General features: G+C 67.4%; 96 protein-coding genes, 2 tRNA genes, 1 other RNA gene and 3 pseudogenes (1 of these 102 only partly in view). 56 read left to right on the plus strand and 46 right to left on the minus strand.

The window, feature by feature from the left end; genetic code table 11:
- The 7 genes and pseudogenes from V8Z74_RS11215 to V8Z74_RS11245 form a co-directional block, all read left to right on the plus strand.
- Positions 1-121, plus strand: a pseudogene (locus V8Z74_RS11215) (electron transfer flavoprotein subunit alpha/FixB family protein); the annotation flags it as partial.
- Positions 122-244: 123 nt separating this feature from the next.
- A complete protein-coding gene (locus V8Z74_RS11220; RefSeq protein ID WP_066482917.1) occupies positions 245-1,222 on the plus strand; it encodes a tripartite tricarboxylate transporter substrate binding protein in 978 nt (325 codons plus the stop codon).
- Positions 1,223-1,347: 125 nt separating this feature from the next.
- Positions 1,348-2,319, plus strand: a complete 972-nt coding sequence (locus tag V8Z74_RS11225) for a tripartite tricarboxylate transporter substrate binding protein (protein ID WP_349709319.1) — start codon at positions 1,348-1,350, stop codon at positions 2,317-2,319.
- 2 nt (positions 2,320-2,321) lie between these two features.
- Positions 2,322-3,872, plus strand: coding sequence for a class I adenylate-forming enzyme family protein (locus V8Z74_RS11230; RefSeq protein ID WP_349709320.1), 1,551 nt, complete (start codon positions 2,322-2,324; stop codon positions 3,870-3,872).
- A 37-nt stretch (positions 3,873-3,909) separates the two neighbouring features.
- On the plus strand, positions 3,910-4,680 hold the full coding sequence (locus V8Z74_RS11235; protein ID WP_349709321.1) for a class II aldolase/adducin family protein: 771 nt from the start codon (positions 3,910-3,912) through the stop codon (positions 4,678-4,680).
- Positions 4,681-4,841: 161 nt separating this feature from the next.
- Complete coding sequence (locus tag V8Z74_RS11240) at positions 4,842-5,768, plus strand: 2-hydroxyacid dehydrogenase (protein WP_349709323.1); 927 nt, start codon at positions 4,842-4,844, stop codon at positions 5,766-5,768.
- Between the two features lie 89 nt (positions 5,769-5,857).
- Positions 5,858-6,847 (plus strand): tripartite tricarboxylate transporter substrate binding protein, encoded by a 990-nt coding sequence (locus V8Z74_RS11245; protein WP_349709324.1) that lies wholly within the window; start codon positions 5,858-5,860, stop codon positions 6,845-6,847.
- Positions 6,848-6,866: 19 nt separating this feature from the next.
- Here the strand turns inward: V8Z74_RS11245 and V8Z74_RS11250 are convergent, their stop codons facing one another.
- Together V8Z74_RS11250 and V8Z74_RS11255 are read right to left on the minus strand one after the other, a co-directional pair.
- Complete coding sequence (locus V8Z74_RS11250) at positions 6,867-7,463, minus strand: hypothetical protein (RefSeq protein ID WP_349709326.1); 597 nt, start codon at positions 7,461-7,463, stop codon at positions 6,867-6,869.
- A 156-nt stretch (positions 7,464-7,619) separates the two neighbouring features.
- On the minus strand, positions 7,620-8,663 hold the full coding sequence (locus V8Z74_RS11255; RefSeq protein ID WP_349709327.1) for a GlxA family transcriptional regulator: 1,044 nt from the start codon (positions 8,661-8,663) through the stop codon (positions 7,620-7,622).
- Between the two features lie 119 nt (positions 8,664-8,782).
- On the opposite strand from V8Z74_RS11255, the gene V8Z74_RS11260 reads away from it, so the two are divergent.
- Positions 8,783-10,138: an amidohydrolase gene (locus tag V8Z74_RS11260; RefSeq protein WP_349709328.1), complete on the plus strand. Its 1,356-nt coding sequence runs from the start codon at positions 8,783-8,785 to the stop codon at positions 10,136-10,138.
- 120 nt (positions 10,139-10,258) lie between these two features.
- Here the strand turns inward: V8Z74_RS11260 and V8Z74_RS11265 are convergent.
- The 5 genes and pseudogenes from V8Z74_RS11265 to V8Z74_RS11285 all read right to left on the minus strand — a co-directional run bounded on the left by V8Z74_RS11265 (position 10,259) and on the right by V8Z74_RS11285 (position 19,185).
- A pseudogene (locus V8Z74_RS11265) lies at positions 10,259-12,062 on the minus strand (NAD(P)/FAD-dependent oxidoreductase).
- A 165-nt stretch (positions 12,063-12,227) separates the two neighbouring features.
- Positions 12,228-15,659 (minus strand): AAA family ATPase, encoded by a 3,432-nt coding sequence (locus V8Z74_RS11270; RefSeq protein WP_349709329.1) that lies wholly within the window; start codon positions 15,657-15,659, stop codon positions 12,228-12,230.
- Positions 15,656-16,900: an exonuclease subunit SbcD gene (gene sbcD / locus V8Z74_RS11275; protein WP_349709330.1), complete on the minus strand. Its 1,245-nt coding sequence runs from the start codon at positions 16,898-16,900 to the stop codon at positions 15,656-15,658. Before sbcD ends, V8Z74_RS11270 begins: the two co-directional genes overlap by 4 nt.
- 74 nt (positions 16,901-16,974) lie before the next feature.
- Positions 16,975-17,235, minus strand: a complete 261-nt coding sequence (locus V8Z74_RS11280; protein WP_066482869.1) for a DUF2164 domain-containing protein — start codon at positions 17,233-17,235, stop codon at positions 16,975-16,977.
- A 102-nt stretch (positions 17,236-17,337) separates the two neighbouring features.
- Positions 17,338-19,185, minus strand: coding sequence for an ABC transporter ATP-binding protein (locus tag V8Z74_RS11285; RefSeq protein WP_349709331.1), 1,848 nt, complete (start codon positions 19,183-19,185; stop codon positions 17,338-17,340).
- 232 nt (positions 19,186-19,417) lie between these two features.
- On the opposite strand from V8Z74_RS11285, the gene V8Z74_RS11290 reads away from it, so the two are divergent.
- Positions 19,418-19,987 carry a hypothetical protein gene (locus V8Z74_RS11290; protein WP_349709332.1) on the plus strand — a complete coding sequence of 190 codons (570 nt, stop codon included), beginning with the start codon at positions 19,418-19,420 and terminating at the stop codon, positions 19,985-19,987.
- A gap of 123 nt (positions 19,988-20,110) precedes the next feature.
- Here V8Z74_RS11290 and cysK read toward each other — a convergent pair whose 3' ends face one another.
- Complete coding sequence (cysK, locus tag V8Z74_RS11295; RefSeq protein WP_066482859.1) at positions 20,111-21,031, minus strand: cysteine synthase A; 921 nt, start codon at positions 21,029-21,031, stop codon at positions 20,111-20,113.
- Between the two features lie 150 nt (positions 21,032-21,181).
- Positions 21,182-22,102: a DMT family transporter gene (locus tag V8Z74_RS11300; protein ID WP_349709333.1), complete on the minus strand. Its 921-nt coding sequence runs from the start codon at positions 22,100-22,102 to the stop codon at positions 21,182-21,184.
- A gap of 100 nt (positions 22,103-22,202) precedes the next feature.
- Here V8Z74_RS11300 and V8Z74_RS11305 point away from each other — a divergent pair, with 100 nt between their 5' ends.
- Positions 22,203-23,027, plus strand: coding sequence for an AraC family transcriptional regulator (locus V8Z74_RS11305; protein ID WP_066482854.1), 825 nt, complete (start codon positions 22,203-22,205; stop codon positions 23,025-23,027).
- A 21-nt stretch (positions 23,028-23,048) separates the two neighbouring features.
- An RNA gene (rnpB, locus tag V8Z74_RS11310) (RNase P RNA component class A) lies at positions 23,049-23,386 on the plus strand.
- A 49-nt stretch (positions 23,387-23,435) separates the two neighbouring features.
- Here the strand turns inward: rnpB and V8Z74_RS11315 are convergent.
- Positions 23,436-24,233 carry a helix-turn-helix domain-containing protein gene (locus V8Z74_RS11315; RefSeq protein WP_502879518.1) on the minus strand — a complete coding sequence of 266 codons (798 nt, stop codon included), beginning with the start codon at positions 24,231-24,233 and terminating at the stop codon, positions 23,436-23,438.
- Between the two features lie 153 nt (positions 24,234-24,386).
- Here V8Z74_RS11315 and V8Z74_RS11320 point away from each other — a divergent pair, with 153 nt between their 5' ends.
- The 3 genes from V8Z74_RS11320 (at position 24,387) to V8Z74_RS11330 (ending at position 27,665) form a co-directional block, all read left to right on the plus strand.
- Positions 24,387-24,872, plus strand: a complete 486-nt coding sequence (locus V8Z74_RS11320) for a DUF3237 domain-containing protein (RefSeq protein WP_349709334.1) — start codon at positions 24,387-24,389, stop codon at positions 24,870-24,872.
- A 23-nt stretch (positions 24,873-24,895) separates the two neighbouring features.
- Positions 24,896-25,894 (plus strand): Bug family tripartite tricarboxylate transporter substrate binding protein, encoded by a 999-nt coding sequence (locus V8Z74_RS11325; RefSeq protein ID WP_349709335.1) that lies wholly within the window; start codon positions 24,896-24,898, stop codon positions 25,892-25,894.
- Between the two features lie 64 nt (positions 25,895-25,958).
- Entirely contained in the window at positions 25,959-27,665 is a 1,707-nt protein-coding gene (locus V8Z74_RS11330; protein ID WP_349709336.1) for a tannase/feruloyl esterase family alpha/beta hydrolase, read from the plus strand.
- Positions 27,666-27,803: 138 nt separating this feature from the next.
- On the opposite strand, the pseudogene V8Z74_RS11335 reads toward V8Z74_RS11330, so the two are convergent.
- A pseudogene (locus V8Z74_RS11335) lies at positions 27,804-28,575 on the minus strand (pseudouridine synthase).
- 40 nt (positions 28,576-28,615) lie between these two features.
- A complete protein-coding gene (locus tag V8Z74_RS11340; protein ID WP_349709337.1) occupies positions 28,616-30,298 on the minus strand; it encodes an MBL fold metallo-hydrolase in 1,683 nt (560 codons plus the stop codon).
- Between the two features lie 163 nt (positions 30,299-30,461).
- Here V8Z74_RS11340 and dapF point away from each other — a divergent pair, with 163 nt between their 5' ends.
- From dapF to V8Z74_RS11470, 26 genes are all read left to right on the plus strand, one after another.
- Positions 30,462-31,340, plus strand: a complete 879-nt coding sequence (gene dapF, locus V8Z74_RS11345) for a diaminopimelate epimerase (RefSeq protein WP_349709339.1) — start codon at positions 30,462-30,464, stop codon at positions 31,338-31,340.
- Positions 31,337-32,047: a DUF484 family protein gene (locus V8Z74_RS11350; protein WP_349709340.1), complete on the plus strand. Its 711-nt coding sequence runs from the start codon at positions 31,337-31,339 to the stop codon at positions 32,045-32,047. The genes dapF and V8Z74_RS11350 overlap by 4 nt, the downstream gene beginning before the upstream one ends.
- A gap of 9 nt (positions 32,048-32,056) precedes the next feature.
- Complete coding sequence (locus tag V8Z74_RS11355) at positions 32,057-33,112, plus strand: tyrosine recombinase XerC (protein ID WP_349709341.1); 1,056 nt, start codon at positions 32,057-32,059, stop codon at positions 33,110-33,112.
- Between the two features lie 198 nt (positions 33,113-33,310).
- Positions 33,311-34,417, plus strand: coding sequence for a CobW family GTP-binding protein (locus V8Z74_RS11360; RefSeq protein ID WP_349709343.1), 1,107 nt, complete (start codon positions 33,311-33,313; stop codon positions 34,415-34,417).
- A gap of 248 nt (positions 34,418-34,665) precedes the next feature.
- Entirely contained in the window at positions 34,666-35,418 is a 753-nt protein-coding gene (gene dksA, locus V8Z74_RS11365) for an RNA polymerase-binding protein DksA (protein WP_349709445.1), read from the plus strand.
- Positions 35,419-35,465: 47 nt separating this feature from the next.
- On the plus strand, positions 35,466-37,208 hold the full coding sequence (locus V8Z74_RS11370) for an STAS domain-containing protein (RefSeq protein WP_349709344.1): 1,743 nt from the start codon (positions 35,466-35,468) through the stop codon (positions 37,206-37,208).
- Positions 37,209-37,347: 139 nt separating this feature from the next.
- Positions 37,348-37,893, plus strand: coding sequence for an ATP-dependent protease subunit HslV (hslV, locus tag V8Z74_RS11375; protein ID WP_066482812.1), 546 nt, complete (start codon positions 37,348-37,350; stop codon positions 37,891-37,893).
- A gap of 78 nt (positions 37,894-37,971) precedes the next feature.
- On the plus strand, positions 37,972-39,291 hold the full coding sequence (gene hslU / locus V8Z74_RS11380; RefSeq protein ID WP_349709345.1) for an ATP-dependent protease ATPase subunit HslU: 1,320 nt from the start codon (positions 37,972-37,974) through the stop codon (positions 39,289-39,291).
- Between the two features lie 357 nt (positions 39,292-39,648).
- Positions 39,649-40,077, plus strand: coding sequence for a division/cell wall cluster transcriptional repressor MraZ (mraZ, locus tag V8Z74_RS11385; RefSeq protein ID WP_066482805.1), 429 nt, complete (start codon positions 39,649-39,651; stop codon positions 40,075-40,077).
- A 14-nt stretch (positions 40,078-40,091) separates the two neighbouring features.
- The gene (rsmH, locus tag V8Z74_RS11390; protein WP_066482800.1) at positions 40,092-41,021 is read left to right on the plus strand and encodes a 16S rRNA (cytosine(1402)-N(4))-methyltransferase RsmH; all 930 of its coding nucleotides are present in this window, start codon (positions 40,092-40,094) and stop codon (positions 41,019-41,021) included.
- Between the two features lie 43 nt (positions 41,022-41,064).
- On the plus strand, positions 41,065-41,352 hold the full coding sequence (gene ftsL, locus V8Z74_RS11395) for a cell division protein FtsL (protein ID WP_066482787.1): 288 nt from the start codon (positions 41,065-41,067) through the stop codon (positions 41,350-41,352).
- Positions 41,349-43,094 carry a peptidoglycan D,D-transpeptidase FtsI family protein gene (locus tag V8Z74_RS11400; RefSeq protein ID WP_066482784.1) on the plus strand — a complete coding sequence of 582 codons (1,746 nt, stop codon included), beginning with the start codon at positions 41,349-41,351 and terminating at the stop codon, positions 43,092-43,094. Before ftsL ends, V8Z74_RS11400 begins: the two co-directional genes overlap by 4 nt.
- Positions 43,091-44,629: a UDP-N-acetylmuramoyl-L-alanyl-D-glutamate--2,6-diaminopimelate ligase gene (locus V8Z74_RS11405; protein WP_349709346.1), complete on the plus strand. Its 1,539-nt coding sequence runs from the start codon at positions 43,091-43,093 to the stop codon at positions 44,627-44,629. The genes V8Z74_RS11400 and V8Z74_RS11405 overlap by 4 nt, the downstream gene beginning before the upstream one ends.
- Complete coding sequence (locus V8Z74_RS11410; protein ID WP_349709347.1) at positions 44,626-46,065, plus strand: UDP-N-acetylmuramoyl-tripeptide--D-alanyl-D-alanine ligase; 1,440 nt, start codon at positions 44,626-44,628, stop codon at positions 46,063-46,065. Before V8Z74_RS11405 ends, V8Z74_RS11410 begins: the two co-directional genes overlap by 4 nt.
- On the plus strand, positions 46,056-47,234 hold the full coding sequence (gene mraY, locus V8Z74_RS11415; RefSeq protein ID WP_066482757.1) for a phospho-N-acetylmuramoyl-pentapeptide-transferase: 1,179 nt from the start codon (positions 46,056-46,058) through the stop codon (positions 47,232-47,234). Before V8Z74_RS11410 ends, mraY begins: the two co-directional genes overlap by 10 nt.
- A 32-nt stretch (positions 47,235-47,266) precedes the next feature.
- A complete protein-coding gene (gene murD, locus V8Z74_RS11420) occupies positions 47,267-49,183 on the plus strand; it encodes a UDP-N-acetylmuramoyl-L-alanine--D-glutamate ligase (RefSeq protein ID WP_502879519.1) in 1,917 nt (638 codons plus the stop codon).
- A complete protein-coding gene (ftsW, locus tag V8Z74_RS11425; protein ID WP_349709350.1) occupies positions 49,180-50,451 on the plus strand; it encodes a putative lipid II flippase FtsW in 1,272 nt (423 codons plus the stop codon). Before murD ends, ftsW begins: the two co-directional genes overlap by 4 nt.
- Positions 50,448-51,533 (plus strand): undecaprenyldiphospho-muramoylpentapeptide beta-N-acetylglucosaminyltransferase, encoded by a 1,086-nt coding sequence (gene murG, locus V8Z74_RS11430; protein ID WP_349709352.1) that lies wholly within the window; start codon positions 50,448-50,450, stop codon positions 51,531-51,533. Before ftsW ends, murG begins: the two co-directional genes overlap by 4 nt.
- A complete protein-coding gene (gene murC, locus V8Z74_RS11435) occupies positions 51,530-52,963 on the plus strand; it encodes a UDP-N-acetylmuramate--L-alanine ligase (protein WP_066482733.1) in 1,434 nt (477 codons plus the stop codon). Before murG ends, murC begins: the two co-directional genes overlap by 4 nt.
- 2 nt (positions 52,964-52,965) lie before the next feature.
- Complete coding sequence (locus tag V8Z74_RS11440; RefSeq protein WP_502879513.1) at positions 52,966-53,952, plus strand: D-alanine--D-alanine ligase; 987 nt, start codon at positions 52,966-52,968, stop codon at positions 53,950-53,952.
- Positions 53,949-54,746 carry a cell division protein FtsQ/DivIB gene (locus tag V8Z74_RS11445; protein WP_066482724.1) on the plus strand — a complete coding sequence of 266 codons (798 nt, stop codon included), beginning with the start codon at positions 53,949-53,951 and terminating at the stop codon, positions 54,744-54,746. Before V8Z74_RS11440 ends, V8Z74_RS11445 begins: the two co-directional genes overlap by 4 nt.
- A gap of 73 nt (positions 54,747-54,819) precedes the next feature.
- Positions 54,820-56,049 carry a cell division protein FtsA gene (ftsA, locus tag V8Z74_RS11450; protein ID WP_066482717.1) on the plus strand — a complete coding sequence of 410 codons (1,230 nt, stop codon included), beginning with the start codon at positions 54,820-54,822 and terminating at the stop codon, positions 56,047-56,049.
- A 146-nt stretch (positions 56,050-56,195) separates the two neighbouring features.
- Positions 56,196-57,389, plus strand: a complete 1,194-nt coding sequence (gene ftsZ / locus V8Z74_RS11455) for a cell division protein FtsZ (protein WP_066482714.1) — start codon at positions 56,196-56,198, stop codon at positions 57,387-57,389.
- A gap of 253 nt (positions 57,390-57,642) precedes the next feature.
- Complete coding sequence (gene lpxC / locus V8Z74_RS11460) at positions 57,643-58,566, plus strand: UDP-3-O-acyl-N-acetylglucosamine deacetylase (RefSeq protein ID WP_066482712.1); 924 nt, start codon at positions 57,643-57,645, stop codon at positions 58,564-58,566.
- A gap of 21 nt (positions 58,567-58,587) precedes the next feature.
- Positions 58,588-58,764, plus strand: coding sequence for a hypothetical protein (locus V8Z74_RS11465; RefSeq protein ID WP_169798068.1), 177 nt, complete (start codon positions 58,588-58,590; stop codon positions 58,762-58,764).
- Between the two features lie 280 nt (positions 58,765-59,044).
- Positions 59,045-59,452 (plus strand): RcnB family protein, encoded by a 408-nt coding sequence (locus tag V8Z74_RS11470; protein WP_349709355.1) that lies wholly within the window; start codon positions 59,045-59,047, stop codon positions 59,450-59,452.
- 67 nt (positions 59,453-59,519) lie between these two features.
- Here the strand turns inward: V8Z74_RS11470 and ruvC are convergent, their stop codons facing one another.
- The 6 genes from ruvC to V8Z74_RS11500 all read right to left on the minus strand — a co-directional run bounded on the left by ruvC (position 59,520) and on the right by V8Z74_RS11500 (position 65,467).
- Positions 59,520-60,068, minus strand: coding sequence for a crossover junction endodeoxyribonuclease RuvC (gene ruvC, locus V8Z74_RS11475; protein ID WP_066482708.1), 549 nt, complete (start codon positions 60,066-60,068; stop codon positions 59,520-59,522).
- A gap of 95 nt (positions 60,069-60,163) precedes the next feature.
- Positions 60,164-60,874, minus strand: a complete 711-nt coding sequence (gene mtgA / locus V8Z74_RS11480; RefSeq protein WP_349709357.1) for a monofunctional biosynthetic peptidoglycan transglycosylase — start codon at positions 60,872-60,874, stop codon at positions 60,164-60,166.
- A gap of 9 nt (positions 60,875-60,883) precedes the next feature.
- On the minus strand, positions 60,884-61,759 hold the full coding sequence (aroE, locus tag V8Z74_RS11485; protein WP_349709358.1) for a shikimate dehydrogenase: 876 nt from the start codon (positions 61,757-61,759) through the stop codon (positions 60,884-60,886).
- A 115-nt stretch (positions 61,760-61,874) separates the two neighbouring features.
- Positions 61,875-62,735, minus strand: a complete 861-nt coding sequence (locus V8Z74_RS11490; protein WP_066482699.1) for an energy transducer TonB — start codon at positions 62,733-62,735, stop codon at positions 61,875-61,877.
- A gap of 25 nt (positions 62,736-62,760) precedes the next feature.
- A complete protein-coding gene (locus V8Z74_RS11495; RefSeq protein ID WP_349709359.1) occupies positions 62,761-64,836 on the minus strand; it encodes a ribonuclease catalytic domain-containing protein in 2,076 nt (691 codons plus the stop codon).
- Positions 64,837-64,882: 46 nt separating this feature from the next.
- On the minus strand, positions 64,883-65,467 hold the full coding sequence (locus V8Z74_RS11500) for a YqiA/YcfP family alpha/beta fold hydrolase (RefSeq protein ID WP_066482692.1): 585 nt from the start codon (positions 65,465-65,467) through the stop codon (positions 64,883-64,885).
- A gap of 138 nt (positions 65,468-65,605) precedes the next feature.
- On the opposite strand from V8Z74_RS11500, the gene rodA reads away from it, so the two are divergent.
- The 3 genes from rodA to V8Z74_RS11515 all read left to right on the plus strand — a co-directional run bounded on the left by rodA (position 65,606) and on the right by V8Z74_RS11515 (position 70,335).
- Entirely contained in the window at positions 65,606-66,784 is a 1,179-nt protein-coding gene (rodA, locus tag V8Z74_RS11505) for a rod shape-determining protein RodA (RefSeq protein WP_066482688.1), read from the plus strand.
- A gap of 387 nt (positions 66,785-67,171) precedes the next feature.
- The gene (gene tldD, locus V8Z74_RS11510) at positions 67,172-68,632 is read left to right on the plus strand and encodes a metalloprotease TldD (RefSeq protein WP_349709360.1); all 1,461 of its coding nucleotides are present in this window, start codon (positions 67,172-67,174) and stop codon (positions 68,630-68,632) included.
- 542 nt (positions 68,633-69,174) lie between these two features.
- Complete coding sequence (locus tag V8Z74_RS11515; RefSeq protein ID WP_066482687.1) at positions 69,175-70,335, plus strand: 3-deoxy-7-phosphoheptulonate synthase; 1,161 nt, start codon at positions 69,175-69,177, stop codon at positions 70,333-70,335.
- A gap of 94 nt (positions 70,336-70,429) precedes the next feature.
- On the opposite strand, the gene V8Z74_RS11520 is transcribed toward V8Z74_RS11515, so the two are convergent.
- The gene (locus tag V8Z74_RS11520) at positions 70,430-70,798 is read right to left on the minus strand and encodes a YqcC family protein (RefSeq protein WP_066482683.1); all 369 of its coding nucleotides are present in this window, start codon (positions 70,796-70,798) and stop codon (positions 70,430-70,432) included.
- Between the two features lie 392 nt (positions 70,799-71,190).
- Between V8Z74_RS11520 and V8Z74_RS11525 the strand changes: the two genes are divergently transcribed.
- Complete coding sequence (locus tag V8Z74_RS11525) at positions 71,191-71,508, plus strand: hypothetical protein (protein ID WP_349709361.1); 318 nt, start codon at positions 71,191-71,193, stop codon at positions 71,506-71,508.
- A 171-nt stretch (positions 71,509-71,679) separates the two neighbouring features.
- On the opposite strand, the gene mpl is transcribed toward V8Z74_RS11525, so the two are convergent.
- A complete protein-coding gene (gene mpl / locus V8Z74_RS11530; RefSeq protein WP_349709362.1) occupies positions 71,680-73,077 on the minus strand; it encodes a UDP-N-acetylmuramate:L-alanyl-gamma-D-glutamyl-meso-diaminopimelate ligase in 1,398 nt (465 codons plus the stop codon).
- Between the two features lie 260 nt (positions 73,078-73,337).
- On the opposite strand from mpl, the gene V8Z74_RS11535 reads away from it, so the two are divergent.
- From V8Z74_RS11535 to V8Z74_RS11565, 7 genes are all read left to right on the plus strand, one after another.
- On the plus strand, positions 73,338-73,967 hold the full coding sequence (locus V8Z74_RS11535) for a hypothetical protein (RefSeq protein WP_349709363.1): 630 nt from the start codon (positions 73,338-73,340) through the stop codon (positions 73,965-73,967).
- Positions 73,960-74,535 (plus strand): TlpA family protein disulfide reductase, encoded by a 576-nt coding sequence (locus V8Z74_RS11540; RefSeq protein WP_349709364.1) that lies wholly within the window; start codon positions 73,960-73,962, stop codon positions 74,533-74,535. The genes V8Z74_RS11535 and V8Z74_RS11540 overlap by 8 nt, the downstream gene beginning before the upstream one ends.
- A gap of 145 nt (positions 74,536-74,680) precedes the next feature.
- Positions 74,681-75,142 carry an acetyl-CoA carboxylase biotin carboxyl carrier protein gene (gene accB / locus V8Z74_RS11545; protein ID WP_349709365.1) on the plus strand — a complete coding sequence of 154 codons (462 nt, stop codon included), beginning with the start codon at positions 74,681-74,683 and terminating at the stop codon, positions 75,140-75,142.
- Between the two features lie 207 nt (positions 75,143-75,349).
- Complete coding sequence (gene accC / locus V8Z74_RS11550) at positions 75,350-76,708, plus strand: acetyl-CoA carboxylase biotin carboxylase subunit (RefSeq protein ID WP_066482658.1); 1,359 nt, start codon at positions 75,350-75,352, stop codon at positions 76,706-76,708.
- Between the two features lie 91 nt (positions 76,709-76,799).
- Positions 76,800-77,690: a 50S ribosomal protein L11 methyltransferase gene (prmA, locus tag V8Z74_RS11555; protein WP_066482653.1), complete on the plus strand. Its 891-nt coding sequence runs from the start codon at positions 76,800-76,802 to the stop codon at positions 77,688-77,690.
- Between the two features lie 68 nt (positions 77,691-77,758).
- Positions 77,759-79,009, plus strand: coding sequence for a DUF3426 domain-containing protein (locus V8Z74_RS11560; protein ID WP_349709366.1), 1,251 nt, complete (start codon positions 77,759-77,761; stop codon positions 79,007-79,009).
- Positions 79,010-79,035: 26 nt separating this feature from the next.
- Positions 79,036-79,938 (plus strand): carbohydrate kinase family protein, encoded by a 903-nt coding sequence (locus V8Z74_RS11565; protein ID WP_349709367.1) that lies wholly within the window; start codon positions 79,036-79,038, stop codon positions 79,936-79,938.
- 94 nt (positions 79,939-80,032) lie between these two features.
- On the opposite strand, the gene V8Z74_RS11570 is transcribed toward V8Z74_RS11565, so the two are convergent.
- From V8Z74_RS11570 to V8Z74_RS11605, 8 genes are all read right to left on the minus strand, one after another.
- Positions 80,033-80,506: a histone gene (locus tag V8Z74_RS11570; RefSeq protein WP_349709368.1), complete on the minus strand. Its 474-nt coding sequence runs from the start codon at positions 80,504-80,506 to the stop codon at positions 80,033-80,035.
- Between the two features lie 178 nt (positions 80,507-80,684).
- Positions 80,685-81,776, minus strand: coding sequence for a ribonucleotide-diphosphate reductase subunit beta (locus V8Z74_RS11575; protein WP_066477192.1), 1,092 nt, complete (start codon positions 81,774-81,776; stop codon positions 80,685-80,687).
- A gap of 167 nt (positions 81,777-81,943) precedes the next feature.
- Positions 81,944-84,877, minus strand: coding sequence for a ribonucleoside-diphosphate reductase subunit alpha (locus V8Z74_RS11580; RefSeq protein ID WP_349709369.1), 2,934 nt, complete (start codon positions 84,875-84,877; stop codon positions 81,944-81,946).
- Positions 84,878-85,487: 610 nt separating this feature from the next.
- Positions 85,488-86,087 carry a 1,6-anhydro-N-acetylmuramyl-L-alanine amidase AmpD gene (gene ampD / locus V8Z74_RS11585; protein WP_349709370.1) on the minus strand — a complete coding sequence of 200 codons (600 nt, stop codon included), beginning with the start codon at positions 86,085-86,087 and terminating at the stop codon, positions 85,488-85,490.
- 1 nt (position 86,088) lies between these two features.
- Complete coding sequence (locus V8Z74_RS11590; protein ID WP_349709446.1) at positions 86,089-87,585, minus strand: sigma-54-dependent transcriptional regulator; 1,497 nt, start codon at positions 87,583-87,585, stop codon at positions 86,089-86,091.
- Positions 87,586-87,619: 34 nt separating this feature from the next.
- Complete coding sequence (locus V8Z74_RS11595; RefSeq protein ID WP_066477202.1) at positions 87,620-89,401, minus strand: sensor histidine kinase; 1,782 nt, start codon at positions 89,399-89,401, stop codon at positions 87,620-87,622.
- A 4-nt stretch (positions 89,402-89,405) separates the two neighbouring features.
- On the minus strand, positions 89,406-89,657 hold the full coding sequence (locus tag V8Z74_RS11600) for a PP0621 family protein (RefSeq protein ID WP_066477205.1): 252 nt from the start codon (positions 89,655-89,657) through the stop codon (positions 89,406-89,408).
- Between the two features lie 82 nt (positions 89,658-89,739).
- A complete protein-coding gene (locus V8Z74_RS11605; protein WP_066477213.1) occupies positions 89,740-90,552 on the minus strand; it encodes a cytochrome C assembly family protein in 813 nt (270 codons plus the stop codon).
- 293 nt (positions 90,553-90,845) lie between these two features.
- Here V8Z74_RS11605 and ffh point away from each other — a divergent pair, with 293 nt between their 5' ends.
- Both ffh and V8Z74_RS11615 read left to right on the plus strand, forming a co-directional pair.
- Positions 90,846-92,234 carry a signal recognition particle protein gene (ffh, locus tag V8Z74_RS11610; protein ID WP_349709371.1) on the plus strand — a complete coding sequence of 463 codons (1,389 nt, stop codon included), beginning with the start codon at positions 90,846-90,848 and terminating at the stop codon, positions 92,232-92,234.
- A gap of 222 nt (positions 92,235-92,456) precedes the next feature.
- Positions 92,457-93,029 carry a C40 family peptidase gene (locus V8Z74_RS11615; protein WP_349709372.1) on the plus strand — a complete coding sequence of 191 codons (573 nt, stop codon included), beginning with the start codon at positions 92,457-92,459 and terminating at the stop codon, positions 93,027-93,029.
- A gap of 245 nt (positions 93,030-93,274) precedes the next feature.
- Here the strand turns inward: V8Z74_RS11615 and V8Z74_RS11620 are convergent, their stop codons facing one another.
- The 5 genes from V8Z74_RS11620 to V8Z74_RS11640 form a co-directional block, all read right to left on the minus strand.
- On the minus strand, positions 93,275-94,054 hold the full coding sequence (locus tag V8Z74_RS11620; RefSeq protein ID WP_349709373.1) for a DUF1266 domain-containing protein: 780 nt from the start codon (positions 94,052-94,054) through the stop codon (positions 93,275-93,277).
- Positions 94,051-95,274 carry a hypothetical protein gene (locus tag V8Z74_RS11625; protein ID WP_349709374.1) on the minus strand — a complete coding sequence of 408 codons (1,224 nt, stop codon included), beginning with the start codon at positions 95,272-95,274 and terminating at the stop codon, positions 94,051-94,053. The genes V8Z74_RS11620 and V8Z74_RS11625 overlap by 4 nt, the downstream gene beginning before the upstream one ends.
- Positions 95,271-97,643 carry a hypothetical protein gene (locus V8Z74_RS11630; protein WP_349709375.1) on the minus strand — a complete coding sequence of 791 codons (2,373 nt, stop codon included), beginning with the start codon at positions 97,641-97,643 and terminating at the stop codon, positions 95,271-95,273. Before V8Z74_RS11630 ends, V8Z74_RS11625 begins: the two co-directional genes overlap by 4 nt.
- Positions 97,644-97,773: 130 nt before the next feature.
- Positions 97,774-98,301: a rhodanese family protein gene (locus V8Z74_RS11635; protein ID WP_349709376.1), complete on the minus strand. Its 528-nt coding sequence runs from the start codon at positions 98,299-98,301 to the stop codon at positions 97,774-97,776.
- 14 nt (positions 98,302-98,315) lie between these two features.
- A complete protein-coding gene (locus tag V8Z74_RS11640) occupies positions 98,316-98,597 on the minus strand; it encodes an ArsR/SmtB family transcription factor (protein WP_349709377.1) in 282 nt (93 codons plus the stop codon).
- A 126-nt stretch (positions 98,598-98,723) separates the two neighbouring features.
- Between V8Z74_RS11640 and V8Z74_RS11645 the strand changes: the two genes are divergently transcribed.
- Positions 98,724-99,626, plus strand: coding sequence for an MBL fold metallo-hydrolase (locus V8Z74_RS11645; protein WP_349709378.1), 903 nt, complete (start codon positions 98,724-98,726; stop codon positions 99,624-99,626).
- Between the two features lie 21 nt (positions 99,627-99,647).
- Here the strand turns inward: V8Z74_RS11645 and miaB are convergent, their stop codons facing one another.
- The 6 genes from miaB to modA all read right to left on the minus strand — a co-directional run bounded on the left by miaB (position 99,648) and on the right by modA (position 105,491).
- The gene (gene miaB, locus V8Z74_RS11650; protein WP_349709379.1) at positions 99,648-100,976 is read right to left on the minus strand and encodes a tRNA (N6-isopentenyl adenosine(37)-C2)-methylthiotransferase MiaB; all 1,329 of its coding nucleotides are present in this window, start codon (positions 100,974-100,976) and stop codon (positions 99,648-99,650) included.
- A gap of 167 nt (positions 100,977-101,143) precedes the next feature.
- Positions 101,144-101,554: a hypothetical protein gene (locus tag V8Z74_RS11655; RefSeq protein ID WP_349709380.1), complete on the minus strand. Its 411-nt coding sequence runs from the start codon at positions 101,552-101,554 to the stop codon at positions 101,144-101,146.
- A 70-nt stretch (positions 101,555-101,624) separates the two neighbouring features.
- On the minus strand, positions 101,625-102,491 hold the full coding sequence (gene fdhD, locus V8Z74_RS11660) for a formate dehydrogenase accessory sulfurtransferase FdhD (RefSeq protein ID WP_349709381.1): 867 nt from the start codon (positions 102,489-102,491) through the stop codon (positions 101,625-101,627).
- A 148-nt stretch (positions 102,492-102,639) separates the two neighbouring features.
- On the minus strand, positions 102,640-103,737 hold the full coding sequence (gene modC / locus V8Z74_RS11665; protein WP_349709382.1) for a molybdenum ABC transporter ATP-binding protein: 1,098 nt from the start codon (positions 103,735-103,737) through the stop codon (positions 102,640-102,642).
- 93 nt (positions 103,738-103,830) lie between these two features.
- A complete protein-coding gene (gene modB / locus V8Z74_RS11670) occupies positions 103,831-104,499 on the minus strand; it encodes a molybdate ABC transporter permease subunit (RefSeq protein ID WP_349709384.1) in 669 nt (222 codons plus the stop codon).
- A 188-nt stretch (positions 104,500-104,687) separates the two neighbouring features.
- A complete protein-coding gene (modA, locus tag V8Z74_RS11675; RefSeq protein ID WP_349709385.1) occupies positions 104,688-105,491 on the minus strand; it encodes a molybdate ABC transporter substrate-binding protein in 804 nt (267 codons plus the stop codon).
- Positions 105,492-105,596: 105 nt separating this feature from the next.
- Between modA and V8Z74_RS11680 the strand changes: the two genes are divergently transcribed.
- The gene (locus V8Z74_RS11680; protein ID WP_349709386.1) at positions 105,597-106,508 is read left to right on the plus strand and encodes a TOBE domain-containing protein; all 912 of its coding nucleotides are present in this window, start codon (positions 105,597-105,599) and stop codon (positions 106,506-106,508) included.
- A gap of 95 nt (positions 106,509-106,603) precedes the next feature.
- Here the strand turns inward: V8Z74_RS11680 and V8Z74_RS11685 are convergent, their stop codons facing one another.
- Both V8Z74_RS11685 and mdlC read right to left on the minus strand, forming a co-directional pair.
- Positions 106,604-107,596 carry a Bug family tripartite tricarboxylate transporter substrate binding protein gene (locus V8Z74_RS11685; protein ID WP_349709387.1) on the minus strand — a complete coding sequence of 331 codons (993 nt, stop codon included), beginning with the start codon at positions 107,594-107,596 and terminating at the stop codon, positions 106,604-106,606.
- 56 nt (positions 107,597-107,652) lie between these two features.
- Positions 107,653-109,200: a benzoylformate decarboxylase gene (gene mdlC / locus V8Z74_RS11690; protein ID WP_502879520.1), complete on the minus strand. Its 1,548-nt coding sequence runs from the start codon at positions 109,198-109,200 to the stop codon at positions 107,653-107,655.
- Positions 109,201-109,414: 214 nt separating this feature from the next.
- Here mdlC and V8Z74_RS11695 point away from each other — a divergent pair, with 214 nt between their 5' ends.
- Positions 109,415-110,317, plus strand: a complete 903-nt coding sequence (locus V8Z74_RS11695; RefSeq protein ID WP_349709389.1) for a LysR family transcriptional regulator — start codon at positions 109,415-109,417, stop codon at positions 110,315-110,317.
- Between the two features lie 129 nt (positions 110,318-110,446).
- Here V8Z74_RS11695 and V8Z74_RS11700 read toward each other — a convergent pair whose 3' ends face one another.
- The 5 genes from V8Z74_RS11700 to V8Z74_RS11720 all read right to left on the minus strand — a co-directional run.
- A complete protein-coding gene (locus V8Z74_RS11700; RefSeq protein WP_349709447.1) occupies positions 110,447-111,682 on the minus strand; it encodes an MFS transporter in 1,236 nt (411 codons plus the stop codon).
- A 317-nt stretch (positions 111,683-111,999) separates the two neighbouring features.
- Positions 112,000-112,076, minus strand: a tRNA-Met gene (locus V8Z74_RS11705).
- Between the two features lie 132 nt (positions 112,077-112,208).
- Positions 112,209-112,285 (minus strand) — tRNA-Met (locus tag V8Z74_RS11710).
- A gap of 25 nt (positions 112,286-112,310) precedes the next feature.
- Positions 112,311-113,090, minus strand: a complete 780-nt coding sequence (locus V8Z74_RS11715) for an enoyl-CoA hydratase (protein WP_066477291.1) — start codon at positions 113,088-113,090, stop codon at positions 112,311-112,313.
- 91 nt (positions 113,091-113,181) lie between these two features.
- Positions 113,182-113,493: the final stretch of a M61 family metallopeptidase gene (locus tag V8Z74_RS11720; protein WP_349709390.1), read on the minus strand. The gene runs 1,560 nt beyond the window's last position; 312 of the gene's 1,872 nt are visible here — the last part of the coding sequence; the start codon falls outside the window, past its right edge — the gene reads right to left on this strand; it ends in the stop codon at positions 113,182-113,184.

A 113,493-nucleotide genomic window follows, 5' to 3' on the forward strand; every position in this document is an offset into this window, starting at 1 on the left:
GGACTCGAAGGTGATCGTGGCGATCAACAAGGACCCGGAGGCGCCGATCTTCTCGGTGGCGGACTACGGGCTGGAGGCGGATCTGTTCCAGGCCGTGCCCGAAATGGTCCGGACGATCTGACCGGCAAAGGCCGGCTTCCCCGGGGAGCCGGCCTTTTCCTATACAGCCGGCCGAGGCGTGCGCAGAACATGCCCGGCACAGCGGTGGCGCACCCGCCATTGCCTTGATGACAAGGAGACAGACATGACAACGAATACCGTCCGCCGCCATCTGCTGGCCCTGGCCGCCGCGAGCCTGGCCGCCGCCGCGGGCGCCCCGGCCCGGGCCCAGGATTTTCCGAACAAGCCGATCACGCTGATCGTGCCCTTCCCGGCGGGCGGCTCCACCGACCGCCACATGCGCACGCTGGCCGATCTGGCCGGCAAGCAGCTGGGCCAGAGCATCATCGTCGAGAACAAGCCCGGCGCGGGCGGCACCCTGGGCCCGGGCACCATGGCGCGCACGGCCAGGCCCGACGGCTACACCATCACGCAGTTCCCCATGTCCATGCTGCGCATGGCGCACATGCAGAAGACGGCCTGGCACCCGATCAACGACTTCACCTACATCATCGGAGTCTCGGGCTATACCTTCGGCTTCACGGTGCGCTCGGACTCGCCCTACAAGACCTTCAACGACTACATCGCGGCCGCGCGCAAGAGCCCCGGTACGGTGGACTACGGCTCCACCGGCGCGGGCTCGTCGCCGCACCTGCTGATGGAGGAACTGGCCGAGAACGCCAAGGTCAGGCTCAACCACGTGCCGTTCAAGGGCAACGCCGACCTGCAGCAGGCCCTGCTGGGCGGCCATGTCTCGGCGCAAAGCGATGCCTCGGGCTGGGACAAATACGTGGACGGCGGCCAGATGCGGCTGCTGATGACCTTTGGCGAAAAGCGCACCCAGCGCTGGCCCCAGGTGCCCACGGCCAAGGAGCTGGGCTATGGCGTGGTCTCGACCTCGCCCTACGGCCTGGTCGGCCCCAAGGGCATGGACCCGGCCGTCGTGAAGAAGCTGCACGACGCGTTCAAGAAAGCCATGGAAGACCCGCGCCATGCGGAAGTGCTGGCCCAGCTCAACCAGGACGCCTGGTACCGCTCGGGCGCCGACTATGCGCAGTGGGCCCGGGAGGCCTATGCCAAGGACAGGGCGCTGATCGAGCGCCTGGGCCTGGCCGCCAAGTAATCGGTTTTCAATGAAAAAGCGCTGAAACCATTGACTGAACGGAGCGGGCAGCTATCGATATTGAATCGGTGGCGCCGCGCTTCATGCCCGTGATGCGGTACGCCGCATCCACACAGGAGACTCTCATGCAACGCCGTCTGTTCAACACCGCAGCCACGCTGGCGCTGGCCTGCACCGCCACCCTGGGCGCCACCGCCGCCCGGGCCCAGGCCGACTATCCGAACCAGCCCGTCACCATCATCGTGCCGTTTGCGCCCGGCGGCACCACCGACGTGGTCGGCCGCGCGCTGGCCACCAGCCTGACCAAGCAGCTCAAGCAATCCGTGATCGTGGAAAACAAGCCCGGCGCGGGCGGCACGCTGGGCGTGGTGGACATGCAGCGCGCCAAGCCCGACGGCTACCGGCTCACCATGGTGCCGGTCGGTGTGTTCCGCCAGCCCTATGTGCAAAAGACCCAGTACGACCCGATCCGCGACCTGACCTATATCGCCTCGTTCACCGCCTACGACTTCATCCTCGCGGTGGCGGCCGATTCGCCGTTCAAGACAGTGAAGGACGTGGTCGAGTACGCCAAGACCCACAAGGAAGGCGTGGACTACGGCACACCGGGCAAGTTCACGGGCAACCAGGTGGCCATGGCGCTGCTGGGCAAGGCTGCGGGCGTGCCGTTCACGCACGTGCCCTACAAGGGCGACTCCGAAGCGATCACCGCCTTGCTGGGCGGCCATGTGAAGACCATGGTCAGCACCAATGGCATTCTGAACTTCATGGAAACCGGCAAGGTGCGCGCGCTGGCGATCGCGGCGGACAAGCGACCGCCGGCCTTTGCCAACGTGCCCACCTTCAAGGAAGCCGGCTACGACGTGGTCGTGCCTTCGCCGCTGGGCCTGGCCGGACCCAGGGGCCTGCCGCTGCCCATCGTGCAAAAGCTCGATGCCGCCGTGAAGGCGGCGCTGGACGACCCCGAGATGCAACGCGTGATCAAGACCTACGGCATCCGCACCGACTACCGCGATCACCAGGCCTATTCGGAATTCGCGCGCAGGAATTTCGAGGCGGAAAAGTCCATCGTGCAATCCCTGAACCTGAATGATTGAGCATGCAGACCTTCTCTATTACGCCTGATACGCCTTTCACTCCCGTGAGCGAGCTGGTGCGCGAACATGCGCGCCAGCGGCCCGGGCATGCGGCGCTCCGCGACGATGGCCTGGCGCTGAACTACGCGCAGCTCGATGCCCTGATGGACCGCGTGGCCGCCGCGCTGCAGCGTGACGGCGTGCAGCCCGGCCAGGCCGTGGCCATCTGCGCGCTGAACTCGGCGCGCTATGCGGCGCTGTTCCTGGGCGTGCTGCGCGCAGGTGCCGTGGTGGCGCCGCTGGCGCCGTCCTCCACGGCGGAAAGCCTGGCTTCGATGCTGCGCGATGCCGATGCGCATCTGCTGTTCATCGACAAGGCCGCGCAGGAGCTGGTGCCGCAGGGCGCCGGCGCGCCGCGCTGCATCTCGCTGGACGGTATCGCCCAGGGCCAGTCCTTCGAGGACTGGCTGGCGCCCGAGGGCGCCAGGCCCGCACCCGTGCAGGTGCAGCCCGAGGCGCCTTTCAACATCATCTATTCCTCGGGCACCACGGGCACGCCCAAGGGCATCGTGCAGTCGCACGGCATGCGCTGGACGCATGTGATGCGCGGCAACCGCTACGAATACGGCCCGGGCGGCACGACGCTGCTGGCCACGCCGCTGTATTCCAACACCACGCTGGTGGTGTTCTTCCCGACGATCGCCTTCGGCGGCAGCGTGGTGCTGATGGGCAAGTTCGATGCCGCGCGCTATCTGCAGCTGGCCCAGCAACACCGCGCCACGCACACCATGCTGGTGCCCGTGCAGTACCAGCGCATCATGGCGCTGCCGCAGTTCGGCGACTTCGATCTCTCGTCCTACCGCTTCAAGTTCTGCACCAGCGCGCCGTTCAGCGCCGCACTCAAGGCCGACGTGCTGGCGCGCTGGCCCGGCAGCCTGACCGAGTTCTACGGCATGACCGAAGGCGGCGGCACCTGCATTCTCGATGCCCATCTGTTCCCGGGGAAGCTGCACACCGTGGGCAAGCCGGCCGAAGGCCACGACATCCGCCTGATCGACGAGGACGGCAGGGAAGTGCCGCCCGGCGAGGCCGGCGAGGTGGTGGGCCACTCGGCCGGCATGATGACCAGCTACCACAACCAGCCCGAGAAGACGCGCGAGGCCGAATGGTTCGATCCCGCGGGCAAGCGCTTCATCCGCACGGGCGACGTGGGGCGCTTTGATGCTGACGGCTTCCTCACGCTGTTCGACCGCCGCAAGGACATGATCATCAGCGGCGGCTTCAACATCTACCCGAGCGACCTGGAGGCGCAGCTGCGCCTGCATCCGGCCGTGGAGGACGTGGCCGTGGTCGGCGTGCCGTCCGAGCAATGGGGCGAGACGCCCGTGGCCTTCGTGGTGTCGCGCGCGGGTCAGGCTGCCCGGGCCGAAGAGGTGATGGACTGGTACAACCAGCGCGCCGGCAAGACGCAGCGCCTGGCGGACCTGCGCTTTGTCGACGAGCTGCCGCGCAGCGCCATCGGCAAGGTGCTCAAGCGCGAGCTCAGGGATCGCTATGCGGGGCCCGCCCGCTGAGGGCCGGGCAATACCGCGTTTCAAGGAGACTTTCGACATGCACAACGACATCGCCGCATCCCCTGTGCGCAGTCAGGTGACGGCCGAGGAATGGCAGGTCCGCACCGAGCTGGCCGCCGCCTACCGGCTGGTGGCCCATTTCGGCTGGGACGATCTGATCTTCACCCACATCTCGGCACGCGTGCCGGGGCACGACGACCAGTTCCTCATCAATCCCTACGGCATGCTGTTCGAGGAGATCACGGCATCGAGCCTGGTCAAGGTGGACCACGAAGGCGTGCCGCTGATGGAGACCGAGTACGACGTCAATCCCGCGGGCTTCGTCATCCACAGCGCCATCCACGAGGCCCGGCCCGAAGTGCAGTGCGTGCTGCACACGCACACGCCGCACGGCGTGGCCGTATCGGCCCAGGAGGAGGGGCTGCTGCCGATCTCGCAGCAGTCCATCTTCCCGCTGGCGCGCCTGGCCTACCATGCCTACGAAGGCGTGGCCCTGCACGACGAGGAAAAGCCGCGCCTGGTGGCAGACCTGGGCCGCAGCAACCAGCTCATATTGCGCAACCACGGCCTGCTGACCTGCGGGCGCAGCGTGGCCGATGCCTTCATGGCCATGTACACCCTGGAGCGCGCCTGCCAGATCCAGATCCTGGCGCAAGCCGGCGGTGCGCGGCTGAGCATGATTCCCGCTTCCATCATTGCCGATGCGGCCAACCAGTCGCGCCAGGTCACCAAGGGCAAGGGCTCGGGCCTGGCCTGGCCCAGCCTGCTGCGCAAGCTCGATCGCATCGCCCCCGATTACAAGAACTGACACCCTCTGAGCCGCTGCGCGCCTTCCCCCTCTCCACTCGCTGCGCGAGGGAAGAGGGACGAAACCCTTGCAGCGGGGGCCGGGCCCTGGCTCGGTGTCCCGCGCCCGGGCTGCTGCCGTTTCGCAGGCCGCAAGCCGTGCTCAGATTCATGGAGAAATCAATGGGAATTCTGGTCAACATCCATCCGAGCATGGGCGCGCCCATCGCGGCCGCGCTGCGTTCCATGGCGCCCGGCGAGACCGTCTGGGAACACCGCGACCAGGCCGTGGCCGGCGAGGTCGAGGCCATGCTGGCCTGGAGCCTCAAGCCCGGCGTGCTGGGCAGCTATCCGAATCTGAAGCTGCTGTTTGCGCCCAGCGCCGGCGTGGACAAGCTGCTGGTGCCCGATCTGCCCGGGGGCCTGCCCGTGGTGCGCACCGTCGATCCCCAGCAGCATGTGGAAATCGCCCAGTACGTGCTGGGCACGGCGCTGCGCCATACGCGCGAGCTCGAGCTGTTTGCCGAGCAGCAAAGGGCCGGCCAATGGCTGCGCCGCCCGGTGCGCGCGGCCGCTCAGTGCCGCGTGGGCATCCTGGGCCTGGGCGAGGTCGGGCGTTTCGTGGCACGCGCCATGCAGGCCGTGGGCTACCCGGTGGCCGGCTGGAGCCGCAGTGCCCGGGAACTGCCCGGCATCGCCGTCCACAGCGGGCCGCAGGGGCTGCGGGACATGCTGGCCCGGACCGACATCCTGGTCTGCGCACTGCCGCTGACGCCCGAGACGCGCGACCTGCTGGACCGCCGCACGCTGTCGCTGCTGCCACGGGGCGCCTACTTCATCAATGTGGGGCGCGGCGAGCAGGTCGTGGAGGACGATCTGCTGACCCTGCTGGACGAAGGCCATCTGGCCGGCGCGGCGCTGGACGTGCTGCGCGAGGAGCCCCCAAGCCCCGACAATCGGGCCTGGCGCCATCCCAAGGTATTCGGCACGCCGCATATCGCGGCCCAGGCATCGGCACAGACCATTGCCGGCCAGTGCCTGGCAAGCCTGAACCGCCTGCGCGCGGGCCAGGAGGCGCTCAACGCCGTGGATCTTTCCAGGGGCTACTGACGCCCGCGGTTGCGCGGGCTTTTTGCGGGATTTCCCGGCCCCGCCGCAGCCACATGCGGCGCGGGCCACGACAACAAAGAGAGACAAGCATGCCAACCACTCTTTCCCGACGCGGCTTCATCGGTGCGGCCGCTGCAACCGCTGCGGCCGCGCTGGCGCCGCTCGCGCAGGCGCAAGGCGCCTGGCCGAGCAAGCCCATCCGCGTCATCGTGCCCTACACGGCCGGCGGCTTTACCGACCAGATGGCGCGGCTGCTGCAGGCCGGGCTGCAAAAGGCCCTGGGCCAGCCCATCATCGTGGAGAACAAGCCGGGAGCCAACAGCATCATCGGCGTGGACCAGATCGCAAAGTCGGCGCCCGACGGCTACACCTTCGGCGTGGTGATCGCGGCCTATGCGGCCAACACCACGCTTTATCCCAAGCTGCCCTACAACCCGAAGAAGGACCTGGTCGGCGTGTCGCTGATGGGCGTCTCGCCGCTGGTGGCGGCCGTGGCCATGAACGCGCCCTTCAAGACCACGGCGGAGCTAATTGCCTATGCCAAGGCGAATCCCGGCAAGGTGGGCTTCGGCTCCTCGGGCAACGGCTCCAGCGCCCACCTGACCACGGAGCTGATGAAGCTGCTGACCAGGACCGACATGACCCATGTGCCCTACAAGGGCGCGGCGCCCGCGCTCAGCGATCTGATGGGCGGGCAGATCCCGCTGTTCCTCGACCCGCCGCCCAACCTGATCCAGCCGGCCAGGGCCGGGCGCATCCGCCTGATCGGGGTGGCCAGCGACAAGCGCCTGGCCGCCTTGCCCGATGTGCCCACGTTTGCCGAACAGGGCATTCCCGAGCTCATGGGCAGCACCTGGGCCGCGATGATCGCGCCGGCGGGCGTGCCGCGCGAGATCGTGCAGCGCATGTCCGCCGAGGTGGCCCGCATCATCCGCAGCCCCGAAGTCACGCAGCGCCTGGAGCAGACCATGGGCACCTTTGCCGAAGGCTCGACGCCCGAGGAGTGCGACCGCTTCATCGCGGCCGAGACGGCCAAGTGGGGCAAGGTGATCCGCGAGGCCAGGGTGACGGTGGACTGAGGGCGCGGGCCCTGCGCGCCTAGCGCACGGTGTAGTTGATCTGGAACATCAGCCCCGCGTTGCCCAGCACGTTGATCTGGCCGCCCCAGTTGGGCGTGAAGTCGTAGCCCAGCGCCGGGATGGCCGTGATGCCCCAGCCGTGGCGGTTGTTGAACGGGATCTTCTTGTTGTACGGATACTTGTAGCCATGGATGACGCCGCCCGTGAGCTTGACGAACAGCCCGGGCATGCTGTCGAACGGCCTGAAGCGCCAGCCGTAGTAGGCGTACTGGCTGGGCTGGCCGAACGAGTTCCTGAAGTACGCGAACCCCGCCACATGGCGATCGTCCAGCTGCTTTTCGGCCTGCAGCAGCCAGACATAGGCGTGCTTCTGCTCGTCGGGCTCGAAGTCGTGTTCCTTTTTGGCATCGGAGAAATGCCAATCAAAGGGCGCGTAGCCGAACATCCAGCCCGACAGCGCCGAAGGCGGCTCGCCGGGAGCCAGGCCTTGCACCGGACCCTGTGCAGGCGCGGGCTCGGGCGCCGCTGCAAGGGATGTGGACTGGGCGTGGGCGCCAAGGCTGAAAAGCAGGCTTCCCAGGCCGGTGAGAAAAGCGGTGGTCAATGGCAGTCGCATGCTTGCTTCCTGTCGGCAGATGCCCGGCAGGCCGCACGGAGCCGGCTTCCCGGGCTGTATCTGCCGCAAGCCTAGCAAAGACCGCACCGTTTGTTGCGTAGGCCGCGGGCTTTTTGCAAGCAATCGTTTTGCCATGGCCGGGCATCCGGTGCCTGGCTAGCGCAGCCTCTCGCCAGGGGCGCGCGCGTCCACGCGCCAGCGCCGCCGGGGTGCCCGCAAGGTGTGCCGCTGGCGGTAGTCGGCCGGCGCCATGCCCGTGTGGCGAGCGAAGATGCGCCTGAAGGCCGCGGGATCGGCATAGCCGCAGGCCTGGGCGATGGAGGGAATGCTCTCCAGCGTGATCTCCAGCAGCACGCGCGCCCGCGCGCAGCGCAGGCCGTGCAGGTGGTCCAGCGGGCTGTGGCCCAGCTCCTGCCGGAAATGGCGCAGCAGCGTGCGCGGGCTGACCGAGACCGCCGCGGCCAGCGCCCGCAGGTCATAGGGCTGATCCACGCGGGCTTCGAGCCAGGCAATCGCATGGGCCAGGGTGCTGGCGCGGGTGTGCGGCAGCTGCCGGTCCAATGAGGCTGCCTGCGCGGCCCGCTCGCGCGGCGGGTCGGGCTGCAGCACGGAGCCCAGGGCGGCGGTCAGATCGTCGCCGAAGGCCATGCGCGCGAGCGCCAGCGCCATGGGCACCAGGGCCTCGGGATGGGAGGCGCTGAGCCAGTGGCCGTCCTGCACCAGCGGCCGCCCCTGGGCCAGAGCGATATCGGGGAAATCCAGGCTGAAGCCGCCCATGTAGAACCAGGGCAGGGCCACGCTCAGGCCCTTGCAGCCGCCGCTGCCGGCGGCAAACCAGGCGGCGCTGCCCAGCGTGCAGACCTGCAGCCCCTGGTCGAAGGCAGCGGCGGTGCGCCGCACCAGCGGCCCGTGGGCGGCGACGATCTCGCGGATGGCGGGGATGTCGGGACATTGCAGCGAGCTCAGGAACAGCGCGCGCACCGGTCCCGCAACGGCGGCGCCCTCGGCTCCGTGGGGCATGCGTTCGCCCATGTCGCGGCCCAGGCCGTCCACCCAGCGCCAGCCGAAGCGCGGCGCATGGCGCCCATGCCGCAGGCCGGCCATCAGATTGGCGCTGCGCAGCATTTCGACCAGATGCAGCGCATGGCCGACGGCGCTTTCGGGCAGGCAGGGCAGCTCGATGACGAAGTTGGAGGACATGGCGGGCGGGTCGTTCAGGCGTGGCGGTATGGGCTCGGAGATTGGCCATTTTGCCTTGCCCGGGCAGGAGTATTGGCTCTTAGCATGGCGCTTCCATGACTAGAAAACGGAGACCCACCATGCAACTTGTCCTGCGCCTTCGCCCGCTGGCCCTTGCCGCTTCGCTGCTGGGCGGCGGCCTCTCATTTGCCACCGGCGCCGCCGCTGCCCCGGGACTCGATGCCCAGGGCCTGGCGGCCCTGGATGCGGCCATTGCGCCGCTGGCGCCCAAGATGGTCGAGTGGCGCCGCGACATCCATGCGCATCCCGAACTTTCGGGCCAGGAAAAGCGCACGGCCCGGCTCGTGGCCGAGCATCTGCGCCGCCTGGGCATGGAGGTGCAGACGGGTGTGGGCGGCATGGGTGTGGTGGGCACGCTGCGCGGCGCGCTGCCGGGGCCCGTGGTGGCCCTGCGCGCCGACATGGACGCGCTCCCCGTGGCCGAGAAGACCGGCCTGCCGTTTGCCTCCAGGGCCAAGGCCCAGTACATGGGCAAGGAGGTGCCGGTCATGCATGCCTGCGGGCATGACGCGCACGTGGCCATGCTCATGGGGGCGGCCGAGGCGCTGGCCGGCATGAAGGCGCAACTGCCGGGCACCGTGAAATTCATCTTCCAGCCCGAGGAGGAGGGCGCGCCCATCGAGGCCGATGCCAGCGGCCATGTGCCCAGCTTCGGCGCCAAGGCCATGGTGGAGGCCGGCGCGCTCAAGGATGTGAAGGCCATCTACGGCCTGCACATCACGGCCAATCTGCCGCCCGGCGTGGTGGGCTACCGCGTGGGCCCGCTGATGGCCGGCGCGGACAACGTCACCATCCAGGTCGAGGGCCGCGGCGGCCATGGCTCATCGCCCTGGAACGCGGTGGACCCGGTGGTGGCGGCAACCCAGGTCGTGGCCGGGCTGCAGACCATCGTGAGCCGCCAGCTCGACATCAGCAAGGAGCCCGCGGTGCTGACCATCGGCGCCATCAACGGCGGCACGCGCTACAACATCATCCCGGACAGCGTGGAGATGCTGGGCACGCTGCGCACCTTCGACGAAGGCATGCGCGCGGACGCGCACCAGCGCATCGCCACCACGGCCGAGCACATTGCCGCGGCCAGCGGCGCCAAGGCCAAGGTGCGCTTCGGCCCCGTGAGCTATCCGGTCACCACCAACCCCGCGGAGCTGACCGAGGCCTCGCTGCCTGCGCTCAAGCTGGCCATGGGCGGCAAGGTGATGGTGATTCCCAAGGTCAGCGGCTCCGAGGACTTCTCCGAGTTCCAGAAGCAGGTGCCGGGCTTCTTCTACTTCCTGGGCGCCACGCCCGAGGGCAAGGACTACCAGACGGCACCCTCCAACCACTCGGCGCTGTTCGACATCGACGAAAAGCAGCTGCCCGTGGGCGCGCGCTCGCTGGCGGCGCTGGCGGTGGACTACCTCAAGCGCGCGCAGTGAAGGCTGCGCGGGCAGCAGCCATTCCGATAGCTGCCAGCGCATGCAAAACAAGGGCTTGGGCATCATTCAATGCCGAAGCCCTTGTGTAGTCTGCGATGGAAGCTATCGATGGGAGAGCAATCAGGCTGCGCCGCCCGAGCCGCGCACGCCCGAGGAAGGAATCTCCACGCCCAGGATGTCGCAGGCCACGGCCTCGCCGACCTTGATGCCGTCCACGCCCGCCGACAGAATGCCGCCCGCGTAGCTCGCGCCTTCGCCGGCAGGGTACAGGCCGCGCGTGTTCAGGCTCTGGAAGTCGGCGCCGCGGGCTATCTTCACGGGCGATGAGGTGCGCGTCTCCACGCCCGTGAGCACGGCGTCGTGCATGTCGTAGCCGCGGATCTTCCTGCCGAAGGCCGGCAGCGCCTCGCGCATGGCCTCGATGGCATAGGGCGGCAGTGCATGGTGCAGGTTGACCAGCGTGATGCCGGGCTTGTACGAGGGCTGCACCTCGCCGAGCGCCGGGGATTCCCTGCCAGCGATGAAGTCGCCCACGAGCTGGCCCGGCGCGTTGTAGTTGCGCCCGCCCAGCAGATAGGCCTTGGTCTCGAGCTGGCGCTGCAGCACGATGCCTGACAGCGGATGCAGCGCACCCTCGGGCAGGTTCTCGACCCCGTAGGTCTTGCCGTCGAAGGCCCAGGCAAAGCTCTTGGCGTCGCGCGGATAGTCGACGGGGTCGATGGCGCAGACCATGCCCGCGTTGGCATTGCGCTCGGCGCGCGAATACTGGCTCATGCCGTTGGTCACCACGCGCTCGGGCTCGCTGGTCGCGGCCACCACGGTGCCGCCCGGGCACATGCAGAAGCTGTAGACGGCGCGGCCGTTCTTGGCGTGGTGCACGAGCTTGTAGTCGGCCGCGCCCAGCAGCGGATGGCCCGCATGCCGGCCCCAGCGCGCGCGGTCGATCACGCTTTGCGGATGCTCGATGCGAAAGCCCACCGAGAAGGGCTTGGCCTCCATGTACACGCCGCGCTCGTAGAACATGGCAAAGGTGTCGCGCGAGCTGTGGCCCAGCGCCATCACGGCATGGCGCGCGGGGAGGCGGTAGCTCTCGCCCGTGGCCTGGTTCAGCACCTGCAGCGCGACCAGCTGGCGCTGCCCGCCATCGCCATGGGGGCAGGCTTCGACCTGCACGTCGGTCACGCGCTGCTCGAAGCGGATCTCGCCGCCCAGGCGGATGATTTCCTCGCGTATGCCTTCGACCACCTTCACCAGCTTGAAGGTGCCGATGTGCGGGTGGGCCGCGTAGAGGATCTCGGGGGGGCGCGCCATGCTCCACGAACTCGGTCATCACCTTGCGGCCCAGATGGCGCGGGTCCTTGATCTGGCTGTAGAGCTTGCCGTCCGAGAAGGTGCCTGCGCCGCCTTCGCCGAACTGCACGTTCGATTCGGGCGTCAGCGCGCGCTTGCGCCACAGGCCCCAGGTGTCCTTGGTGCGCTCGCGCACCTTCTTGCCGCGCTCCAGCACGATGGGGCGAAAGCCCATCTGCGCCAGCACCAGCGCCGCAAAGATGCCGCAGGGGCCGAAGCCCACCACCACGGGGCGCTCGTCCTCGGCCAGTGCGGCGGGCGCCCGGCCGACAGGCTTCCAGGCCATGTCGGGCGTGCGGATCACATGCGGGTTGTGCTCGAACCGGGCCAGCAGGTCGTTTTCGCGTTCGGGCTGCTGCAGCGTGACGTCGACGATGTAGACGGCCAGCAGCTCGGCCTTGCGCGCATCGAAGCTGCGCTTGTGCACGTGCAGGCCGGCGATCTCTTCGGGCGCGATGCCCAGCAGCTGGGCGGCCATGGCCGTGAGGCGCGCGGCGGGATGGTATTCGGTGTGGTTCTCGGGGTGGTATTCAACCGCCGAGAGCGGGAGTTTGAGTTCTGCAATGCGGATCATGGCTCGGGGTTATCAAGCAAGGGGTGCGATGGTAAGGCAAAGCCCGGCCGAGCAGGGGCGGCCCCGGCCGTGGCCTTGGTTGCGACTCGGAAAAAACGCAGGCTGCCGACTCCGCGTTGGATAGCTGCCCGCGCTTGCTGCATCGGTGCAGCAGACGTTTTCGCTTCAGATCACCAGCCGCGAATGCCCGATGCCGCCGCCTTTTTCCACGCGGATCTGCGCCGGGATGCGTTCCTTGAGCGCCTCGACGTGGCTGATGATGCCGATCATCTTGCCGCTGGCGTTGAGCGCATCGAGGGCCGAGAGCGCCACCTCCAGCGTGTCGCCGTCCAGCGTGCCGAAGCCTTCGTCGAGGAACAGCGAGTCGATGGAAGTCTTGTTGCTCACCAGGTCGGACAGCGCCAGCGCCAGCGCCAGGCTGACCAGAAAGGCCTCGCCGCCCGACAGCGTGCGCGTGTCGCGCGCCACGTCGCCCTGCCAGCTGTCCACGATGTCCAGCTCCAGCTCCCCCGCGGGCTTGCGGCGCAGCAGATAGCGGCCGTGCAGCCGGCCCAGGTGCCGGTTGGCCAGGTGCAGCAGATGGTCCAGCGTCAGGCCCTGGGCGAAGCGGCGGTACTTGTCGCCCCTGGCCGAGCCGATCAGCGCGTCCAGCCGCTGCCACAGGTCGCAGTCGCGGGCCTGTGCCTCGATCTGCAGCAGCAGCGCCTGCTGGCCCTGGCGGCGCTGCTCGTCGTCGAGCAGCCGCGCGCGGCAGGCGCCGATGTGTTCGCTGAGATGGGCGCGCTCGGCCTCCAGCGTTCGCACCCGCTCGGCGATGGCGTCGGGCGCCTCATCGGTCAGGGCCTGGGCCTGCAGCTGCTCCAGGCGCGCCAGGGCCTGGGCATGCAGCGCGGTGCTGCGCTGCAGTGCGTTGTCCAGCTGCTCGCGCAGCGCCGCCAGCCGCTGCTCTTCGGCGGGGGGCAGCAGGGCCAGGGCATAGGCCTCGGTGTCGGCAAAAGGGCTTTGCCGCAGCGCGCCGTCCCAGTCGGCCTGGGCGGCCGCGGCCTGCTGCCGCTGTTCGGCCAGCAGGGCCTGGGTCTGGTCCATGCGGCCTTGCAGCTCGGCCAGGGCTTGCGCCTGGCGCTCCATGGCCTGGGCGCAAGCGGGCAGATCGTCCGGCAATGCAGTGGCGCCCTCTGCTGCAGGCCGGTCCGCAAAGGCCTGCCAGCGCTGCTGCCAATGCGTAGCCTCCTGCTGCGCGCTTTCGCACTGGCGCTGTTGCAGCGCGATCTGCGGCGCCAGGGCCTGCAGGCGGTCCTGGCGGTCCTGCCATTGCTGCCAGTCGTGCTGGCGGGCGGCCAGCCAGGCTTCGCTGTCCGGGGCCAGCGGCAGCGCGTGGCCCGCCTGCTCCACGGCGGCCTGCAAGGCCCGGGATTGGGCCAGGGCCTGCTGCTGCAGGGCCTGCCAGTCCTGCTCCAGCCGCTGGCGCCTGGCCGTCGCCTCCTGCAAGGCCTGCTGCACGCGCTCCTGCTGGTGCTGCGCAGCCTGCTCGGCCTGCCGGGCCTGCTGTGCGGCCTCCCGCGCGGCCTGTGCGGCTTGCTCGCCGGCTTCCGCATCGGCCAGCGCCCGGGCCAGCTCGGCCAGTGTTTTTTCGCCGGCCTGGCGGGCTTGCTCCAGCAGCCCGGCATCCTGCCAGCCGGGGTCCTGCACGGAGGGCGAGGCCTGGCCGCGCAGCGCCTGCCATTGCCGGTGCCATCGGGCGATGGCTTCTTCGATTTCGCCGTGCCGAGCCTGGTGCTGTGCCAGCTGCGTCTGGCTGGCCGCGTGGGCCTGGGCCAGCTGCTCGCCCCGGGCGCGCAGCTCTTCGAGCGCCTGCTCTGCCGCCTGCAGCGCAGCGTGGGTTTCGGATATGTCGAGTGCCGCATAGGCGGCGATGGCCGGATGCTCGCGCGCGCCGCACAGGGGGCAGGCTTCGCCTGCGCGCAGGGCCTGGCGATGGGCTTCCAGGCTCTGGATGCGCTGCTCCTGCTCCAGCAGCTTGCGCTTGTCGTCCACGCGCTCCTTCTGTGCCCGGTACTGCGTGCGCAGCTGCGCCAGCGCCCGGGCCTGCTGTTCTGCCTGGGCTGCGCTGGCTTGCCGGGCCTGCTCCGTCTGCGTCTGCTGGGCGGCCAGCTGGCGGCGCACAGCGGCGCTTTCCTCGATCTGGCGCCATAGATGGGCTTGCTGCTGTGCGGCCTGCCAGTGCGTGCGCAACCGGGCAAGGCTGCCGCCATGGGCGGACAGGCGCTGCTCCTGCCCGCGTTCGGCCTGCCGCGCGGCCGCTTGTGCCTGCTGGTGCGCCTGCACGGCCGCTGCCAGATGCCGGGCCTGGGCGTCGGACTCCTTGCCCAGGCTGGCGATGTCGTGCTCCAGCGCTTGCCGCTCGGCCTGCAGGGTGCTCAGCTGCTGCTGGTAGAGGCTGCGCTGCGCCAGCTGCTGGCGCCAGCCGCTGAGCTGCTCGCCGAGGCGGGCATGCCCGGCATGGACCTGGCACCAGTCCTGCAGCACGCCTTGCTCGGCCTGCAGGGTTTGCAGCTGCTGCCGCGCGGCGGCCAGCGCCCGGTCGGCCAGGCGATGGGCCTGCCGATGCAGCTGCGCCTGCATGGCGTGGGCCTGTTCCTGCCGCTCCTGCAGCTGCTGCAGCTGGTCCCGGCTTTGCGCGCAGGCCGCCTGCGTGCGCAGCCAGGCACCGTGCAGCGGCTGCAGCGCCGCAGCGGGGGCATGCGCCTGCAGGCGCTGCAGCCCGGGGGCCGCATCTTGCAGGGCCTGTTGCGCCTGCAGCCGGTCGGCCTCTGCCTGCGCCGCGGCTTGCGCGGCCTGGGCCGTGTGCTCCTGCCAGCGCTGCAGGGTCTGGGCGGCGCCATGGTCGGCCTGGACCTGGGCCAGCGTTGCCTGCAGCTCCTGGGCCTGCTGCTCCAGCCGGCCACGCTCTTCGGGCTCCAGCAGCTGCATGCCGGCCGCCTGGGCCTTGCGCTGCTCCAGGGCCGTGCGCGCATCGCGGGCGCGCTCGAACACGGCCTGCGAGATCCGGCCGTAGATCTCGGTACCCGTCAGCTCTTCCAGCAGCTCGGCGCGGTCGTTGGCGCCGGCTTCGAGAAAGGCCGCAAAGCCGCCCTGGGCCAGCAGCATGGATTTGGTGAAGCGCTTGAAGTCCAGCCCGGTGATGGAGGCCACCAGGTCGGGCTTTTCGCTGACGCGCGTGGTGAGGATGCTGCCGTCGGCGACCCGGGCCAGCTCCGCCGTGGGTTCCTGCAGCTTGCCGTCCAGCCTGTCGCGCGCGCGGCGCTGGCTCCAGAAGGCGCGATAGGCCACGCCCTTGACCTCGAACTCCACCTCCGCCAGGCAGTCGGCCGTGTGGCGGGTGATGAGGTCGTTGCTGCTCTTGGTGATCTTGTCGAGCCGCGGCGTCTGGTGGTACAGCGCCAGGCAGATGGCGTCGAGCAGCGTGGACTTGCCGGCGCCCGTGGGGCCGGTGATGGCGAACAGGCCGTTGTCGGCAAACGGCGCGGCCGTGAAGTCGATGCTCCACTCGCCCTTGAGCGAGTTGAGGTTCTTCAGGCGCAGCTTGAGGATTCTCATGCCTGCTCTCCCGCATTGCCGTTCAGTTGCGCCAGCACCTCGCGGTGGCGCTGCGCCAGTGCCTGCTGCAGCCCGGCCTCCAGCGTTTCCTGGGCCAGGCGCCGCGCAAACACCTCCTCGGGGCTGAGCTCGTCAAGCGATTCCCGGGCCTCGGCCGCGAGCCGGGGCGCCGCGCTGCCGCGCTGGCGGCGTATGCGCAGCACCTGCAGCGGCAGGCCTTCGGCCAGGGCCTGCACGCGCGCGGCCAGGTCGGCCAGGTAGTCGTCGTCCTGCACGGTGACTTCGATCCATGTCGGCCGTTGGGCGTCGGCGCTGCAGGCCAGGGCCTTCAGTGCGGCCGGCAGCTCGTCCAGCGTGCCCTGCACGGACGCCATGGGCTGGAAGACGGGCACGGGCAGGGGGGTGATGCCCCGCAGGCCGGAGTCATCCAGATCCACCAGCAGCACCTGCTTGGCCTGGCGCGCTTCGTCGAAGCCCAGCGCGATCGGCGAGCCGCTGTAGCGTATGTGCTCCAGCCCGCCCACGGTCTGGGGCTGGTGGATATGGCCCAGCGCGATGTAGTCGGCCGGCGGAAAGGCCGAGGTGGGGAAGGCCTGCAGCGAGCCCACATAGATCTCGCGCACCGATTCGTTGCTGCGGGCGCCCACGGTGGTGAGGTGGCCGGTGGCGACGATGGGCAGCCTGCGGCCCCGCGTGGCCTGCAGTTCGGCCTGGCGCTGCAGCGCGGCCGCATGAATCTGCTGGTAGATGGCCTGTATGGCATTCTGCAGCGCCAGCTGCTTGTCCTGCGCGCTCTGGCTGGCCTGGCTCTGCACCACGTCGCGGGCCCGGATGAAGGGCAGCGCGCAGACGATGCAGCCGGGCTCGTTCCTGCCTCCGCGCAGCGGCAGGGTCAGCACATGGCGGGCCGTTTCGCCCACGGCCGCGATGACGCTGGTGTTCAGGTAGGCCAGCAGGTCGCGGCTTTCGTCGAGCACGCTGACCGAATCATGGTTGCCGCCCAGCAGCAGCAGGGCGCAGCCCGCACTGTGCAGCCGCGCGACGAGCTGGCTGTACAGCTCGCGCGCATAGCTGGGCGGCGCGCCGGTGTCGAAGATGTCGCCCGCGACCACCACGGCATCGACGGCGTGCGCATCGACCTGCTCCAGCAGCCAGGCGATCAGCGCGCGGTGCTCGGCCTGGCGGCTCTGGCCCATGAAATGCTGGCCCAGGTGCCAGTCGGAGGTGTGGAGAAGGCGCATGCGTACGAAAGGGGAAAAGAGGGCCTGAACGGGGCTACATGGTAGTTCGCCCTGCCGGCCGGAAGGAGGAAGGGTCAGCGCCGCGGCTGCCTGTGCCAGAACGTGAATTCGTCCTCGTGCACTTCGTAGTCCAGCTCCTGCAGCCGCGCCTGCATGCGCTCCTGGGCGTCGGCCACGCCCTGGTTGTAGATGCTGGGGGCGATTTCCTGCAGGAAAAAGCCCAGCAGGGCCGCGGCCGTGACATTGCCTATGGGCTCGTCCATGTGTTCGCGGAAATAGCGTTCGATGGAGGCCACGGCCTGCTGGCGGGCTTCCCTGTTCAGTTCTATGGGCATGTGGCGGAGTCTGGCATGAAAGCCTGCGAAGGCGCCACGCGCCACAGGGGAACATGAAAAAGCCCCGCGGGCCGGCGCGGGGCTCAAGGGCAGGGGCCGGCTTCAGAGCGGCCGCTGCAGCGCCTCGTCGGCCAGGAAGCCGCCGCTCTGGTGCGCCCAGAGTTTGGCGTAGATGCCGCCCAGTTGCAGCAGCTGCTGGTGCGTGCCCTGTTCGACGATATGGCCCTGGTCCATGACGATGAGCCGGTCCATGGCCGCGATGGTCGAGAGCCGGTGCGCGATCGCGATCACGGTCTTGCCGTGCATCAGGCTGTCCAGGCTCTGCTGGATGGCGGCCTCGACCTCGCTGTCGAGCGCGCTGGTGGCTTCGTCGAGCAGCAGGATGGGCGCGTCCTTGAGCATGACGCGCGCGATGGCCACGCGCTGGCGCTGGCCGCCCGAGAGCTTGACGCCGCGCTCGCCGACCTGGGCGTCGTAGCCGCTGCGGCCCTTGAGGTCGGTCAGCGTCTCGATGAAGTCGGAGGCCTCGGCCTTGAGCGCCGCGGCGCGCATTTCTTCCTCGCTCGCATCGGGACGGCCGTAGAGGATGTTGTCGCGCATGGAGCGGTGCAGCAGCGAGGTGTCCTGCGTGACCATGCCGATGGCGCCGCGCAGGCTGTCCTGGGTCACGGTGCGGATGTCCTGGCCGTCGATCAGGATGCGCCCGCCCTGCGCCTCATGGAAGCGCAGCAGCAGGTTGACCAGCGTGGACTTGCCCGCGCCCGAGCGGCCGATCAGGCCGATGCGCTCGCCGGGGCGGATGGTGAGATCCAGGTGGTCGATCACCTTCTTGCCGCCGTCCTTGTAGGCAAAGCTCACGTCCTCGAAGACGATGCCGCCCCGGGTGATCTGCAGCGGCCTGGCATCGGGGGCGTCGACGATGGTGCGCGGGCGGGTCAGCGTGGTGATGCCGTCCTGGATGGTGCCCACGTTCTCGAACAGGCCCGTCATCTGCCACATCACCCAGTGCGAATAGCCCATCAGGCGCAGCGCCATGGCGATCACGGCGGCCACCACGCCGGCCGTGGCCTGGCCCTGCGTCCACAGGTACAGCGCCGTGCCGCCCGAACCCAGCAGCAGCAGGGCGATCATCAGGTGGTTGGTGATCTCGAACAGGCTCACCAGCCGCATCTGCGCATAGCCCGTGGCCTTGAAGGCCTCCATGGCGTTGCGCGCGTATTCGGCTTCGCGGCGCGTGTGGGCGAAAAGCTTGACGGTGGCGATGTTGGTGTAGGCGTCGGTCACGCGGCCCGTCATCATCGAGCGTGCGTCGGCCTGCTCCTTGCCGATGCGGCCCAGGCGCGGCACGAAGTAGAAGCAGGCGGCGGTGTAGGCCAGGAACCAGAGCGCGAACGGAATCATCAGCCGCCATTCGAAGCTGGCGGCCAGGACCAGGATGCCCACCATGTACACGCCCACTCCGACCAGCACGTCCACCACCATGAAGATCACTTCGCGCACGGACAGCGCGGTCTGCATGATCTTGGTCGTGATGCGGCCCGCGAATTCGTCCGCGTAGAAGGACATGCTCTGGCCCAGCATCAGCCGGTGGAACACCCAGCGCAGCCGCATCGGAAAGTTGATGGCCAGCACCTGGTGCATGACCTGCGTATGCAGCGCCAGCAGCAGCACGCTGCCCAGCAGGACGGCGGCAATGCCGGCGATGGTGCCGCGCTGCTCAGTCCAGAAGCCGGCCGGCGAGAGGGTGCCCAGCCAGTCCACCACGTGGCCCATGATGGCGAACAGCAGCGCCTCGTAAATCGAGAGCAGGGCGGAGGTGCAGGTCATCAGCAGTATCCAGCCGCGCATGCCCTGGGTGCAGGCCCACAGAAAGGCGAAAAAGCCGGTGGGCGGCACCTTGGGTTCGGTGGGCGGATACGGCGGTACCTGTCTTTCAAAAAAGCCGAACAAGATGGAAATACTCCCTATGCATGGGTCCCGATGGTAGGGGAGCGGGCAGGCGCGGTGGCGATCACCCGCGATGACCGTTGGGAAACTGGGGCATTGGGCGTGCCCTGGGACGGCAGGGCGGGCAGGCCGCAGCCGCCTCCGGCACGCGCTGTGAACACGCGCTTACAGCCATGGGCAAACCGCATGGCCATACTGGACCGATGCTGATGCCACTCAAAGAAAGCGAGCGAGTGTGAGGAATTTGCGGCAGCAGGCCCTGGCGCATGCGGGAACGCTTCTGAAGCCCGTCCTGGTGCTGGGCATGTGCAGCCTGGCCGGCCCCGCGCTGCAGGCGCAGGAGCCGGAGCGGATCTGGGCCGGGGTGGAGCCGCTCAAGGTGCTGCAGTCCATCGAGCCGGGGCTGTGGTCCCTGCGTACGCGCTACGAGCCCGAGCCGGCGAGGCCGCAGCCTCGCTCCGCTGCGCAGCCACCGGTGCAGACCGATTCAGGCTGCTTGTCGCCGCAGAGCATTGCCGAGGATCTGCAAGATCTGCTGAGCCAGGAAAGCGACGGCCTGTCCTGCACCGGCAAGCTTCTGGCCAACGACGAGGACCTGGGCCTGCTGCAGATCAGCTGCCCCGTGCGCAGCAAGAAGGACCTGCAGCGCAGCGGCCGCATCTTCCAGGCCCCGCCCGCCGTGGTCGAGATCCGCCGCCTCACGGCCGCCAGCTTCCGGGTGACCAGCAAGGCCAGGGACGGTGCGCGCGGTGCCGGCATGGTCCAGGTGCAGGACTATGAAAGGGAAGGCGATTGCCCGCAGTAGCCTTCGGCCTGCCGCAAGGCTTTTATTTTGATAGCTTGTTGCGCTTGATGGGAAAGCGTTTGAGCCGTTTTTCATGAAAAAAGCGCTGCCTTGGGCAGCGCTTTGGGGTCCGATGGCGGAGGCTCAGGCCGTGGGCAGGAAGCCTTCGACCGACAGGTAGCGTTCGCCCGTGTCGTAGGCAAAGCCCAGCACGCGGGCGCCGGCCGGCAGCTCGGGCAGCTTCTGGGCGATCGCAGCCAGTGTCGCTCCCGAGGAAATGCCGACCAGCAGGCCTTCCTCGCGGGCAGCGCGGCGCGCGTATTCGCGCGCGGGCTCCGCCTCGACCTGGATCACGCCGTCCAGCAGGCTGGTGTCCAGGTTCTTCGGGATGAAGCCGGCGCCAATGCCCTGGATCGGGTGGGGGGCGGGCTGACCGCCCGAAATCACGGGCGAGGCGGAAGGCTCGACGGCAAAGACCTTGAGCTGGGGAAACTTGGCCTTGAGCACCCGGGCCACGCCGGTCAGGTGGCCACCCGTGCCCACGCCGGTGATGAAGACATCGAGCCCGTCGGGAAAGTCCCGGAGCACTTCCTGGGCCGTGGTGGCTTCATGCACGGCCACGTTGGCCGGGTTCTCGAACTGCTGCGGAATCCACGCCCCGGGCGTCTGCGCGGCCAGCTCCTGGGCGCGGGCGATGGCGCCCTTCATGCCCTTTTCCTTGGGCGTGAGGTCGAAGCTCGCGCCGTAGGCCAGCATCAGGCGGCGGCGTTCGACGGACATGCTGTCGGGCATGACCAGGATCAGCTTGTAGCCCTTGACCGCGGCCACCAGGGCCAGGCCCACGCCGGTGTTGCCGCTGGTCGGCTCGATGATGGTGCCGCCGGGCTTCAGCGCTCCGGACCGTTCGGCGTCCTCCACCATGGACAGGGCAATGCGGTCCTTGATGGAACCGCCGGGATTGCTGCGCTCGGACTTGATCCACACATTGGCGTTCGCGCCGAACAGCCGGTTGATGTGGATGGCTGGCGTGTTGCCGATGGTTTGCAGAACGTTGTCGAATTTCATGAAGCCTCCAGCAGGATGGGGGGAAGTCGGAAAGAAATCGCAGACGCCCATTGTGGCGTAGTTGTTCATCCTGGCAGGAATATGGATATGCCCTGCAAGGCCATGGAAACGGGGGCCTTCCACGCCCTGGACGGGCCGTTGCGCTGCCGCCTAGCCGGCACTGGCCGGGCAGCCGGGGCGTGCCTGCGCCGCAGGCTTGCGCAGCGGCGTCTTCCACAGCTCGGCCAGCAGCAGGCCGCCCACCGTCATCACGCCGCCTATGGCGTGGTAGATGGCCAGCGGCTCGTGCAGCGCCGCCCAGGCGATGACGGCCGTGAAGATCGGCGTCAGGTTGAAGAACATGCTGGAGCGGCCCGGGCCCAGCGTCTGCACGGCCTTCATCCACAGCAGCGGCGCGGCGATCGAAGCCATGACGCCGGCATAACCCACCAGCGGCAGGTTGGCGGCGTTCAGCCCCGTCTTGGGCGAGAGCAGGTACAGCGGAAACTGCACGACCACGGCCACCAGCACCTGCAGGTAGAGCAGCTGCAACGTGGCCAGGCGCGGCATGGGCCAGCGCTTGAGTAGGATGTTGTAGAGCGCGTAGGACAGCATGGCGATGAACATCATCGCGTCGCCCAGGTTCAGCCCCTCGGACAGCAGCCGCGCGGGCCGGCCCGACGAGACCACTAGCGCCACGCCGGCAATGGCCGCCAGAGAGCCCCAGACCGCGCCGCGCGTCAGCCGCTGGCCCAGCACGAAGGCGGCCAGCACCAGGACCAGCATGGGCGTGAGCGAGCCGATGATGCCCATGTGCGTGGCCGTGGTGTAGTGGGCTGCGTAGTAGGCCAGGCTCTGGTAGATCACCATGCCCAGAACGCCCAGCGCCATGATCCTGGGCAGCAGGGGCTTGATGTCGGCGCGCTGGCGCCAGATGGAGGGCAGCAGAAAGGGCGTGAACAGCACGGCGGCCACCGCCCAGCGGAAAAAGCCGATCTCGGCTGCACTGATGCTGTCCGCAGCCAGCTTGCTGACCACGGTGTTGATGGACCAGATCAGCACGGCGCCCAGCGGTAGAAGATAAGAACCCATGATGTGGTGAAGACTCCTTGACGGGTCCTATCATGCGCTTGACGCATTTAAAGTGCATTCCTGATTTCGGACATTCCATAACGCAAGCCGGACGAACGCCATGCCTGCTTCTGCATCAAGACCCGCACAGGCCGTCAAGCGGCATGCCGTCCAGATTCTGGACACGGACAAGGTGCAGGGCAGCTATTACTTCCGCTACGACGAGTTTGGCGAGCACAGCGAGGCGCCGCCGCACAGCCACCGCTGGGGCCACCTGAACTACGCGGCCCACGGCAGTCTGAGCATGGACGTGCCCACGGGCCATATCCTGTGCCCGCCCCAGCACGGGGTCTGGATTCCGCCGGGCGTGGTGCACAGCTGCTATCTGCAGCATGCGGTGCAGTACCGATCGGTCTACCTGGCGCCGCAGCTGTGCCGGGAGTTGCCCCAGACACCGGGCTGCATGCGCATAGGGCCCATCGTCAAGGCCATCCTGGCGGACTTCGGCGCACGCAATGTGCAGGTGCCGGTCAGCGAAGAGGATCTGCGGCTGGCCCGGGTGGTGCACGACCAGCTGTGCGCCACGCCGCTGGAGCTGAGCTTCCTGCCCGTGGCCCGGCATCCGGCCCTGGTGCAGGTGCTGGAGGCCATGCAGTCGCGCCCCGACGACCACCGCAGCCTGGCCGAATGGGCGGCCACCGTGCACATGACCGAGCGCACGCTGGCGCGCCACTGCCAGCGCGAGCTGGGCATGAGCCTGGGCGAATGGCGCCAGCGCATGCGCTACCTGCGCGCCATCGACGCGCTGGAGGCCGGCCATACGGTGCAGCACATCGCCTACGAGCTGGGCTACAGCACGCCCTCGGCTTTCATCGCCATGTTTCAGCGCGAATCCGGCCTGCCGCCCGAGCAATTCCGGCGCGAGTTCTGTGCAGGTTCTTTGTGAACGCGGGATAATGCGCGCCGTGAAGTGCGCCAGACCGCCGCTGGTACAAGTGCCGAAAGGCCGTACTGGAGGAACGTCCGGACTGCACAGGGCAGCGTAGCAGCTAACGGCTGTCCACCGTGAGGTGAGGATCAGAGCAACAGAGACGAGTCCCGGGGGAGTGTCGCGAGACAAACCACCGGGGGTGAAACGGGCAATCTCTACGCGCAGCAATACCAAGTAGGCACACGTTGACGGGGCCCCCGGAGTGTGCGGGTAGGTAGCACCGAGCCATCAGGCGACTGATGGCCCAGATTAATGGCGGTCACGCAGCGGGCAACCGCTGTGCACAGAATCCGGCTTATCGGCGCACTTCACATCTTCTTCCTGCGCCGGGCTCCGCCCGGCGCTGCCAACCGCTTTTCCTCTTTATTCCACCATCAGCGCGAACAGCTGATGGCGGTGGTGTATGTCCAGCCGCGCGAAGGCACGGTTGCGGTAGGTCTTGGCCGTGGCGGCGCTCAGCTGCAGGTCGGCCGCGATGCCGTCCAGCGTCATGCCGCGCAGCAGGCGCAGGCAGACATCGAGTTCCCGCGCCGTCAGGCCCGGCGCCCGCTCGCGCAGGCGCTGCGGCCAGCGGCTCTCGCCAGCGTCGGCGGTGAGGGCAATGTGCTTGCGCGTCAGGGCCATGAGCGCCGCGGACAGGTCGGCGAAGTCGCTCAGGTGGCGGTCGGAAAAAGGCTTCTGGTGCGCATGGCGGTAGAAATTGACGGCGAACACCGAGCCGTCGCTGCCGCGCTCGGCGATGGAGATGCGCTCGGCCACGCCATGCGCCTCGTACACGCATTGGCGGTGCAGGGGCGTGACCTCGCTGGCCTGTACATGCACCAGGCTGCATGAGCCCTGTTCCTCCCCGCTGCCTCCCTTGTCGTCCACGGCTGCCATGCCCGTGCCTGGCGCGGCTGGCGCATGGCAGGGCCACTGCCGGCCCCAGCTCCGGTCCTCGTGCTGCGGACCCGAAAGATAGGCGCTCCAGCACTGGCGCGTGGTATCCGGCACGCCCTGCGAGGCCGACATGAACAGCCGCGGCTGCAGGCTGCCGATGCGGTACACGGACAGCGAGGCCAGGGGCGCGATGGTGCTCAGCCGGGCCAGGGCCGAATGGGCGAAGTCCGCCTGGCCCAGCGACTCCACCAGGCCGGCCAGCAGCGCGCTGGCATGCGCCATGCCGCGGGCCGGCATGGCATCGGTGGGCGGGGTCGGTTTCCAGGGGTTCATCGGCAGCGGCGGTGTGCGGGCTGTCATCTTCTTGGGGGACAGCGCTTTCTCCAACAGTGCTTACGCTGAGAAATCGCATGGACTGCAGGAACAGGGAGACCGATGACATTGCCAGGCAGTGATTTCCAGATGGCCGCGCCGCAGCTGCGCCGCTTCGCCGATTTCGCGGTGCAGGTCGGCGCGGCGCAGGAGGTGGGCGCCACGGCCCGCGGCTTCCGGCGCGTGATTCCCATCGTGGGCGGGCAGGTGTGCGGCGACGGCTGGTCGGCGCGGGTGCTGCCCGGCGGTGCCGACTTCCAGCTGCTCGTCAGCGACGAGCTGGCCGAGCTCGACGCGCGCTACGTGATCGAGACCGACGCAGGCGACCTGATCTACGTGACCAACCATGCGCTGCGCACCGGACCGGCGGCGCTGATGGAGCGCCTGCGCCGCGGCGAGCCCGTGGACCCGGCCGACATCTATTTCCGCTGCACGCCGCGCTTCGAGGCTTCGGCGCCCAGCCTGGCCTGGCTGTCGCAGCGTCTGTTCCTGGGCTCGGGCGCACGCTACCCCGATCTTGTGGCCATGCGGATTTTCGAAGTGCTTTGAACCCATACCAAGAGGAGACAACCATGAAGAACACCAAGCGGCTGCAGCGCCGCGCCGCCCTGGCTGCCGCGGCGGGCCTGGGCTGGCTGGCGGCGACGGGGGCTGTCGCGCAGACGGCCGGCTATCCGGCCAAGACCGTGCGCATGCTCGTGGGCTTTCCCGCGGGCACGGGCCCGGACGTGGTGGCACGGCTGCTCGCGCAAAAGCTCTCGGAGACCTGGGGCGGCGTGGGCGTGGTCGTGGACAACAAGCCCGGCGCGGCAGGCCTGATCGCCGCCAGCGAGGCTGCGCGCGCCCCGGCCGACGGCTACACCATCATGCTGGCCGAGACCGGCCAGCTCAGCATTGCGCCCAGCACCTACCGCAAGCTGTCCTATGACCCCGGAAAGGACTTCGTTCCCGTGAGCCAGGTGGTCAGCTCGGACTTCGTGCTGCTGGTCAATCCCGACAAGGTCAAGGCGCGCAACGTCCAGGATTTCGTGGCCTGGACGCAGCAGCAAAAGGGCTTGTTCATGGCGACCTTCGGCGCGGGCACGCCCGGCCATTTCGGGGCCTTCATGTTCGGCGATGCCGTTGGCATGCGCCCCGAGGTCGTGCACTACAAGAACACCTCGGATGCGCTGGGCGGCATCTTCAGCGGCGATGTGCAAGGCGTCTTCGCCTCGGCCGGCATGGCCGTGCCCCAGGTCAGGGCCGGCAAGCTCGCGGCCCTGGGCAGCACGGGGGCGGTGCGCGTGGAGCAGCTGCCCCAGGTGCCCACCATGAAGGAGCAGGGGTTCGGCAACCTGGAGTTCGGCTCGTGGTTCGGCATCGTCGCGCCGGCCAGAACGCCGCCGGAGGTGGTCGCCAGGCTCAATGCCGACATTCTCAAGGTGCTGCAGTCGCCCGATGGCCGCGCAAAGCTGCAGGAGGCGGGCTTTCGCGTCACCGGCACCAGCCCCGCGCAGTTCGCCGACATCATCGCGGCCGACACCGCCAAATGGGGCAAGGCCGTGGCCGCCACGGGCTTCAAGGCCGATTGAAGCCCGGGACAGGGCCCGGGACCAGACCGTAAACCACAGCAAGAACCTGAAGGAGACAAGCACCATGTCCACCACCCGACCCTTGCGCCAGCATGCACGCCATGTACTGACCTGCGGCGCCTGGCCTGCCGCGGCCCTGCTGGCGCTGGCCGCCTGCGGTGGCAGCGATGGCGCCGGCGATGCCGCGGCCGGCCCCGCATGGCCGCCGGCCCATGGTGCCTATGCGGCCGCCTGCACCCAGCTGGCCGACACAGCCAGGCTGGAGAAGACCACGCTGAGCGCCCGCTATGTGGCCGCCGGCACCCGGCGCCCTGGTGGTGCCGCCACGGGCGACTTCCTGCCGGGCCATTGCGTGGTGACAGGCAGCATCAATCCGCGTGTGGGCGTGGATGGAAAGCCCTACGCCATCGGCTTCGAGCTCAGCCTGCCGGATGACTGGAACGGACGCTTCCTGTTCCTGGGCGGTGGCGGCAACGACGGCATCCTGCGCGATACCTCGCTGAGCTCCAGCATCTCGGGCGGCACGCCTTCTCCGCTGGGGCAGGGCTTTGCCGTGGTCTCCACCGATGCCGGCCACAGCGGAACCACGGCGAGTTTCGGCGCCGATCCGCAGGCGCGCATCGACCACGCCTACAACTCCTACGACAGGACGGCGGTCACGGCCAAGTCGCTGATCGCGGCGCACTACGGCCGCAAGCCCGAGCACTCATATTTCTCGGGCTGCTCGGGCGGCGGGCGCCAGGGCATGATGTTCTCGCAGCGCTTTCCCGACTACTTCGACGCCATCACGGCCGGTGCTCCGGCCATGCGCGTGTCCAGCGGCGCCACGGTGGCCGCCATGTGGAATGTGAGTCGGTTCAACGCCATCGCGCCCCGGGATGAATCAGGTGCGCGCATTCTTTCGAAGGCCTTCAGCAACGCCGACCTGAACCTGGTGGCCGAGGCCGTGAAGTCGTCCTGCGACGCGGCCGACGGCGTGGCCGACGGCATGGTGAACAACACGCGGGCCTGCCGCTTCGATCCCGCCGTGCTGCAGTGCAGCGGCGCCAAGGCTGCGGACTGCCTTTCGGCCGAGCAGGTGGACGCGCTGGGCCAGGTGTTCGCCGGCCCGCGCAACTCGGAGGGGCAGGCGCTGTATGCGGGCCAGCCCTGGGACCCGGGCCTGGCCGCGCCAGGCTGGCGTGCCTGGACCCTGGGCAGCTCCCCCACGGCCACGCCCGATGCACGCTACATCACCCTCATGGCGGATGCGCTGGCCAACGAGTTCTTCACGCCGCCGCAGCCCGGCTTCGATCCCCTGGGCTTCAACTTCGACACCGACCCCGCGCGCATGGCCGCCTACTCGGCCATGTACGACACCTATGCCGACGACAGGCTCACGGCCTTTCGCCAGCACGGCGGCAAGCTGCTGCTCATCCACGGCATGTCGGACCCCATCTTCTCGGCCAACGACACGGTGGACTATTACGAGCGGCTGGCGGCCAACCATGGCGGCATCGCCAGCACGCAGGAGTTCGCGCGGGCCTTTCTGGTGCCGGGCATGAACCATTGCTCGGGCGGTCCGGCCACGGACAATTTCGACTCGATACAGGCCATGGTGGACTGGGTGGAAAAGGGCATCGCCCCCGACACGATCGCGGCCCGAGCCTTGCCGACCCAGGCCGACCATCCCAACCGTACGCGTCCCCTGTGTGCTTATCCCAGGTTCGCCAGGTACAAAGGATCGGGCAGCGTGGAAGATGCCGGCAGCTTTGTCTGCTCTGCCGAATGACGACGCGGACTTGTCGCGTGCCCATGGTGGATACGCGGCGGCCGGTCGCCATGGGGCCGGCTTGATCCTCCGCCATTCCGGTTCGGCAACGATGCCGGCTTCCCGGGCGCTGGCAGGAAAGCCGCAAGCTACCCCGGCCTAGAACCTCTCCCAGGGCATCAGGTAGCGCCACTGTCCCTCGGGCACCTGCGCCAGGCTCACGCGCCCTATGCGCAGGCGGCGCAGGCTGACCACGGTCAGGCCCACGGCGGCGCACATGGACTCGATTTCCTCCGGGGCTATGCCCTTGAGCGCAAAGCGCAGGTGGCGCTCGTTCTGCCAGCTCACCTTGCACGGCGGCATGCGGCGGCTGCCGCGGACGGGCAGGCCCGATTGGAGCAGCTCCAGGCCGCCGTCGGCGATCCTGCCCTCCACTCCCGCGATGCATTCCTGCTCCAGCCACTGGCCTTCCTCGGCCAGCTTGCGGGCCACGCGCTTGTCCTGCGTGAAAACGACCAGGCCGCTGGCCGGCACCGGAATCGGCAGGAAGGCCTGCAACTGGCGAAAGTGCTGCTGCAGCACCTTGATGGGGTGGGGCGTGTCCACCTCGGCCAGGTTTTCAGGCTTGAGCAGATCGTAGGCGCTGGGCGGCGCGTTGCGGGGCGCATTGCGCCCGGGCTGCGCCTGGGGCCACTGGGTGTAGCCGGCCGGCTTGTGCAGCAGCAGGGTGACGGGGGGGGACGGCATCGGGCCTGGCACCCTGGTCCACGGTGATGACCTGCGCGGGCAGGACGCGGGTTTCGGGCAGTTGCACGAGTTCGCCGTCCACGCGCACATGGCCGGCGACGATCAGCAGCTCGGCTTCGCGGCGCGAGCATTGTTGTTGTTCGGCCAGGCGCTTGGCCAGCCGGATGCTTTCGATTTCAGACATGCCGCGAGCTTAGCCGGAGTTGGCGCCCGCCGTCCGTACATCAGCCTCCCAGGCACAGGGTCTGGATACGCTCCACATGGGCCAGCAGAGAGCGTTCGGCAATCGGCCACAGCGCCTCGGGCGTATCGGCATAGGCCAGGGCCACCCAGTCCTGGATGCTGCCGTCGGGCCTGGCGCGCATGGCCGCGAGCACCTTGGCCTCGCGCGCGAGCCGGTGGGCCTTGAGTCGGGCGATGGCCTGGCGCGCATTGCCCAGCACATGGCCGTGGGCGGGCAGGATGTACTCAATGTCCTGGGCGGCGCACAGTGCGTCGAGCCGGTCCAGCGAATCCAGGTAGTCCAGCATGTTGCCGTCCGGCGGGTTGATGATGGTGGTGCTACCGTTGAGGATGTGGTCGCCGCTGAACAGCAGCCCGTCCTCCTCCAGCACGAAGCACAGGTGGTTGGCCGCGTGGCCGGGCGTGAACACGGCCTGCAGCGTATGCGTTGTTTTGCCCTCCGGCCCTTGTCCGGCAAGCGCGATGCGCTCTCCATCGCGTAGCGTGATGTCGGGCTTGAAGCGGCTGTTGGCGCGCGCCGTGGGCGCCGAGGGCAGGCCCATGACAGGCGGCCGGGCGCGGCCTGCCTGTTCCACCATGGCCTGCAGCGGCGCGGCGCCCGGCGAATGGTCGGGATGGGAATGGGTGCAGACGATATAGCGGATGTCGCCGCCGGCAGCCTCGAACAGCCGCTGCAGGTGCGCGGGCTCGTCGGGGCCGGGATCGATGGCGATGAAGCCCGTGGCCGCATCGCCGACCAGATAGCTGTTGGTGCCCGGTCCCGTCATCGTGCCGGGGTTGGGCGCGGTGAGGCGCAGCAGGTTCCTGCGCAGCGGCACGGCGCGTTCGGACTGCCAGTCCAGGTGGTGCGACACCTGGCCGTCGGGGCAGACCAGCTCCAGCTCGCCATAGGCCATGTCGCTTTCCATATGGCGCTTTTCCCGGCCGTCGACAAAGCCGGTGCGCGGGCAGCTTTGCCACAGCGGCTGCTCGCCCTGCAGCGCGGCGAGCACGGCGTCGGTGTTGGCGTAGCGGCCCAGGTGCTGCAGCGTGCGCAGCGTGGGAAACAGCAGGCTCAGGGTCCTGGCCTCGAAGCGCTGCACGGCGTCCTGGGGGCGGATCCAGGTCGGCTCGAACTGCTCGGTGCCGTCGGCTTCGGGAATCTGCCCCTCGGGCATGCGCGCCACGAAGAACGGCACGCTGAAGCGCTTGGGCAGGGTGCGGTCGGCCGTCCAGTGCGCCAGATACCAGAGCTGGTCCACGGCCAGCTGCCAGCCGCGTGCGCGGCATTGCTCGTACAGCGGGGCGTGGCGGTCGAGCTGCGCGACCTCGGCGGGAGCCACGGGGCGGCCGGCAGCGTCATTGGCCAGCAAAATACCCAGTTCCTCGAAGGTTTCGCGCAGGCCGGCCAGGGCCTGGGTCACGCGCAGCGCGCCTGGCGTCTGCCGCTGCGCAGCGCGTGCGCGGGCCAGCGCATGGGCGGCCGCCGTGGCGTCCTGTTCCTCGATGCCGCCGCCCGGGAACACATAGGCGCTGGAGGCAAAGCTGGCCTGTTCCGAGCGCCGGGTCATCAGCACCTCGAAGCCGTTGCCGTCGGCGCAGTCGCGCAGCAGCAGGACGGTGGAGGCGTGGCGGGGTTCTACGGGCTGGACTTGCGGATGCAGAAGCTGGCTGGTGCGGGTCATGCGCCCATTATGGGCAGGCGCCACGGCCTTCCTGTAGCGGGCTGGACAGCGCGGGCCGCATACCAGAGGGCAACTGCGGGAAATCACTAGGCCGCGGCGGCGCCCGGCCGCCGGCGCGACCCGGCTGCGGCCAGGCCGGCTCGGTAGGATAATGGGCGCCATCATGCAGATCCGCTTTACCAAGATGCAGGGCGCGGGCAACGACTTTGTCGTGCTCGATGAAACCCGGGCACGCCTAGGCCTGACCGCCGCGCAGTACCGCTATCTGGCCAATCGCCATTTCGGCGTCGGGGCCGACCAGATACTGACCGTACGCCCCGCACCCTCGGAGGGCGTGGACTTCGAGTACGTGATCCACAATGCCGACGGTGGCGAGGTGGAGCAATGCGGCAATGGCGCGCGCTGCTTTGCGCGCTACGTGCATGACAAGGGATTGACCGGCAAGCGCGTGATCCGCGTGCAGACGCTGTCCGGCGTGATCGCGCCCGAGCTGCATGCCGACGGCCGCGTGACCGTGGACATGGGCCGCCCCGAGCTGGAGCCGGCCAAGGTGCCCTTCGATATCCGGGGGCTGGCTCCCGAAGCTCTGGGTACAACACAAAAATGGCCGCTGGCACTGGATGGCTCTGCGTCGGCAGCTACGGTATGGATAGCGCCCGTTTCCATGGGCAATCCGCACGCCGTGCAGCTGGTGGATGATGTGGAGCAGGCGCCCGTGGCCGCCTGGGGCCCGCTGATAGAAAAGCACACACGCTTTCCCCAGCGCGTGAATGCCGGCTTCATGCAGATCGTGAACCGCGGCGAGATCAGGCTGCGCGTGTACGAGCGCGGCGCCGGCGAGACATTGGCCTGCGGCACCGGCGCCTGTGCCGCCGTGGTGGCCGGCATCGGCTGGGGCCTGCTGGATGCGCGCGTTCATGTCCACACTCACGGAGGCCTGCTGACCATCGAATGGGCGGGCGGCGCCGGCGACAGCGTTCGCATGACAGGCCCGGCAGAATTCGTTTTTGAAGGACAGATCGAAATTCCCGAGACGCTATGAGCACTACCGACACAGCCCTGACCGAAGACGCGATTGCCGACTATCTGTATCAGAACCCCGAGTTTTTCGAGCGCCATGCCGAACTGCTGGCCGGCGTGCAGCTGGTCAGCAGCCACGGCCCGCGCGCGGTGAGCCTGCAGGAGCGCCAGGCCGAGATGCTGCGCGAGAAGATCAAGGTGCTGGAGCACCGCATCATCGACATGATGCGCCACGGCAGCGAAAACACCAGCATCGCCAACAAGATCCAGCAATGGGGCTGCGCGCTGGCCAAGGTGCAGGACCTGCGCGAGCTGCCGCATGCGGCGACGGCCAGCCTGCAGCGCGTCTTCGACATCCCGCAGGTGGCGCTGCGCCTGTGGAACGTGGCCGGCATGCATTCGGGCTCGGTCTACACCATGGGCGTGAGCGAGGACGCCAAGGCGTTTGCAGCCTCGCTGACCATGCCGTTCTGCGGCCCCAACATGGGCTTCGAGCCCGTGGGCTGGCTTTCCCAGCCTGATTCCGTGCAGTCGGTGGCGCTGCTGACCCTGCACGACGGCGCCATGGACAGCACGACCAATGCCTTCGGCATGCTGGTGCTGGGCTCGCCCGATCCCACGCGCTTCGAGGCCACCATGGGCACGGAGTTCCTCTCTCGCATCGCCCAGCTGGCCAGCGCCTCGCTGTCGCGCATGCGCCTGTCGCCCTTGAGCCTGGCTCACGGCTGAAGCACGTCCATGGTGGCGCCTGGCAAGGCTGAACAGCTCTCCTTCGAGGAGCAGGCGGCAAGCCTGCCAGAGGCTGCCAGGGACTATCTGGAGCATGTGCGCGTGCAAAAGCGGCTCGCGCAGCGCACGCACACGCTGTACACGCTGGACCTGATCCGGCTTCAGGCCATGGCGGCAGAGGCGGGGGCCGAGCTGCTGGCGCTGCAGCCTGCCCATATCCGCCGCTTTGCGGCCCAGATGCACAGCCAGGGCCGCAGCGCACGCGGCATTGCGCTGATCCTGTCGGGCTGGCGCAGCTTTTTCCGCTGGGCGGCGCAGCAGGATCTGGTGCCGTTCAATCCCGTCGAAGGCGTGCGCGGCCCCAAGGTGCCCAAGCCGCTGCCCAAGGCCCTGGGCGTGGACGACGCCGTGCAGCTGGCCAGCTACCGGAACGCCGATGCCGATCCGTGGAGCGAGGCGCGCGACGCCGCGATGACCGAGCTGCTCTACAGCTGCGGCCTGCGCGTAGGCGAACTGGTGGGCCTGGACGTGCGGCCCGACCAGCGCACCCAGGCCGAGGGCAGAGGCTGGATCGACCTGGAAGCCGGCGACGCCCATGTGCAGGGCAAGGGCGGCAAGCGCCGTATCGTGCCTGTGGGCGCGGCGGCGCTGCAGGCTCTGCGGCGCTGGCTGGCCATGCGCAGCAGCGGATTGGCCGGGGCGGCGCAGCTGGCCGCCCGGCAGGAGCCGGCACTGTTCATCGGCCGCCGCGGCGTCCGGCTGTCGGGCCAGTCGGTCTGGGCGCGGTTGCGCCAGCGCGGCCATCAGGCGGGCCTGGCGTCCGGCGTGCACCCGCATGTGCTGCGCCACTCCTTCGCCAGTCATATGCTGCAGTCCAGCGGCGACCTGCGCGCCGTGCAGGAGCTGCTGGGTCATTCCAGCATCTCCACCACCCAGGTCTACACGCGGCTGGATTTCCAGCATCTGGCCCAGGCCTACGAAAACGCGCATCCGCGAGCACACCGGCAGGAGGCACCGGCCCAAGGACCTGCCAGCGACCCGCCCGATCAGGCCGGTGACGACTGAATACCCACGGCCCGGAAAGCTGGCGCAGCCCAGGTCGGAGAGAGCCGCCCCGCCGCAGGGGCGGCCCCGGCAAAGGCCATCGTCCCCCCGGGGATGCCGCGCAGCGGCTCAGGGAGGGCTTGATTTCATCGCTACACTCCCCAGCTTGACGTTTCGGGTCGGGCGTTTGCTCCCGGCCGCTGCAAGAGGTTTCAACGCATGGCTCTCATTCCTGTCACCATCCTCACGGGCTTTCTGGGCTCGGGCAAGACCACGCTGCTCAAGCGCGTGCTGCACGAATCCCACGGCATGAAGATTGCCGTGATCGAGAACGAGTTCGGCGAGGAGAACATCGACACCGACATTCTCAAGACCGAGTCCAAGGAGCAGATCCTGCAGATGAGCAACGGCTGCATCTGCTGCACCATCCGCGAGGACCTGCGCGAAGCCCTGCAGCTGCTGGCTGCCAAGCGGCGCAAGGGCATGGTGGACTTCGACCGCATCGTGATCGAGACCACGGGCCTGGCCGATCCCGGCCCCGTCGCCCAGACTTTCTTCATGGACGACGAGATCGCCGAAACCTATCTGATCGACTCCATCATCACGCTGGTGGACGCCAAGCACGCCAACCAGCAGCTCGACGACCGCCAGGAGGCACGCCGCCAGGTGGGCTTTGCCGACCAGATCTTCCTGTCCAAGACCGACCTGGTGACCGAGGCCGAAAAGAACGCGCTGATCCACCGCCTCAAGCACATGAACCCGCGCGCGCCCATCACGGCCGTGCATTTCGGCGACGTGCCGCTCAAGGATGTGTTCGACCTGCGTGGCTTCAACCTCAATGCCAAGCTGGACATCGACCCCGACTTCCTCAATGAAGACGAGCATGACCACAGCCACTGCGACCATGAGCACGGCCACTGCGATCACGATCATGACCATGGCCACCAGCATGACGAGCACTGCGGCCACGACCACCATGACCACGAGCATGGCGAGCATTGCAGCCATCCCCACCACCATCACCACGACGACGATGTGAAGAGCTTCGTCTTCCGCGCCCCCCGGCCCTTCGATCCGGCCAAGCTCGAGGACTTCCTGGGCGCCATCGTGAACATCTACGGCCCCAAGATGCTGCGCTACAAGGGCGTGCTCAACATGAAGGGTACGGAGCGCAAGGTGATCTTCCAGGGCGTGCACCAGCTCATGGGCAGCGATCTGGGTCCCGAATGGGCCGCGGACGAAAAGCGTGAAAGCAAGATGGTCTTCATTGGCATCGACCTGCCGCAGGATATCTTCCAGCAGGGTCTGGAGCAGTGCCTGGCCTGAGTCCAGGAAAAAAGAAGCATGCGAGCGTTGCTCGGGGCGCTTTCTGACACTGACTGACGGCCTGCATGCAGGCCGTTTTGTTTGACGCACACTAAATTGCCGGATGGGGCACACCCGTGGTTTTGTGGGGTATGCACAACGCGGGCGGGAGGGGAGAGCAAGCGTCGATACAATGCCGCCCCTAAAGAGGGCCGGAGCAGACCGGTCCTGGTTTGATCACAGTGCTGTGAGGAGACAGGACGTGAGCGCTGGATGCCACTACAAGCCCAGGAGCGCCAAGGCCGCCATACCGGCCCTGGGCGCCCGCGTGGGCCGTCCATCTTCGCAGTCTCCGGACCTCTTTGGCGGACGCAGGCCCGGCAGCGCCGGACCTGGCGCCTGCAGCGCAGCGGAATTGTTCCGCCTTGTCCATACCCAAGCGCCCTGCAACGCATTTCGCACAGCAGTCCCGATTGACAGTACCATCCATGGCCTCGTCCACAGGCGTTGGACCGGACACTATTAGCGATACGAAAACTATGCCCATCACAAAGCAAGCTGCGACGAAGAAAGATCCCAAGCTGGCCAATGCTTGGAAGACCAAATCGGTGGAAGAGCTGACGGATGCCGACGTGCTGGCCATGTCCGACGACGACTACATGAACGACGTGCAGCTGGCTTTCTTCCGCCGCAAGCTGGTTGCCCTGAAGAACGACATGCACGAGAACGCGGGCGAAACCGCGGAAAACCTGCGTGAAGACACCGTGGTGGTGCCCGATCCCGCCGACCGCGCCACCATCGAGGAAGAGCATGCGCTGGAGCTGCGCACGCGCGACCGCGAGCGCAAGCTGCTCAAGAAGATCGACCAGTCCATCGCCCGCATCGACGCCGGCGACTACGGTTACTGCGACGAGACCGGCGAGCCCATCGGCGTCGGCCGCCTGCTGGCCCGCCCCACGGCCACGCTGTCGCTGGAAGCCCAGCAGCGCCGCGAACTCAAGCAGAAGATGTACGGGGATTGAGATGCATCAGGCGCAGCCCCTGGGGGCTGCGCCATAGTGGACTGACCATGGCCAAAGAAGAGACTCGATCGAACCGGTTGCTTTCCAAGGTGGTGCGCTTTGTGCGCCATCCGACGGTCAACTGGTCTGATCTGGATACTCTCGACGACGAGCCAGAGAGCCAGTACAGCAAGCAGGCGCTCAAGGAAATGCTGGAGCGCAAGCGCCAGAACGACTTTGCGCGCAAGCGCGAGTTCGACCAGCTGCGCAAGTTGCGCCAGTCCCAGCTGGCCCAGAGCGCGCGCCCGGCTTCCGTATCCGGCACCCCTGCGGTGCCGGTTTCGTCTTTTCTGCAGAGTCTGCACAGCAGCTCCCACCCCGGCGAGCGCGCCGTGACGTTGCGCAAGATCGACGAGATCGAGGCCCAGATGTCCCAGCAGTGGTGGCGTGGCAAGCAAAGCGCCGATGCCACCACCATGCCGATGCGGCTGCCCGACGGCGGCAATCCGGCGCCATCCTCCTTCCACGCACCTCCACCGGGCAGCACGCTGCCCCTGCTCAGCGATGTGGTGCCCGAAGAGGTGGCGACCCGGGGCATGGGCACCGCCTTCGGCATGACCCGCCCCCTGCCTCCCAAGCTGTCGCCCGCGCTGATGGGCATGCAGGGCCTGGCCGGGGAAACCGATTTTGCACCGGCGTTCGCGCCGACCGAAGTGTCCGCGCCGGCCGAGGCGGGCATGGTCCCTCCGTCCTTTGTCCGCTTCGAGCACGATGTGGACTTGGAGGAGCCGGCCATTGTCTTCGCCAACGGAGACACAGAATCTGCCCGGGCCAGCCTGCAGGAGCTGATCCGGCGCCGCGCGCACGACGTGCCCGCGCAGCTGCCGGTCTGGCTGGCTTTGCTGGACCTGTACCGTGCCGCAGGCTGGCAGGCCGAATTCGAGCAGGCAGCCATCGATTTTGCAAGCCGCTTCGGGCGCTCGGCCCCGCAGTGGTTTGCCATGCCGCTGGAAGATGGCGGGCTGCGCACCACGGACACGGCACCGGCCGAGGACCGGTGTGCGCGCTGGAGCGCGCCGGCCCAGCTGACCGCGCAGGGCGTGGCCGGCCTGCAGGCGATGCAGGCGCGCACGGCCGGGCCCTGGAGCCTGGACTGGGGCGCGCTGGAGGCGATTGCGCCCGAAGCCGTGCCGGCCCTCGAAGCCCTGGCGCACCGGTGGGCCGATGCGCCCGGCCAGTTTGTTTTCGGCAGGGCACAGGTGCTGCTGGACCTGCTGGCGCGCAGCACGCCCTCGCTGGCTGGCGAGGTGGACAGCGGCTGGTGGCATCTGCGCCTGGCCGTGCTGCGCCTGATGAACCTGCCGGATGATTTCGAGCTGGTAGCCCTCGAATACTGCGTGACCTACGAACTGTCGCCGCCTTCCTGGAGCGATCCGGTCTGCCAGTCCCTGCTGGAGGGGCAGGCGCTGGCGCTGGCAGCGCCGCAGGCGTTCGAGGACACCCTGCCGCCCGATGTGCTGTGGCGCGAGCGGGCACCGCAGTTTGCGCTGCAGGGCGTCATCGAAGGCGATGCCCTGCCCTGGCTGGCATCGATCCAGGAAAAGGCCGTACTCGGCGAGACCGTGGTGATCGACTGCAGGCATCTGGTGCGCATGGACTTCGCGGCAGCCGGCTCGGTGCTGAACTGGGCTTCGGCCATGCAGTCGCTGGGCCATGTGCTGCAGCTGAGCCAGCTGCACCAGCTGGTGGCGGTGTTCTTCAATGTGATCGGCATCCAGGAACACGCCCAGGTGCTTCCACGGCGAGATTGATCCCCCGGGGCGCCGTGCGCCTTCCCCCAGGGCGGTGCTTGCCCGTCCTTCTCGGCTTTGGAGCGCGCCCGTGCTTTCGGCAAATTAAATTTGCCGGGCCTCTTGAGGCAGGATGGGGCGGCCCCCATCTGGCTGTTCTATGGAACAGTTTCACGGCACCACCATTTTGAGCGTGCGCCGCCAGACTCCCGAAGGCGTACAGGTCGCCATCGGCGGTGATGGTCAGGTCACATTGGGCAACATCGTCGTCAAGGGCACGGCGCGCAAGGTGCGCAAGCTCTACCACGGCAAGGTGCTGGCCGGCTTTGCCGGCGCCACGGCCGATGCGTTCACCCTGTTCGAGCGCTTCGAGGCCAAGCTGGAAAAGCACCAGGGCCACCTGACGCGTGCGGCCATCGAACTCACCAAGGACTGGCGCACCGACCGCGTGCTGCGCCGCCTGGAAGCCATGCTGGCCGTGGCCGATGCCACGGCCTCGCTGATCATCACGGGCAACGGCGATGTGCTGGAGCCCGAGCAGGGCATCGTGGCCATCGGCTCGGGCGGTGCCTATGCGCACTCGGCGGCCAAGGCGCTGCTCAACAACACCGAGCTGTCGGCCGAGGAGGTGGTGCGCAAGTCGCTGGCGATTGCCGGCGAGCTGTGCATCTATACCAACATGAACCACACCATCGAGACGCTGTAAGCTTCTTTTAGTCCTGAATTCATAGCTGCTTTCGCTTGTCTGCAAAGCGTCAGAGGCTTATTTGATCGAGTATTTTCCATGTCGTCTGCCATGACTCCCCAGGAGATCGTCTCCGAGCTGGACAACCACATCGTCGGCCAGGGCGGCGCCAAGCGCGCCGTGGCCATCGCGCTGCGCAACCGCTGGCGCCGCCAGCAGGTGGCCGATAGCCTGCGCCAGGAAATCACGCCCAAGAACATTCTGATGATCGGCCCCACGGGCGTGGGCAAGACCGAGATCGCGCGCCGCCTGGCAAAGCTTGCCGATGCGCCCTTCATCAAGGTGGAAGCCACCAAGTTCACCGAAGTCGGCTATGTGGGCAAGGACGTGGATGCGATCATCCGCGACCTGGCCGAGGTGGCCGTCAAGCAGACGCGCGAATCCGACATGAAGAAAATGCGTGCCCGCGCCGAGGACGCGGCCGAGGAACGCATCCTCGACGTGCTGATTCCCCAGGCGCGTACCGGCGAGGTTGCGGCCGACAGCACGGCGCGCCAGGTCTTTCGCAAGAAACTGCGCGAGGGCCAGCTCGACGACAAGGAAATCGAGATCGACATCGCCGAGCAGCCGCCCCAGGTGCAGATCATGGGCCCGCAGGGCATGGAGGAGATGGCCGAGCAGCTGCGCGGCATGTTCAGCCAGCTGGGCCAGGAAAAGCGCAAGACGCGCAAGCTCAGGATTGCCGAGGCGCTGAAGCTGCTGACCGACGAGGAAGCGGCCAAGATGGTCAACGAGGAAGATGTCAGAAACCGCGCCATCGTCAATGCCGAGCAGAACGGCATCGTCTTCATCGACGAGATCGACAAGGTGGCCACGCGCCAGGAGACCAGCGGCTCCGACGTCTCGCGCCAGGGCGTGCAGCGCGACCTGCTGCCGCTGGTGGAGGGCACCAGCGTTTCCACGAAGTACGGCGTGGTCAAGACCGACCACATCCTGTTCATCGCTTCGGGTGCCTTCCATCTGTCCAAGCCCAGCGACCTGATTCCCGAGCTGCAGGGGCGCTTTCCCATTCGCGTGGAACTGGATTCCCTGTCGGTCCAGGACTTCGAGGCGATTCTGATGCAGACTCACGCCTCCCTGGTCAAGCAGTACCAGGCGCTGCTGGCTACCGAAGGCGTGACGCTGGAGTTCACGCCCGAGGGCATCACGCGGCTGGCGACGATTGCCTTCGAGGTGAACGAGCGCACCGAAAACATCGGCGCGCGCCGCCTGTCCACCGTCATGGAGCGCCTGCTCGACGAAGTCAGCTTCGACGCGGCCAAACTTGCCGGCCAGGCCGTGACGATAGACGCAGCCTATGTCGACCAGCGCCTGCAGATGCTGAGCCAGGACGAGGACCTGTCACGCTTCATCCTCTGATTCCGGCCTCTGGCCCGGACCGGACTGCCCGCCTTGGCGGGCAGTTTGCGTTTGTAGGAAAAGCGCTGCATGTCTAACCCGCCGAAGGTGAAGTGAATCGTTGCAATTGAGTCTTTCTATTGAGAGACCACATGCACAGGTTCTGCTAAGTGCTTGTGGGGGAAGGGTTTTTTTTGACGGCTGCCTGACTGCGTGGCGTCTAAGTCGTTGATTTCATTGCAAATAATTGTCCCGGCGGGTTTGGAGTCGCCTAGAATTGCTGCTACAGTGCAAAAAAGTGCAATTAAGTGGTGAAAACTGCCTTCACGATCTCGGTGGTCGAGCGTGTATGGCTCCAATCGACCGGGGTGGCTGACCGTGTTTCAAGGGGCGTCTTCGCTGAATCTCGATGGGAAGGGGCGGCTTTCTGTGCCGACCCGGCATCGTGACGCCCTCATGGCCATGGCCGAAGGCCAGGTCACCTTCACCAAACACCCCCACGGTTGCCTGATGCTGTTTCCCCGCCCCGAGTGGCTGCAGTTCCGTGAGCGCATCGCGCAGATGCCCATGAACGCCCAGTGGTGGAAGCGGATTTTTCTGGGCAATGCCATGGATGCGGAGATGGACGCGACCGGGCGTCTGCTGGTGTCCCCTGAATTGCGCGAGGCTGCAGGTCTGACCAAGGAAGTGGTGCTGCTCGGCATGGGCAACCATTTCGAGCTGTGGGACAAGGCCACTTATGAAGCACGCGAAGCGGAAGCCATGCAGCAGGAGATGCCTGCGGCTTTCCAGGATTTTGTTTTTTAGGAAGAGACGTGCCTGTGAACCAGCCGTTGCAACATATCACCGTATTGCTCGACGAAGCCGTGGACGCGCTGCTGGGCGGCGCCGGCGCGCAGCCGTCGGGGCAGTGGGTGGATGCAACCTTCGGCCGCGGAGGGCATTCCCGGCTCATATTGCAGAGGCTGGGGCCGCAAGGGCGGTTGCAGGCGTTCGACAAGGATCCGGACGCCATCGCAGAAGCGGCGCGCATCACCGATGCGCGTTTTTCGATTAGGCATGAAGGCTTTTGCCATCTGGACGAACTGCCCGAAGGCAGCGTCCAGGGCGTGCTGATGGATCTGGGCGTGAGCTCGCCTCAGATCGACAACCCGGACCGGGGCTTCAGCTTCCGTTTTGACGGTCCGCTCGATATGCGCATGGACACCACGCGCGGCCAAAGCGTGGCCGAGTGGCTGGCCGAGGCGGAGATGCAGCAGATTGCGGAGGTGATACGTGACTACGGTGAAGAACGGTTTGCTGGCCCCATTGCAAAGGCGATTGTTGCTCGGCGCGAGGCCCAGGGGCCACTTCGCACAACGGCCGAGCTGGCCGAACTCGTGGCTGGCGCGGTCAAGACCCGTGAGGCTGGGCAGAATCCGGCAACACGCACCTTCCAGGCTCTTCGGATTTTCATCAATGCCGAGCTTCAAGAGCTCGAGCAGGCGCTAGAGGCCAGCCTGCGCGTGCTGGCGCCGGGCGGGCGCCTGGTCGTGATCAGCTTCCATTCGCTGGAAGACCGCATCGTCAAGCAGTTCATCGCCAAGCACTCCAAGGAGGTCTACGACCGCCGCATGCCTTTCGCACCGCCCCAGCCCATGCGGCTGAAGGCGCTGGGCCGCATCAAGCCCGGCGAGGCCGAGGTGGCGAGCAATCCCCGCTCGCGCTCTGCCGTGATGCGTGTGGCCGAACGCACGGAGACGCCCGCATGAGGCGCCGCACGCTGATTCCCGGCAGCGAAGAGGAGGGCATGCCATGCTGCGCCTGAATCTGCTGCTGCTGCTGGCGGTCATGGCCAGCGCCATTTTCCTGGTGCACACCCAGTACGAGTCGCGCAAGCTCTTCACCGAGCTGGACCGCGCCGAGGCCCAGGCACGCCAATTGGCCACGGACCAGCAGCGCCTGCAGGTGGAAAAGCGCGCCCAGGCCACGCCGCAGCGCATCGAGACACTGGCGCGCGAGCGCCTGCAGATGAAATCGGCCACGCCTGCCATCACGCAGTATGTGCAGGACGGATCCGGCACGGCAGGAGCGGCCCGATGACGCGCAGCGTGCTCTATACCTCCAGTCCCCTGCTGGCGTCCAAGACGCCGCTGTGGCGCAGCAAGATGATCGTGGCCATGCTGGGCCTGGGCTTTCTGGGCCTGGGCGCGCGCGCGGCCTATGTGCAGGTGTTCGGCAACGACTTCTTCAAGCGCCAGGGCCTGGTGCGCTTTGCGCGCACGCTGGAGCTGCCGGCCAACCGCGGCCGCCTGCTGGACCGCAACGGTTTGATCCTGGCATCGAGCGTTCCGGCCGCCAGCATCTGGGCGATCCCGGAGGACGTGGACCACAACGACCCCGAGGTGCAGGCCAAGCTCAAGACCATGGCCCAGCTCATGGACATGCCGCTGGCCACGCTGCAGAAGAAACTGGCCGACGAGGACAAGACCTTCGTCTGGATCAAGCGCCAGCTCGACTGGGATGTGGGCCAGAAGATCCTGGCGCTCAATGTCAAGGGCATCTACAACCGCAAGGAATACAAGCGCCAGTACCCCGAAGGCGAGGCTGCGGCCCATGTCGTGGGCTTCACCAATGTGGAAGACCATGGCCAGGAGGGCATGGAGCTGGCCTTCGACAAGGAGCTGGCGGGCAAGCCCGGCTCGCGCCGCGTGATCAAGGACCGCCTGGGCCGCGTGGTCGAGGGCGTCGGCGAGGAGGTGCCGCCGCAGGACGGCCAGGACATCCAGCTGTCGATCGACAGCAAGGTCCAGTACTACGCTTTCCAGAAGCTCAAGGAGCAGGTGCTGGCCCAGAAGGCCAAGGCGGGCAGCGTGGTGGTCATGGACGCCCATACGGGCGAGCTGCTGGCGCTGGCCAACTATCCGACCTACGACCCCGGGCACCGCAAGAACCTGACCGGCGAGCAGCTGCGCAACCGCGCCATCACCGACACCTTCGAGCCCGGCTCGACCATGAAGCCCATCACCATCGCCCTGGCGCTGGAGACGGGCAAGTTCAAGCCAACGACCATCGTCGACACGACGCCGGGCCGCATCAACGTGACCGGCTCGACGATCTCGGACACCCACAACTACGGCGTGCTGACCGTGGCCGGCGTGATCCAGAAGTCAAGCAACGTGGGCACGACCAAGATCTCCCAGCAGCTGAGCGCGCAAAGCATGTGGGAGACCTACTCGGCCGTGGGCTTCGGCCAGAAGCCGCAGATTGCCTTCCCCGGCGCGGCCAGCGGCCGCCTGCGGCCCTACAAGACCTGGCGTCCCGTGGAGCAGGCCACCATGAGCTACGGCTACGGCCTGTCGGCCAGCCTGCTGCAGATGGCGCGCAGCTACACCACGTTCGCCAACGGCGGCCGCGTGATTCCGGCCACCATGCTGCGCATCAACGAGGCGCCCATCGGCGTGCCCGTGTTCTCGCCGCGCACGGCCGACGAGGTGCGCAAGATGCTGGCCATGGCCGCCGGCCCGGGCGGCACCGGCCAGAAGGCCCAGACCGTGGGCTACTCGGTGGGCGGCAAGTCCGGCACGGCGCGCAAGCAGCAGGGCAAGGGATATGCGGCCGGCAAGTACCGTGCCTGGTTCACGGGCATGGCGCCGATCGAGAACCCGCGCATCATCGTCGCCGTGATGGTGGACGAGCCCCAGCTCAGCATCTACGGCGGCACGGTGGCCGCGCCCGTGTTCAGCGATGTGGTGCAGCAGACGCTGCGCCTGATGGGCGTGCAGCCCGATATGGAAGTCAAGCCGCTGATCGTGGCTAACCCGGTGGAGGAGCCGGCCCTATGAATGCCACATCCCCGAATTCCGGCGCTGGCGTGCACCTGCTGGCCTCGGTGGACGAAGCCGTGCAATGGCTGCGCAGCCAGGTGGCGGGCAGCCTGCAGACCGACAGCCGCAAGGTGGGCGCAGGCGATGCCTTCATCGCCTGGCCGGGCGCGGCCGCCGACGGCCGCGCCTACGTGGGCCAGGCCCTGGAACAGGGCGCGGCCGCCGTGCTCGTGGAGGCCGACGGCCTGGAGGCGTTCGCGCTGCAGGGCGAGCGCATTGCCGCGCTGGAGGGCCTCAAGGCCGCCACCGGCCTGATCGCCGACCAGTGGTTTGCCCATCCCAGCGGCGAGATCGAGGTGCTGGCCGTGACCGGCACCAACGGCAAGACCACCACGGCCTGGTGGCTTGCGCATGCGCTATCGAAAGTGAAGCTGCAGGCGCGCGCAGGCGCTGCGCTGGTGGGTACTTTGGGTGTTGGCGTACCGCCCCATCTGGAATACACGGGCCTGACCACGCCCGACCCCGTACGGCTGCAGCGCGCCTTCCGCGAATATGCGGATGCGGGTCTGGCCGCCTGCGCCATCGAAGCCTCGTCCATCGGCATCGTCGAGCACCGCCTGGACGGCACGCGCATCCGCGTGGCGCTGTTTACCAATTTCACCCAGGACCACCTGGACTACCACGGCAGCATGGACGCCTACTGGCGGGCCAAGGCCGCGCTGTTCGACTGGCCCGGCCTGCAGGCCGCCGTGGTCAATGTGGACGATGCCCACGGCGCCCGGCTCTGGGCCGGTCTGCAGGGCCGGCCACTCGATCTGTGGAGCGTTTCCCTCCAGGGCCCGGCGCGCCTGCAGGCCCGGGACATCCGCCTGGAAGAACAAGGCCTGGCCTTCACCGTGGTGGAAGCCGGCGCGACTGCAGAGCACAGCCTGCGCATGAACACGCGCCTCGTGGGCCAGTACAACGTATCCAATCTGCTGGGCGTGCTCGCGGCCCTGCGCAGCCTGGGGCTGAGCCTGCAGGAGGCCGCAGCCGCCTGCGCGCACCTGGAACCCGTGCCCGGCCGCATGCAGCAGATTGCCCGGAGCGGGCAGCCGCTGGTGGCGGTGGACTATGCCCATACTCCCGATGCGCTGGAGAAGGCGCTGCAGGCGCTGCAGCCTGCGGCCCGCCAGCGCGGCGGCAAGCTGTGGTGCGTGTTCGGCTGCGGTGGCGACCGCGACAACACCAAGCGCCCGCTCATGGGGCAGGCCGCCCAGACCTATGCCGACTGCGTGCTCGTCACCAGTGACAACCCGCGCAGCGAAGTGCCCGAACGCATCATCGACCAGATCCTGGCCGGCATGCGTGCAGGTGAAAACCTCCATGTCCAGGCCGACCGCGCGGCGGCCATTGCCGAGGCCCTGGCCCGCGCCGATGCGCGCGACGTGGTGCTGATCGCCGGCAAGGGACATGAGGACTACCAGGAGACGAAGGGCGTGCGCCATCCGTTCTCCGACATGGCCGAGGCGCACAAGGCGCTGGCGGCCCGCGAAGGAAAGAAACGGTCATGATGACCTTGGAAAAAGCGCTGGAGCTGCTCCAGGCGCATATCCCCCAGGCCCGCCTGATTGGCGATGGCCGGACCCTGCTGGCGCGCGTGCATACCGACACGCGCACGCTGCAGGCCGGGGACTTGTTCGTAGCCCTCAAGGGCGAGCGTTTCGACGCCCATGATTTCCTGCCCCAGGCCAAGGCCGCGGGGGCCGTGGCCGCACTGGCATCGCACGGCCTGGCCGAGGCCGGCCTGTCCGGCATCGAGGTGCCCGACACCCTGGCGGCCCTCGGGGCACTGGCGCGTGCCTGGCGCGGCCAGTTCGATGTGCCGCTGATCGCGGTGACCGGCAGCAACGGCAAGACCACGGTCACGCAGATGATTGCCTCCATCCTGCGGGCGCATGTCGGCGGAGCGGGCAACGCGGCGCTGGCCACGCGCGGCAACTTCAACAATTCCATCGGCATGCCGCTCAATCTGCTGCGCATGACGGCCGGGCATCGCATCGCCGTGCTGGAGATGGGCATGAACCATCCTGGCGAGATTGCCGAACTGGCCGCCATCGGCCAGCCCACGGTGGCTCTGGTCAACAACGCCCAGCGCGAGCACCAGGAATTCATGCACACGGTGGAAGCCGTGGCGCGCGAGAACGGCTCGGTCCTCTCCTTCCTGCCGGCCGATGGCGTGGCCGTCTTCCCTGCGGGTGACACCTATACCGCGCTGTGGGCCGGGCTGGCCGCCGGCCGCTCCTGCCTGATGTTCGGAGACGCCGAGGACGGCGCCCAGGTGTTCGCTTTGGACGTGGCCTGGCGCGAGGGCGCCTGGGCCATGCAGCTCCATACGCCGCAAGGCCAGGCTCCGGTGCAGCTGCACATCGCCGGCCGCCACAACGTGCGCAACGCGCTGGCCGCTGCGGCCTGCGCCCATGCGGCCGGCGTGCCGCTGGCCGCCATTGCGCAGGGGCTGTCGGGTTTCGAGCCGGTCACCGGCCGCTCGCGCGCGCTGGCGGTGTCCGTCCAGGGGCGCCCGGTCACCGTGGTGGACGACACCTACAACGCCAACCCCGATTCGGTGGCCGCGGCCATCGAGGTGCTGCGCGAGCTGCCCGCGCCCCAGCTGCTGGTGCTGGGCGATATGGGCGAGGTGGGCGACAACGGCCCGCAATTCCATGCCGAGGCCGGTGCGCTGGCACGGCAGCAAGGCATTCCCCGCTTCTTTGCGCTGGGCGCGCAAAGCGCATATGCCACCGCGGCCTTCAACAGCGGGCAGGGTGGCGAAGCTCGGCATTTCGATAGCATGCAGGCCCTTGTGCAGGCCGTATGCGCAGTGCTGCCCGAAGTGGGCAGCGTGTTGGTCAAAGGTTCTCGGTTCATGAAGATGGAGCAAGTGGTGCAGGCCATTGAAGCCTGCGCGGACAAGGGGCAGCGCGCCTGCGGGGAGGCCGCATGCTGCTGATGCTCTCCCAGTGGCTGCAAGGCCTGTCGCCCGATTTCGGTTTTCTGCGCGTCTTCCAGTACCTGACGCTGCGCGCGGTGCTGGCGGCCGTCACGGCCCTGCTGATCGGCCTGTTCATCGGCCCCAGGGCCATCCGCATGCTCACCGCGCTCAAGATCGGCCAGCCCGTGCGCGGCTATGCCATGGAAACGCACCTGGTCAAGAGCGGCACGCCCACCATGGGCGGCGTGCTGATCCTGTTCTCCATCGCCGTGTCCACGCTGCTGTGGTTTGACCTGTCCAACCGCTTCGTCTGGATCGTGCTGCTGGTCACGCTGGGCTTTGGCGCCATCGGCTGGGTGGACGACTGGCGCAAGGTGGTCAACAAGGACCCCGAAGGCATGCGCTCGGGCGAGAAGTATTTCTGGCAGTCCGCGATCGGCCTGCTGGCCGCGCTGTACCTGGTGTTCTGCGTGTCGGAGAACACCAACGCACAGGTGTTCGAGCTGTTCGTGTCCTGGGTTCAGTCGGGCTTCTCCATGGACCTGCCGCCCAAGGCCGGCCTGCTCGTGCCCTTCTTCAAGGAAGTCAGCTATCCGCTGGGAGTGTTCGGCTTCGTGATCATGACCTACCTGGTCATCGTGGGCGCCAGCAACGCTGTGAACCTGACCGACGGCCTGGACGGCCTGGCCATCATGCCGGTGATCCTGGTCGGCTCCACGCTGGGCATCTTCGCCTATGTGACCGGCAATGCCGGCTACGCCAAGTACCTGCTGTTTCCGCATATCCCGGGCTCGGGCGAGCTGATGGTCTTCTGCGGCGCCATGGGCGGCGCGGGCCTGGCCTTTCTCTGGTTCAACGCCCATCCGGCCCAGGTCTTCATGGGCGACGTGGGCGCGCTGGCCCTGGGCGCGGCCCTGGGCACGATTGCCGTGATCGTGCGCCAGGAAATCGTGCTGGCCATCATGGGCGGCATCTTCGTGGTCGAGGCCCTGTCCGTCATGCTGCAGGTGAGCTGGTTCAAGTACACCAAGAAGCGCTACGGCGAAGGCCGGCGCCTGCTGAAGATGGCGCCGCTGCACCATCACTTCGAAAAGAGTGGCTGGAAGGAAACCCAGGTCGTGGTCCGCTTCTGGATCATCACCATGCTGCTGTGCCTGCTGGGTCTGTCGACCCTGAAGCTGAGGTGAACGCCATGCAGGAAGACGACCTCCAGCTCGACATGCAAGCACCGCAAGCAATGCCCGAACAGGCTGTTGCAGCCGATACGCCTGCTATCGGTGCCGAAGCTGCTGGCGCTGATATAACCGGCGTTTCGGCATTGAATGGGGTGCAAGTGCTCGATATGACTGCGCAAGACGCTTCTGAAACAGGAGCTGACGCGGTGGCTGCCCCTGCCGAGGTCCAGACCCTGGCCCGTACCCTGGGCGAAGAGCCGGTTCCCGACATCTCCACGCTGACGGCGGCCCGCGATGCGGCCGCCTTCGTGGCGCAGATCTTTGCCGATCCCGGCGTGTCCGATGCCGCGGACAGCGAGGTCACGGCCGTGGCGGCCGAGCAGGCGCCGGTGCAAGAGGCGCCGCAGCTGCCGCCCGTGCCCGTGCAGTGGCCGCAAGGTGCCGAGCAGCATCTGCAGGGGCAGCGCGTGCTGATCCTGGGGCTGGGCATTTCCGGCATCGCCATGGCCCGCTGGTGCGTGCGTGCCGGCGCCGAGGTCACGGTGGCCGACACGCGCCAGGCGCCTCCGCACCTGACCACGCTGCAGGCCGAGCTGCCCGGCGTGCGCTTTGTGGCAGGCGCGTTCACCGCCGCGCTGGTCGACGGCCAGAGCCTGAGTTCCGTCTACCGCTCGCCGGGCCTGAGCCCCGACACCGTGGCACCGGTGTTCCAGGCGGCGCGCGCCATCGGCCTGCCCGTGGGCGGCGAGCTCGACCTGTTCGCCCAGGCGCTCAAGGGAATGAAGGAGGCCCATGGCTACCAGCCCGCCGTGCTGGGCATCACCGGCACCAACGGCAAGACCACGGTGACCTCGCTGACCGGCCAGCTGCTCGAGCATGCGGGCCTGGCGGTGGGCGTGGCCGGCAACATCGGCCCCACGCTGCTCGACACGCTGAGCCAGCGCATCGACGCCGAAACCCTGCCCCAGGCCTGGGTGCTGGAGCTGTCCAGCTTCCAGCTCGACGGCGTGCAGGGCTTCGAGCCCACGGCCGCGGCCGTGCTCAACATCACCCAGGACCACCTGGACTGGCACGGCAGCCTGCAGGCCTATGCCGATGCCAAGGCGCGCATCTTCGGCCAGAGCGGCCTGATGGTGCTCAACCGCGAAGACCCCATGGTCATGGCCATGCTGCCCGCGCCCGAGCCTCTGCCCGGCAAGCGCGGCAAGACCTTCCAGCGGCCCTATGTAACTTTCGGCGGCGACATGCCGCGCCGGCCCGGCGATTTCGGCATCGAGGTCGTCAACGGCATGACCTGGCTGGTGCGCGCCCATGAGGCCGACGAGACCACCAGGGGCAAGAGCGCTGACGATCTGCACATCCAGCGCCTGATGCCGGCCGATGCGCTACGCATCCGCGGCCGCCACAATGCCATCAACGCGCTGTCGGCGCTGGCCCTGGCCACGGCGGCCGGCTGCACGCTGGCGCCGCTGCTCTACGGCCTGCGCGAATACCGGGGCGAGCCGCACCGCGTGCAGCCCATCGGCCGCGTGAACGAGGTCGAATACTTCGACGACAGCAAGGGCACCAACGTGGGCGCCACCGTGGCCGCGCTGACCGGCCTGGGCGCCGACCATCGCATCGTGGTGATCCTGGGCGGCCTGGGCAAGGGCCAGGACTTCACGCCGCTGGCCGCGCCCGTGGCCCGCTATGTGCGTGCCGCCGTGCTGATCGGCCAGGATGGCCCGCGGATCCGGGAGGCGCTGTCCGGTTGCGGCGTGCAGCTGCAGGACGCCTCGACCATGCAGGATGCCGTGGCCCAGGCCGCCGGCCTGGCCCATGCGGGCGATGCCGTGCTGCTGTCGCCCGCCTGCGCCAGCATGGATATGTTCAAGGACTATGCGGACCGCGCCGAACAGTTCATGCAGGCGGTGCGCGCGCTGGCGCTGGACGCCGGCCAGGAACTGGAGGAGGGCGCATGACTGCCGCATTCCTGACCGGTGTTTCCTCCCGCGTGCGCTCGTGGTTCCAAAGCGGTGGCGACCGTCCCATCGACGTGCTGCCCGTGCGCGTGGGCGGGCCGCAGTACCACCGACCCACACAGACCCCGGCCAGCGTGCTGGGGCTGGACCAGGCCTTGATCTGGGTGGTGATCGGCCTGCTGTCCTGGAGCCTGGTCATGGTGTATTCGGCATCGATCGCGATGCCGGACAACCCGCGTTTCGGCAAGATCGAGCCCTATCACTTCCTGCTGCGCCACGCCATGTCCATCGGCATGGCCTTCGTGGCCGCGCTGCTGGCCTTCCAGGTGCCCATGGCCGCCTGGGAGAAAGTGGCGCGCAAGCTGTTCATCGTCTCCATCGTGCTGCTGGTGGCGGTGCTGATCCCCCACGTGGGCACGGTGGTCAACGGCGCGCGGCGCTGGCTGTCGCTGGGCATCATGAACTTCCAGCCTTCGGAGCTGGCCAAGTTCTCGGTGCTGATCTACGCGGCCGACTACATGGTGCGCAAGATGGAGGTCAAGGAGCGGTTCTTCCGCGCCGTGCTGCCCATGGCCGTGGCCGTGGTGCTGGTCGGCGTGCTGCTGCTGGCCGAGCCCGACATGGGCGCCTTCATGGTGATCGTGGTGATCTCCATGGGCATTCTGTTCCTGGGCGGCGTGAACGCGCGCATGTTCTTCCTGATCGCCTTCGTGGTGGTGCTGGCCTTCGTGGGCATCATCGCCACCTCCGAATGGCGCCGCGAGCGCATCTTCGCCTACCTCGACCCCTGGGACGAGAAGCACGCGCTGGGCAAGGGCTACCAGCTCTCGCACGCGCTAATCGCCATCGGCCGCGGCGAGATCTTCGGCGTGGGCCTGGGCCGCAGCGTGGAAAAGCTGCACTGGCTGCCCGAAGCCCATACCGACTTTCTGATGGCCGTGATCGGCGAGGAGTTCGGCCTCGTGGGCGTGCTGCTGATCGCCGTGGTCTTCCTGTGGCTGACCCGCCGCATCATGCTGATCGGCCGCCGCGCCATTGCACTGGACCGGGTGTTCTCCGGGCTGGTGGCCGAAGGCGTGGCGATCTGGATGGGTTTCCAGGCCTTCATCAACATGGGTGTGAACCTGGGCGCGCTGCCCACCAAGGGCCTGACCCTGCCGCTGATGAGTTTCGGCGGCTCGGCGATTTTGATGAACCTGATAGCGGTGGCCGTGGTGCTCAGAGTGGATTACGAGAACAAGCTGCTGATGAAGGGAGGCCACGCATGAGCCTGCCCATCCGGCCAACAAGGCAACGCACGGCCCTCATCATGGCCGGCGGCACCGGCGGCCATATCTTCCCCGGTCTGGCCGTGGCGCAGGAGCTGCGCGCGCGCGGCTGGACCGTGCACTGGCTGGGCACGCCGGGCTCCATGGAGTCGCGCATCGTGCCGCCCCAGGGCTTTGCGTTCGAGACCATCGACTTCGGCGGCGTGCGCGGCAAGGGGATCAAGACCCTGCTGATGCTGCCGGGCCGCCTGCTCAAGGCCTTCTTGCAGGCGCGCGCCGTGATGCGCCGCGTGCAGCCCGATGTGGTGGTGGGCCTGGGCGGCTACATCACCGTTCCGGGCGGGCTGATGGCGGCGCTGGCCGGCAGGCCCGTGGTGCTGCACGAGCAGAACTCCGTGGCCGGCATGGCCAACAAGGTGGTGGCCGCCGTGGCCCGGCGCGTGTACACGGCCTTCCCCGATGTGCTTGCCAAGGGCCAGTGGGTGGGCAACCCGCTGCGCCGCGCCTTCACCGAGCAGCCCGCGCCGGCCGAGCGCTTTGCCGGCCGCAGCGGGCCGCTCAAGCTGCTGGTCGTGGGCGGCAGCCTGGGCGCCCGGGCGCTCAACGAGATCGTGCCCCGGGCCCTGGCCCTGATTCCCGAGGCGCAGCGTCCGCAGGTCCTGCACCAGAGCGGCGCGGCCCAGATCGACGCCCTGCGCGCCAACTACGCCGCTGCCGGCGTGCAGGCCGAGCTCACGCCTTTCATCGAGGACACGGCGCGCGCCTTCGCCGATGCCGATGTCATCGTCTGCCGCGCAGGCGCGAGCACGGTGACCGAGATCGCCGCCGTGGGCGCCGCCGCCATCTATGTACCGTTTCCGTCCGCCGTGGACGACCACCAGACCTCCAATGCGCGCTTCCTGGTGGACGCCGGCGGTGGATGGTTAATGCCACAAAGCACTCTGAGCGCCCAAGGGTTGGCCGAAATGCTACAAAATATGCAGCGTGCGACGCTGCTGGAGCGCGCTGAACTAGCGAAGAAAATGCAAAAGATCGATGCCACCGAGAAGGTGGTCGCCGCCTGTGAGGAGTTGGCCGCATGAAACATGCCATCCATCACATCCACTTTGTCGGTATTGGCGGCGCCGGCATGAGCGGCATTGCCGAAGTGCTGCACAACCTGGGCTACCAGATCTCGGGCTCGGACCTGGCCGACAGCGCCACGCTACGCCGCCTCGCGAGCCTGGGCATCGCCACCCATGTGGGCCATGCAGCAGCCAATATTGCGGGCGCCGAAGCCGTGGTGACCTCCACGGCCGTGCAGGGCGACAACCCCGAGGTGATCGCCGCCCGCGAAAAGAAGATTCCCGTCGTGCCGCGCGCGCTGATGCTGGCCGAACTGATGCGCTTCAAGCAGGGCATCGCGATCGCCGGCGCGCACGGCAAGACCACGACCACCAGCCTGGTGACCAGCGTGCTGGCCGAGGCCGGGCTCGACCCGACCTTCGTGATCGGCGGCAAGCTCAACAGCGCCGGCGCCAACGCCAAGCTCGGCCAGGGCGATTACATCGTGGTCGAGGCCGACGAGTCGGATGCCTCGTTCCTGAACCTGCTGCCCATCATGGCCGTGGTCACGAACATCGACGCCGACCACATGGAAACCTACGGCCACGATTTCGGCCGGCTCAAGGGCGCGTTCGTCGATTTCCTGCACCGCATGCCGTTCTACGGCCGCGCCATCCTGTGCATCGACAGCCCGGCCGTGCGCGAGATCCTGCCCCAGCTGGCCCGGCCCGTGACCACCTACGGCTTTGCCGAGGATGCCCAGGTGCGCGCCCTCAACGTGCGCGCCGAAGCCGGCCGCATGTGCTTTACCGTGCGCCGCAGCAACGGCCAGAGCTACCCCGACCTGGAGGTGGTGCTGAGCCTGCCCGGCGAGCACAACGTGCTCAATGCGCTGTCGGCCGTGGCCGTGGCCATGGAGCTGGAAATCCCCGACGAAGCCTTGCTGCGCGCCCTCGAAGGCTTCAAGGGCGTGGGCCGGCGCTTCCAGCGCTATGGCGAGCTGCCCGCGGCCGACGGCGGCCAGTTCACCGTCATCGACGACTACGGCCACCACCCGGTGGAGATGGCTGCCACGCTGGCCGCCGCGCGCGGCGCCTTCCCGGGGCAGCGCCTGGTGCTGGCCTTCCAGCCCCACCGCTACAGCCGCACGCGCGACTGCTTCGAGGATTTCGTGAAGGTCATCGGCAGCGCCGATTCGGTGCTGCTCACCGAGGTCTACGCGGCCGGCGAGGCGCCCATCGTGGCGGCCGACGGCCGCTCGCTGGCGCGCGCACTGCGCGTGGCCGGCAAGGTGGAGCCGGTCTTCGTGGAAAACATTGCCGATCTGCCCGCGGCGATCGCGACGAATGCGCAAGGCGGCGACGTGCTGCTGTGCATGGGCGCGGGCTCCATCGGCGCGGTACCGGCAAAGCTGGTCGAGATGCTTCAGAAACAAGAGCTGGATGCGCACAAGGAGAGCGCGCAATGAGCATGAATGACACAGATTTCGGCCGCAACGTGGATGTGCAGGCCATGGGCAAGGTGGCCGTGCTCATGGGCGGCCGCTCGTCCGAGCGCGAGGTTTCGCTGATGTCGGGCCGCGGCGTGCTGGCCGCGCTGCAATCCAGGGGCGTCAACGCCCACGCCTTCGATCCCGCGGAGCAGGGGCTGGACCAGCTCAAGGTGCAGGGTTTCGATCGCTGCTTCATTGCGCTGCACGGGCGCTACGGCGAGGACGGCACGGTGCAGGGCGCGCTGGAGCTGCTGGGCATTCCCTACACGGGCTCCGGCGTGATGGCATCGAGCATTGCCATGGACAAGATCATGACCAAGCGCATCTGGCGCTTCGAGGGCCTGCCCACGCCCGACTGGCGCCTGGTCGCCAGCGCCGAGGAAACGCGCGCCGCCCTGGCAGTACTGGGCGCGCCCATGATCGTCAAGCCCGCGCGCGACGGCTCCAGCATCGGCCTGACCAAGGTGACGACCGCCGAGGAGTGCGCCAGGGCCTACGAACTGGCCGCCAGGTATGACGACGAAGTGCTGTGCGAGGAGTTCATCGCCGGCGACGAGACCACCTGCCCTGTGCTGGGCGCCGAAGCCGGCGCCCATGCGCTGCCGGTGATCCGCATCGTGGCGCCCGAAGGCAACTACGACTACCAGAACAAATACTTCACCGACACCACGCAGTATCACTGCCCGAGCGGACTGCCCGAGGCAGAGGAGGCGGAAATCCGGCGCATCGTGGTCAAGGCTTACCGCACGCTGGGCTGCCGCGGCTGGGCGCGCGCCGACATCATGATCCGCGCCAGCGACCGCAAGCCATTCCTGCTGGAGATCAACACTTCGCCCGGCATGACGGGCCATTCGCTGGTGCCCATGGCGGCGCGGGCCTCCGGCGTGAGCTACGAGGACCTGTGCCTGGGGCTGCTGGGCAGCGCCATGCTGGACGGGGTGGCCGGAGACCAGGAGCACGCATGAACCGCATGTCCGCAGTCCCCTTCGACGTCAGGCTCATGAACATCACCGCCACGGTGCTGTTCATGGGGTGCCTGGCTGCGGGCGTGGCGGCTGTGGGCTGGTGGCTGATGCGGTATCCGGCCTTCAACATCGGCCGCATCGTGGTCGAGGGCGAGCTGGTGCACAACAACGCCGTGACGCTGCGCGCCAATGTGGCGCCGGTGCTCAAGGGCAACTTCTTCACGGTCAACCTCAAGGCCGCGCAGGAGGCCTTCGAGCAGGTGCCCTGGGTGCGCGAGGCCCAGGTGCGCCGCGAGTATCCCAACAGCCTGCGCGTGCTGCTCAAGGAGCATGTGGCCGAGGCCTTCTGGGGCCCGGACACCGGCACCGGCCTGGTGGACAACACGGGCAAGGTCTTCGAGGCCAACCTGGGCGAGCTCGACCGCGACGGCCTGCCTCGCCTGCAGGGGCCCGAGGGTTCGGCGCCGCGCATGCTGCAGATGTACCGCCTGCTCGCTCCGGCGCTGCAGCCGCTGGACGTGACGCTGGACGGGCTGGTGCTGGATGCGCGGGGCAGCTGGCAGCTGCGGCTGGACAACGATGCCGTGATCGAGGCCGGCGGCGGCGGCACCGAGGATGTTTTGCAGCGTGTGCAGCGCTTCGTGCGCACGCTGCCGCAAATCACTTCGCAATACAAGCGCACGGCCGAAGCCTTGGAGTCGGCCGACCTGCGCTACGACGATGGCTATGCCCTGCGTCTGAAGGGCGTGACCACGGGTTCTGCAACGGCCGCGGGTGCGCGGCCCAGGCGCTAGCGGCGCGCACAGGGGACCCGAATGCAAGGCATACACAAGGACAAGAGAAAACCTACCGGGGGCGGATGCTGATATGGCAAGAGAATACAAGGATGTGATCGTCGGACTGGACATCGGCACGGCCAAGGTCATGGCGGTGGTGGCCGAGGTCATGTACAACGGCGAACTCAAGCTGGCGGGGCTGGGCGTGGCTCCGAGCAGCGGGCTCAAGCGCGGCGTGGTCGTCAATATCGACGCCACCGTGCAGAGCATCCAGCAGGCCTTGAAGGAGGCCGAGCTGATGGCCGACTGCAAGATCCAGCGCGTATGCACGGGCATCACGGGCAGCCATATCCGCGGCCTCAACTCCAGCGGCATGGTGGCCATCAAGGACAAGGAAGTCTCGGCCACCGACGTGGCGCGCGTGATGGAGACGGCCAAGGCCATCAACATCTCCTCGGACCAGCGCCTGCTGCTGGTCGAGCCCCAGGAGTTCGTGATCGACGGCCAGGAAGTGCGCGAGCCCATCGGCATGAGCGGCATCCGCCTCGAGGCCAAGATCCACATCGTGACCGGCGCGCAGAGCGCGGCCGAGAACATCATCAAGTGCGTGCGCCGCTGCGGCCTGGAAGTCGAGCAGCTGCTGCTCAACCCGCTGGCGGCGGCCCAGGCCGTGCTCACCGACGACGAGCGCGAGCTCGGCGTGGCCGTGGTGGACATCGGCGCGGGTGCCACGGACGTGGCCATCTTCACGGGCGGCGCGATCCGCCACACGGCCGTGATCCCGATCGCCGGCGACCTGATCACCAGCGACATCGCCATGGCCCTGCGCACTCCCACCAAGGATGCCGAGGACATCAAGGTCGAGAGCGGCTATGCCAAGCAGCTGCTGGCCGATCCCGATGCCCAGGTCGAAGTGCCGGGACTGGGCGACCGCAGCCCGCGCATGATCAGCAAGCAGGCGCTGGCCGGCGTGATCGAGCCCCGCGTGGAGGAGATCTTCTCGCTGGTGCAGCAGGTGATCCGCGAGTCCGGCTACGAAGAGGTGCTCTCTTCGGGCGTGGTGCTCACGGGCGGCAGCGCCGTCATGCCCGGAATGATCGAACTGGGCGAGGACATCTTCCTCAAGCCCGTTCGCCGCGGCATTCCCAAGTATTCGAGCGCGCTGGCCGACATGGTCGCCCAGCCGCGTGCCGCCACCGTGATGGGCCTGCTCGAGGAAGCGCGCCTGGCACGGCTGCGCGGCTTCAAGGTGGCCCAGAAGAGCGGTTCCATGAAGACCGCCTTCGGCCGTTTCAAGGACTTCATCGTGGGGAACTTCTGACATGGACAGCCATCGCTTGTACATCACGGGCCCGCCCCCGACGCGTTTCTTCGGTTACCGGCGGCGAAGGCCCAGACCGCCGACAGTTTCGATGATTTCTTTTCCACAGCAGCGACCTACCACCACTACAGAACAGGAGCACCACCATGCCTATCGACATGATTGAAGTTGAAGAGTTCAACCAGGGAACGCAGATCAAGGTGATCGGCGTCGGCGGCGGCGGCGGCAATGCCGTCGACCACATGATTGAACGCGGAGTGCAGGGCGTGGAGTTCGTCTGCGCCAACACCGATGCACAGGCGCTGCTGCGCAGCCGTGCACACCGCACCATTCAGCTGGGTCAAAGCGGCCTGGGTGCCGGCAGCAAGCCCGACAAGGGCCGGGACGCTGCGGAAGTCGCTGTGGAAGACATCCGTGCCGCCATCGAAGGCGCGCATATGCTGTTCATCACGGCCGGCATGGGTGGCGGCACGGGTACGGGCGCCGCTCCGGTGATCGCGCGCGTGGCCAAGGAAATGGGCATTCTGACGGTGGGTGTGGTGACCAAGCCCTTCGAATGGGAAGGCGGCCGCCGCATGCAGAACGCAGACGCCGGCCTAGCCGAGCTGGAAGCCAACGTGGACTCGCTGATCGTCGTGCTCAACGAGAAGCTGCTCGACGTGCTGGGCGACGACATCTCCCAGGACGAAGCCTTTGCCCATGCCAACGACGTGCTCAAGAACGCCGTGGGCGGCATTGCCGAGATCATCAACGAGTACGGCCATGTGAACGTCGACTTCGAAGACGTGCGCACCGTCATGGGCGAGCCCGGCAAGGCCATGATGGGCACGGCCAAGGCCTCCGGCCCGGACCGCGCCCGTATCGCCGCCGAGCAGGCCGTGGCCTGCCCGCTGCTGGAAGGCATCGACCTGTCGGGCGCCAAGGGCGTGCTGGTGCTGGTCACGGCCGCCAAGGGCAGCCTCAAGCTGTCCGAGTCGCGCCTGGCCATGAGCACCATCAATGCCTACGCATCGCCCGATGCGCACGTGATCTACGGCGCGGCCTACGACGACTCGCTGGGTGACGACATCCGCGTGACCGTGGTGGCCACCGGCCTGTCGCGCCCCAGCGCACGCCGCCAGAACATCCAGGTGGTGCAGGGCGGCCTGCGCACCGGTACCGACGACGTGGGCTTTGCCGTTCCCGCCGGTGCAGCCGTTCCGTTCGGCACGGCCAACACCAACGTGCCCAGCGTGTGGCGCACCAACCGCACCCAGGCTTCGGAGCGCGTGAGCGCCCTGGCCTCGGGCGGCATGGACGACGTGGAAATCCCGGCATTTCTGCGCAAGCAGGCGGACTGAGCAAGGCCCCCCCGAGGCGCTTTGCGCCTTCCCCCTCTCTCGCTTCGCGGGAGGGGGACGATGCCTTTGCGGGGCGGCCCTTGCCCGGCATCCCCGGCATGGTGCATGCCTGTTTGTGCACTGCGCTGTCAGCCTTGCAAAGGTCTGAACCGTTAAATGGGGAAGGCCCTCATCGATTCGCTGTATTGCAGTGATTAAGACAACCCTGGGCAGGCGAAGGCCGCTCAGGGTTGTCCCCATTTAAAATGCCACCATGCTCCAACAACGCACCATCAAGACCATTTCCCGTGCCGTCGGCGTGGGTCTGCACAGCGGCCAGCGCGTCGAGCTGACGCTGCGCCCGGCCCAGCCCGATACGGGCATCGTCTTCAGGCGCGTGGATCTGCCGGAGCCGGTGGACATTCCGATTTCGGCCGAAGCCGTGACCGATACGCGCATGGCATCGACCATAGGCACCGGCGGCGCCAAGGTGCATACGGTGGAGCATCTGATGTCGGCCATCGCGGGCCTGGGGCTGGACAATCTCTATGTGGACATCACGGCCGAAGAGGTGCCCATCCTGGACGGTTCTTCCTCTTCCTTCGTCTTCCTGCTGCAAAGCGCGGGCGTGGAAGTGCAGAAGGCGCCCAAGCGCTTCATCCGCGTCACCCGCCCCGTGGAAGTGCGCGAAGGCGAGGGCGCCAACCTCAAGTGGGCGCGCTTCGACCCCTACCACGGCTTCAAGCTGCGTTTCGAGATCGACTTCGCCCATCCGGCCGTCGACTCCACGGGGCAATGCGTGGAGTTCGACATGGGGCGGGACAACTACACGCGCGACATCGCGCGCGCGCGCACCTTCGGCTTCACCAAGGATGTGGAGATGCTGCGCAACAACGGCCTGGCGCTGGGCGGCGGGCTGGACAACGCCATCGTCATGGACGACTACAAGGTGCTCAACAGCGACGGCCTGCGCTACGACGACGAGTTCGCCAAGCACAAGATCCTCGACGCCATCGGCGACCTGTACCTGATCGGCAAGCCGCTGCTGGCCGCCTACAGCGCCTTCCGCTCGGGCCACGGCATGAACAACCAGCTGCTGCGCGCGCTGCTGGCCCAGCCCGACGCCTGGGAGATTGTGACCTTCGACAGCGAACGCCAGGCCCCTCAGGGCTTTGCGCTGCCGGCACGCGCCTGGTAATCCGGACAGAGGCTGCCCCCCATGCTGATCTTTCGCTGGCTGGCCACGCTGCTGCTCCTGGCTTCGGCCCTGTCCTTTGCGTTCTACCTCGGCACCGGCCGGCCGCAGTACAAGCGGCTGGGCATTCTCATCCTCAAGTGGACGCTGATTGCCGCGCTGGCGTTCTTTGCCGTGCTGTTTGCCGGGCGCATTGCCTGAGGCGCGGCATGGATCCCGTGCCGTCCGTGGCGGCAGGCCGGGGCGGTCTTTCACGCTGAAGCCTTGCGTTTGCGAACACTTTGCAAACGCTGTATCGCCTCGGTAAAGCGCAGGAAAAACAAGGGTAAAGCGCCATCGTCCTGCGTGAAACGGGCGCCGGAGCACGGATCATGTGGCCATGGGCACCGAATGTGCAGCGCCTGCGATCCGTCTGCAGGCGCTGGAGAAACGGGGAATGTTCCTGTTCCCCGCCGCCGTGCCTTCAGAAAGGAGCCATACCATGTCCCGTCTGACGACCCGTATTCTTTCCGCCACCATGGCTGCCTGCATGGGCCTGGGGCCCCTGGCGGTGCAGGCCCAGCCGCGCCCCGGCCCGCCTCCGGGCCATGGCTACAACGACATGCGCCATGGTGGCCGCCATGACGACCACCGCGGGCCGGACCGTCGCGATCCGCGCTTCGACCGCCATGACGACAGGCGCGGCGCCGGCCCCGACCACCGATGGATGCGCGGCAGCCGCGTGCCTCCGCAATACCGTACCCATCACTATGTGGTGAATGACTGGCGTGGCCACCACTTGTCCGCACCGCCACGCGGCTATCAATGGATACAGAACGGCGGCGACTATCTGCTGGTTGCCATTGCCACCGGCGTGATTGCCTCCATGGTGCTCAACAGCAGCTATTGAGGCTGGCCTTTCCAGGAAAAAACCGGGGATTGCGCCCCGGTTTTTTCATGCGCATCCTTTCCGGGGATCAATAGACCCTGCCGCCGCGGTACATGGCATGCTGCTTGCGGCGCAGGTCGGTGACCTGGGCCATCTTGCCCATGGCCGACGCCGCATGGGCGTGGGTGATGGCCAGGCCCAGCGCATCCGAGGCGTCGGTGCCGGGCAGGCCCGGCAGCTGCAGCAGGCGCTTGACCATCTCCTGGATCTGGCTCTTGGCCGCGCGGCCGTGGCCCACCACGGCCTTCTTCATCTGCAGTGCCGTGTATTCGGCCACGGGCAGGTTGGCGTTGACCAGCGCGGTCAGCGCCGCGCCGCGCGCCTGGCCCAGCAGCAGCGTGGACTGGGGGTTGACGTTGACGAACACGATCTCCACGGCCGACATGTCGGGCTCGTAGCGCGAAGCCACCTCGGAGATGCCGTCGAACAGCATCTTGAGGCGCCCGGGCAGATCGCCCAGTTCCATCCGGGTGGTGCGGATGGTGCCGCTGGCCACGTAGGACAGGCGATGGCCTTCAACGTCGATCACGCCGAAGCCCGTGGTCTGCAGACCGGGGTCGATTCCAAGAATACGCATGTTGGCTCGATTATCCGTTGTGCAGATGACCTATGGCACCGGCATGGCCTGGGGCGTCGTCCCCTCGGGGAAGGCGCGTAGCGCCTCAGGGGGGATCAAGGAATCTCCACCATGGGCATGTAGCGCATGACGATGCGTGCGCGCTGCACCAGATAGGCCGACTGCGGCATTTTCTCGAACCGCTTGGGCTGGGGCAGCATGGCCGCCAGGCGCGCGGCCTCGGCGTTGGTAAGCTGGGCCGCGCCCTTGCCGAAATAGTGGCGGGCGGCCGCTTCGGCACCGAACACGCCCTGGCCCCATTCCACGTTGTTGAGGTAGATCTCCAGAATGCGCTGCTTGCCCAGCAGCAGCTCCAGCAGCATGGTCAGCAGCAGCTCCTGGCCCTTGCGCAGAAAGCTGCGCTCTCCCGACAGCAGCAGGTTCTTGGCCAGCTGCTGGGTGATGGTGGAGCCGCCATAGATCTTGGCAGGCCGGTCGGTTCTCCCGGCCCGGGCCTCGGCCTTGACGTTGCGCTGCCAGGCCTTCTGTATGGACTCCCATTCCACGCCGTTGTGCTCCATGAAGCCTGCGTCTTCCGAGGCCACGACCGCGCGCTTGAGGCTGCCGGCAATCTGCGGATAGGCCACCCAGTGCTGGCTCCACGGCAGCGAGCCGCGGCTTTGCAGGATCTGCCAGGCTTCGGAGCGCTGAAAGCTCGTGGACTGCGGATCGACGACGACCATGAGCGCGATCCGCAGCACGAAGAACAGCTGCAGCAGCACGGCCGCCCCCACGATGAGCAGCACCAGGCGCGTCAGGGTCTTCATGGGAAAGTTTCAGGCCCCGGCCTGGATCAGTGCGCGCAGCTCGGCCAGCACCTGCTGCGAGGGCGGGCGCACGCCACGCCACAGCGCAAAGGATTCCGCGGCCTGTTCCACCAGCATGCCCAGCCCGTCCCGGGCCTGGGCGCCATGGAGGCGGGCCCAGTCCAGAAAGGGCTGGGCCGCGGGGCCGTACATCATGTCGTAGGCCAGGCTGCCGGGGCGCAGCACGCCCGCCGGCGCCGGCACCTGGGCACCGGCCAGGCTGCTGGCCGTGGCGTTGATGATGATGTCGAAGGTTGGGGTATTTTCGGCCTCTAGCGCTTGCTGCTCCAGCGCAAGCAGCTCTGTTTTATGTAGCGATGCGAGGTCGGCATGCTGGGCCACCAGCGCCTGGGCCTTGGCATGGGTGCGGTTGGCCACGGCAATGCGGCGCGGCTGCTGTTCGATCAGCGAGCCCAGGGCGCCTGCGGCCGCGCCGCCCGCGCCCAGCAGCAGCACGTCCCTGCCGGCGATGGCCACGCCCGCATTGCGCACGATGTCGGCCACCAGCCCCAGGCCGTCGGTGTTGTCGGCATGGATGCCGTCGTCGCAAAACACCAGCGTGTTGGCCGCGCCGGCGCGCCGCACGCGGTCGCTGGCGTGCGTGGCCAGCCCGGCCGCCTGCAGCTTGAAGGGCACGGTCACGTTGCAGCCCTTGCCGCCGCGCGCGGCGAAGTCGGTCACATGGGCGGCAAAGCCGTCCAGCGCCACCAGGGCGCGCTCATAGTGCAGCGTCTGGCCGGTCAGCTCGGCAAAGCGCGCATGGATCCAGGGGGAGCGGCTGTGCGCCACCGGGTTGCCCATGACGCAGTAGGTGTCGATGGCGAAGTCCGAATTTTCCGAAGTCATGGCAGGATCGATAGCGATGAAGGAGGCATTATTTTCAGTGCCTCCGGGCCGCCCCAGGGCAAAAAGCGCCCCCTCGGGGGCAGCGGCTACGCGCAGTGAGCAGCGTGCCCCTTCCCTACTGCACGCTGGTTTCCAGCGTCTGCTCGCGCGTGAACTTGAAGCGCGAGACCACGGCGATCTGGTCGGCCTTGGCGCGCATGGCCGGGCCGAAGTGGCCGTAGGGGCCGGCGGCACGCGCAATGGCTTCGGCGCGCGTGTCCAGCATGCGGTTGCCCGAGCCCTGCACGACCTCGGTGCCGAGCACGCGGCCGTCGTGGTTCACGGTCAGGATCATGACCAGTTCGCCGTAGAGCTTCTTGCCCTTGTGCTCGGGAAAGTTTTCCGTGCCCTTGTCTTCCACCTTGCGGCGCAGCGCGTCGTAGTAGACGGCATAGACGGCTTCCTTGGTGGCCGGGCTGATGTAGCGCTTCTTGGGGCGGGCGTTTTCCTCGTTGATGCGCTTTTCGATCTCGGCCAGCAGCTTGACGAGCTGGCGGCGCTTTTCCTGCTGTGCTTCCTTTTCCTTGGATTCGGCCGCCAGCCGCGGGTCGAGGGGCGGCAGCGCGGCGATCTGCTGGCGCAGCTGGGTCAGCAGCACGTTCTGCTGCTCCTGCATGGCATCGATCTGGCGCTGCTTTTCCTCGAAGTCGTCGCCCACGGCCGTCAGGGCCGAGTAGGGCATGGGGCTGCTTGCGCGTCCCTTCTCGGCCTCGCCGCCGCCGGCCAGCGAGGTCTGGGCGATGGCCTGGGCCTTTTCGGGCGCCTCGTTGGCGCGCGCATTGACCAGGATCACTTCCAGCGGCGTGTCCTGGAACACGCGGTCGAAGCGCTCGGGGTCCACGAAGCGCACGCTCAGCAGCACGGCATGCAGGGCGATGGACACGCCCAGCGCAATCTGCAGCGTGCTCAGGCGTTGGAGGGGGGAGGGCAGTTTCACGGCGGCAGATCGTGCAATGGAGGGATCAGGACTGCGCAGCGTCCTTGGCGGGCGTGCTGTCGGAGGCTTCGGCGTCGTTCATGTCCACGGCGATGGCAATGGGGCCGGCCACGGTGTCCTCGTCATCCTCGCCGCCGTCCTCGTCGGCAGCGATGTCGCCGTCCAGGCGCTCGATCAGCGTGCCCGAGATGTCGAGCGCGATCTCGTCGATCTCGCCGAGCTTGACGCGCACGTGGGCACCGCGCGGCAGGTTCTGCGCGCCCAGCACGGGCAGCACCAGCGGCAGGTCGTCGGCGCGCACCAGGTAGCCGCCGTTGGCGCCTTCCTTGATCACGCTGGCCGTCAGTTCGGTGATGCCGTTCTGCTCCAGGTACTTGAGCGTCCAGAAGCGCTCCATGCCGGCCTGGTAGCTGTTGTAGGCGCTGTAGGCGCCGTCGAAGCTGCTGATGATGCCGAACAGCTCGGCATCCTTGGGCTTGAACGGCGCGGCCAGCGCGGCCGTGGCGCCATGGCGCGCGCAGGCGATGATCTGCCACTGGTTGACCAGGTCCACATAGCGGCGCAGCGGCGAGGTGGCCCAGGCATAGCTCTTGACCCCGATGCCCGCGTGGGGCAGGGCCTTGGTGCTCATGCGCACCTTGACGCCGGGCGCCAGGCTGGCCTGGCTGCGGTAGATGCCGGGCACGCCCAGTTCGGCCAGCCAGCTGCCCCAGGTGCTGTTGGCCACGATGGCGGCCTCGGCCACGATCAGGTCCAGCGGCGCGCCGCGCTTGCGCACGGTGATCTGCACCTGCTCGCTGCCGGTGGGCTCGGCCCCGTCGTTGCCCACGAGGCGGAAGTTGTAGTCCGGGCGGCTGAAGTTCTCGGGCTTGCCGCGCACCACTTCGCGCCTGGCCTTCAGATGCTTGGACCAGCGGTGCAGAAAAGTGAGCTCCTTGCGCTTTCCCAGCAAGGCCTGAGGTGTGTTTTCGATCTCGATGGAGGAATCGGCCAGCCAGTCCTCGGTCACGATGTGGTCGAGCTTGTCGTAGCGGAAATTCACCTCCACCGGCACGCGCTCCAGGCGGGTTTCGGTGGCCGTGGTCTCCAGCGTTTCCTCGTCGATGGTCACGTACAGCGAGACGGCCGGGTTGGCGCGGCCTTCGTCCAGCGTGTAGATGTGCACCACCTCGTCGGGCAGCATGGTGATCTTGTAGCCCGGCATGTAGACCGTGGACAGGCGCGCGCGGCCCAGCTTGTCCAGTTCGCCGCCGGGCGTGATGGCCAGGCCCGGCGCGGCGATGTGGATGCCCACGGTGACGGTGCCGCTGCCCAGGCCCTGCACGGACAGCGCATCGTCGATTTCCGTGGTGGCCGAGTCGTCGATGGAGAACGCCTGCACGGCCGCCAGCGGCAGGTCGGCCGGAGGCTGGGGCGCGGCCAGCTGCGGAAACTGCGTGCCCTTGGGGAAGTTGTCGAACAGGAAGCGCTTCCAGTGGAACTGGTAGGACGAATCGATGGCGCCCGCGCGGTGCAGCAGCTCCAGCGGGGCCAGCCTGGTGGCGCGGCTGGCCTCGACCACGGCCTTGTATTCGGGCGCATTCTTGTCGGGCTTGAACAGGATCTTGTAGAGCTGCTCGCGGATCGGCTGCGGGCATGCGCCGCGGCCCAGTTCCTCGGCCCAGGCGTCGATCTGGGCCTGGACCAGCTTTTTCTTCTCGATGGCGGCCAGGGCCTGCTGCAGGATCTCGGCCGGCGCCTTCTTGAAGCGGCCCTTGCCCGCGCGGCGGAAATAGTGCGGCGCCTCGTAGAGCCTGAACAGCGCGCCGGCCTGCTGGGCCAGGCTGGCCGACTCGGAGAAATAGTCGCGCGCCAGGTCGGCGAAGCCGAATTCCTCCTCGGGGGCAAACTCCCAGGCCAGGTCCAGGTCGATCTCGGCCGCCTGCGCCTGTCCCTGGGCCATCAGCTCGGCGGGAGCGGGCTTGTCGAACTTGAGCAGGATGTTGGCGGCCTTGACCTTGATCCGTTTGCCGGAATCGAGCTCGACCTGGGCCGAAGTCTCGGCTTCGGAGAGGATGCGTCCGGCGAGGAACTTGCCGGCTTCTTCAAACAATGCGTGCATAACCGCGCATTTTCCCACGAGCGGGCAACCGTGCCCGGGGCGAGGGTCAGGCCAGCAGCAGAAAATCGTCCAGCCGGGGCAGGTATTCCGCGAAATTCGACAGCGCATGGTCGCCGCCTTCCTGCACCAGCTGCAGCGCATGCGGGTAGCGCTCGCTCATCTCCTGCCAGTCCAGCACCTCGTCGCCCTGGGCGATCAGCACCATCTCGGGCGCGGCCGGCGTCATGTGCCGCGTGTCCAGCTGGCGCAGCTCCTCGATGTATTCGGGCCGGAAGAAGAAATGTGCCTCGGGGTCGTGCCAGGCGGTCTGCTCGCCGATGTATTTCTCGAGGTCGCGGGCCGGGTTGACGGCCGGATTGATCATCACGCTCTTGCAGCGCGCCAGCTGCGCCACCCAGCTCGCGTAGTAGCCGCCCAGGGAGGAGCCGACCACGGCCATGGTCTCGCGCGGCCAGGTGGCGATGCCTTCGGCGATCAGGGCCATGGCCTCGCGCGGCGACGGCGGCAGCTGCGGGCACCACCAGCGCACATGGGAATGCCGGCTGCCGATGTGCTCGGCCAGGATGCGGGCCTTGTTGGACTGGGGCGAAGAGCGGAAGCCGTGCAGGTAAAGCAGATGGGTGGTGGTCATGGCGGCAATCTCCTCTTGTAGGTTTGCAGACGGTCTCGTCTGCATTGTGGACCGAGGCCGCGGTAGCGGGCAAAGCCGTCAGCCTGGCTCAACCCTGCGCCGCGACGGGACAGGCCGCTGCCTCGATAATGCCGGCCCATGTCCGCGACCGAATTCGACAAGCCCTCGCTGCTGCAGCGCATCGTGCCGCTGTTTCGCGGCTTTGATTTTCTGCTGCTGCTGTTTGTCGCCATGCTGGCCGGCGCCGGGCTGCTGGCCATGTATTCCTCGGGCTTCGACCACGGCTCGCGCTTCGTGGACCATGGCCGCAACATGCTGATCGCCGCCGGCATCCTGTTCGTCGTGGCGCAGGTGCCGCCGCAGCAGCTCATGAAGGTGGCCGTGCCGCTGTATACGCTGGGCGTGGCCCTGCTGGTGGCGGTGGCGCTGTTCGGCATCACCAAGAAGGGTGCGCAGCGCTGGGTGAACGTGGGCGTGGTGATCCAGCCCTCGGAGCTGCTCAAGATCGCCACGCCGCTGATGCTGGCCTGGTGGTTCCAGCGGCGCGAGGGCAATCTGCGCGGCACGGATTTCGCCATCGCCTTCGGTCTGCTGATGGTACCCGTGGGGCTGATCATGAAGCAGCCCGACCTGGGCACCTCGCTGCTGGTGATGGCCGCGGGCCTGTCGGTCATCTTCTTCGCGGGCCTGCCCTGGAAGCTGATCGTGCCGCCCGTGGTGCTGGGCGTGGTCGGCATCTTCCTGATCATCTGGTACGAGCCCCAGCTGTGCGCCGACGGCGTGAGCTGGTATTTCCTGCACGACTACCAGCGCACCCGCGTGTGCACGCTGCTGGACCCGACGCGCGACCCGCTGGGCAAGGGCTTCCACATCATCCAGGGCATGATCGCCATCGGCTCGGGCGGTGTCTGGGGCAAGGGCTTCATGGCCGGCACACAGACCCACCTGGAATTCATTCCCGAGCGCACCACCGACTTCATCTTCGCCGCCTATTCCGAGGAATTCGGCCTGATCGGCAATCTGTTCATCATCGTGGCTTTTCTGTTCCTGGTCTGGCGCGGCTTGGCCATCGCCATGCAGGCCAGCTCGCTGTTCGGCCGGCTGATGGCTGCGGCCGTGGCCATGATCTTCTTCACCTATGCCTTCGTGAACATGGGCATGGTCAGCGGCATCCTGCCCGTGGTCGGCGTGCCGCTGCCCTTCATCAGCTACGGCGGCACGGCCATGGTCACGCTGGGGCTGGCGCTGGGCGTGCTCATGTCCGTCGCGCGGGCCCAGCGCCAGTTGCCGGGCGAAGGACACTTGCCGCGCGCCTGAGCTTGTAGGAAAAGCTTGCAAAACGGCGCAGATTCATCAAAATGTGAGCGCATCTCGCCTTTGCATGCTGTGTTTTGACATGCTTTGTTGCCAAAAGCATGCTGATGCTGGCGCCAGCCGCTATCGCTTTGATTGCAAAATGGGGCTGCTGCTCTTGCCTGCCTGCACGGCAGGGGTTAGAAAGGTTTCAGGAACAGGGGCTTGAGCGACCCCTGCGAGGGAGATGGACCGGTGCCCGTCGCGGCTGCGGCAAGGGGCACAAAAGCGCTGCAGAACGGAATGTCGTCCAGCCTGGTGGGGGGGCATTCCGTTCTTTTTCTTTGGGGCCCGCGCAAACCGGGATGCACACGGCGTTGGGGGCATGCGTGTCTCTCTACAATGTGTCGCATGATCTCCCGCGAACCCACCATCGAACGCCTGGCTACGGCCCGTCAGTTGCTGCTTGAGCCGTTTGGCCTGGACGAAACCCATCTTGCGCGCGCTCTGGCCGAGATCCGCGCACACCAGGTCGACGATGCCGACCTGTATTTCCAGTACACGCGCGCCGAAGGCTGGAGCCTGGAAGAGGGCATCGTCAAGACCGGCTCGTTCTCCATCGACCAGGGCGTGGGTGTGCGTGCCGTGAGCGGGGAAAAGACCGCATTCGCCTATTCGGACGACATCTCCGAAGCCTCGCTGCTCGACGCCGCGCGCACCGTGCGCTCCATCGGCAGCAGCGCCCAGTCGCGCCGCGTGCGCGCCGGCGCGCCCAGGATAGCCTCCAGCCGCTCGCTGTATCCGGGGCTGGACCCCATCAGCACGCTGGACAGCACGGCCAAGGTCGAACTGCTGGGCAAGGTGGAGAAACTGGCCCGCGCCAAGGACCCGCGCATCGTCCAGGTCATGGCCGGCCTGGCCAGCGAATACGACGTGGTGCTGGTGGCCCGCGCCGACGGCACGCTGGCCGCCGACGTGCGCCCGCTGGTGCGCCTGTCGGTCACCGTCATTGCCGAGCACAAGGGCCGGCGCGAAGTCGGCTCGGCCGGCGGCGGCGGCCGCTTCGGCCTGGCCTATTTCAGCGACGAGCAGATCGGCCAGTATGTGGACGAGGCCGTGCATGCGGCACTCGTCAACCTCGACTCGCGTCCTGCACCCGCAGGCCAGATGACCGTGGTGCTCGGCCCTGGCTGGCCCGGCGTGCTGCTGCACGAGGCCGTGGGCCACGGGCTGGAAGGCGACTTCAACCGCAAGGGCTCGAGCGCCTTCAGCGGCCGCATCGGCCAGCGCGTGGCTGCCAAGGGCGTGACCGTGCTGGACGACGGCACCCTGGCCGACCGCCGCGGCTCGCTCAACGTGGACGATGAAGGCCATGCCAGCCAGAGCAATGTGCTGATCGAGGACGGCATCCTCAAGGGCTACATCCAGGATGCGATGAATGCCCGCCTGATGGGCGTCCAGCCCACGGGCAACGGCCGCCGCGAGAGCTATGCGCACTTTCCCATGCCGCGCATGACCAATACCTACATGCTTGGCGGCGACAAGGACCCGCAGGAAATCATCGCCTCGATCAAGAAGGGCCTGTACGCCACCAACTTCGGCGGCGGCCAGGTGGACATCACCAGCGGCAAGTTCGTGTTCTCGGCCAGCGAAGCCTACTGGGTCGAGAACGGGAAGATCCAATACCCCGTCAAGGGGGCCACCATCGTGGGCAGCGGCCCCGAGTCGCTCAAGCACATCACCATGATCGGCAACGACATGCGCCTGGACAGCGGCGTCGGCACCTGCGGCAAGGAAGGCCAGAGCGTGCCTGTGGGCGTGGGCCAGCCCACGCTGCGCATCGACGGCCTGACCGTGGGCGGCACGGCTTAAGGCCCGCCTGCAAGGATCTCCGGATCTGCCCAGCCTCCCGGAAACGGGGCGCTGGGCATTTTTGTGTCCTGGCGGCCTGCAGTTGCAGGCCCAGGCGCTTGCCGCGGGGCCTTTGGCCCGTGGCGCCATGGTGGCCAGGACGAGATTTCAGCAAAAACCGGTGATATGCAGGAAAATTCGCGTTGCCACGGTGTTTTTGAGGTTTGTTATCAATTCAATTTCGTAAAAAATAAAAGAACGCAATATAAATGCGTTTTTGAAATTTCAATTCTCTCTCTGAAGAGAGGGTGGCCGTAGCCCTGGCGCAGCGGGGCGTATGTTGCATTGCGCAATGACTGTGCTACATTGAAAAGCATGCAAACACGCAGCGCTTATTTCTTTTACTTTTGGTTCTCGCCCTCGGCGGCTGAGAGGTAAGCGCGCACCTGCACCCAAACCTCCCAAAGAACCGCCGAGCTGCAAAGCCCGGCGGTTTTTTTTCATCCCTACGTTTCCCGACAGCCTTCCATCCCCACGATCAACCGAATTCACGAAAGCTCGCAATGACTGCTCTGAACGCTTCCACCACCGATTCCTGGTATCGCAACGGCTCTCCCAAGACTGGCCAGACCGACGACGCACGTATCAAGGACATCACCGTGTTGCCCCCTCCCGAGCACCTCATTCGCTTCTTCCCCATCCGCGGCACGGCCGTGGAAACGCTGATCAGCAATACCCGACGCACCATCCACAACATCATGCAGGGCGAGGACGACCGCCTGCTGGTCATCATCGGCCCCTGCTCCATCCATGATCCCGCTGCGGCCCTGGAGTACGCCCGCCGCTTGGCCGTGGTGCGCGAGCAGTACAAGGACACGCTGGAGGTGGTGATGCGCGTGTACTTCGAGAAGCCCCGCACCACCGTGGGCTGGAAGGGCCTGATCAACGATCCCTATCTGGATCAGAGCTACCGCATCGACGAGGGCCTGCGCATTGCGCGCCAGCTGCTGATCGACATCAACCGCCTGGGCGTGCCGGCGGCCAGCGAGTTCCTGGACGTGATCTCGCCCCAGTACATCGGCGACCTGATCAGCTGGGGTGCGATCGGCGCCCGCACCACCGAAAGCCAGGTGCACCGCGAGCTGGCCTCGGGCATCTCGGCGCCCATAGGATTCAAGAACGGCACCGACGGCAACATCCGCATCGCCACCGATGCCATCCAGTCGGCCAGCCGCGGCCACCATTTCCTGTCGGTGCACAAGAACGGCCAGGTCGCCATCGTCAACACGGCGGGCAACCAGGATTGCCATGTGATCCTGCGCGGCGGCAAGACGCCCAACTACGACGCAGCCAGTGTGGCAGCCGCCTGCAAGGACCTGGCGGCTGCCGGCCTGCCGCCCACGCTGATGGTGGACTGCAGCCATGCCAACAGCGCCAAGCAGCACGAGCGCCAGAAGGATGTGGCGCGCGATATCGCCGGCCAGATCGCCGGCGGCTCGAACAGCGTGTTCGGTGTGATGATCGAAGGCCATCTGGTGGGCGGCGCGCAGAAGTTCACGCCCGGCAAGGACGACGTTGCGGGCCTGACCTACGGCCAGAGCATCACCGATGCCTGCCTGAGCTGGGAGGACTCGCTGCCCACGCTGCAGGAACTGTCCCAGGCGGTGCAGCAGCGCCGCGCGGCGGCCGCCCCGGCCAAGGTCCGGGCCGAAGCCGTCGCCTGAGCCGCAGCACTGCCGCAAAAAAAGGCCGCCAGCATCTGCTGCGCGGCCTTTTTTCCATTCCGGTCGGGCGCTCGGGCGGGAGCGGATCCCGGGTTCAGTGGGCGGGGTCCTGGTCGGTCGGAGTGAGCGAGCCCCTGTTCAGGGTGATGTCGATGCGCTCCAGCAGCACCAGCAACCGGCCTTTGTCGAAGTCCTCGCGCTTTTCCCATTCATGCTCGGCCAGCGGATGGATGTGGCTTTGGTGCGGCAGCTGGCCTTGCGCATCGATCAGGGCGCGCAGGCGCGGCAGGAAGACCCATTGCAGCCATTCGTGCAGCTGCAGCGTGTCGTACATGAACGGCATGACGGACTCCAGCGCTTGGGGGCTGGGCGGTGTGCTGGACCAGAGTTTCTGGGCCTGCAGTTCGGTTTCCAGCTGCTGCAGATGCGTCAGCAATTCCTGATGGGGGTGTGCGGTGGTCATGGCGGTCTGTGGAAAAGGGAACGGGACGCAACGGCGGCGGACAGGCCAGGGCATGTACCGCTTTCCGTATGCCGGCATGAAAAGATTGATCTGCCTCCACGGCGCGGTAACCAGGTGGTTACACAAGAGCCCTGGCTATTGAGTTATGGGCACACAGCCCTATATTCAAGACCGTTGCGGTATGAATTGCTATGAAAAATGGGCTTTCTGCCGCTAGGGGAAGTCCGGAATTTGGGTAACCGCTACGATGCTTTTCAGTGCCAGGCCCTGGCTTGCCTGTATCAGCGCAGTCTGCCGTCGCCGGGCTTGCCCCCATGGCCCCTGGGCTGTAACCGTCGGATCCGGCATGTCCTTGTGGATGCGGGGCCGCAATAACGAACGAGAGGAAATCCATGCGCAATGAAGTGATAGTGGTGTTAGATGCTGATCGTGAATACCGGGTGGACACCCAGTCGCTGACACCGCTGAGTTCGGAAGATGGCCGCCTCTGGCTGGACAAGCAGTTCGTGGAACTGGACTGCGAGCCGCTGCGCGCCACCGGCAAGGTGCTGCTGGCCGACAAGCTGGTGGTCGTGGCACGCGAGGCGCGCGGCCGGGCCGGCCTGTTCGACGACGAGAGCTGGCGCAACCACTATGCGCTGGCAGCCCAGGCCGTGCTGTCCAAGGCGCTGATCCGCGTCGATGTGCCGGCGATGTCCATCAGTTATTGAGACCTTCTGAGCGGCTGCGCCGCTTCCCCCTCTTTCTTCGGGAGGGGGACGACATCTTCGCTGCGGGGCGGCGCGGCCGGCTCAGGCCTTGCTCGATGTCCCTGGCGTGGTTTACGCCAGTTTTTCGGGGCGGTGATCTCAAACACCCGCTGAGTGGTTCAGCGGGTGTTCTTACTTCAGGGCCGCCAGCAGCTTGGCATGGATGCCGCCAAAGCCCCCGTTGCTCATGCAGACGACATGGTCGCCCGGTTGGGCTGCGGCCTTGACCTGGGCGAGCAGGGTATCGAGGTCGCCGGCCACCTGGGCACGCAGGCCCGGGCCCACGCCCAGCGGCGCCAGGGCTTCGGCGGCATCCCAGTCGAGGCCGGCCGTGTGGCAGAAGACCAGATCGGCGCTTTCCAGCGACCAGGGCAGCTGGGACTTCATGGTGCCCAGCTTCATGGTGTTGCTGCGCGGCTCGAAGACGGCCAGGATGCGGGCTTCTTCGCCCAGCTTGCGGCGCAGGCCGTCCAGCGTGGTGCGGATGGCCGTGGGGTGATGGGCGAAGTCGTCATAGACGGCCACGCCGTTCGCGGTGCCGCGCAGCTCCATGCGGCGCTTGACGTTCTGGAAGCGCGACAGGGCTTCGCAGGCCTGCTCGGCGGAGACACCCACATGGTCGGCCGCCGCGATGGCCGCCAGGGCGTTGAGCTGGTTGTGCACGCCGGTCAGCGACCAGGACAGGTGTGCCACCTTGCGGCCGCGGTGCAGCACGTCGAAGTCGCCGGGGTCGCCCTCGGCGCAGAAATCGCTGACCGTGGCGCCAAAGCTGGCCACCTCGCTCCAGCAGCCCTGGCCGAGCACGCGGGCCAGGCTTTCCTCCAGCCCGTTGACGACCACGCGGCCCGTGCCGGGCACGGTGCGCACCAGATGGTGGAACTGGCGCTCGATGGCGGCCAGGTCGTCAAAGATGTCGGCGTGGTCGAACTCCAGGTTGTTGAGCACGGCCGTGCGCGGACGGTAATGGACGAACTTGCTGCGCTTGTCGAAGAAAGCGGTGTCGTACTCGTCGGCCTCGATCACGAATAGCGGCCGGGCCTGGCCGTCCACCCGGGCACCCAGGCGGGCCGAGACGCCGAAGTCCAGCGGCACGCCTCCGACCAGAAAACCGGGCTGCAGGCCCGCGCATTCCAGCACCCAGGCCAGCATGGAGGTGGTCGTGGTCTTGCCGTGCGTACCGGCCACGGCCAGTACATGGCGGCCGTGCAGCACATGCTCGGCCAGCCACTGCGGGCCGCTGGTATAGGGCGCGCCCGTATCCAGAATGGCTTCCATCAGCGGGAACTTGGGCGAGCCGTCGGGCAGCCGCTTGCGGCTGACCACATTGCCTACGACATACATATCGGGCTGCAGCGCGATCTGGTCGGCGCCATAGCCTTCGATCAGCTCGATGCCGAGCTGGCGCAGCTGGTCGCTCATGGGGGGATAGACGCCGGCATCGCAACCGGTGACCCGGTGACCGGCTTCACGTGCCAAGGCGGCAAGGCCTCCCATGAAGGTGCCGCAAATGCCCAGAATATGTATGTGCATGGGCGGGCATTCTACGGTTGCGTGGCTGCCGCATGGCCGAGCATGGCCTTGGGCGTCCGGCGCAGTGGTAACGACTCTTGTCAAAAAGAGAGCTGCCAGCGCAGGCTACGCATGAAATCGGATGTGAAAAGTCCTTGAAATCCAGATTTCCAAGGCGCAATACGCTATAAAACCGTGAGTCCATCGGCACGGCGGTGCAAACGCAAAGGCCTTGCAGCGGGCATGGGCCACAATGCAATGGATTGGAGAGTGCAAGCCTTATGAGCCTGGATCAAGTGACTGCTGAAATCGCCCAGACCGCCGCCCGCATGGTCGTGGAGGAGGGGCTGGAATGGGGCGCGGCCAAGCACCGCGCCGTGCGCCAGCTCGGCCTGCCGACCCGCTCGGCCCTGCCCGACAACGAGCAGCTCGAGGACGCCGTGCGCGAATACATTGCGCTGTTCTGCGCCGACACGCAGCCGCAGGAACTGCTGGCGCTGCGCGAGCTGGCGCTGGTCTGGATGGAGCGGATGGCGCAGTTCCGTCCCTATATCGCCGGCGCGGTCTGGCGCGGCACGGCCACGCGCCAGTCCGACATCTATCTGCAGCTGTTCTGCGACGATCCCAAGTCCGCCGAAATCGCGCTGATCAACAACCATGTGAACTACGAGCCCAGCACCGTCACCGGCTTCCACGGCCAGAACGTGGAGGCGCTGAGCATCCATGCCTTTTGCAAGCCGCTGCATGAGGAGGTGGGCGTGCACCTGATGATTTACGACCATGACGATATGCGCGGAGCAATGAGGCCCGACAGCCGCGGGCGGAGCCAGCGCGGCGATGCGCAGGCGCTGAGGAAACGCATGCAGGACGACCTGAAGGCTTCCCAGGCCGCGGAGGCCGATCATGAATGAGCAGCGCGATCTCCACCCCGGGCAGACCGAAAGCCAGGCCTTTTCCGCTTCCCGCCGCCTCTGGCTTACAGGCGCCGTGGCAGTGGCCGCCGCAGCGGCCGGCGCTGCCGTGGCCTGGAAGCGCGGCGGCCCGCAGGCCGTGGGCTCCGGTGCCGAACAGCAGTTGTGGGAGCAACATCTGGAAACGCCGGACGGCAAGCCGTTTGCCATGTCCGACTGGCGCGGCAAATGGGTGCTGGTCAACTTCTGGGCCACCTGGTGCCCGCCCTGCGTCAAGGAAATGCCCATGCTCAGCGAGTTCGCGGGGCGCTCCGCGCAGCATGGTATCCAGGTCATCGGCCTGGCCGTGGACAAGGCGGAGGCCGTGGGCCGCTTCCTGGCGCGCCAGCCCGTGCAATACCCGGTGGCCCTGGCCATGCAGGGCGGCCTGGGGTTGACGCGGGCCCTGGGCAACCTGCAGGGAGGGCTGCCTTTCACGGTGCTGATCGATCCGAAGGGAAACCTGCGGCAACGTAAAATAGGCGAATTGTCCAGCGAAGATCTTGCGGATTGGAGTATGAAACGCTGATGTTGGTGCCAGGAGCCCGCCGAAAAGGTGTATGGAATGCACAATTCCATAGTGGTGTTGGTGAAAAATGTGTGCGAATGCACGCAGTAGGGCGAAATTGAGGTAAATTCGCGCCCTATTTAGTTTCTAAGCCGCTGGAGCTCCCATGGATTTGCGAAAACTCAAGACCCTCATTGACCTGGTATCCGAATCGAATGTTTCGGAACTGGAGATCACCGAAGCAGAGGGCAAGGTCCGTATCGTCAAGAGCGAAGGCGCAGTGGTGCAGCATTTTGTGGCTGCACCCGCCCAGGCGGCTCCCGTCGTGGCGGCTCCGGTGGCGGCAGCTGCGCCTGTTGCGGCAGCAGCTCCCGCTGCGGCCGCCGCAGTGGAAGGCCATGTGGTCAAGTCCCCCATGGTCGGCACCTTCTACCGCGCTTCCAGCCCCGGCGCCAAGCCCTTTGTGGACGTGGGCAGCCAGGTCAAGGAAGGCGACACCATCTGCATCGTGGAAGCGATGAAGATTCTCAACGAAATCGAAGCCGACAAGAGCGGCACCATCGTGCGCATCCTGGGCGAGAACGGCCAGGCTGTCGAATACGGCCAACCCCTGTTCGTGATCGAGTGATGGGCTTGAGGCGTTGCAGGCTGCCGGCAGCCCGACGCCAAGGCGCGCATGCCATGGGCAGCGCGACTGAGTTGTATTTGCGCGAACAAGCGGGCGCAAAGGGCGCATCCCCAGGATGGACGCCCTGCCTGAACCGGATTTGCGCAAGTCGTGAGTCATTGGCAGTGGCCTGTGCCCCGGCGCAGGCGCCAAGCTGCGAGGAACTTCATGTTTAAGAAAATTTTGGTTGCCAACCGGGGCGAGATCGCCCTGCGCATCCAGCGCGCTTGCCGCGAACTGGGTATCAAGGCGGTGATGGTGTATTCCGAAGCCGACCGCGATGCCAAGTATGTCAAGCTGGCCGATGAGGCCGTGTGCATCGGCCCGGCACCGTCTCCGCTGTCCTACCTCAACATGCCGGCCATCATTTCGGCCGCCGAGGTGACCGATGCGGAAGCCATCCATCCCGGCTACGGCTTTCTCTCAGAGAACGCCGACTTTGCCGAGCGCGTGGAAAAGAGCGGCTTCACCTTCATCGGCCCGACGCCCGAGAACATCCGCACCATGGGCGACAAGGTCTCGGCCAAGCAGGCCATGATCAAGGCGGGCGTGCCCTGCGTGCCCGGCTCCGACGGCGAGCTGCCCGACGATCCGGCACTGATCAAGCGCATCGCCAAGGCCATCGGCTATCCCGTGATCATCAAGGCCTCCGGCGGCGGCGGCGGCCGCGGCATGCGCGTGGTGCATACCGAAGCCGCGCTGATCAATGCCGTGCAGATGACCAAGGCCGAGGCTGCCGCAGCCTTCGGCAACCCGGCCGTCTACATGGAAAAGTACCTGCAGAATCCCCGCCACGTGGAAATTCAGGTGCTGGCCGATACCTACAAGAATGCCATCTACCTGGGCGAGCGTGACTGCTCCATGCAGCGCCGCCACCAGAAGGTGATCGAGGAAGCGCCGGCCCCCGGCATTCCCCGCCGCCTGATCGAGAAGATCGGCGAGCGCTGCGTGGCCGCCTGCAAGAAGATCGGCTACCGCGGTGCGGGTACCTTCGAGTTCCTCTACGAAAACGGCGAGTTCTACTTCATCGAGATGAACACCCGCGTTCAGGTGGAGCATCCGATCTCCGAGCTGATCACGGGCGTGGACATCGTGCGCACCCAGATCATGATCGCCGCCGGCGAGAAGCTGCCGTACACCCAGCGCCAGATCGAGTTCAAGGGCCACGCCATCGAATGCCGCGTGAACGCCGAGGATCCGTACAAGTTCATTCCCTCGCCCGGCCGCATCACCATGTGGCACGCCCCGGGCGGCCCCGGCGTGCGCGTGGACTCGCACGTGTACAACAACTACTTCGTGCCGCCCAACTACGACTCCATGATCGGCAAGATCATCGCCTACGGCGACACGCGCGAGCAGGCCATCGCCCGCATGCGCACGGCGCTGCTGGAGACGGTGGTGGAAGGCATCAACACCAATATTCCGCTGCACCAGGACCTGATGGTGGATGCCAAGTTCATCGAAGGCGGCACCAATATCCACTATCTGGAAGAGTGGCTGACGCACCGCAACACCAACAAGCGATGAGCAGACAGCTGCCGCGGGCGCTGTTTTGACATCTCATGCTGGCCTCTGGCAACGGAGGCCAGCATTTTCGTTTTTCAGGAAAGGATGGCCCATGTTCGAGCTGAGCCTGTTGTGCCCGGAGGACCGGGTTGAAACCGTCAGCGATGCGCTGGATGCGCTGGATGCGCTGAGCGTCTCGGTGGAGGATGCCGATGCGCAAACCGAGGCCGAACAGGCGCTGTTCGGCGAGCCCGGCATGCCGCCGCCTAAGGAAGGCTGGCAGCGCAGCCGCGTGATTGCACTGTTCCCCAACGAGGAGGCGGCCCGCGAGGCCTGTGCGCTGCTGGAGCCGCAGGATTTCTTCGAAGGCTGCTCGGTGCTGGCCGTCAAGCCGGTGCCCGAGCAGGACTGGGTGCGCCTGACGCAATCGCAATTTGCGCCCGTGGACATCACGCCCGATTTCTGGATCGTGCCGAGCTGGCATGAGCTGCCCGAGCAGGCCAGGGTCAGCATCCGCCTCGATCCGGGCCTGGCCTTCGGCACCGGCACGCATCCCACCACGCGCATGTGCCTGCGCTGGATTGCACGCCAGCCCCAGGGCTCGCTGGGGCGCACGCTGGACTATGGCTGCGGCTCCGGCATCCTGGCCATCGGCGCGGCCAAGTTCGGTGCCACGCAAATCGATGCCGTGGACATCGACCCCGCGGCCGTGGAATCCACCAACTACAACGCCAGCGCCAACCACGTGCAGCTCAGGTCGGGCCTGCCCGATGCAGCCGAGGGCGAGTACCAGACCGTGCTGGCCAACATCCTGGCCACGCCGCTGAAAGTCCTAGCTCCGCTGCTGTGCGGCCGCGTCGCGGCCGGCGGCAGTCTGGTGCTGGCCGGTATCCTGGAGCGCCAGGCCGACGAACTCAAGCAGGCCTATGCGCCTTATCTGAAGCTGGAGGTGGCCGACAGCGAGGACGGCTGGATCCTGATGACGGCGCAGCGCCCGGCCTGATCGCGCGACGTGCGGGTTCGCTGCATCTGCCCTGGCGAACCCATGCTCCTGCCTACAATTGCCAATCGATGACCCAGATCACCCGTTGCCCCTCCTGTGGAACCCGCTTCAAAGTGGTGGCCGATCAGCTGCGCATCTCGCAGGGCTGGGTGCGCTGTGGCATCTGCCAGAACGTCTTCGATGCCTCGCTGGACCTGCTGGAGCTGCCGGACGAGGTGCTGCAAAATGCCGCGGCACGGGGAGGCATCCCGCCGGACCGGCCGCACCGGTCGGCCCCCGCGCCAGTCCCTGCAGATGCCGCCGAAAAAAATGCGGTGGATGAATCCATGGCGCCGTCGGAGGCACCTGGCGCCCCTGAACCGGGTTTCGGCACTTTGGCGGATGCGCAGGCTGCCGCCTTGCCCGATTCCGCCGGCACGGCTGCCGAAGAAAGCATCGATGCAAAGCCCGTAACCAGGGCCGTGCCGGTGCCGGATACCCAGGAGCGCCAGCCTTCGGGTGACGAGCCCTTTCTTGAATCCTTGTTCGAGCCGTCGTTTGTCGACCAGTCCAGGCCTCTGCATGGCATCGATGGGCGGCATGTGCCTGGAGAGCAGGAGACGGCCCGGCCCGGATCGCAGCCGCCGGCATTTCCGGCACCGCCTTCCGTGCAGGACACGCCGGCTCCTGAGGCATCTTTATCCGGCCCGTCTTCTGCATGGACCGACGGCACGCCGCATGTGCGCTACCCGGACCAGGCCGGGCAGGACGACGATGACGAGCTTGGGATGCAGGCGCCTGATGAGGCCGGCACCGCGCAGGCCGAGCCCGGCTTTGTGCGCCAGGCCCGTCGCCAGGCCTTCTGGCACAGCGCGACGGTGCGCGGCGTGCTGCTGCTGGGCTGCGTGGCGGCGGCGGCCAGCCTTGCCACGCAGATGCTGTGGCAAAAGCGCGATGCGCTGGCCGTGCAATATCCGGCGCTGCAGCCGGTGCTGCGCACCATGTGCCTGGCCGCAGGCTGCAGGCTGCAGGCGCGCCGCGAGATCGGGGATGTGGTCATCAGCAGCTCGGGCTTCAGGCAGTTGCCCGGCCAGCGCCAGTATCTGTGGAGCCTGAGTCTGGAAAACCGCTCCGAGGTACCGGTGGCCACGCCCGTGGCGGAGCTGACGCTGACCGATGCGCAGGACAAGCCGCTGCTGCGTCGCGTGGTCGAGCTGGTTCCCCTGGGGGCACCAGCGCAGCTGGGCGCGCGCGAGGAATGGAGCGTCAGCGTGCCGGTGCAGGTGCAGGAACTGCCTGCGCCCGTGGCGGGCTACCGCGCCCTGGTTTTTTATCCCTAAATTTCAACAAGAAAGCGAACAACATCATGGCCGCTTTGATCTGCGGATCGCTGGCATTCGACAACATCATGACCTTCGAAGGTCGTTTTGCGGACCAGATCCTTCCCGACCAGCTGCACATCCTCAATGTGTCGTTCCTGGTGCCCACGCTGCGCCGCGACTTTGGCGGCTGCGCCGGCAACATCGCCTACAGCCTGCGCCTGCTGGGCGGCGATGCCTGGCCCATGGCCATGGTGGGCAGCGACGGTGCGGACTATGTCGGCCACTTGCAGGCGCTGGGCATCGAGACCGCGCATGTGGGCCAGCTGCAGGACACGCATACGGCCCAGTGCATGATCATGACGGACCGCGACAACAACCAGATCACGGCCTTCCACCCCGGTGCCATGATGCAGGCGCACGGGAACGTGATCACACCCGGGATGGCGGCGCAGGTCAAGGTCGGCATCATCGCACCTGATGGCCGGCAGGCCATGATCGAGCACGCGGCCCAGTTCAAGGCCGCAGGCATCCCGTTCGTCTTCGATCCGGGCCAGGGCCTGCCGATGTTCAACGGCGAAGAGCTCAAGGCCTTCATCGAACAGGCCGACTGGGTGGCGGTCAACGACTACGAAGGCAAGATGCTGTGCGAGCGCACCGGCTGGAGCCTGGACGAGATCTCGCGCAAGGTCCGCGGGCTGATCGTCACACTGGGTGCGCAAGGCTGCGAGGTCTGGGAGGACGGCCGCAGGACGGCGGTGGCATCGGTCAAGCCGGCGGCCATTGTGGATCCCACGGGCTGCGGCGACGCCTGGCGCGGAGCCCTGCTGTTCGGCCTGGAGCGCGGCTGGGATCTGGTGCGTTGCGCCGAGCTGGGCAATCGCATGGGCGCGCTGAAAATCGCCCATCGCGGCCCGCAGAACTATGTGCTGGATTTCGCGCAGCCATGAACTGATGCGCGGGACTACGGCATAAAAAAACCGGCCCTCCAGGAGGCCGGTTTTTTTATGCCCCGGGATCGGGGCATGCAGAGCCCGGGCAGGCTCAGGGCTTGTTGCCGGTAGGGAAGGGCCATGCAGCCTGAGGCGCCAGACGGGTCTGCGCGATCGGTGCAGGTGCCTCTGCAGGTGCGGGAGCGGGCGCTGCCACCTTCTTTGCAGCAGCCTTGGGAGCAGCCGCCTTCTTGGCGACCGGAGCCTTGGCAGCGGCCTTGGGCGCAGCAGCCTTCTTGGCGGGGGCAGCGGCCTTGGGTGCGGCGGCCTTCTTGGCGACCGGAGCCTTGGCGGCGGCCTTGGGCGCAGCAGCCTTCTTGGCCGGTGCGGCAGCCTTCTTGGCAGCGGTCTTGGTTGCTGCGGCCTTGGGGGCTGCAGCCTTCTTGGCGGAGGCCTTGGGAGCAGCAGCTGCAGCCTTGGCGGTTGCCGTCTTCTTCACGGCTTCAGCCTTGGGCGCGGCCGCCTTTTTTGTCGCTGCCTTTTTCTCGGTAGTGGCCTTGGCGGCCGTCTTCTTCGCAGTTGCCATCATTTTCTCCTTCGTTGATTTGCTTAAAACGCTTGGCAGTCTTTAGCTGCAAAGCGATTCAATGCGATGTGGAGTGACGCATCGCAATGAACACGAATTTGCTCCACGACCCCAACGCATTTTTTGTAGCGAGGAAGTGAAGCAAGTCATGACTCGCATTGTGCCTGCTAAGAAGCAATTAATCCCAAGAAAGTGCGCCTCCGGTCTGATACTCGATCACTCGTGTCTCAAAGAAGTTACGTTCTTTCTTCAAATCGATCATTTCGCTCATCCAGGGGAAGGGATTTTCCTCGTTGGGGAAGAGCGCTTCGAGGCCGATCTGCGTGGCGCGGCGGTTCGCGATGTAGCGCAGGTAGCCCTTGAACATCGAGGCGTTCATGCCGAGCACGCCGCGCGGCATGGTGTCTTCGGCATAGCGGTATTCGAGCTCGACGGCCTTGAGGAACAGCTCGGTGATCTCCTGCTTGAACTCGGCGGTCCACAGGTGCGGATTCTCGAGCTTGAGCTGGTTGATCAGATCGATGCCGAAATTGCAGTGCATGGACTCGTCGCGCAGGATGTACTGGTACTGCTCGGCAGCGCCGGTCATCTTGTTCTGGCGGCCCAGGGCCAGGATCTGCGTGAAGCCCACATAGAAGAACAGGCCCTCCATCAGGCAGGCGAAGACGATCAGCGACTTGAGCAGCTTCTGGTCGTTCTCGGGCGTGCCGGTCTTGAAGTCGGGGTCCATGATCGCCTCGATGAAGGGGATCAGGAATTCGTCCTTGTCGCGGATGGATTGGACTTCGTTGTAGGCGTTGAAGATCTCGCCTTCATCCAGGCCCAGCGACTCCACGATGTACTGGTAGGCGTGGGTGTGGATGGCTTCCTCGAATGCCTGGCGCAGCAGGAACTGGCGGCACTCGGGCGCCGTGATGTGGCGGTAGGTGCCCAGCACGATGTTGTTGGCGGCCAGCGAGTCGGCCGTCACGAAGAAGCCCAGGTTGCGCTTGACGATGCGGCGCTCGTCCTCGGTCAGGCCGTTGGGGTCCTTCCACAGCGCGATGTCGCGGTTCATGTTCACTTCCTGCGGCATCCAGTGGTTGGCGCAGGTGGCCAGGTACTTTTCCCAGGCCCACTTGTACTTGAACGGAACCAGCTGGTTCACGTCGGTCTTGGCATTGATGATGCGCTTGTCCGCGGCATTGACGCGGCGCTGGGTGCTGGAGGACGTGGCGGCTTCGCTGCTGGAAGCGGCTGGCGCAAAAGTATCGTCGTCGAAAGTCAGCATGTGATGTTCCTTTGAATTCAAGAAGTCAGGCGCGCCCTCAAAACCGACGCGCCCCAGGCCAGGGCCACCGCGCAAGGGCCTAGGCGGCCCCGCCGCCCCGCCGCGCTGGTGGCGTCCCCCTCCCGAAGAGAGAGGGGGAAGGCACGTAGCGCCTCAGGGGGAGCTGTTTACTGGCAAGCCTCGCAGCCCGGATCGTCGATCGCGCAGAACTTGATGTCCGTGGCCGGGGCCTGGGCGCGTGCTGCCGCGGCAGCGGCTTCCAGCGCACTCATGGCGGGCTGTGCGGCGGGCGCAGCAGGTGCGGTGGGCACGGCGTTGAGCACGCGGCTCTGGACGGTGGACTTCTCGATGTTCGTGGCGCTGGTGGTGCGCAGGTAGTACGTGGTCTTGAGGCCGCGCACCCAGGCCAGCATGTAGGTGTCGTGCAGCTTCTTGCCCGAGGCGCCGGCCATGTAGATGTTCAGGCTCTGGGCCTGGTCGATCCACTTCTGGCGGCGCGAGGCGGCTTCCACCAGCCACTGGGGCTCGACCTCGAACGCGGTGGCGTAGAGGTTCTTGATCTCCTGGGGCACGCGGTCGATGGCGCGCAGCGAGCCGTCGAAGTGCTTGAGGTCCATGACCATCACGTCGTCCCACAGGCCCAGGCGCTTGAGGTCGCGCACCAGGTACTGGTTGATGACGGTGAACTCGCCCGACAGGTTGGATTTGACCGACAGGTTGCCGAACGAGGGCTCGATCGAGGCATCCACGCCCACGATGTTGGAGATGGTGGCGGTGGGAGCGATGGCCACGCAGTTGGAGTTGCGCATGCCGTCCCTGGCGATCTTGGCGCGCAGCGCATCCCAGTCCAGCTGGGCCGAGCGGTCCACTTCCACATAGCCGCCGCGGGCCTTTTCCAGCAGCTTCAGGGTGTCGGGAGGCAGGATGCCCTGGTCCCACAGCGAGCCCTTGAAGCTGGAGTAGGTGCCGCGCTCCTTGGCCAGCTCGGTCGATGCCCAGTAGGCGTAGTAGCAGATGGCTTCCATGGACTGGTCGGCGAACTCCACGGCGCCCTGGCTGGCGTAGGCAGTGCGCATTTCATACAGCGCATCCTGGAAGCCCATCAGGCCCAGGCCCACGGGGCGGTGGCGCAGGTTGGAGTCGCGCGCCTTGTTCACGGCGTAGTAGTTGATGTCGATCACGTTGTCCAGCATGCGCATGGCCGTGTTCACGGTCTTGCGCAGCTTGTCGTGGTCCAGCATCTTGACGGCGACGCCGTTGGCATCCACGCCTTCCTTGATGTGGCGCGACAGGTTGACCGAGCCCAGGTTGCAGACCGCGGTTTCGGTGTCGCTGGTGTTGAGCGTGATCTCGGTGCACAGGTTGGACGAGTGCACCACGCCCACGTGCTGCTGGGGCGAGCGGATGTTGCAGGGGTCCTTGAACGTGATCCAGGGGTGGCCGGTCTCGAACAGCATCGAGAGCATCTTGCGCCACATGTCCACGGCCGGCACGCGCTTGAACAGCTTGAGCTCGCCGCTTTCGGTCTTGGCTTCGTAGGCGGTGTAGGCCTTCTCGAAGGCTTCGCCGTAGAGGTCGTGCAGGTCGGGGCAGTCCGCGGGCGAGAACAGGGTCCACTGGCCCTTTTCCATCACGCGCTTCATGAACAGGTCGGGAATCCAGTTGGCCGTGTTCATGTCGTGCGTGCGGCGGCGGTCGTCGCCGGTGTTCTTGCGCAGCTCGAGGAATTCCTCGATGTCCAGGTGCCAGGTTTCCAGGTACGTGCAGACCGCGCCCTTGCGCTTGCCGCCCTGGTTCACGGCCACGGCCGTGTCGTTGACCACCTTGAGGAAAGGCACCACGCCCTGCGATTCGCCGTTCGTGCCCTTGATGCGCGAGCCCAGTGCGCGCACGCGCGTCCAGTCGTTGCCCAGGCCGCCCGCGAACTTGGACAGCAGCGCGTTTTCCTTGATCGATTCGTAGATGCCGTCCAGGTCGTCGGGCACGGTGGTCAGGTAGCAGGACGACAGCTGCGAGCGCAGCGTGCCGCTGTTGAACAGCGTGGGCGTGGACGACATGAAGTCGAACGAGGACAGCAGTTCGTAGAACTCGATGGCGCGCGCATTGCGGTCGTCCTCATTGAGCGCCAGGCCCATGGCCACGCGCATGAAGAAGGACTGGGGCAGCTCGATGCGCGTCTTCTTGACGTGCAGGAAGTAGCGGTCGTACAGCGTCTGCAGACCCAGGTAGTCGAACTGCTGGTCGCGTTCGGCCTTGAGTGCCGCGCCCAGGCGGGGCAGGTCGAAGTTCAGCAGTTCGGGGTTGAGCAGCTCGTTGTCCACGCCCTTGCGGATGAAGCCGGGAAAGTATTCGGCATAGGCGGCCTGCATCTCGGCGGGCTGCACGTCGCGCTGCAGCACTTCGCGCACGATGGTGTGCAGCAGCAGGCGGGCCGTGACGTAGGTGTAGTCGGGATCCTTCTCGATCAGCGTGCGGGCGGCCAGGATGGCGGCCTTGTAGACCTCGGCCAGGGGCACGCCGTCGTACAGGTTGCGCAGCGTCTCGGCCACGATGGGGGCGGACTGGATGTCGGCATTGAGGTTGAGGCAGGCCGATTCGATCAGCGCCTGCAGGCGCTGCTGGTCCAGCGGCACGCGCTGGCCGTTGTCGGTCACATGCAGCGTGGGCGCGGGCTTGGCCGCGGCCGCGGCGGCAGCGGCCTCGGCGGCCTTCTTCTGCTCGGCGCGCTCCTGGTTGCGGCGGTCGCGGTACAGCACATAGGCGCGGGCCACATCGTGGTGGCCGCCGCGCATCAGGCCCAGTTCCACCTGGTCCTGGATGTCCTCGATGTGGAATGTGCCGCCTTCGGGGCGCGAGCGCAGCAGGGCGCGCACCACGCCCTCGGTCAGCTCGTTGACCATGTCGCGCACGCTGGCGGAAGCCGCGCCCTGGGCGCCGCGCACGGCCAGGAAAGCCTTGGTCAGCGCCACGGCAATCTTCTGGGGGGCAAAGGAGACCACGTCGCCGCTGCGGCGGATGACCTGGTAGTTGTCGGTCTGGGAGGAAGGGGTGGCTGCGCCGGATTGCGCGGCAGAAGACAGGGAATTCAGCGCTTCTTGCATAAGTTTCCTCTTCGGTCGGATGTGGATAAGGCAGACAGGGGCCTGCACAGGCGGCAGGCATCGAACAAACGGAATCGGCGCTCCGGTCTACACATGGTTTGCACAGGGTGTGCACAACTTGTAAACACTAGATGTAGCGTTTCGGGCGCTTTGGAACACTACCGGTAGTGTATCGCCGTTGAATCCGCGTAACCTGCTGAAACTACCAAACCGCTGTTTCGGACAGCCTCTTGACAGCCGGAACGGGCACCGCGCAGCGGCGCGCAAAATGCCGCAAACGACGTGCTGGCGCGCTTTGCCGCCCCGGCCCCGAAGCCTGGAACAGTTTGTAAAAAATCTGCGGTGTGGCGAAGAACACAACGGCAGGCCGGCCGGCATTGACAGTGGCAAGCCAAAGGCCTTTCTGCCGAGCGGGGACCGAAAGCACCCAGGGCGCGCCGGCCGCGCGCAGTCGTGCATTCAAATCAGGAGCAGTCCGCGCCGGTTGTCTGTGGATTACAGGGCCAAACCATTTGGGAATCATGGCTGGGCGGGCGATGCCAGCTCCTGGTCTGGGAGCGGCCGGCTGCCGCACGGCTTGCATCGCCCCGGGAACTCAAGGCGCAGTCCTTCAGTCCTGCCGCGGGGGAAGCTGCCAGCCGGCCGTTGTTGCATCGGCGGCCAGCTGCGCGTGCAGGTTCTGCCAGTCGAAGCCCGGCCCCGGGTCCTGCTTGCGGCCCGGCGCGATATGTTCGTGGCCGGCGATGTAGCGCACCGGGTACCGCCGGCCTATGGCCCGGCACAGCTCGGCCAGGGCCGCGTATTGCGGCGCGTCGAACTGCAGGCCTTCGAGGCCTTCGAGCTCGATGCCGATGGAGTCGTCGTTGCAGCGTTCGCGTCCGCGCCACTGCGAGACGCCGGCATGCCAGGCGCGGTCGTCGCAGCTCACGAACTGCCAGACCTCGCCTGCGCGCGTGATGAAGAAGTGCGAGGACACCTCCAGCCCGCGTATCCCCTGGTAGTAGGGGTGCGCGTCCCAGTCGAGCCGGTTGGTGAACAGCTGCTGCACGGCGCCCGTGCCGTACTCGCCGGGCGGCAGGCTGATGGAATGCACGACCACCAGGTCGATGAGCGCGCCATCGGGCCGCGGGCCGAAATTGGGCGAGGGCAGGTGCCTGGCCGTGCGCAGCCAGCCCTGCTGCCAGAGGTCGGGGTATGGAGAGGCGGCCATCTCAGTGCTCCGGCTCTGTCCGGGCAGCGTCCCCGGGCAACTGAATGCCCAGGCGTTCGATGCGGTAGCGGATCTGGCGCAGGCTGATGCCCAGGCGCGCGGCCGTGGCCGTGCGGTTGAAGCCGTTGTCCTGCAGCGCGCGGATCAGGATGGCGCGCTCCTGCTCGTCGAGCCAGGCCTGCAGGTCCGCCGGCACGGCCGTGCCCGCTTCGGCCGGGGGCACGGTCTCTGCGGGCGGCGGCGGAGGGGGTGTCAGCGAGATGGCGGCGGCTGCGGGCGGCCGGCTTTGCGGGGCGGACGGCGGCCAGGGCGCATGGGCGGCGGCCGCCAGGGTCTCGGCCGGGATGCGCAGTGGCCCGCCGTCGCCCAGCGCGATCGCGCGGTGCAGCACGTTCTCGAGCTCGCGCACATTGCCGGGCAGCGGCAGCTGGGCGATCTGCGCGATGCTGGTTGCGTCGAGCATGGGCTCGTGCAGGCCCGACTCGCGGGCCAGCTTGTGCAGCAGCGCGCGGCACAGCTCGGGCAAGTCGTCGCGGCGCTCGCGCAGCGGCGGCAGGGTGACCTCGATCACGTTGAGGCGGTAGTACAGGTCCTGGCGAAAGCGCCCGGCCTGCACATCGGCCGCCAGGTCGCGGTGGGTGGCGCTGACGATGCGCACGTCCACGGCCTCTTCCTGGGTGCTGCCCAGCGGGCGGATCCTGCGCTCCTGGATGGCGCGCAGCAGCTTGGCCTGCATGGCCAGCGGCAGGTCGCCGATCTCGTCGAGGAACAGCGTGCCGCCCTGGGCCGCCTGGAAATAGCCGGGCCGGTCCTGCGTGGCGCCGGTGTACGAGCCCTTGCGCGCGCCGAAGAATTCGGCCTCCAGCAGGTTCTCGGGAATGGCGCCGCAGTTGACGGCGACCAGCGGCCCCTGGGCGCGCTGGCTGCAGGCATGCAGGGCGCGCGCCACGAGTTCCTTGCCGGTGCCCGATTCCCCGTGCACCAGCACCGGCGCCATGCCCTTGGCCACCTTGGCGATGCGCTGCTTGACCGACTGCATGACGGCCGAAGTGCCCACCAGCATGTCCAGCGCGGCATGGCCCTGCTCGGGCAGGCCGGTGGTCAGGATGGGGCTGGCATCGGCCGAGGCCGGTGCGGCGGCAGCTGCGCTGCCCATTCCCTGGACGGCCGAGGCCACCACCTGCCGGAACTGCTTGAGGTCCACGGGCTTGGTCAGGTAGTCGAAGGCGCCGGCGCGCAGCGCGCCCACGGCGTTCTCGGCCGAGCCGTAGGCCGTGATCACGATGCAGCGCTCGCGGCGCTGCTGCTCGCGCAGCTGCTGCAGGATCTCCAGGCCCATGCCGTCGGGCAGGCGCATGTCGGAGATCACCACGTCGAAGCGGCACGAGCGCAGCAGCTCGTGCGCCTCCTGCACGCAGGAGGCGGTTTCCACGCGGTAGCCTTCGCGCAGCAGGCTCAGCTCGTAGAGCGTGCGCAGATCGGGTTCGTCGTCGACCACGAGAATGGAGGCGGTGGGCAAGGAGGTCACGGGTCTACACCACAATCGAATCAAACAGGGAGGCGGCGGCCGGTGCGCCCGCGCTGCTGCGGAATATCACCGTGAACGCATTGCCCTCCACCATGCCGCGCGCCGTCGGGCGCGCCAGGCGCTGGTAGCCGATGCTGGCGCCGTAGCGCTCGCACAGCTCGCGGCATATGTACAGGCCCAGGCCGCTGGAGCGGCTCTGGGAGGAGAAAAAGGGCTCGAACAGGTGCCGCTGGACGCTGGACTCCAGCGGTGCACCGTCGCTCCAGACCTGCAACCAGGGCTGGTTGCCGGTCATGGCCGAGCCCTGGCTGGTGATCACCTGCAGGCTGGCGGCATCCTGCGTGCCGCTGCGGTGGCGCTGGGCATTGTCCAGCAGATTGACGAGGATGCGGCGCAGATGCTCCTCGTCGAAGACGATGGTGTGCCGCGCGGCATCCAGATGCAGCTGCAGGCCGCGCAGCGGGGCGGCCTGGGCCTGCCATTCGCCGCAGCACAGCGCCGTGTGGTGGTCCAGCGCCAGGGCCTGGCCCATGGCCTGGGGCCCGTCCTGCTGCACGCGCGCGATGTTGAGGATTTCCTCGGCGATGCGCGCCAGGCGGTCCGCGTTCTGGCCCACGATGCGGCACAGCTGCTGCTGGCCCGGGTGCTGGTTCAGGTCTTCGGACAGCAGGGCATTGGCCTGGGCAATGGCGGCCAGCGGATTGCGGATCTCATGCGCCACGGCGGCCGACATGCGGCCCATGGCGGCCAGCTTCTCGGTACGCAGCCGGGCCTCCATCTCGCGCAGATCGTGCAGAAACATCACGCACAGCGAATACGGTGCGCCCGGCGTCTGCCGGGAATCCGTGTCGGGCGCGGAAACCTCGGTGATGCGCGTGCGCAGATGCAGGCCCGTGGGTCCCTGCGGCCCGTCCACCGGCAGATGGAGGGTGGTGGACAGCGGCTTGACATGGGTGAAGCTGGCGACCACCGCCTCCTTGAGCGGTTCCCAGGCAGGCCTGGACGCCAGCGAGAAGCTCTGTGCATGGTCGGGCGGCAGGCCCAGCAGCTGCAGCGCCGCCGGGTTGACCTGCTGCACCTGCAGGCTGGGGTCGACCACCAGCACGCCGTCGGACAGACTGTCGATCACCAGCGTGTTGACCTGCTCCTGCGTCTGGGTGCGCAGGCGGTTGTACAGGGCCAGCGCGCGCTCGCGCCGCACGCGGCGGGCCAGCTCGTGGGTCAGGTAGGCCACGCCGAAATAGCCGGCGCAGGCAAAGGCCGTCTGGTAATAGGCCTGGGCGCCGCCGCCGGCAGCCGTCGTGTTCTGCCAGGACACCAGGATCAGCATCAATATGGTGACGCTGGCCGTGGTGCCGAAGGCCAGCGCCAGGCTGCCCAGCGCCGCCGAGATCAGGATGGGAATGGCCAGCAGCGCCGTGTAGTTCAGCGAGCCGGCCTGCAGCACCTGCAGCAGAAAGATGGCCGCGATGTCCACGCCGATGACGGGCAGCCATTGCAATCCGGCGCGCGGCGCCGGCAGATGCCGGCCCGCCGTCCAGCGCAGCACCAGGGTCAGTGCCAGATAGCCCAGGCACACGGCCCAGACCAGCGGCGTGACCGTGGCCTGCAGCCGTATGCCCGAGACCTGCAGCAGCACCAGCGCTGCGGCCAGCAGCACGCGCCCCGTCAGAAAGGCCTGCCACAGCCGCACGAACGGCGCGTTCAGCGTGGCATTGGCCTGGCGCGAGATCGTGACATCCAGCGGTATCACGGTCTGCGACCAGGAGGGCAGGGAGTCCTTCATGGCATCAGCGCGGCGCAAATGCGTCCCGGTGCTCGGCGCAGCAGAAGTATTGGCCGCGGGCGGCCGGCGAGGCCAGCGCATCGGCGCGCGGCAGGTGCAGGCCGCAGGTGGCGCAGGCCACCATGTCCTGCGGCGGTGCGATGGTGCGGCCGGGGCGGCCGTCGCCTTGCGCGCGCGCGGCCATCCGCGCGCGGCGGTTGCGGCGCCAGATATGGATGGCCACGGCGACCACCAGCAGAACCAGCAGGTATTTCATTGGGGCTGACACAAACAGGAAGGCAGAAAAAGCATGTCCGCAGGGGAAATGCCTTGCCGGGGCGGCACCGGTGCAAGCTCCGTCATGCGGCCCGCCCCAGCAGCACTTCCATCACGAAGCGCGAGCCCGCGTAGGCCAGCAGCAGCAGGATGGCGCCCGCATACAGCACGCGCACGGCGCTCTGGCCGCGCCAGCCGAAGCGTTCGCGCCCGACCAGGAGTACGGCAAAGGTGAGCCAGGACAGCAGCGAGAACACCGATTTGTGGTTCCATACCCAGGCCTTGCCGTAGAGCTGCTCGCCGAACAGCCAGCCGGCGGCCAGCGTGGCGGTCAGCAGAGCGAAGCCGGCGCCCACGAAGCGGAAGGTCAGCCGCTCCAGCGTCAGCAGCGGCAGGCCGCCGTCCTGGCTGCCGCCATGGCGCATCTGGCGCTCGGCGCGGTTCATGAGCGCCGCGTGCACCACCGCCGCGGCAAACAGGCCGTAGGAGGCGATGCCCAGGGCCAGGTGCAGCGGCAGCCACGGGGAGGCATCGACATGCAGCGGCGTGCCCGGGAACAGCGCGGCCAGCAGCACGGCCATGCTGCCCAGTGCGGCCAGCAGCAGGCGCGAGCGCAGCTGGGGATACAGCTGCTGCTCCACGGCATACACCGTGAGCACCAGCCAGGCGGTGATGGACAGCGCCGGCGCAAAGCCGAAGCGCGGCATCTCGCCCAGCCAGGCCCAGGCCAGCGTCAGCGCGTGCAGCGCCCAGGCCAGCCGCAGGCAGATCCGGGCGCCGGCCTCCTGCATGCGGCGCGCGGCCAGTGCGGGAATGGCATAGGCAATGGCTGCCGCAATGGTCAGGGCCCAGCCCACGGGGCTGGTACCGGCAGCGGAAAAAGGCAGGGAGAGCATGTTCTCTATGATAAGTCCCCGCCTTCGGGGCTAACTGCGGAGATGCCGGCTTTTGCCCCGGCTTTGCGGGCGCTGCCGGCATGCTGCAAGCCGCAGGCGGGCCTGCATGCGGACCGCCATCCCTGCAGGGCGGGAATGGGTGCAGCGGGTAAAATACCCGCTTTCAGGCCGGATGCCTGGCGCGGCCATGATTCGCGCCGGTCCGGCCCCGCACCCGGTGCGGCGGCTGCCGCCGGCGCCGGCCGGGCAGGCGGCTGCGCCTGCGCATATACAACCCTTCAACGTTCCCGCTTATGGCCTCCGCTCTGACCGAAAAACTCTCGCGCCTCGTCAAGGAGATGCGCGGCCAGGCCCGCATCACCGAATCCAACGTGCAGGACATGCTGCGCGAGGTGCGCATGGCCCTGCTCGAGGCCGACGTGGCCCTGCCCGTGGTGCGCGACTTCATCGCCCGCGTCAAGGAAAAGGCGCTGGGCCATGAAGTGCTGGGCTCGCTGCAGCCCGGCCAGGTGCTGGTGTCCATCGTCAACAAGGAACTCGCTGCCACCATGGGCGAGGGCGTGGCCGACATCAACCTCAATGCCCAGCCGCCGGCCGTCATCCTGATGGCCGGCCTGCAGGGCGCGGGCAAGACCACGACCACGGCCAAGCTGGCCAAGCACCTGGTCGAAAAGCGCAAGAAGAAGGTGCTCACGGTCTCGGGCGACGTGTACCGCCCCGCGGCCATCGAGCAGCTCAAGACCGTGACGGCCCAGGCCGGCGCCGAGTGGTTCCCGTCCACGCCCGACCAGAAGCCCCACGACATCGCCGTGGCGGCAATCGACTACGCGAAGAAGCACTTCTTCGACGTGCTGCTGGTGGACACGGCCGGCCGCCTGGCCATCGACGAGCTGCTGATGGCCGAAATCAAGGACCTGCACGCCACGCTCAAGCCCGTCGAAACCCTGTTCGTGGTCGATGCCATGCAGGGCCAGGACGCGGTCAACACGGCCAAGGCCTTCAAGGAAGCGCTGCCGCTGACCGGCATTGTCCTGACCAAGCTCGACGGCGACTCGCGCGGCGGCGCCGCGCTGTCGGTGCGCCAGATCACGGGCGCGCCCATCAAGTTCGCGGGCGTTTCGGAAAAGATCGACGGCCTGGAGGTCTTCGATGCCAATCGCCATGCGCAGCGCGTGCTGGGCATGGGCGACATCGTGGCCCTGGTCGAGCAGGTCACCAAGGGCGTGGACATGGAAGCCGCGCAGAAGATGGCCGAGAAGCTCAAGAGCGGCGACGGCTTCGACCTCAACGACTTCCTGGCCCAGCTGCAGCAGATGAAGCAGATGGGTGGCCTTTCGACGCTGATGGACAAGCTGCCCGCCGAACTCGCGGGCAAGGCCGGCCAGGTGGACATGGACAAGGCCGAGCGCGAGATCAAGCGCAAGGAAGGCATCATCTGCTCGATGACGCTCAAGGAACGCAAGAACCCCGCCATCATCAAGGCCACGCGCAAGAAGCGCATCGCCGACGGCGCCGGCGTGCAGGTGCAGGAAGTCAACCGCCTGCTCAAGGAGTTCGAGCAGATGCAGGGCATGATGAAGAAGTTCAAAGGCGGCGGCCTGATGAAGATGATGAAGAAGATGGGCGGCATGAAAGCCATGAAGGGCATGATGGGCGGCGGCATGCCCAAGCTGCCGTTCTGATCGGCCCCGGGCCTTTGCGGCTCCCATCCAGCGCTCTCTTGCAGAGCGCTTTTTTCATGCCGGTGCTGTCTGAAAAGTGAGCGGATAGCGCTGGCAGGCATTGGCTTTTGCAGCGATTTCACCGCAGATGCGACGGTTGCGTGGCGCGGGCAGCTCACTTTTTTGTAAAGATCGGCCGCGAAGACTGGAGCCGGGCGCCGGTTTCTGAGAACATCCATCCCCATGAAAGTACAAGCCTGGACTTCCATGGACGGCGCGGCCCGGCCCGCGGACCGAAGCCGGCGCCATTGCGCGCTGATGCTGGCCGGCTCGCTGGTGGCGGCGCTGGCCGGCTGCTCCTCGGCGCCCAGAAGCCGTCCGGGGCCGGGCGCCCCGGGCGGTTCCGTCCGCCCGGTGGCCGCCCTGAACCTGGCCGAGGACCTGCGCGAGGCGCTGCTGGCACGCACCATGCTGGTGGTCAATACGCCCTATACCTATGGCGGCAATTCGCCCGAGGGGGGCTTCGACTGCAGCGGCCTGATCCAGTGGGCCGTGGGCGGCATCACCGCGGCGCGCCTGCCGCGCACCACCTCCCAATGGGCGCAGGTCAGCAATCCCGTCGACGGGCGGGACCTGCAGCGCGGCGACTTCGTGTTCTTCAACACCCTGGGCGGGCGCTATTCGCACATGGGCATTTTTGTCGGCAACGGCCAGTTCGTGCACGCGCCGTCCAGCGGCGGCACGGTGCAACGCGTGCGCATGGACAACGTCTATTTCGCCAGGCGCTTTACCGAGGCGCGCAGCATCTTTGCCTGATACGGTGCAGGTAAAACAACCCAGGGACTGCTTGCCGTTCCTTGGTTTTTGATAGCGGCTTACGCTTCCGGTGCCATGGGGGCCAGGGCATGCCTGTGCAGTGGATAGAGGCCGTGCCGGCGGCGCCGGGACTCGCCCCGGCTGGCGGCCTATTCTTCTTGCTGCGCGGCAAGAAGGGAATTCGGCGGCCGCGCCGAGCCCCGGCCTCTGCTGCTAGCCTCTGTTGCTAGCTGCATAGCACTAAGCTAGGTTGCAGCCGCGTGGGCAGGCAGGGCCTGCGCCGGTGCATCCGACGCATCCAGCACCAGGCGCCAGTCCATGGCATGCCAAGGATGCCGGGGATCGGCCACCCATTGCGCCACTTCCTCCTCGCCGACGGCCTTGCCCAGCACATCGGCGCGGCCCTGGGCGATCCATTGCCGGCGGCCCCGGGCATAGGCGGTGCCGAACTCCAGCCAGCTGCCAAAGCATTGCTGGGCGCGGCGGGCGTTGAGCAGCAGCACCTGCTTGTGCAGGTCCTCCTGCAGCCAGCTGAGCAGAAAGGCGCAGCGCACATAGAAGGCCGCACGCGCGCAGGCAAAGGCCATGGCGGCGCGTGGATCGTCGCCGGGGTGGAGCTTTTGCAGGTCCTGCATGAACCAGCGCTGGCGCAGCAGATCGGGCAGCTGCCTGGCGATGCTGGCATCGTCCAGGTCGGTGCGCATGCCCAGGTGGTGCAGCACCATGGGACGCAGCTGGGCCGCGAGGGTCTCATCGGCGCCCGAGAGATGGCTGTCCGCAAAGCCGCCCTGGATGCTGTGGAAGGCCATGGGGTGGGCCAGGGCCAGCGCCCAGTTCAGGGCATCGTTGCCTGTGCTGTAGCTGGAGACATCGCCACGGTGCCGGGCTTCCTTGACCCTGCGCCAGCTCCTGCGCACGATCCAGAACAGACCCAGCAGGGCCAGCAAGCCGAGCAGCCAGTGGATGCGTCCCAGCACATAGACCAGCGCCCAGGGCAGTGCCAGGAAGAAGAGCTTGCGGATCATGGTGCGGCTGTCCTCGCGCGGCGTCTGGCCAGGTCCAGCGCCTGATGCAGCGCAGCGCTCTTGGGCATGCGGTCGATGACGGCAGCTTCCACGCTGTCCTTGCGCGCCGCCACCATCCATTGCATGAAGGGCGAGCACAGGTCCAGCTGCGGCAGCAGCAACGGATGCTGCGTCAGCAGCCACAGCTGCTCGGCCTCGGTACGCATCTCGGCCACGGCGCACCAGGGGGCCGTTTCCCGGCCGGCCAGCAGGTGGTCGGGACGGCGCACAATGCCCATGGCCAGCGCGTCGGGCGGCACTTCGCTGTTGAGCGGCAGGTGATTGAGCAGGGCCACCACGTCGGGCACGTAGCGCGCGATCGGCGGCCGGTTCTGCTTGCCCTTGATCTGCTCGACCTGCAGGCTGCCGTCCTTTTGCACAAAGGCATTGACGGTGATGCGCGGCTGGGCCTGCCCCGTGCGGTAGCTGAACAGCCGCATGCGGCCTGCTTCGCAGGCCTCGGCGTAGTGCTCGCCGTAGCCGCCGGAAAGGCTTCTGGCGTCGGCAAACTGGCCCACGCAGTGGCCCATCATCCGGCTTTCATAGGCCATTTCCTGGCGCAGCCGGGGGCTCTTGCCGTCGAACTCCACGAAAGTGCCCAGCTGGCCGCGCAGCAGGCCGTGCACGGCGTCCGGCGCATGCTCGACCCAGCCGCTGGCGCGCTTTTTCTCGAAGGCCAGATGCTCCAGCGTCCAGCGCGCCAGGGCCTGGGGGCAGTTCACGCGCTGCAGCTTGCCTTCCAGCGATGTGCCCTTGCGCGTGGACAGGAATTCGACCAGCCGTGCTTCCAGCGCCAGCACCGCCGGCGCGTCGGGGTCCACCCACCAGAGCTCGGGCAGGTCGAAGCCGCGGGACTTCTTTTCCAGGCGCTCCAGCGCCCAGGCCGGCGCGGGCTCGCGGCCCAGCAGGGCCTGCAGTGCCGCTGCATCGGCAATGCGCTGCACGGTGGGCGTGGCGGCATCCGCGTCGGCCTGCACATTGCCGACCACATGGCGGTAGAAATGGTTGCCCAGCCAGGCCGCGATTTCGGGCGCGTCGCCGCGCTGCTCGCTGCGTTCGCGGATGCGCGCCTTGATCCGGGGCGCATTGACCACGTCGCGTGCCTTGTAGGCATTGGCCGCGGCCGGCGGGCCGGCACGCGGGGCCTGCCGCGCTTCGGTACCGGAAAGTATCTGGCTCACCAGAATTTCCACCAGGGTTTGTCGCCCGATGCCGCCTGTTGCGGCTGCAGGCCCTGTGCCTCGGTCAGCTTGCGCTCGGCCTTTTCCAGGCCGTCCTGCGACATGCGGGCTTCGGCTTCGTTGTCGTTGCCCAGCGCGAAACTGCGCTTGGCGTTGCGGCCCAGGTAGGTCGCGGACTCGCGGTGCAGGGCCACGGCTTCTTCGAGGTGCTCTGGGTAGGCCTCGAGCGCGCCGGCCAGGCGCCGCAGCGGATAGCTGTCCTGCAGGGCGCGCACTTCTTCCTGGTGGGCGCGCAGGCGCGGCAGCACCAGCTCGGGCCGGAAGACCGAGAAGAAGTCCAGCAGCGACATCATGGTGGCCAGATAGTCGCGGCGCTCCTGGCGCTGCTCGTCTTCATCGAGTTCGTCATACCACTCGTCCAGGCGCTCGAGCCAGATGCTGATCTCGTCGCCGCGGTCGAGCTTGTACAGCGACAGCGCGACGGTAGGGAAGTAGCGCGGCGGTTCATGGCGGCTGTAGCCGTGCTCCCGTGCGAAGTGCCACAGCTGCTCGGCTTCGGCAATGATGCCGGCGTCGTCGTCGCGGCCGTTCGCGCACCACCACAGGCCGTCATGGTGTTCGGCGAACGGGCTGCTGGCCAGGCCCTTGCGGTGCAGGGCCTCGGCCTCGTCCCAGCGCTCGGCGTTGCGGTACTTGATGGCCAGGTTGTTGCACAGCATGGAATACACATGCAGGTCGGCATCCTTGTAGCGGCCCTGGCCCGTGGCCCAGAAGTGCTCGAAGCGCGCCAGGCCTTCCTCGTAGTAGCGCACGACCAGCGGCTCGCGCACCTCGTCGGACGGCACCTTCTTTTTGCCGCCCATCAGGGGCGCCAGGTCGTCCGCGTCGTCCAGCACCACGCCGGCCGCATAGCACCAGTGGCCGCCATGGGCTTCGGGGAAGGGACGGGCCAGGGCCTCCTCCAGCGGCAAGGCCGCAAAGCGCGCGGCCCAGAGAGTGGGCAGCTTGTCGCTGTCGGCCCACTCGGGATGGCGACCCACCGATTGCTCCAGCAGCGGCAGGGCCTGCGCCATCTGGCGCTTGGCAGCCAGGCGCATGCCTTCGATCAGCGCCAGCACGGGGTGGTCGGGAGTGCCGGTGCGCACGCGCTCCAGATAGTGTGTGGCCGGCTGGGGCGGCATGTCCTCCTGTGCCAGCAGCTGGCGCATGTCTTCGTCGATCTGTGCCCAGGCGAGGATCAGCGCCCAGGTGTCGGCATGGGCCGCGTCCTGGTCCACCAGCTCCAGCGCCAGCCGGTAGCCGGCCTCGGCCGAGCCGGGGCGCGAGTGGATCACGCTTTCGAGCGCGATGGCCGCGGCCTCGTCCAGGCGGCCGGCCTCGCGCAGCCAGTACATCACGCGCGCGGAGAACGGGTCGCCGGAGTCGTCGGTCAGGCCGAAGCGTCCCTGGGGGGCAAGCTGCAGCGCGGCCTCGCGCTGGCCCATCTGGTCGCAGGCCAGCGCCTGCAGGCGCGCGATCTTGACCTTCCGGTGGGCTTTGACCGCCTGCGACGGTGCCGGATCCTCGGTGCGCGCCAGGTACTGCTCGCAGGCCATGAACAGCGCAGGAATGCTCTGCGGCGCCAGCTCCAGGATGCGGTAGCCCAGGTAGATCCAGCGCTCGAAGTCGGCGGACTGGTCGGCGCCGGCATCGCGCAGCGTGTTGATCGCGGCCTGGACATGGCGCACGGCCGCGTTCGATGCCTCGGCAGGATCGCGCTTGCATGCAATCTCGGCCCGGCGCACGCAGGCCATGGCATCGCCGAACGCATGCTCTGCGGCCTGTTCGGGATCGGTTTTCTCGTGGGCGCGGCGCAGGTCCAAGCCTTGCTCGGCGATATCCCAGGCCTGGGCGCCGTCGGCCAGCGATTCCCAGCCCATCCAGTACATCTCGGCGTCCACATGCTCGGGCAGTTGGGCGATCTGCCGGGCCGCGGGCAGCAGCAGTTGCTGCGCGCCTGCGCGGTCGAAACGCAGGCGGCTCTGGATGTCGCTGAGCGCCAGGCGCACGGCGCTTTCGGCACGGCTTTCGGCATCCTCGGCCTGCAGCGCTGCCTCGGCATGGGCCTGCAGCAGCGCATTGGCCTGTTCGGGGCGGTTCAGCATGAACCAGAAATCGTGCAGGCGCTCCAGCTCCGCCACGCTGGCCGGGGCAAAGCTTTGCTGTTCCATCAGTTCGATGGCGGCCGCAGCGCGGTCCTGCTGGTTGATGGTGCTGCGGCCGTCGCCAGCCGGCTGTTCATCGTCGCCGTGGAGCAGTTCCTGAACCTGGTCTAGAAAAGCATGCAGGGCATCGCCCTGCAGCGCTGCGGCGTCGCGTGTTGAATTCATGGATCCTCGACAGAAAGCGGGCCTGGGCCCCGAAAAGTTTCAGATCCTAGCCGCAGCGCATGACGGTGCTTGACAGACAGCTGCGCTTTTTGCGCCGGGCCGACGTGGCCTCAGGGGGGCCGAAACGGGCTCAGGCCGCGAGCGCGCGGCGGTTCCACGGCATTTTCATGAGCAGGCGCGCCAGGCCGCAAAAGCCGGTCACGCCGGCAAACACCAGGCCGCAGCCCACGAAGCCCGGCAGCAGATAGAACCAGGGCGAGACCGCGGTGCCCAGGGCCGTGCCGACGGCCACGAGGGCGCCCGCGGCAATCTGCACCTGGCGCTGCAGCTCCAGCGGGCGCGAGGCATCGCGCCGCACGGGCAGGCCGGCCTGCTTCCAGCCGTCGAGCCCGCCTTCGAGCACATAGGCCTGGCCGCTGGTGCAGGCGGCCAGTGACGGAGCATTGAGCCGGGTGCGCTGGCCCGAGCGGCAGTGGAAGATCAGGTCCTGGCCCTGCAGCGCGGGCGCGGCCGAAGGCAGCTGGTCCATGGGAATGCTGCGCGCGGCGGCGATGTGCTCGCGTGCATGCTCGTCGGCCGGGCGGATGTCGACCAGAAGGGCGCTGCCTTGGTTCATCAGGGCCTGGGCGGCCTGGGGGGAAAGGGATTTGATCGTCATGGCGTTCCTGTCTTTCAGGGGCAGAAGATGTCCTTGAGCGTGGCAATCAGCCTGGCCACGTCGGGGTTGGCAATGCGGTAGTACAGGGTCTGGGCCTCGCGCCGGTAGGCCACCAGCCCTTCGTCGCGCATGCGCGCCAGATGCTGGGACAGGGCCGAGGGACTCAGCGCCACCTGCTCCAGCAGTGCGCCCACGGTCATTTCTTCGTGGGCCAGCAGCAGGCACAGCACCAGCAGCCGGTGCTCGTTGCCCACGGAGCGCAGCAGGGCGGCGGCCTGGGCCGCGCCTTCCTGCATGAATCTTTGCTGAGCTTCTCGGTCTTGCGGAGCCTGGTGTTGGGACATGGTTAATTTAGAAAAATCTAATTTAGTGTATTCTAAATAAACAAAGCCATTCCGGCATTGCCGATATGAATTGCCGACATGACCGATACCGCTTCCGCTTCTTCATCGCCGCGCATCCAGGCCTTCTTCGACGAGGCCACGTTCACGGTCACATACCTGGTGTCCGACCCGGGCAGCGGCGAGGCCGCCGTCATCGACCCCGTGCTGGACTACGACCACCGCAGCGGCCGGGTTTCCGCGGCCTCGGCCGACCGCGTGCTGCAGGCCATTGCAGGACAGGGACTGGCGCTGCGCTGGATCCTGGAGACCCACGCCCACGCCGACCACCTGAGCGCCGCGCCCTACCTCAAGGCGCGCACGGGGGCGCCGGTGGCCATCGGCGAACATATCCGCGAGGTGCAGGCCATCTTCGCGCCCGTGTTCCATGCCCTGGACGTGGCGGGCGACGGTCGCGAGTTCGATCGCCTGCTGCGCGACGGCGAGGTGCTGGCGCTGGGCGCGCTGCAGATCCAGGTGCTGCACACGCCAGGCCATACGCCGGCCTGCGTGTCCTACCGCGTGGGCGATGCGGTGTTCGTGGGCGACACGCTGTTCATGCCCGACTACGGCACGGCGCGGGCGGATTTTCCGGGCGGCAGCGCGCGCCAGCTCTACCGCTCCATACGGCGGCTGCTGGCGCTGCCCCCGGAAACGCGGCTCTTCCTGTGCCACGACTATCTGGCGCCGGGGCGCGAGGCCTATGCCTGGGAAACCACGGTGGCCGCGCAGCGCGCGCGCAATGTGCATGTGCACGAGGGCGTGGACGAGGACGCCTTCGTCGCGCTGCGCGAAAAGCGCGACGCCACGCTGGCCGCGCCTGCGCTGCTGCTGCCCTCGGTGCAGGTCAACATGCGCGCGGGACGGCTGCCGCCGGCCGAGGCCGACGGCATGTCCTATCTGAGGATTCCGGTGCGCCTTCCCCCGGGCATGGTGAAAATCTAGAAGGCGGCGGCGCCGGGGGGATCAGCCCCGGGTCACGACCTCGCCGCGCAGCGTATAGGCCATGGCCTCGGTGATCTTCACGTCGACGAGCTGGCCGATGAGCCGCTCGTTGCCGGGGAAGTTGACCACGCGGTTGCACTCGGTGCGGCCCATCAGCTCGCCGTTGCCGCGTTTGGAATGGCCTTCCACCAGCAGGCGCTGCACCGTGCCCACGCGCTCCTCGCTGATCTCCCTGATGTTGTGGTTGATCACGGCCTGCAGCTCCTGCAGGCGGCGCAGCTTGACCTCGTGCGGCGTGTCGTCGTGCAGGTTGGCGGCGGGCGTGCCGGGGCGGGGGCTGAAGATGAAGCTGAAGCTGTTGTCGAAGCGCACGTCTGCAATGAGCTTCATCATCTTCTGGAAGTCTTCCTCGGTCTCGCCGGGAAAGCCCACGATGAAGTCGCTGCTCATGGCCAGCTCGGGCCGGATGGCGCGCAGCTTGCGGATGGTGCTCTTGTACTCCATGGCCGTGTAGCCGCGCTTCATGGCCATCAGGATCTTGTCCGAGCCGTGCTGCACGGGCAGGTGCAGGTGGCTGACCAGCTTGGGGATCTTCGCGTAGGCCTCGATCAGGCGCGGCGTGAACTCGTTGGGGTGGCTGGTGGTGTAGCGGATGCGCTCGATGCCGGGGATCTCGGCCACGTACTCGAGCAGTAGCGCGAAGTCGGCCAGCTCGGCGGTGTCGCCCATCCTGCCCAGGTAGGCGTTCACGTTCTGGCCCAGCAGCGTGACTTCCTTCACGCCCTGGTCGGCCAGGCCGGCGACCTCGACCAGCACGTCCTCGAACGGGCGGCTGACTTCTTCGCCGCGCGTATAGGGCACGACGCAGTAGCTGCAGTACTTGGAGCAGCCTTCCATGATGGAGACGAAGGCCGAGGCGCCTTCCACGCGCGCGGGCGGCAGGTGGTCGAACTTCTCGATCTCGGGGAAGCTGATGTCCACCTGCGGCCTGGCCTTGGCGGCGCGGGCATTGAGCAGGTCGGGCAGGCGGTGCAGGGTCTGCGGGCCGAAGACCACGTCCACGTAGGGCGCGCGCTTGATGATTTCCTCGCCCTCCTGGCTGGCCACGCAGCCGCCCACGCCGATGAGCACGCCTTTTTCCTTCAGGTGCTTGAAGCGGCCGAGGTCGGAGAACACCTTCTCCTGCGCCTTCTCGCGCACCGAGCAGGTGTTGAACAGGATAAGGTCGGCCTGCTCCGGATCGTCGGTGGACTCGTAGCCCTGGGCCGCGCCCAGCACGTCGGCCATCTTGTCCGAGTCGTACTCGTTCATCTGGCAGCCGAAGGTTTTGATGAAGACTTTCTTGCTCATGGGGAACACTCGTTCTGTGACGGGCCCGCCGCGGCGGCAGGCTCAAAAGCCATAGCTGTTGGCGCAAGCATGGCCTTGGGTTGATGGTTAGATGACAGCCAGATGCTTGCGTTGCAAGCGCTGGTTGCTTTGAAATCGGTAGCGCCGAACAGGCCGGCCGGCAGCGTTCAGGAGCCGAACAGGCCGCGCAGCAGGCCGGGCTTGGTGCTCGCGGGCTTGTACTTCTCGATTTCGGCGGGCGTCAGGATCCAGGCCGTGTGCAGCCACTGGGTCTGCGGCTCGACCACATAGCCCACGGCCAGTTTCTGGCCCTGGTAGTTGCTGGCGAAGACCAGCGTGCGCTCGGGGCTGAACAGGCGAAAGCCGGGCGTGGTGCGGATGGTCTCGCCGTTGAGCGTGACTTCGGGGAAGTTGCTGACGACCAGTTCGCCGAACTGGGCGTTGGGCGGGAAGTTGCGCGTCTCGTCCGACGGCAGTCCCTGGGCCAGCACGGTGCCGGCGGCGGCAGCCATGGCGGCCAGCAGCGCGGCAGCGCACAGGCGGCGGCCTGCGGACAATGGGGTTTTGCAGCGGTTCATGGTGTATATCCAGAGGCTGGTGGCGGAAAGGCTGCGATTTTACGGGCCCGGCCGCGGGGCAGGACGGCACTCAGGCATTGCGGCCCGGCGCATAGAGCACGGCGCGGGGGCTGCGGCACAGGCCCCAGAAGCGCAGGCCCGTGAGTTCGGCCATGCGCACGCCCATGGACGTGGGGGCGGAAATCGTGGCCAGGGCCGCGATGCCGACCTTGGCGCATTTGCGCACCAGCTCGTGGCTGCCGCGGCTGGACAGCAGCACGAAGCCGGGCTGATGGAGGCGCCCGGTGCGCGCCAGCCGTCCCACGAGCTTGTCCAGCGCATTGTGGCGGCCCACGTCCTCGAGCACGTCGGTGACCTCGCCATCCAGCGTGGCCCAGCCGGCCGCATGGACGGCGCCGGCTTCGGCGTTGAGGAGCTGGCGCGGCGGCAGCGCGTCCATGGCCTTGAGCACGGTGGCGGCATCGACCTGATCCAGCCAGCCGTGCGCGGGCAGGGGATCGAACGACAGGTCCAGCGCTGCGAAGCTTTCGACGCCGCAGACGCCGCAGCCCGTGCGTCCCGTCATGCTGCGGCGCCGGTCCTTGAGGCGGGCAAAGCAGCGCGAGGCGATCTCGATCTGCACTTCCAGCCCGTCCATGCCTTCGGGCAGGCCGGCGGCCGCCGCGGCCACGGGCGCGACCTCGATGCCGTAGCAGTCGGCCGGCCGGTCGATGATGCCCTCGGTCAGCGCAAAGCCCAGCGCGAAATCGGCCGCGTCGGTGGGCGAGCCCATCATCACCGCATGCGAGATGCCGTTGAAGACCAGCGCGACCGGCACCTCGCTGGCCAGCGTGCGATCCTGGGCCTGCCACTGGCCGGCGTCGTGGAACTCCACGGCATGGCGCTGCAGGGGCTGCAGCGATTGCGGGTGAGGCAGGGGGCAGGTCGGCGCGGTCATGGGGGGGATGATAGTGATGCCAGAGACCAAGCCCGGGCAAAACTGGCATGCACCAGGCGAGGGACAGCGAGCAAGGGCCTGGGCGGCCCGCCGCCCCGCAGCGAAGCTGTCGCCCCCTTCCAGGGGGAAGCGCGAACCGCCCAGGGGGTCAATCCAATAGCGCCATGCCCTTGATCTGCGCGAACACCTGCATGCCCACCTGCAGTTCCAGGGCCTGGGCCGAATGCCGGCTCAGGCGCGCCAGCAGCCGCGTGCCGCCTTGCGCGGCGGAGTGCGCAGGGCGGCCGGCCTGCAGAGAGACCATGACCTGGCCCGGACCGTCCTCGCGCATGCCCAGGATGGAGACCGGCAGGATGTTGAGAATGCTGGTGCCCTCGGGGCGGGACAGGCTCAGGCTCACGTCGCGCGCCTGCACGCGCAGCTGCACCAGGGTACCCACGGCACGCGGCCGGTTCATGACCAGCAGCAGCTTGCCGCCGTCGAATTCCAGCGTGCTCAGGCAGTCGCCGGTGTCATGCGACTGTACCCGGGCCTGGACCACGGCGGCGGCCAGGTCGCCCTGTGCCAGCGGCAGGTCCAGGCTGGACAGCAGCTCGGTCACCGCCCCCTGGGCCACCACCTGGCCCGCGCGCAGCAGCACCATGTGCTGGGCCAGGCGCGCGACCTCGTCCATGGAGTGGCTCACATAGACGATGGGAATCAGCAGGCTGCGCTGCAGCTGCTCCAGATACGGCAGGACCTCGGCCTTGCGCTGGGCATCCAGCGCGGCCAGCGGCTCGTCCATCAGCAGCACTTCGGGGCTGGTGGCCAGCGCCCGCGCAATGGCCACGCGCTGGCGCTCGCCGCCCGACAACGTGGCCGGCATGCGCTCCAGCAGATGGCCTATGCCCAGCAGCTCCACGGCGCGCTCGTGCGGGACCTTGCGGCGCTCCGCGGGCGTGCGCCGCAGCCCGTAGGCGATGTTCCCCTGCACCGACAGATGGGCGAACAGGCTGGCCTCCTGGAACACATAGCCCAGCGCGCGGCGGTGCGTGGGCAGCCACTGCTTTTGCGCATCGTCCTGCCACACCGTCTGGTTGACGGCCACGCGGCCGCGGGCGCGCTCCAGGCCGGCCAGGCTACGCAGGCAGGTGGTCTTGCCGCAGCCCGAAGGGCCGAACAGCGCGGTCACGCCGCGGCCGGGCAATTGCAGGTCCACGTCCAGCGCGAAGTCGGCGCGCGTGAGTTGGAGGCGCGCTTCAATCATGGGTCGAGGATTTTTTGCCGCCGTGCCGTCCCGGGGCCCAAAGAGGTCCCCTTGGGGCGCCTCGGCTGCACGTCGGTAGAGCAAGCGTGAGGATCATTTTTTGGGCTGGAGCCAGTTGAGCGCCAGCAATACCAGGAACGAGAAGGCCACCATGCCCGCGGCCAGCAGGTGGGCGTGGCCGTACTCCATGGCTTCCACATGGTCGTAGATCTGCACCGAGACCACGCGCGTGACGCCGGGAATGTTGCCGCCCAGCATGAGCACCACGCCGAACTCGCCCACGGTGTGGGCAAAGGTCAGCACGGCGGCCGCGATGAAGCCGGGCCGGGCCAGCGGCAGGGCCACGGTGAAGAAGCGGTCCAGCGGGCTGGCGCCCAGGCTGGCCGCGGCTTCCAGCGGGCGCGGGCCCAGGGCCTCGAAGGCGCGCTGCAGCGGCTGCACCGTAAACGGCATGGAATAGATCAGAGAGCCCAGGACCAGGCCCGCAAACGTGAAAGGCAGCTGGCCCAGGCCCAGCGCCTGCGTGAGCTGGCCTATGGGGCCGTTGGGCCCCAGGGTGACCAGCAGGTAAAAGCCGATCACCGTGGGCGGCAGCACCAGCGGCAGGGCCACCACGGCGCCGATGGGGCCGGACCAGCGCGAGCGCGTATGCGCGAGCCACCAGGCCAGCGGCGTGCACAGCACCATGAGCAGCAGGGTGGTCACGCCCGCGAGCTTGAGCGTGAGCCAGATGGCGGCGTAGTCTTCGGCGTTCAGTTCCATGGCGCGAAAAAAGAGGGCCTGCGCCGGCACCCCGGGCAGGGCGCCGGCGCAGGTTCTCCACAGTGGGCCGTGCCAGCATATACGGCACGGCCGGAAAAAACAGCAAAGCTATGCTTTCGGTAGCGGCTGGCGCCTGCTGCATCCTCAATAGAACGATGCAGAAGGCGCAAATGCTTGCAGGACAGGCGTCAGAAGCTATAGCCGTAGGAGCGGATGATCTCGTGGGCCTTGTCGCTGCGCAAATACTTCATCAGGGCGGCGGCGGCCTCGTTGTCCTTGGCCGGGTTCAGCAGGATGGCGTCCTGGCGTATGGGCTCGTGCATGCTGGCGGGTACCTGCCAGGCCGAACCCTCGCGGATCCTGCCGTTTTCCATCACCTGCGACAGCGCCACAAAGCCCAGCTGGGCATTGCCGGTGGCCGCGAACTGGTAGGTCTGGGCGATGTTCTCGCCCATCACCACCTTGGTCTGTACCTGCGCCGCCAGGCCCAGCTTGTTCAGCACTTCCATGGCCGCCGTGCCGTAGGGTGCCAGCTTGGGGTTGGCGATGGCGATGTGCCGGTAGTCGCCGCTCCTGAGCACCTCGCCCTTGTCGTCCACGTAGCCGGCCCTGGGGCTCCACAGCACCAGCGTGCCGATGGCATAGGTGAAGCGCGAGGCGGCCACGCCCTTGCCTTCCCGGGCGATCTTCTCGGGCGTGGTGTCGTCGGCAGCCAGCAGGATGCCGAACGGCGCGCCGTTGGCGATCTGGGCGTAGAACTTGCCCGTGGCACCGAAGGACAGCTCGGCCTTGTGGCCCGTGTCCTTCTCGAACTCGGCGGCGATCTTCTTCATGGGCGCCGTGAAGTTGGCGGCCACGGCCACCGACACCTCGGCGGCCCGCGCCTGCGCGGCCCACAGGCCCATGGCGGCCGCCGCTGCCACGGCGGCATGGCGGGCCAGCGGGAAGGACAGGCGAGAAGAGCGGAACGAAGCGGCGGCAGTCTGGTGCATGGATGTATCGCTATTCATTAATGGAATAGCGAAGTGTAGCCGAGTGTCCGCATCAATTCGCAAGGGCCGCATGAGGAAATGCCCGGGCAGGGCATGATGGCGCCTATGTCAGATTCCGATCAAATCGAAGAACAGCACGGCCAGACGTGCGCAGAACATGAAGAGGCGCCCGCCGCCACGGGCAGCCTGACGACCCGCTCGCTGTCGCAGGCTTTGGGCTACGACATGGCGGACCGCCGCATCGCCATCCTGCGCGGCATCGCGCAAAGCGGCTCCATCTCCCAGGCCGCGCGCGATGTGGGCGTGAGCTACAAGGCCGCCTGGCAGGCCATCGATACCCTGACCAACCTCGCCGGCGTGGCGCTGGTGGAGCGCAGCGTGGGCGGCGCCGGCGGCGGCGGCGCCCAGATCACGGCGGCCGGCGAAGCCCTGCTGCGCACGGCCGAGACCATGGAGCGCGTGCGCGCCGAAGTGCTGCAGCGCCTGCAGGCCGAAAACGGCGGCGGTGCTGCCGCGGTCCCCGTGGCGGCCAATCTGGGGCTGCTGACCAGCATGCGCAACCAGTGGGCCTGCACGGTGCTCAAGGTGGAGTCGCTGGGCGGGCAGATCCGCGTCTGGCTGCGCGCCGCGGCCGATGCCGGCGCCGACTGGACGATTGCCGCGCGCATCACGCCCGAAAGCTACGAGCTGCTGGGCCTGTCGCCGGGCGCGCCGGTGCTGGCGCTATGCAAGGCCACGGCCGTCAAGGTCTGGCTGGGCCAGGAGAGGCCCGGCCGGGAGGGGCCCGCCGGTTCCAGCCATTCCGTCAACCTCTGGCCCGCCACGGTGCAGCGCGCCACCTATGGCGCGGTTTCGGTGGCCGAGGAAAGCACGGCCAGCGACGAGGCCATCTGCCGCCTCAACTGGGGCGCCCAGATCGTGGGCTTTGCGCCTGCGATGAGCGGCCTGGTGGCGGACGACCATGTGTGGCTGGAAGTGCCCGAATCGGCCGTGGTCGTGGCCGTGGCGTCGGCTTGAGGTTCCGGCCCTCGAGGCGGGCATGAGCCAGGGCCGGGACGGCGAGCCGGGGCCTGCGCCGGCCGCGCCGTCCTGCCGCGAAGCGGCACGGGCGCTCAGTCCACCTTCAGGCCGATTTCCTTGATCAGCGGCGCGAAGCGCGCGCGCTCCTTGGCGTGGTGGTCCACGAAGTCCTGGCGGCTCATGCGCGGCTCGGGCGTGGCGCCCAGGCCCTGGATCACCTCGACCACGTTCTTTTGCTCCAGCGCCTTGAGCACGCTGGCGCGCACGGCTTCCACCACGGGCGCGGGCGTGCCCGCCGGCGCGTAGACGCCGAACAGGGTGTCGGCATCGAAGCCCGGCAGGCCGCTTTCGGCCAGCGTGGGCACCTTGGGGTACAGCGGCGAGCGGTGCGGGCTGCCGATGGCCAGCAGCTTGAGCTTGCCGGCCTCGACCTGCTTGAGGCCCGGGCCCGGATCGAACCAGTACTGCAGCTGGCCGCTGAGCACGTCGGTCAGCGCCGGGCCGGCGCCCTTGTACGGCACGTGGATGGCATCGACCTTGGCCGCGCGCTTGAACATCTCGCCGGCCAGGTGGGGCGAGCTGCCCGGGCCCGGCGAGCCGTAGGACAGCTTGCCCGGATGGGCCTGCAGGTATTTGACGAAATCCTGCACATTGCTCACGGGCAGGCTGGGGCTGGTTTCCAGGAACACGTGCACGCGCGCCACGGCGGCCACGGGGATCAGGTCCTTTTCCGGGTTGAACGGCAGCTTGCCGTAGATCAGCGGATTGATGCTGATGCCCCCGCCGCTGCTCAGCAGCAGCGTGTAGCCGTCCTTGGGTGCGCGCACGGTCTCGCCGATGCCGATGTTGCCGTTGGCGCCGGGCTTGTTGTCCACCACCACGGACTGGCCCAGCACCTGGCTCATGGTGGGCGAGATGGCGCGGCCCATCACGTCGGCCGCGCCGCCGGGGGCGAAGTTGACGATCAGGCGGATCGGGCGGTCCGGCCATTTGTCGTTGGCCAGGGCCGGTGCGGCAAGCGTGCTGCCGAGCAGGGCCAGCAGGCCGAGGCGGCGCCAGCGGTTGATGGCGGTGGTGGTTGCCATGGGTCGTGTCTCCTTGGGTTTGTTTTTTCTGAATGAATGGCTGACGGGGAAAGGCTTCAGGCCACCTCCACCTCCACCACGATGGGGCGGGGGTGGGCTATGGCATCCCGCAGCACCCGTGCCAGCTGCGCGGCATCCTGCACATGCACGCCGTCGCAGCCATGGCCCCTGGCCAGGGCCACGAAATCGATGTCGGGCAGCTCCGTGCCCTCGACCTTCTCGCCCTCGCGGTAGCCGAAGACCCTGGAGAAGTCCTGCAGGGCCGCGTAGCGGCGGTTCTTGAGGATCACGAAGGTGATGGGCAGGCGCATGTTGGCGGCGCTCCACAGCGCCTGGATCGCATACATCGCCGAGCCGTCGCCGATCACGGCGATGACCTTGCTGTCCGGCCTGGCCAGGGCCACGCCCACGGCCGCGGGCATGCTGTGGCCCAGGCCGCCGCTGCACATGGTGAAGAAGGTGGCGCTGTGGAAGATGGGCAGGTAGGTCTGGATCACGGGGCGCGAGCTGGGCGCCTCCTCCACGATGATGCTGTGCGGGTCGCGCACGCAGGCCAGCGTGTGCATGGCAAAGGCCACCGACATGCGCTCTCCGGCGCCCGGCGCGGCGGGCACGGGCGGCGCCGGCTTGCGCTCGGGCGCCGGGCGCTGCACCGCCTGCGGGCGCAGCAGCAGCTCCTCCACCCCCATGCGGATATTGCCCACGGCCGCCGTGCCCACGGGCGCCCAGGCGGCGATGGCCGGGTCCTCGATCAGCTGGTACAGCTGCGTGCCTTCGGGGACGAACGGGCCCTCGCCTTCCACGTGGTAGGTGAAGGCCGCGGCGCCCACGGCGAACACCACGTCGTGGCCGCCCAGCAGCTGCACGATGCGCTCGCGCATGGCAGGCAGGAAGCCCGCAAACAGCGGGTGGTCCTCGGGGAAGCTGCAGCGCCCGCTCATGGGCGCCACGAAGACACGGGCCTGGTGGCGCTCGGCCAGCGCCACCACGGCATCCCAGGCCTGGCCGCGGTCCACGGCCGCGCCGACCACGAAAGCGGGACGCTGGGCGGCATCCAGCGCTTCGCCGACCAGGGCCAGCGTGCGCGGATCGGGCCGGGTCTCGAAGCCCACGTGGCGCAGCACGATCGGATCGCAGGGCTTGTCCCAGTCATCGGCGGGAATGGACACGAAGACCGGGCCGCGCGGCTCCTGCATGGCGATGTAGTAGGCGCGCGCCAGGGCCTGGGGAACATCCTCGGCGCGTGCGGGCTCGCAGCTCCACTTCACATAGGGCTTGGGCAGGTCCGTGGCGTCTCGCGAATGCAGGAAGGGGTCGAACTGCAGCAGCGAGCGGGCCTGCTGGCCGGCCGTGATGACCATGGGCGTGCGGTTCTTGAAGGCCGTGAAGATGTTGGCCATGGCGTGGCCCACGCCGGCGGCCGAATGCAGGTTCACGAAGCTGGCATTGCGCGTGGCCTGGGCATAGCCGTCGGCCATGCCCACGACCACGGCTTCCTGCAGGCCGAGCTCGTACGAGAAGTCTTCGGGATAGTCGCGGAACAGCGGCAGCTCGGTGGAGCCGGGGTTGCCGAAGATGCGCGTCATGCCCAGCTCGCGCAGCATGGCGATCACGACATGGCGCACGGTATGGACGGTCTGGGGGAGGGCGGCGGGGGTGGCCTGGGCGCTGGATGTCGCTTGCAAAACATGTCTCCTGGGACTGGGGCCGCCGTTCTTTGCGCGAGGCAGGCGCGAGGGGCGGCCCGTTCAGGCAGCTATCTTGCGTTGCGCCATAATTTCCAGCAATTGAATAAATCATCTAAGAGATATTCGTTTCATGGATATATCAGGCCTGGACCTCAATCTGCTGCGTGTCTTCGATGCCGTGTTCCGACACGGCAGCGTGAGCCGCGCGGCGCAGGAGCTGGGCCTGTCGCAGCCGGCGGCCAGCCAGGCGATCACGCGGCTGCGGCAACTGCTCGGCGATCCGCTGTTCGAGCGCATGCACGGCGGCGTGCGGCCCACGCCGCGGGCCGAGCACCTGGCGCAGGCGGTGCGCACCGCCCTGGCCACGCTGGAGGTGGCGCTGGCCGAGGCGCATGCGTTCGAGCCGCTGCAGGCCCGCAAGCGCTTTCGGCTGCACCTGAGCGATATCGGCGAGGCCCGCTTCCTGCCGCCGCTGATGCAGGCGCTGCGCCGGCGCGCACCCCATGTGCTGCTGGAGACGCTGCCCATGCCCATGGCGGAGATCGCCGATGCCCTGGACCGCGGCTCGCTGGACCTGGCCATAGGCTTTCTGCCGGGCGTGAGCGGCACGCAGCAGCAGGTGCTGCTGTCGGACCACTATGCGCTGTTGCTGCGCAAGGGCCATCCGCTGCTGCAGGGCCGCCATGCCCCGCGCATGGACCTCGAAAGCCTGAAGGCGCTGGAATACGTGGCCGTGCGCTCGCACTCGGAGACGCTGAGAATTCTCCAGGCCCTGGACCTGGAGCCGCGCGTGCGCCTGTCGGCCGCGCACTTCATGGCCGTGCCCTCCATCGTGCGGCAGACCGACCTGGCCGTCATCATGCCCGCGGAGATCGCGGCCCGGTTCGAGGGCGAGGGCGACTATGTGGTGGTCGATGCAGCCCTGCCCGACAGCCGCTTCGATGTGTCGCTGCACTGGAGCTGGCGCTTTGCGCGCGAGCCGGCCAACCAGTGGATGCGCCAGCTGGTGCAGGAGGTTTTCCAGCAGGAGTGAAACAAAACAGGGCGCCCACGCTCTGCGCTGCGCGTGGTTGCTGCCCCGCATGACGGGGCCCGCCAATGAAAAACGCCCGGGCCGGATGGCGCAGGCGTTGGAGGGGGCGGGGCGAAAGCGAAGCGGCGCTTACTGCAGTTCGCGGCCCTTGAGTTCGGGGATCAGGAACAGGGTGGCCAGGATGTCCAGCACATAGAGCGCGGCCAGCAGGGCGATGGCGATCTGGAACGAATAGTTCATGGCCAGCGCGCCCACCACGACCGGGCCCAGGCCGCCCACGGCGCGGCCGATGTTGAACAGCACGTTCTGCGCGGTGGCGCGGGCCTCGGTGGGATAGGCCTCGCTGATGACGGTGCCGTAGCCACCCATCATGCCGTTGACGAACAGGCCCATGAGCGCGCCCGCCCAGAGCATGGCCGTCGGGTCGGACAGCTGGGAGTACAGCAGCACCAGGACGACCGAGCCGACCTGGAAGATCAGGAAGCTGGGCTTGCGGCCGATACGGTCGGCCAGCTGGCCGAAGACCCAGATGCCGATCATCATGCCGACCACGGTGGCCGCAGTCCACAGCGAGGACTTGGTCAGGTTGAAGCCCATCTGCTTGGATAGGAAGCTGGGCATCCAGATCATGATGCCGTAGTAGCCGAAGTTCTGCACCGAGGTCAGCACGATCACGCCCAGGCTGACCCTGGCCGTGGCCTTGTCCTTCATCAGCAGCTTCAGGCATTGCAGGGCCGAAGGGCTTTGCGCCCTGGACTTGCGCACGAAGACCTCGGGCTCGTGCAGCTGGTTGCGGATCACCCAGGCCACGGCGGCCGGAATCACGCCGATCAGGAACATGCCGCGCCAGCCGATATGGGGCAGCAGCAAGGGCGTGAGCATGGCTGCGCCGAGCACGCCCACCTGCCAGCCCAGGGCTACATAGGAGGAGACACGGGCGCGGTGGCGTGCGGGCCAGGCTTCGGCGGCCAGGGCCATGCCGATGCCGAACTCGCCGCCCAGGCCGATGCCGGCAATCGTGCGATAGATCAGCAGGTCCCAATAGCCCTGCGCGAAGGCGCACAGCCCGGTAAAGACTGCGAACAGCATGATGGTCCAGGTCAGCACGCGGATGCGGCCATAGCGGTCGCTGAGCATGCCGAAGACGATGCCGCCGAACACGGCGCCGACCAGCGTCCAGGTCACCAGCGAGCCGGCCTGGCCGGGGCTCAGGCTCAGGTCGCTGGAGATGGCGGCCAGCAGAAAGCCCAGGATGAGCAGGTCGAAGCCGTCCATGGCGTAGCCGACGGCCGAGCCCATGAGGGCTTTCCAGCTGTAGCCGCTGACATGTGTCGGAGCGCTGCTGTCGGCCGAAGCCGCAGCCATAGCGCTGGTGGTGTATTGGGTCACGGAAGAGTCCTTGAGCGAAGGCGGACTGTCTGGCATGCCTGGCGCGGGTGGCGGCCTGCGGGGAAAGCGCGGCCGCCACTGGTGCGATGGCCAGTGCGCGGGCACGCGGCGTGCGTGCAGCATCCCTGGGGTGCAACGGGCACGAGAAAGTCCTTGAGGAGATGTAAGGGGGCAGGAGCATCGCGCCGCGGGCTGCTCTGACCTTTCGGGCATCCTCAAGGGGGCAGCGGGACGAAATGTCGCCTCTGCTAAAAGCAAAACCCCAAATGCCGCAGGCATTTGGGGTCGGGATCTGGTGGTCGTAGAGGGACTTGAACCTTCGACATCAGCATTATGAATGCTGCGCTCTAACCAACTGAGCTATACGACCGATAGCTCGTGATTATATGCCGAAAAACTCCGTGTGGTGCAAAACGGAGGCCGCGCAACGCGTGCCCTGGCGGATCGGGGAGCATCGAGCCAAAGAAAAACCCGCAGTGCTTGCGCGCTGCGGGTTCGTGTTTGGTGGTCGTAGAGGGACTTGAACCTTCGACATCAGCATTATGAATGCTGCGCTCTAACCAACTGAGCTATACGACCGACAGACCGAAATTATATACCAGTTTTATTGGTGAGAGAATTTTGCGGGCCGCTTGTTCATGAAGGCATCCATGCCTTCCTTCTGGTCCTGGGTGGCGAACAGCGCGTGGAACAGGCGGCGCTCGAACATCACGCCGTCGCTCAGCGAGCCTTCGAAGGCCCGGTTCACGGACTCCTTGGCGGCCATCACGGCCAGCTGCGAGAAGCCGCTGATGATGAGGGCGGCGCCCAGCGCTTCCTCCATCATCTTCTCGTAGGGAACGACGCGGCTGACCAGCCCGGCGCGCTCGGCCTCGGTGGCGTCCATCATGCGCGCGGTCAGCGCCATGTCCATGGCTTTGGACTTGCCCACCGCGCGCGGCAGCCGCTGGGTGCCGCCGGCGCCGGGAATCACGCCCAGCTTGATCTCGGGCTGGCCGAACCTGGCGTTGTCGGCAGCGATGATGAAGTCGCACATCATCGCCAGCTCGCAGCCGCCGCCCAGGGCGAAGCCGCTGACGGCGGCAATCACGGGCTTGCGGATGCCGCGTATGGTTTCCCAGTTGCGCGTGATGTAGTCGCCGCCGTAGGCATCGGCAAAGCTGTACTTGGCCATGGCGCCGATGTCGGCGCCGGCGGCAAAGGCCTTCTCGCTGCCGGTGATGATCATGCAGCCGATGCTTTTGTCGGCATCGAAGGCCTTGAGCGCAGCGCCCAGTTCGTCCATGAGCTGGTCGTTGAGGGCGTTGAGCTGCTTGGGGCGGTTCAGGGTGATGATGCCGACCTTGTCCGCTTCCACGCGGACTTCGATGGTTTCGTAAGCCAAGTGAGTCTCCTGCTGAAGTTGTCGTAGCAGGCTGCAAGAATAACCGCAGCCATGGGTGAGGGCGCGGCCAACCCTGCGTGCCCGTGCGGGCTCAGTGCGCCGCTGTTGCGGCGGCCGATCCGCCCAGCCAGCGCTCCACGGCCTGTTTGTCCGTGATCTCCAGGCCCAGGTTGCTCACGGCTGCGGGCACCGCATTGGCGCCATCTGCACCCTCGCTGGCCGGTTTGGCCGCAGCCGGCAGTGCCTGGTCCAGCTCCAGTTCCAGTGCCAGCAGCTGCCGGTCGCGTGCCACCCAGGCCGTCACGCGGCTGGCGCCGCCCGCATACAGCGGCAGATCGTCCAGGCGCGCCAGGCGCCAGCGCTGCACGAGCTCGGCGGGGTCCTTGCCGGGCACTTCGATGGC

Source organism: Comamonas sp. w2-DMI, assembly GCF_040187735.1.
Lineage (GTDB): Bacteria > Pseudomonadota > Gammaproteobacteria > Burkholderiales > Burkholderiaceae_C > Comamonas > Comamonas terrae.

Excerpts from the sequence above, each read along its gene's own strand:
- modB (WP_349709384.1), bottom strand. The coding sequence starts at position 104,499 with ATGGAACTGAACGCCGAAGACTACGCCGCCATCTGGCTCACGCTCAAG.
- murD (WP_502879519.1), top strand. The coding sequence starts at position 47,267 with ATGCAAGCACCGCAAGCAATGCCCGAACAGGCTGTTGCAGCCGATACG.
- ruvC (WP_066482708.1), bottom strand. The coding sequence starts at position 60,068 with ATGCGTATTCTTGGAATCGACCCCGGTCTGCAGACCACGGGCTTCGGC.
- prmA (WP_066482653.1), top strand. The coding sequence starts at position 76,800 with ATGTTCGAGCTGAGCCTGTTGTGCCCGGAGGACCGGGTTGAAACCGTC.
- mpl (WP_349709362.1), bottom strand. The coding sequence starts at position 73,077 with ATGCACATACATATTCTGGGCATTTGCGGCACCTTCATGGGAGGCCTT.
- accB (WP_349709365.1), top strand. The coding sequence starts at position 74,681 with ATGGATTTGCGAAAACTCAAGACCCTCATTGACCTGGTATCCGAATCG.
- mraY (WP_066482757.1), top strand. The coding sequence starts at position 46,056 with ATGCTGCTGATGCTCTCCCAGTGGCTGCAAGGCCTGTCGCCCGATTTC.
- modA (WP_349709385.1), bottom strand. The coding sequence starts at position 105,491 with ATGCACCAGACTGCCGCCGCTTCGTTCCGCTCTTCTCGCCTGTCCTTC.
- fdhD (WP_349709381.1), bottom strand. The coding sequence starts at position 102,491 with ATGACCGCGCCGACCTGCCCCCTGCCTCACCCGCAATCGCTGCAGCCC.
- V8Z74_RS11655 (WP_349709380.1), bottom strand. The coding sequence starts at position 101,554 with ATGAACCGCTGCAAAACCCCATTGTCCGCAGGCCGCCGCCTGTGCGCT.
- V8Z74_RS11270 (WP_349709329.1), bottom strand. The coding sequence starts at position 15,659 with ATGAGAATCCTCAAGCTGCGCCTGAAGAACCTCAACTCGCTCAAGGGC.
- ftsZ (WP_066482714.1), top strand. The coding sequence starts at position 56,196 with ATGCCTATCGACATGATTGAAGTTGAAGAGTTCAACCAGGGAACGCAG.
- murC (WP_066482733.1), top strand. The coding sequence starts at position 51,530 with ATGAAACATGCCATCCATCACATCCACTTTGTCGGTATTGGCGGCGCC.
- tldD (WP_349709360.1), top strand. The coding sequence starts at position 67,172 with ATGATCTCCCGCGAACCCACCATCGAACGCCTGGCTACGGCCCGTCAG.
- V8Z74_RS11570 (WP_349709368.1), bottom strand. The coding sequence starts at position 80,506 with ATGGCAACTGCGAAGAAGACGGCCGCCAAGGCCACTACCGAGAAAAAG.
- V8Z74_RS11250 (WP_349709326.1), bottom strand. The coding sequence starts at position 7,463 with ATGCGACTGCCATTGACCACCGCTTTTCTCACCGGCCTGGGAAGCCTG.
- mtgA (WP_349709357.1), bottom strand. The coding sequence starts at position 60,874 with ATGAAGACCCTGACGCGCCTGGTGCTGCTCATCGTGGGGGCGGCCGTG.
- V8Z74_RS11700 (WP_349709447.1), bottom strand. The coding sequence starts at position 111,682 with ATGGCTGCGGCTTCGGCCGACAGCAGCGCTCCGACACATGTCAGCGGC.
- V8Z74_RS11305 (WP_066482854.1), top strand. The coding sequence starts at position 22,203 with ATGCCTGCTTCTGCATCAAGACCCGCACAGGCCGTCAAGCGGCATGCC.
- ffh (WP_349709371.1), top strand. The coding sequence starts at position 90,846 with ATGGCCTCCGCTCTGACCGAAAAACTCTCGCGCCTCGTCAAGGAGATG.
- mdlC (WP_502879520.1), bottom strand. The coding sequence starts at position 109,200 with ATGCTGCGCGAGCTGGGCATGACGCGCATCTTCGGCAACCCCGGCTCC.
- V8Z74_RS11535 (WP_349709363.1), top strand. The coding sequence starts at position 73,338 with ATGAGCCTGGATCAAGTGACTGCTGAAATCGCCCAGACCGCCGCCCGC.
- V8Z74_RS11405 (WP_349709346.1), top strand. The coding sequence starts at position 43,091 with ATGAATGCCACATCCCCGAATTCCGGCGCTGGCGTGCACCTGCTGGCC.
- V8Z74_RS11560 (WP_349709366.1), top strand. The coding sequence starts at position 77,759 with ATGACCCAGATCACCCGTTGCCCCTCCTGTGGAACCCGCTTCAAAGTG.
- lpxC (WP_066482712.1), top strand. The coding sequence starts at position 57,643 with ATGCTCCAACAACGCACCATCAAGACCATTTCCCGTGCCGTCGGCGTG.
- V8Z74_RS11255 (WP_349709327.1), bottom strand. The coding sequence starts at position 8,663 with ATGTCCTCCAACTTCGTCATCGAGCTGCCCTGCCTGCCCGAAAGCGCC.
- V8Z74_RS11580 (WP_349709369.1), bottom strand. The coding sequence starts at position 84,877 with ATGCAAGAAGCGCTGAATTCCCTGTCTTCTGCCGCGCAATCCGGCGCA.
- V8Z74_RS11685 (WP_349709387.1), bottom strand. The coding sequence starts at position 107,596 with ATGGCAACCACCACCGCCATCAACCGCTGGCGCCGCCTCGGCCTGCTG.
- miaB (WP_349709379.1), bottom strand. The coding sequence starts at position 100,976 with ATGAGCAAGAAAGTCTTCATCAAAACCTTCGGCTGCCAGATGAACGAG.
- V8Z74_RS11565 (WP_349709367.1), top strand. The coding sequence starts at position 79,036 with ATGGCCGCTTTGATCTGCGGATCGCTGGCATTCGACAACATCATGACC.
- V8Z74_RS11280 (WP_066482869.1), bottom strand. The coding sequence starts at position 17,235 with ATGCCCATAGAACTGAACAGGGAAGCCCGCCAGCAGGCCGTGGCCTCC.
- V8Z74_RS11615 (WP_349709372.1), top strand. The coding sequence starts at position 92,457 with ATGAAAGTACAAGCCTGGACTTCCATGGACGGCGCGGCCCGGCCCGCG.
- V8Z74_RS11220 (WP_066482917.1), top strand. The coding sequence starts at position 245 with ATGACAACGAATACCGTCCGCCGCCATCTGCTGGCCCTGGCCGCCGCG.
- V8Z74_RS11595 (WP_066477202.1), bottom strand. The coding sequence starts at position 89,401 with ATGAAGGACTCCCTGCCCTCCTGGTCGCAGACCGTGATACCGCTGGAT.
- ftsW (WP_349709350.1), top strand. The coding sequence starts at position 49,180 with ATGACTGCCGCATTCCTGACCGGTGTTTCCTCCCGCGTGCGCTCGTGG.
- ftsA (WP_066482717.1), top strand. The coding sequence starts at position 54,820 with ATGGCAAGAGAATACAAGGATGTGATCGTCGGACTGGACATCGGCACG.
- V8Z74_RS11350 (WP_349709340.1), top strand. The coding sequence starts at position 31,337 with ATGAGCACTACCGACACAGCCCTGACCGAAGACGCGATTGCCGACTAT.
- V8Z74_RS11370 (WP_349709344.1), top strand. The coding sequence starts at position 35,466 with ATGGCCAAAGAAGAGACTCGATCGAACCGGTTGCTTTCCAAGGTGGTG.
- murG (WP_349709352.1), top strand. The coding sequence starts at position 50,448 with ATGAGCCTGCCCATCCGGCCAACAAGGCAACGCACGGCCCTCATCATG.
- V8Z74_RS11495 (WP_349709359.1), bottom strand. The coding sequence starts at position 64,836 with ATGCACGCATTGTTTGAAGAAGCCGGCAAGTTCCTCGCCGGACGCATC.
- V8Z74_RS11400 (WP_066482784.1), top strand. The coding sequence starts at position 41,349 with ATGACGCGCAGCGTGCTCTATACCTCCAGTCCCCTGCTGGCGTCCAAG.
- hslV (WP_066482812.1), top strand. The coding sequence starts at position 37,348 with ATGGAACAGTTTCACGGCACCACCATTTTGAGCGTGCGCCGCCAGACT.
- V8Z74_RS11630 (WP_349709375.1), bottom strand. The coding sequence starts at position 97,643 with ATGAATTCAACACGCGACGCCGCAGCGCTGCAGGGCGATGCCCTGCAT.
- V8Z74_RS11330 (WP_349709336.1), top strand. The coding sequence starts at position 25,959 with ATGTCCACCACCCGACCCTTGCGCCAGCATGCACGCCATGTACTGACC.
- V8Z74_RS11245 (WP_349709324.1), top strand. The coding sequence starts at position 5,858 with ATGCCAACCACTCTTTCCCGACGCGGCTTCATCGGTGCGGCCGCTGCA.
- V8Z74_RS11300 (WP_349709333.1), bottom strand. The coding sequence starts at position 22,102 with ATGGGTTCTTATCTTCTACCGCTGGGCGCCGTGCTGATCTGGTCCATC.
- V8Z74_RS11520 (WP_066482683.1), bottom strand. The coding sequence starts at position 70,798 with ATGACCACCGCACACCCCCATCAGGAATTGCTGACGCATCTGCAGCAG.
- V8Z74_RS11225 (WP_349709319.1), top strand. The coding sequence starts at position 1,348 with ATGCAACGCCGTCTGTTCAACACCGCAGCCACGCTGGCGCTGGCCTGC.
- V8Z74_RS11540 (WP_349709364.1), top strand. The coding sequence starts at position 73,960 with ATGAATGAGCAGCGCGATCTCCACCCCGGGCAGACCGAAAGCCAGGCC.
- V8Z74_RS11470 (WP_349709355.1), top strand. The coding sequence starts at position 59,045 with ATGTCCCGTCTGACGACCCGTATTCTTTCCGCCACCATGGCTGCCTGC.
- dapF (WP_349709339.1), top strand. The coding sequence starts at position 30,462 with ATGCAGATCCGCTTTACCAAGATGCAGGGCGCGGGCAACGACTTTGTC.
- V8Z74_RS11465 (WP_169798068.1), top strand. The coding sequence starts at position 58,588 with ATGCTGATCTTTCGCTGGCTGGCCACGCTGCTGCTCCTGGCTTCGGCC.
- V8Z74_RS11575 (WP_066477192.1), bottom strand. The coding sequence starts at position 81,776 with ATGCTGACTTTCGACGACGATACTTTTGCGCCAGCCGCTTCCAGCAGC.
- V8Z74_RS11355 (WP_349709341.1), top strand. The coding sequence starts at position 32,057 with ATGGTGGCGCCTGGCAAGGCTGAACAGCTCTCCTTCGAGGAGCAGGCG.
- V8Z74_RS11525 (WP_349709361.1), top strand. The coding sequence starts at position 71,191 with ATGCGCAATGAAGTGATAGTGGTGTTAGATGCTGATCGTGAATACCGG.
- ftsL (WP_066482787.1), top strand. The coding sequence starts at position 41,065 with ATGCTGCGCCTGAATCTGCTGCTGCTGCTGGCGGTCATGGCCAGCGCC.
- V8Z74_RS11515 (WP_066482687.1), top strand. The coding sequence starts at position 69,175 with ATGACTGCTCTGAACGCTTCCACCACCGATTCCTGGTATCGCAACGGC.
- hslU (WP_349709345.1), top strand. The coding sequence starts at position 37,972 with ATGTCGTCTGCCATGACTCCCCAGGAGATCGTCTCCGAGCTGGACAAC.
- V8Z74_RS11410 (WP_349709347.1), top strand. The coding sequence starts at position 44,626 with ATGATGACCTTGGAAAAAGCGCTGGAGCTGCTCCAGGCGCATATCCCC.
- V8Z74_RS11440 (WP_502879513.1), top strand. The coding sequence starts at position 52,966 with ATGAATGACACAGATTTCGGCCGCAACGTGGATGTGCAGGCCATGGGC.
- V8Z74_RS11230 (WP_349709320.1), top strand. The coding sequence starts at position 2,322 with ATGCAGACCTTCTCTATTACGCCTGATACGCCTTTCACTCCCGTGAGC.
- V8Z74_RS11695 (WP_349709389.1), top strand. The coding sequence starts at position 109,415 with ATGGATATATCAGGCCTGGACCTCAATCTGCTGCGTGTCTTCGATGCC.
- V8Z74_RS11500 (WP_066482692.1), bottom strand. The coding sequence starts at position 65,467 with ATGACCACCACCCATCTGCTTTACCTGCACGGCTTCCGCTCTTCGCCC.
- cysK (WP_066482859.1), bottom strand. The coding sequence starts at position 21,031 with ATGAAATTCGACAACGTTCTGCAAACCATCGGCAACACGCCAGCCATC.
- ampD (WP_349709370.1), bottom strand. The coding sequence starts at position 86,087 with ATGGCCGCCTCTCCATACCCCGACCTCTGGCAGCAGGGCTGGCTGCGC.
- V8Z74_RS11620 (WP_349709373.1), bottom strand. The coding sequence starts at position 94,054 with ATGATCCGCAAGCTCTTCTTCCTGGCACTGCCCTGGGCGCTGGTCTAT.
- V8Z74_RS11645 (WP_349709378.1), top strand. The coding sequence starts at position 98,724 with ATGACCGATACCGCTTCCGCTTCTTCATCGCCGCGCATCCAGGCCTTC.
- accC (WP_066482658.1), top strand. The coding sequence starts at position 75,350 with ATGTTTAAGAAAATTTTGGTTGCCAACCGGGGCGAGATCGCCCTGCGC.
- V8Z74_RS11445 (WP_066482724.1), top strand. The coding sequence starts at position 53,949 with ATGAACCGCATGTCCGCAGTCCCCTTCGACGTCAGGCTCATGAACATC.
- V8Z74_RS11640 (WP_349709377.1), bottom strand. The coding sequence starts at position 98,597 with ATGCAGGAAGGCGCGGCCCAGGCCGCCGCCCTGCTGCGCTCCGTGGGC.
- V8Z74_RS11240 (WP_349709323.1), top strand. The coding sequence starts at position 4,842 with ATGGGAATTCTGGTCAACATCCATCCGAGCATGGGCGCGCCCATCGCG.
- sbcD (WP_349709330.1), bottom strand. The coding sequence starts at position 16,900 with ATGCGCCTTCTCCACACCTCCGACTGGCACCTGGGCCAGCATTTCATG.
- V8Z74_RS11635 (WP_349709376.1), bottom strand. The coding sequence starts at position 98,301 with ATGACGATCAAATCCCTTTCCCCCCAGGCCGCCCAGGCCCTGATGAAC.
- V8Z74_RS11320 (WP_349709334.1), top strand. The coding sequence starts at position 24,387 with ATGACATTGCCAGGCAGTGATTTCCAGATGGCCGCGCCGCAGCTGCGC.
- V8Z74_RS11360 (WP_349709343.1), top strand. The coding sequence starts at position 33,311 with ATGGCTCTCATTCCTGTCACCATCCTCACGGGCTTTCTGGGCTCGGGC.
- V8Z74_RS11600 (WP_066477205.1), bottom strand. The coding sequence starts at position 89,657 with ATGAAATACCTGCTGGTTCTGCTGGTGGTCGCCGTGGCCATCCATATC.
- V8Z74_RS11235 (WP_349709321.1), top strand. The coding sequence starts at position 3,910 with ATGCACAACGACATCGCCGCATCCCCTGTGCGCAGTCAGGTGACGGCC.
- V8Z74_RS11325 (WP_349709335.1), top strand. The coding sequence starts at position 24,896 with ATGAAGAACACCAAGCGGCTGCAGCGCCGCGCCGCCCTGGCTGCCGCG.
- V8Z74_RS11605 (WP_066477213.1), bottom strand. The coding sequence starts at position 90,552 with ATGCTCTCCCTGCCTTTTTCCGCTGCCGGTACCAGCCCCGTGGGCTGG.
- aroE (WP_349709358.1), bottom strand. The coding sequence starts at position 61,759 with ATGACTTCGGAAAATTCGGACTTCGCCATCGACACCTACTGCGTCATG.
- V8Z74_RS11340 (WP_349709337.1), bottom strand. The coding sequence starts at position 30,298 with ATGACCCGCACCAGCCAGCTTCTGCATCCGCAAGTCCAGCCCGTAGAA.
- V8Z74_RS11680 (WP_349709386.1), top strand. The coding sequence starts at position 105,597 with ATGTCAGATTCCGATCAAATCGAAGAACAGCACGGCCAGACGTGCGCA.
- V8Z74_RS11260 (WP_349709328.1), top strand. The coding sequence starts at position 8,783 with ATGCAACTTGTCCTGCGCCTTCGCCCGCTGGCCCTTGCCGCTTCGCTG.
- modC (WP_349709382.1), bottom strand. The coding sequence starts at position 103,737 with ATGATTGAAGCGCGCCTCCAACTCACGCGCGCCGACTTCGCGCTGGAC.
- V8Z74_RS11315 (WP_502879518.1), bottom strand. The coding sequence starts at position 24,233 with ATGGCGCATGCCAGCGCGCTGCTGGCCGGCCTGGTGGAGTCGCTGGGC.
- rodA (WP_066482688.1), top strand. The coding sequence starts at position 65,606 with ATGTCCGCGACCGAATTCGACAAGCCCTCGCTGCTGCAGCGCATCGTG.